Source organism: Dyadobacter pollutisoli (assembly GCF_026625565.1).
Lineage (GTDB): Bacteria > Bacteroidota > Bacteroidia > Cytophagales > Spirosomataceae > Dyadobacter > Dyadobacter pollutisoli.
Genome location: NZ_CP112998.1, coordinates 290,857 through 406,199, shown reverse-complemented (window position 1 = coordinate 406,199; position 115,343 = coordinate 290,857). Strand labels below are relative to the sequence as shown.

The window sequence follows — 115,343 nt, the reverse complement described above, 5'->3', positions numbered from 1 at the left end:
CTCTATTTTAAAGAGTGGTGGTTAAAAGACCTTGAGTCCATGGTGCTTCGCGACCGCAATCATCCATCCATTATTATGTGGAGCATCGGTAATGAAATACCCGAAGCCGCAGATACATCGGGCTATGATCTCAGCAAACAGCTTGCCAATGCGGTGCGTCGCCTGGATGCCACGCGCCCGGTGACAATAGCGACCCCACTTTTTATCACGCTTGGCAAAAAGGGGAAAACATGGGATGATACCGCCCCCTCGTTTGCGAATGTCGACGTGGCCGGCTACAACTATGCGTATTTGAAATATGAATCGGATCACAAGAAATTTCCGGATCGGGTGATGTATGCTTCGGAATACTTTCCCACAAAAGGCATCGATAACTGGTTAAAAGTGGAAGCGCTGCCTTACGTGATCGGCACGTTCAGTTGGACGTCCATGGATTATCTTGGAGAAGCGGGCCTTGGGGCACCAAGATTAGTTAAACCCAAACCCAAAGATGGTACGGGAAGTACATTATTTGGCGATCCTAATCTGTTTCTGAAGCCTTCCTGGCCCATTTTCAACGCCTACACGGGTGAACTGGACCTGATTGGCCATAAAAAGGTGAACGCGTATTATTTAGATGTTGTCTGGAAAAAAAGTGCGGTTGAAGTACTGGTTCACCGGCCCATTCCGGACGGGTACAACGAAGCAAACTTCTATTATAACTTTCCAGACCAGCTAAAAAGCTGGAGCTTTCCCGGGCAGGAAGGCAAAAAGATGCCCGTCTTCGTCTATTCAAGAGCCCAAAGAGTAACCCTTGAACTGAACGGGCAGGTAGTTGGTGAACAAAGCCTATCCCCCAATTCCATCACCGCCGTCTTTGAGGTGCCCTATCAACCCGGAATACTACTGGCCAAAAGTTACACGGACGGTCAGCAAACAGGCGTTGATACACTTCGAACGGTCAGAAAACCGGTTGCCATTCGGTTAACTGCGGACCGACCTACCATTCACGCGAAACCGGGTGATTTGGCCTATGTCAATGTCGACATCGTCGATGAAGCGGGGAACGTAGTACCGTATGTGGACGATTTGCTCATTCACTATAAGGTTGAGGGAAAAGGCAAGCTAGCCGGGGCCGCTAATGGCAATCCGGCCGATGCATCCAGTTTTCAGCAGCCCCAGAAGAGGGTTTTTCAGGGCCGGGGCCTAGTGATTATTCAACCCGCCGACACCGCCGGGACAATTACTTTAACCGCTCATGCCGATGGGCTACCCGCATCATCCATCGTTATCACAACCCGGTAGCTTACTGTATCTTTTGATACCTGGACCTGCCGGCATATCATGCGTTTTAGATAATGTAATATTTCCAGCCTGGCTTCGTCATCAAGCGCAAGCCATTTATCAATAAATGGACAAAATATTGTAAATTTACCAGGAAGCAAAACAATGTATTACTACAGAAATGGCTAAGGCCCCAATAGAATCCGCTCTTAGGTCAACATCCATCATCTGCAAAAATTGCAATAACGAAGTTGTAGGCAACTTTTGCGGTAGCTGCGGGCAATCCGCCAAAACGGACAGAATAAACATGCATGTTGTGTTGCACGACTTGCAACATGGCCTGTTTCACTTTGATAAAGGGATTTTCTATACTACAAAGCAGCTGCTAAACAAGCCCGGTCACACAATCCGAGAATATCTTGAGGGCAAAAGAATAAGGCATTTGCAACCATTTTCATTCGTTATCGTACTTGCCACATTTTATGGTTTGCTATATCACTATCTAATTTTTAAACATTCCAGTTCCTGGCTACCGAAGCCAAACGATGACATCACAAGGGCATCGGGGAAAATTATTACTTGGATCACTGAGCATTTTGCTTTTAACATCCTTATTTTTACCCTGACAACCACCGTGGTCTCGTACGTTGTCTTCAAAAAGCAAAAATATAATCTTGCGGAACACTTTACGTTAAACACTTTTTCGTTAGGATTATTTACAGTTATTAGCCTATTTCTCTTTCCCATTGCTTACATCTTTGACCGTGCCGCAACACTTCAGTATGGCATCATTCAACAAGCAATACTGTTAGTCATCATGTGCTGGTCTTATGCCCAGTTTTTCAACAATTGCTCGCGATCAAAAATCATTGGCCTTACCATAGTAGCCTTTGTTGCTGTTTCCATTGTCAATTTGAGTATTGGCTTTTTTGCAGTATGGGTGCTTAGGCATCTGACTGGTGGATTATAGATAATAGGTTCTAGCTAGGTCTCGATTCCGTTTCGGATTGGATTTGAAGCAAGGAAACTACTTTCATACGCTTACGCGAAATAACATCAAACCGCGCATTTTTCCTGTAATCCCTTTTTTCAGTCCCAAATAATCACCCGGATTACCAAAGACGCCACCGTAATAATCACAATGCCCGCAACATCAAGCACCAACCCTGCATTGCGCATGTCAGCCGCACGGATGCGTCCGCTTCCAAACACAATGGTATTAGGCGGGGTTGCCACGGGAAGCATAAACCCGAGCGACGCAGCCATTGTGGCAGGCACCATCAGCATTAATGGGGGCAGGCCGGTTACTTTTTGAATGGCTATTAAAATGGGTAGCACCAATTGTATACAGGCGACATTGGAAGCAAGTTCGCTGATGATACAAATGATAACGCACATGCCAGCGATAACAAAAACCGGGGACGCATCCTTTAAAAAAAGCAGTTCTTGTGCCAGCCAAGTGCTTAGCCCCGACTGATCGCAGCCTTTTGCCAAAGCAAAACCACTGCCCAGCAATAGGATAATGCCTATCGGAAGTTTCTTCGCTTCTTCCCAGCTCATCAGCATCTTTCCTTTCTCATTTTTCGAGGGGATTAGAAATAGTAAAATTGGCATGACAATAGCCACCGTGCTATCCGTAATATACGATGCACGCGTACCTAAAAGACGGCTCCAACCTTTTAAATGAAAAGATCCAAAATCAATATCCTTTCGGCCAAACCATAAGTATGCGGTAATAACAAAAACCGCAAATACGATCTTTTCTTCAAAGGCCATTTTGCCCAATTGCCGTAGGGAAGCAACAAAGTAACTGCGGTCGAACACAACATTTTTGGCCTGGCGGAGAAATGTGAATTTAAGAATGAAAAACGCCGCGGCCAGCAGCATTACTGCAACCGGAAAAGCCAGGACAAACCAACTGACAAAGTTCATGTCGCCGGCATCTTTGTAAGCATCTAAGTAGATTTTATAGAATGCAAGATTAGTGGCCGTTCCCACCAACGTGGACATGCCGCCGATGGAAGCCGCGTATGCAAGCCCCAACAGCATTGCCTTGGCGATCCCATTTTTCTGAGCAGTAGATATGTCGTGTTTTTCAACCTGAACGATAATGCCCAACACCGCGGACAGCATCATCATAACAGTAGCCGTATTGGACACCCACATTGAAATGAAAAAAGTAGCGACCATCACGCCCCCAAGCATAGTGGCCGGATTGGCTCCGAGTTTCGACAAAATGGACAATGCAATCCGCTGATGCAAGTTCCACCGTTCAATAGCGAAAGCCAGTAGCACGCCTCCGATGAATAAAAAAATGGTTTGATCCATATATTGCGCCGCCACCGTCTGCGAATCGGCTATGCCCAGTATCGGCATTAGTATGAAAGGCAGTAAGGCCGTCACGGCGAGGTCAGTTGCTTCGGTGAGCCACCAAATGGCCACCCACACGGTTACCGCGGCCATGCTGGTCACTTCGGGATGTCCGGGGTTTAAGTCAGCAAAAAATAGGACAAGAAAAAACGCAGCCGGTCCGGCAAGCAGCGCAGCAAATTGGGCAGGTTTCAAGGAGTTTCAGTTAAGAGTACCAAAGGAGGTAAGTAATGTTGTTGCTATGTATTAAGGCTTTTTATAAAAATCAGTTTTTTCCGGTGCGAGCGGCTGCTTACCTAAAATGATGTCGGCCGCCTTTTCGGCAATCATCATAATGGGTGCATACAGGTTGCCATTGGTTATATACGGCATCACACTGCCATCCACGACCCGTAAACCTTCAAGGCCATGCACCCGCAGCGTGAGCGGATCCACCACAGACATGCTATCCGTACCCATGCGACAAGTGCAGGATGGATGCAGGGCAGTTTCAGCATCACGTCTGACCCAATCCAGTATTTCCTGATCGGTCTCCACACTTGGGCCGGGAGAGAGCTCGCCGCCATTAAATTCGCCCAGTGCTGACTGATTCAAGATTTTACGGGCACAACGGATCGCCTCCACCCACTCCTTCCGATCCTTTTCCGTAGACAAATAGTTAAATCGAATGGCTGGTTTTTCTTTCGGATCCGACGACTTAATCAGTACAGATCCCCGGGCATCCGAATTCATCGGGCCTACATGCACCTGATAGCCATGACCGCCTGAGGGAGAACTGCCATCGTACCGGATCGCCACAGGCAGAAAATGAAATTGAAGGTTAGGGTAAGCAACGGTTTCATTGCTTCTTATAAATCCGCCTCCCTCAAAATGATTGGTCGACGCGGGCCCTTTGCGAAACAGCATCCATTGCAAACCAACCCGGGGTTTATTATACCATTTCAGCGCCGGGTATACGCTCACCGGCTTTTTGCAGGCATATTGGATATACACTTCAAGATGGTCCTGCAAATTCTGGCCCACACCGGGCAGGTCGTGCAGCACATTGACTCCCGCCGCCTTCAATGTTTCAGGGTTTCCTATTCCCGATAATTGAAGCACCTGAGGAGAATTGATGGCACCTCCGCAGCAAATAATTTCCGCTGCGTTAACCTTGTTCAAAGTATTTCCTTTCAAAAACTCTACACCCACGGCGCGCTTTCCCGAGAACAGGATTTTGGTCGTGAGCGCATCACAGATCACTTCAAGGTTTTTACGTTTTCCCAAAACAGGGTGCAAATATGCATCGGAGGCAGACCAGCGCTTTCCGTTTTTGATATTACGGTCGAACTTTCCAAAACCTTCCTGCTGGAATCCATTCACATCATCGGTTAGCGGGTATCCTGCTTGTTTGGCCGAATCAAAAAATGCTTGAAACAGCGGGTTTGTAGCCGGGCCGGTTTCGAGATGCAGTGGCCCGTCGCCTCCACGCCAGCCATTGACTCCGGCGGTCCTGTTTTCGGACTTTTTGAAATATGGCAGGCAATGAGCATAGTCCCATGACTCCATTCCCGGGTCCTTTGCCCACTTTTCATAATCCATTGGATTACCCCGAATGAAGATCATTCCGTTAATGGAGCTGGAACCTCCCAACAATTTTCCACGTGCGTGATACACCTGCCGGTTATTCATAAACGGCTCAGGCTCCGATTGGTATTGCCAGTCGTAAAATCTGCTGCCGATCGGATAGGTCAGGGCTGCTGGCATGTGAATAAAAATATCCCACCAGGCATCTGTTCTTCCCGCCTCAATGACCAATACTTTATGGTCAGGATCTTCACTTAACCGGTTTGCCAGCACACAACCTGCCGACCCACCTCCAATAATGATCGTGTCAAAATTTTTATCCATTGTCTTTTAATGACTTATAGTAATAAATACAAATTCCGATCACGATTAAACCAGCCGTGTACATCCATGCCGAATACTGGTGATACCATTCCAAACCATACGTTTCAGTCCGTGGCCACGACACATTGACCACCATAAATGTGCTCCAAACGAGTGCGAGAATATTAATTGGTACTCCCCATTTGCCCAAATCAAATCTGGCGGTAGTATCGCTGTCATCACGGGCAGGCACTAATCTGTTTTTAAGTTGAAGAGCAACAACAATCCAGTAGGCCAGATTGGCCCAGAGTATGGCAATTGAAGTTACCAATGCGAATACATTGGGAAATTGAATGGTCACTGCCAACACAATGATCGCTCCCAAACCACAAATGAGCGTCGCCAGCACAGGCGTTTGTGTTTTTAAGGAAACCGCTGATAAAGACTTGCTGAAAGGCAGATAACCATCACGGCCCATAGCATACATCAATCTGACAGCCCCGGAATGAACGGCCAAAGTGCACACAGTGATGGCAAAAATAACGCAGCAAAGAAAAAGGCTTCCCGTAGTTTCCCCCAGGACCGATTTGACCAAACCGGGTAACCCTCCGCGAATATTTCCCAGATCCGGCATATTAAAATCCGGCACTGCCATCAGCGCAAAAAGTAATACGAGTAATCCCGCAGTGCCTGCCGCTAGCAGAGCCTGTAAAATGGCGCGGGGTGCTTTTGTACGCGGGTCATGCGTTTCTTCGGCCAATGTTCCGGCAGTATCAAAACCGTACAGCACATAAGAGGCTGTCAATGCGGTGGCTGCCAAAAAAATCTTCAAATCAGGAAAAGAGCCACCCACAGATTTGATTTGGCCCATGTGAAGAACCGCCTCGACCGGAGATCTTACCCGGTTTAGAAAAAGCAGAATAATTAAAAGTACAATCCCAATCAGTTCCGCAACCGCACCAATATTATTAATCAGCACCATCAGCTTAATACCTCTGGCATTAATTAGGGTACTGGTAACAATTAGAATAGATCCCAGTAAAATGCCGTTGATCGCAACCGATTCTGCATTGTCAGACGTTCCAATTACCTGAAAAGCACTTGAAATCTGCGGCAAGCTAACTTGAAGTGCCATCGCCACGGCAGCAAGGGTAACAATGAGGCAAGCCAGATAAATCCAGCCTGTCATCCATCCCAAGAACGGATTGCCTGTAAATTTCGCCCATTGATAAACCCCACCAGACAACGGAAACCGGGAAGCCAGTTCCGCAAAGCAAAGCGCCACCATCAACTGACCCACGAGCACAAACGGCCAGGTCCAAAAAAATCCGGGACCGGCAACGCCGTAACCCATATGGAACATTTGGAAAAGCCCCGTAAGAATAGAAATGTAAGAGAAACCGGCAGCAAAACTGGAAAAGCTGCCCATCGAGCGTTTTAATTCCTGCCGATAGCCAAAATTGGCCAGATCGGTCTTATCGTCAGCTCGGTAATCCTTCATGTTGAGTTGGGGGTTTAGCTGACTTATCAGTATATCTAAAATGGCGTATCGCCTGATATATACTTGACAGCTAGCCCGATTTGTGAATCTTTACCAAACTTGTACGTGATGCTAGGGTTGTAATCCTTTCATTTAGTCCAACCCAAAAGATCGCCGCTCGCTTCTCGTCAAGAACCTCTACCATGACCGGCACCAGCCCGTGCCTAATTTGCTATTCACTTCGTAGACTTTTAACAGGATTCATCAACGCGGCTTTGATACTCTGAAAACTAACCGTCAGTAAGGCAATCCCAACAGTCACCAAACCTGCCAGGGCAAAAATCGACCAGTCAACCGTCACCTTATAAGCAAATTCCCGTAGCCATTGATTAATGCCCCACCAGGCAACGGGCGAAGCCAGGATCAGCGCTATCAGGATAGGCTTGAGAAAGTCTCTCGAAAGTAAGGCAAGGACACTGGTGACGGATGCACCTAATACTTTGCGGACGCCAATCTCTTTGGTACGTTGCTCGGCGGTATAGGTAGTCAATCCGAATAACCCTAAACAGGCGATGAAAATCGTCAGGCTTGAAAAGAGTGTCAACACCTGCTCTGTTTTTTGTTCGCTGATATATACCTGCTCAAACCGGTCATCCAAAAACGAATAAGAAAAGGGGGCCGCAGGCGCAAATGACTCCCACTGCTGCTTCATTGAAGCGAGCAACTGAGGAAGTTTATCCGTACGTGTTTTGACTAAAATATTACCCGAATTTCCGCCCAGGAACATCACCAGAGGGCCGATTTTCTGCCGGAGGGATTCAAAATGGAAGTCTTTCACAACACCGATAACCCGGTAATAGGTTTTTACACCGTTGTCATCTGTGTGACCGATCAGCTCTTTTCCAATCGGATTTTGCTGCCAACCTAATGCCTTGACTGCTGTTTCATTCAGAACGACAGCAGAGGCATCAGTTTGGAATTTTTTTGAAAAATTACGTCCCTGTATCATCCGCATTCCCAATGTCGGAATGTACTCGGGGTCGACGAAATAGAATCGGCTCATAACACCTTGATCCGGATTTTCTTTGGACATGACAGTAGTGTTGTCCATAACAGAATTCCCCACCGGCACCTGGCCTGAAATGCTCCCCATGATAACGTGCGGAGACTGGATAATCTGGTCGCGGAATACAGCTTCGTTATTGCGAAGCATGTTTGTATTTTGGATGACCAGCACTTGTTCGCGATCAAAACCTACTTTCTGGCTTTGCATGTAACGTAGCTGTCGGTCTGCCGTAACGGTGGCGATGATCATCGCAATGGTGACAAAAAATTGAAATACTACCAAACCGCTTCTCAGGTTAAAGCTCCCGCGTGTGGCCATAATACGTCCTTTCAAGACTGATACAGGCTTAAATGAGGACAGGTAAAAAGCCGGGTAACTGCCGGCCAGCAGGCCCACTAAAACAGTACCCACAACCAAACCAGCCGCTATCACCGGCTTGGCCAATAAATTGACTGAAAGTGCTTTGCCCGTCAGCTCATTAAAGAATGGTAACGCCAATGTCACAAGGACCAATCCGACCACAAGCGCCACCGTCGCCAGCAAAAGCGATTCAATCAGGAACTGTTGCCGCAATTGTCCTTTTACTGAGCCCAGCACTTTACGTACCCCTACCTCGCGCGATCGCCGGACTGCGGTTGCTGTTGACAGGTTCATAAAGTTCACACAGGCGATCAGCAACATAAAGGCGGCAATGGCGGTGAGAATATATACGTACATAATATTTCCCCCCGAGCCTGTTTCGGTTCTGGAATATAAATGGATGTCGGTGAGCGGTTCCAGAAAAACCCCGAAATCGTCACCTTTTTCGCGAAACTGTTTGGGGGTGAGTTTCAGAAATTGCTGTATTTCACCCCCAATCTGTTTTTCGGCGAGCCGGGAAATTTTAGATTCTAGCTGTTTATAATCATATTTCTCGGGGAGAAGCAAATATGTATGATAGTTCATTCTGTATAGCCACCCTGCATCACTTGGATTTTGGTCGTCACCGGCAAGCGAAACCAACATGTTGTACTGAAAATGTGAGTTCGGCGGTACATTCCGCACTATGCCTGTTATCCGGTAGGGCGTCTTTTCACTACCAAATGATAATACCTTTCCAACCGGATCCTGATTGCCGAAATATTTTCGGGCGGTCTCCTCCGTCAATATCACGGTGTTAGGCTCTGTCAATGCCCGCCCGGGATCACCTTTCAAAAAGGGAATGGTGAATACAGCAAAAAATGAGGAGTCAGCAACCAGCAGCTTATCTTCTTTAAATGACGTTGTTCCATAGCTAACAAACTCGCTACCCTGTCCCCTGAAACGCGTTGCTTTTACTACTTCCGGAAATTCCTGTTGTAAATCGCGAGCAGCGTTTATGCCAAGCATAGAACCGCCAACATCCTTACCATTGAGCTGCAATTTGAGTCCGACCCGTACAATCCGGTCCGCTTTTTCATTGTTACGGTCGTAGGATAGCTCATCCTGCACATAAAGCATGATCAGAATGCAGGTTGCTAATCCGATGGCTAAACCAATTATGTTAATGCTGGTTGAGACTTTTTGTCTCCTTAGATTGCGAAGTGCAATTTTCAAATAATTTCGTATCATATCATGGCTATAAATGGGAGCGAGCTGTCCCGTGGTTGAAGAATATTCGTTTTTTTGTCTTTTGATAAATGCCGGACGCAGATAAGCCAGAGATTCCAGCCAGTATCTCCTCCTGGCCTTTGAAACTCCCTGATTATGAACCCGTCGCACATAACGCTCCTGCAAATTACCCAGTATCTCTTCCCGCAGGTGCGGAGCAATCAGCATTGCTATTAGGCTGGTAAAATACCGAGGTGGCCGATCTGGTCTTCGCTCTTCTGATTTCATGGCTTTCCGCGAGATATGATCAGTTCCATTCAAGACGGATGGCAGGCGAAATCCGGTCCCAAAACCGGTTACGGACAGCACTTGTTTCTTCAAGGATTCGACCGCCCAGAGCTGTCACAGCATACAGCCGCTTCCGTCGACCGCCCCTTTCCGCGGTTGCCTCGCCCCAGATAGATCTCAAATAACTTTTTTGTTCAAGGCGCTGCATGGCTGCGTGCACGGCACCGGCCGTCACGATATTACCCGTTTCACGTTCCAGCTCTTCCGCAATCGCTACCGTGTAAGCGTTTGGCGACAACGCTGCAACTGCCAGCAGAACGACCTCTTCAAATTCACCCAGGTCACTCCTTCTCATTTCGAAAACATGGTTTAACCAGTTTTAATATATAATCTGTTTCTGTATAACAAATAATGTGCCCAAAAACAGAACAAGCCAGAAAACCGTTGAATCAATCATTTTTTCAACAAACCCTGGACCTAATCGTCCGATTTCGGACAACTGGTGTTCGCGTTGAGACAATGGATAGTCGGTGAAACAGTAACAAGTAATTTTTGAGTATGATTTAACGTGCATCTGAGCTATTTTTAACCCGATGCTGACTGCTAAATAAATTCTTATAAAATGAAAAGCTACAAGTACTCTGTCGTTGACGTGTTCACCAATGAAAAATACCGTGGTAACCCTTTGGCTGTGGTTTTTACCGATACTGATCTGGATCTGGTCACTTACGAGAATATTTCCCGCGAGTTTGGCTATTCTGAAACGTCTTTTATTTATTATTCCAAAATCCATAAAGCGCTCCAAGTACGCTCATTTACGCCTACCGGTTTTGAGGTAAACGGGGCTGGACATAACCTGCTCGGCGCAGTATGTGCTGCTCTTTTGAAAGACATTCCTATTTTCGCCGAACAGGGTGAAGAGCGGTTTGTAATCATGAAAGATGAAAGAATGGACCTTTCCGTCCGCTATTCAGATGATAAAGTGCCGTTTGTGGCTATGAGGCAACAACCTGCAACGGTACTTGCGAGTGTGGAACCCAAAATACTGGCAGCAGCACTCAATCTGGATGAAGATCAGGTGCTGGCCGGAAATTTTGCTCCTAGTGTCGTAAAAACGGAGGTTACCCATTTAATGGTACCACTTAAAAATCAGGAAGCGCTGGACAACGCAGTTCCAGACAAACGGTTACTAGTCGAAGCAGCTGAAAAATATGATTTTGAAGGTGTATACTGTTTTACAATTCCCAACGAGAATTCGGGCCATTTCGCTCATGCAAGGTTTTTTAATCCAGGCATTGGGATCGACGAAGATCCGGCCACAGGCAGCGCCGCCGGACCATTGGCTGGCTTTTTGTTTCATCAAAGTCTTATCAAACAAGATACGATTTACCAATTAATCCAAGGCGAGAAAATGAACCGGCCGTCGGTGATTCAATTTGAGGTCAAAGTTGATAGCATCTGGATCAGTGGGTCGTCGGTAATTGTGATGGAGGGGACGATATTGGAGTGATGATTGGTCACCGGATATCTTAAAAGAAAGCCAGCCTGACTTACATTGTCTCTGGGTTTCTTTAAGATATATTCCGCCAAGCTCGTTTTTCAACTTAAAAAGACGCTCCTAGCCTTTCAAAATTTGAACGAAAAACTTGTCAACGCCAATGTAATAATAGTGTCAAATGTTTTTCGTGTGGCCCCTACCGACATTGCTTTCCAATCATTAAGTAATTGGCCCGGTGATATTGGGTAACGTTAGCTACTTTTGATGATAATTGATTTTTGGAACATTTCGCAGTCATTCTATTTTGGATATTCTCCCACTGATCAGCCATTTCGAGAGCTACATTGCATTGACGGAAGACGAGAAGCATCTTTTGCAAGGAAAAATTGGTCAGCGCTCCATCAGGCGGCGGCAGTTTATTTTACAAGAGGGGTTCCCGTGCCAGCACTACACTTTTGTAGTCAAAGGCTGTTTTCGAATGTTCGCTGTTGATTCAAAAGGCACTGAACACAATATCCAGTTCACGGCCGAAAATGGCTGGATCGCCGATATTGGGAGTTTCCATTCCGGAAAGACAAGTGGTTTTTTCATTGAGGCTTTGGAGCCTTCCTTGATCCTCCAAATTGAAAAGCAGGATTTGTATTATCTCTATACGAACATTCCCAAGCTCGACCGGATTTTCAAAGTAATCGTCGAGAATAATTATGTTGCGCTGCAAAATCGTGTGTTGCAAACGATTAGTTCGACAGCCCAGGAGCGTTACCTTGCCTTTCTCGACGAATATTCACAACTCGCACTGCGACTCCCTAATAATCAAATTGCATCGTATCTGGGTATTACGCCGGAATTTCTAAGCAAAATCAGGAAAGACATTGCGTCGCAGCCATCACCTCATTAAGCTGTATAGCATAAATATGATTCGCTATTTTTTTATGGCTACCTTCATTTGAGCTTGTGTTGTCAAGCAAATTCATCACAATTGTTAGAGATATTGCAAATCAGATTAGATGTACTTTAACTTAAAGCAATGCCCTTAGAAAAGAGCTTTACCAATCCCGAAGGACTACCCAAATGGCCCAACGCTTTCTCCCAGATTGTGACCGTAAGTAATTCCGGAATGACAACGATCTATCTTTCAGGCCAGGCTTCAGTGGATCAGAATAACAACTTGATTGGTGAAAATGACCTTCGCAAGCAGACAGTTCAGGCATTCACAAACCTTCAATTGGCGCTGGAATCAGCAGGAGCAACGACCAAGGACATTGTCAAGATGAACATCTATGTAAAGAATTACAAGCCGGAAGATGCTGACACAATCGGCCATGCATTCCGTAGCGCATTTCCTTTTGAAAACCTTCCCGCCAGCACCTGGCTCGGTGTACAATCGCTGGCTCTGGAAGGGCTACTGATTGAAATCGACGCCATTGCTGTCGTCGCGGAAAAGCAATGACAGCAATGACGTCGGGATGGAACATGGGTTAGGCAACATCCAGGAACGGATAATCCGTATATCCGTGTTCACCACCGCCGAACATAGTTGCCCTATCCGCCTGATTCAGTTCTGCTTTCAATTCAAAGCGTTTGGGAAGGTCGGGATTTGCCAGATATAACGCGCCGTAAGAAATGATTTTCGCGATGCCTTTTTCGAGTTCCTTCTCCCCTGTTTCTCCGTCGTAGCCCATATTGCCGATAACGGTATGGCGCGTGAGCGTACCAAATGTCTCTAAAATATTTGTCGGATAATGGGGGAACATGTCTGCCGGAAAACCTGCATTCATCAGGTGTATATAAGCCAGTGGCATCCGGTCCAATTCGATGATCAATGCGGTGAACTGCGTGATCGGATCGTCGTGAATGATACTGTTATAAGGGATTGCAGGAGACAATTTGATCCCGACTTTGTCTTCTCCGACAGCGTCAACCAGCTGCTGCATTACCTCTAATGTGAACCTGTTGCGATTTTCAATACTTCCGCCGTAGTCGTCAGTCCTATGGTTCGCGCTTTCAGCCAGGAACTGGTTTGGTAAATAACCGAATGCGGCATGCAGTTCTACGCCGTCGAAACCGGCTTCCATTGCATTAATCGCAGCTTGCCTGTAATCCTGAACGATTTGTCTGATCTCTTGCAGGCTTAATGCTTCAGGGGTTTCGTAATCGGCCATTCCGGCTCCTGTAAAATGCTGCTGCCCCTCGATGACAACCGCCGAAGGCGCAACCGGCAACGCCACATTTCTGACCGAGGTATGTCCAACCCGGCCCGTATGCCAAAGCTGGGCATAGATCACACTTCCTGCTTGGTGAACAGCTTCCGTTACTTTTTTCCAGGCATCAATCTGCTCCCGGGTGTAAAGACCAGGTGTCCACGGACTCCCCTTCGCTTGCTCTGAAATATTGATACCTTCCGTGATAATCAGTCCCGCAGATGCCCTTTGGGTATAATATAACACGGCCAAATCGCTCACCACACCGTCGTCCGTCGAGCGGCTCCTGGTCATAGGGGCCATCGCCATGCTATTTTTAAGGACTTGGTTTCCTAATGTTACTGGGCTTAAAAGATTCATTTTAAATTGATTTAAATTATATAAAATCTGTATGCGGGCTGTGGCACATGAAACTGGTACTATCCACTTTTTTGATTATAACAGCTTCCATTTAGGTCCGGCGATTTCTTTTTTTGCCTGAACAATAGCAAAATTACTGCGGGTTGTTATACTTTTGTTATCTGTTACATAAAGGATACCAGTTACAAAAAGGATATCATGACAAAGGAACACGTATGCATCACTGGCGACAATGATCATTGCCCGAAGGCAAGAATGACGATTCAGGACACCCTGGATGTGGTTGGCGGCAAATGGAAGCTGGTTTTGATCTCGATACTAAGGGATGGAAAGAGGAGATTTCGTGAGCTGTCCCGGGAGGCGCAAATTTCCCCGCGGATTTTATCTAAGGAATTACAGGAATTGGAAATGAATGGCTTGGTGACCCGGACGGTCTGCAACACGAAGCCAGTGACGGTGGAGTATGCACTTACTCCTTACAGCGACACGCTGTCGGACGTGATTATTGCAATGCATAAATGGGGCAAGCAGCATCGCGACCGGATTCTTGCAGGATCGGAGGCACTATCGTAGTACTATGTTTGGTATTTTTTGTATTTTTTCACCCTAACAAAACTGCTTTCCCGCTGTTTTTGTGGACATTAGTAGTTCGACTTCTGTTTTCGCCAAACGGAAGTGAGTGGATTTGCGCCCTAAGTTTTGACGAATTTTAATCAGATACCATGAACATCGCCGTAAAGTTGCTCATTGTGGAAGATGACATGATTGTTGCCGCTGACATCGCCCTGCAGCTCAGCAAACTCGGCTATGAGGTGAGCGGGATTGTCCTTCGGGGTGAAGAAGCTATCCGGCACGTCGAAACCGACCGACCCGATCTGATTTTACTCGATATCAGCCTCAAAGGCCTGCTCGACGGCATCGAAACGGCCCAGGCAATCCACCAGCGGTGGAACATCCCGATCATTTACGTCACGACCAATACCGATGAGGCTACCTTTACCCGGGCCAAGAACACCCGCCCCTATGCCTTTATCTCCAAACCAATACGGCCCGTTGAGCTGCAGCGTACTATTGAACTGGCCGTCACCCGCCTGGCCGATGAACATCATCCCGCTTCGAATGATAACTCCAATAAACCGTTTGTCCTGAGTGACCGGATTTTTGTCCGCCTCCGTGAAAAGATCGTCAAAATCTTCATCGCTGATATTCTCTACGTGGAAGCCGATCGCAACTACTGCCACCTTTTCACAGCGAACAAAGAGTACCTGATGACAACGACACTGAAGGTAATGGAAGATAAACTTCCTGCCAATCATTTTGTAAGGGTGCACCGATCCTATCTGGTGAACCTGACGCAAGTGGATGAAGTGAGTGACGGGCACGTCAGTGTAATGGGTAAATCGATCCCACTCAGCCACAACCTGCGGGAGGGGCTACTGAAACGATTCACGACTATTTAAAGTCTACCTATTCCTGTCAAAAATCGGGCAACCGCCCTGACAATTTTCCTTCGGTAAAAAACTGGGCACCTTCGGACAGTAAAAGACTGCGTTCGTCCTGGCACACTTGGTATGGCAACGCATTCGAGGTAGCTTGGATGTAACAGTAAACTCAAACGTCCATCTATCTATGAAAATTTTATTTGCTGTAATCGCGCTCCTTTTGGGAAGCGTCACCATCGCATCAGCCCAGGATTTTTACCTGCCCGTGTCATCCACCTCTAAACCGGCCATCGCGTCTCTGCATCGTGCCGCTGAGTTGTATGCAAATGTCCATTTCAAGGAAGGTAAAGCAGAAGTTGACAAGGCGCTGGCCGAAGATCCGAATTTCTTCATGGCCCACGTATATGCTATGCAGTACGCATCCCGTGCCACCAGACCAGGCATCGCAGACAAGACTTTGGCCCTGGATGAAACCAACCTCAACGAGGCGGAAAAAATAATGCGTCAATTGATCGTAAAGTGGAAGGCAGACACAGCTTCAAAAGCAGGTGAAACTATGAAAGCGCTGGTAGCCGCTTACCCGAAAACACCGCAAGCGCTGGAATGGGCTTCATTATATTCATTTTACTCCGATAAGGACGTCGACGCCGCCATGGACTATGCCCAAAAACTGGCAAAACTGAGCCCGAAATTTGCACCCAACTACAACACGATGGGTTATCTGTATATGGAGAAAAAGGAAATGGATAAAGCCAAAGAAGCTTTGGAGAAGTACATTGCCCTCGCACCGAAAGAAGCGAATGCCTACGACAGCATGGCAGAATTTTACCTGAACAATAAAGAGTATGCAAAATCTGCCGAATACTATGATAAAGCCGCAGCAATGGGACTCGCCGACGCCAAGGAACGCGCGGATAAAGCGAGAACTATGATAAAATAAGGAGATAATTCACCCGCCACCGGGCAGTATAATCCCGGTGGTCGGCCATTAATTCTGATACTCCACTACCCCGTTTTTCATCACCATTTTGACTTCAAAAAGAGCTTTCTTAAAATCCTTTTGCATATCCCCGTTAAAAACCGATATATCCGCCATGGTATTCTCTTTGATGACGCCGATCTGGCCCTTCATTCCCAAAGCAATCGAAGCATTATAAGTTGCTGTTTTTAACACGTCAGCGGCCGACAACCCTGCCTCAAAATAACCGGAAATAGTATACTTGGCCATTTCTCCTCTTGGTATATGGAAGTCAACGTAAGCATCCGAACCAGCCACGATCAATACGCCGGCCTTATGCGCAGCTTTGATTCTGTCGTGCAATGGCTTGAAATTTTTCCTGATCTCCTGGTCATTAAATGCAATATTTTCCCCTTTCAGGTATCTCTCCCTGAGATCCACAGAACCGTCGGTCGGGACAAGGTATATACCTCTTTTGGCGATAGTATCGAGGGTGGACGGTGTGAAACCATAGCCATGCTCCAACCCGTCAACACCCGCTTCAATGGCCGCATGTACCGCCCAATCCCGTTCGCAATGTGCCGTTACTTTTACCCTTTCCCTGTGGGCAGCCTGCACGATTGCCTTCATTTCCTCCAAAGTTAGAACAAGACGATTTCCAATTGCTGTTATTTTGATCACGTCCACACCACGAGCGATATGTTCCTTTACGGCCTTTGCTGCTTCCTCAACACCGCTCACCATCGAATACTCTTTGCTCGAATATTTATCAAATTCCTTAACCGGCATCCCATACAATTGTCCATCCATTGCGCTGATAATCGGGCCGGAAACTACCATTCTGGGGCCAGGAAAATCACCTCTCTCGATCGCATTTCTGACTTCCAGGTCCAGATATTGTTCAGAGTTCCCCAGATCACGGATCGAAGTAAACCCTGCATTCAGATAGCTTTTCGCATATCCCACGGCCCTTAATACCCTTGTTTCCGGAGAGTTCATTATACCGTCATAGGCCGCATTTTCGGTAGCACCCTGCCGAAAAAGTAAGTGTGAGTGAGCATCAACTAAACCCGGCGTGACGGTAGCATTCCCGTAATCCAGAACAGTAGTACCCGGCGGCGTATCCAATTTATCACCGACTTTCAGAATGGTATTTCCCTTAACCAGTATTTGTTTGTTTTTAAGGAATTCATTCTTCTCCGAATCATACATCTGCCCGGCCTTGATCAAATAATATTTTTCAGCCGACTGAGCGAAAATCGTTTTTAAGGGTAGTAGCAAAGAGAGGATACAAAGCGTAAGAGATCGGGTAAAGAATGCGTTAAGCATTAAGTTTATTGATTAGGTGGCTAATGTGATGACACTTTGGATTGTTTCTGATATTCCCTGGCTGGATTTGAAGTTAAGTTGTAATTGATCAAATGTAACCGTTGTTTATCAAAAACTAAAAGCATATCAGGGCTTTGATCTACCGGTGAGAAACGCTGACCATCATTAAGTCAACTCATAGCTGCGAAATCGCGTGGGGACATTTGAAATAAATCACGAAAACACTTCGCGAAATAGGACAGATTATCGAACCCAACCTGGTAAGCAGCTTCCGAAATAGGCATCCCGTCCGAGAGGTAACCCGCGGCCTTTTTCAGCCGGTAATTGCGGATCAGTTCCACTGCAGCGATTCCGGTGAGTGCTTTCAGTTTGCGGTTGAGGCTGCTATTGCTCATTCCTATTTCCCGAACCAACTCATTGACGCCAAAATCTGGGTTTTCCAGGTTTTCATCCAGTATTGCATGCAGGCGGATCAAAAATGGATCGGTTATTTCGTCTTGCTCAGCCACAGACAAATCGTCGGCCGAGGCAAAACGCATATATAGCAAGTCATGCAACCTGCGCTGCCTTTGCAGGAGGTTTTTTATCCTCAATGTCAGCTCGGGCAGGTGAAAAGGCTTAGTAATGTAATCATCTGCTCCCCGTCCTAACCCTTCCAACCGGCTTTCCATGGCGGACTTGGCAGTCAGCAAAATGACAGGAATATGGCTCGTCTGCAGATCGGATTTGATCTTTTGACAAAATTCATAACCGTCCATAACAGGCATCATCACATCACTGATAATCAGGTCGGGCATGAAGCTAAGTGCCATATCAATGCCTTCCTGACCATTTTCGGCATGATAAAAATGGTAACCCGCCCCAAAACTACCCGCAATGAAACCAGCTAGTTCGTTATTATCCTCTACCAAGAGAATCTTCTGGATCGTTTCGTCGGGCACTGGCGACATTTCAGTATTGATCAGCTCTGCAACGGGATAGAAAATCTGATCCTTTTGCGCAGGTGCCGCGAGTCGATATGGAAGCGAGAGAGTAAACATCGTCTTAAAACCATTGATATCATTATCGAGCCTAATGGTGCCGTTTTGTAGTTCAATCAGTTCTTTGACAATGGCTAACCCGATCCCGCTGCCTTGCTGGTAGCCATCGGTTTCGGCCTGGAAAAACCTGTCAAAAATATGACCCGCCAGCTCGGGAGGAACGCCAATACCTGTATCGCTGACCAATATACGTACTCCCACGGCCCGTGTTTCCAATACAATACTCACCCGACCATTTTCATTGGTAAATTTCACAGCATTGGCAATGAGGTTATTCATGATCCGTTCCAGTTTCTCATGATCAAACCAATAATATTTCCCACGAGCATCGGCTTCGAATGACAGCTGAATGTTTTTTGATTTTGCAGTGATCTCAAAAGTCTGTACAATTCCTTCAATGAACTCTGCCGGATCACTTTGGGTTTCAGCTACTTTCATAGTACCCGATTCCAGCTTGGACAGATCGAGCAACTGGTTGACCAGGCCCAGCAATTGCTGTGCATTTCGCCCGATCAATGCGAGACGATTGGCATCATTGGTATCTCTCGGCTCCTGCAACATCTGGTCTGTGGGCGCCAGTATTAGCGTGAGTGGGGTACGGAATTCGTGCGTAATGTTTGAAAAGAACCTGGTTTTCATCTCGTCTACCTCGCGGAGCTGTTCGGATTCCTTTTGTTTCAAAACCATTTCTTTTTGAGAAAAAGCGATGGATTGTTTCAGTTTCAGCCGGTTTACATAAGTTTGGACAGCTGCATAAATGATTGATATCAGGATACCTGCATACAATAGATACGCCCACCACGTTTGCCACCAGGGAGGGTGTATGGTAATGCTCAGCGTCCTGATCTGGCTGCTCCACTCACCGATGGTATTAGAGGCATTCAACCGCAAAACGTATTTACCAGGCCTCAGATCCGTATATTTTGTAACCGGCTCTTCGGTCTCCGTCCAATGCTCTTCCAGTTCTGCAAGTTGATACCTGTATTTTATTTTTCCCACTCTGTTGAACTGCATCGCCGCAAAATCAATGGTAATGAAGTTTTGATCATAGTTCAGTTCCAGACTCGTGAGTGCCGAAATAGGTACTTCTTTGGTCAGCGGCCCTTTTGAGAGTAAATGATTGTTCACGGCTATCGAGGTGATCTGAATGAGGGGCTGGTACCGGTCTTCATTGGTCTGGCGAGGGTCAAATGCGGTAATACCTTCTACCCCGCCGAGAAAAATCCGGTCGTCGGGCAACTGCAAAAAATGGAAACGGTTAAACTCATCCGCCATCAACCCATCCTCTCTCGTGTAGGTACGGACCTTGAAAGTATTCCTGTTAACCTGCGAAAGTCCCTGGTTAGTGGCCACCCACACATTGCCCCGACGATCGGGAATGGCTGCATAGACGACATCATTCGGCAAACCATTTTTCTTTGTTAACCGTCTGAAATGGCCTGTCTGCTTATTAAAACTACACATTCCGCCACCAAATGTGCCGACCCAAAGCAGGTTGTCGTTGAGCGGATCACTGAACAGACAATACAGATTGTCACTGCTCAAAGAATTGGTATCTGCCGAATGATGACTGAACTGACGAATTTTGCCGCTGGTAAGGTCCAGCCTGTAAAGGCCCTTAACGGTGGTTGCAATCCATAATGCCTGGTTATCAGCGACAATCTGTAAGATACCGGATTGGATCTGGGGCCGAAGTTTGTGCTGAAAAGAATGCCACAGCCCATTTTCATAATACATCGCCAGGGAGTCATAAACCGCCCATATCCGGCCATTCGGATCTGTTGACATGGCTATCGGCAAATCCGCCCGCTTGATATCCCGGATCTCTACGGGAAATGGGACCACGCTAAGTTGTTTGGATTTTGGATTAAATTTATAAAACGGCGTACGTCCGCCATTGAACCAGATATTTTGTTCCCTATCAATTGTATACCGGAAATTGTAGGTAAATAAGTCGGGGGCCAAAGTCGTAAGCTGACTTTCCGGCATCCCCAAAAAGCTTCCAAAAAGATCTTTGATGAAGTCGAGCCGGTAAGGAAGTGCTTTGAAGTAACCCGCCCTCAGGTTATATTTAAGAACACCCTGCCCATTACTGCCCGCCCATAGCACATCTGAGCGGTCAATCAGCAAGCTTTTGAATTCAGAAATATCGGCCTGACCGGGCAATTCCTTCAAACCCTCCCTATCATCAAAACGATACAGCAGGTTCATGCGGTGGAAGTAATTATTCCCTTTACTATCCGTAACAATGTAGTGTTTATACCTTCCCTTGGTATCGGTTACGGCAGGATAGTCGGTTGTTTGCCCTGTACCAGGCTTTAAAACGGTCACCTTATCCTCGGACAGCAACAAAAAGTCGCCATTATGCCGCTCTTTCAGCGCGTAGATTTTTTTGTCAATTTTTTCAAATACCTTATCCTCAGGGCGATACTTCACAAACCTGTCTGAGTTTTTCGCAAGCTGAAAAATACCTTTCGTTGTGGCTACCCACATCATACCATAACGGTCCTCAATGATATCCCTGAATGTACTTTTAGCGATAGAACCGGACTCTCCCGCCCTACTACTATACCACTTGATTTTATTGCTATTGAGATCAATGGAGGCAATGCCGGGCTCATTAAAAGCGAGCCAGAGCCTATCTTGTTTGTCGAGGAACAAATTTTTCAGCAATGCCTTCCCGAATGCTTTCCGGTAAAAAGGTTGCTTTGAATAGTTAGTAAAAGTTTCTTTCAGCGGATCAAAAACATCAATGTCCCCGCGATCGGTCACAATCCAGATTTTGTTATTCGGGCCGGTCAGCATTCCTTCCAGTCCAAGCGACGAAAGCGAGGGCCCTGCTCCCTCTTCGGGCTGGAAAACTTTGCATTTGTGACCGTCGAACCGGCACAGGCCGTCACGGGTGGCGATCCAGATAAATCCTCTCGAATCCTGCACAATTGCCGGGATAAAACCTTGTGGCAAGCCCTGTTTGGATCCCAGGATTTCGGGTTGGGGAAAGCTCGCCGACTGGGCCACAGCCTCTGAGAATGGCCACGCTAAGCTCAAAAGCAAGGCCACAACAATGGAAAACATCCGATTTTTTGCAACAAACACAGCGTGGTCTGTGCGGTGATATTTTGAATGTGTGCGAAAACTGGTCAATGCCTGCAAGGGAAAATGTCTGTTACAGTTTGATGCTAAGATAAAATGAAAATTAGAAGTTAGCGCTCGGCCATGACGAAAATTGAACAGTTTTTGGCGAAAAATTGACAATGAATCCCTCCTCAACAAACGAATATTGTCCAAATAAAACCAGCAGTAGTCCTATCACACAAATTAAAATCTTACCACATGAAATCAAGACCTTTACGGCTAATTTCAGAATGCCTCATCAAAGCACTGTTTGCAATGCTACTGCTGGCGTTCACAGCCAATAGCGGAGCCTTCGGACAACTTTACAGCCATAATTTCAACAATAGTAACCTGAATAATCCGCAGATAAAGAATAGCCGGATAACCTCTGCTACCTGGTCGGCCACCGGCGGTTCGCTCTATTTCCGGAGCGATGGCAGTAGTCAGGGACTAGCGCTTTTGGGACGAAACCACACGTATATACTCACGCTGAAAATGGCAGACGCTTATCAGGCCAAGATCACCAGCATTTCGCTACGAAGAATGTCGGGAGACAATGCAAGTTTTCGCATTACGCTCAACAACGAGAATTATGGAAATTCATTTAATTCTACCACCAGTGTCACCAGCACCACACAAACCAAAACCGTATCAAAACTTCGCAATACCATCACCATCAAAGTCGTAGTCACCAACGGGACGGATAATCATCAGAACTACTCTCACATTGATGATTTTGTCGTGAATGGATCTGTATCGGCTTACAGTCCGGCTGATGAGGCGGTGCCCGATGCAAACGGTATTTTATTTGTAAACAAAACTGTATCCGCTTCTGGCGACGGCAGCAGCTGGAACAAAGCACTCAGGGAAGTGTCCCAGTCGCTGGAGGCTGCCTTACGGCCCATCAATGTAAAACAGATATGGGTGGCAAAAGGCAGTTATTCTCCGGCAGCCGACGAATCATTTGGTATGGTGGAAAATGTAAAGATTTTCGGGGGCTTTGATGGGTCCGAAAGTTCGATTACCGAACGGGACATTTTCGAAAACCAAACCATCCTTAAAGGCAATGGCACCAGCGTGGTTTATAATGATGGCATTGACAATACCGCACTTATTGACGGGTTTTATATCAAAGAAGGCACCGGATTTGCCGGAGCCACCACAAGCAATGGAGGTGGCATTTACAACAAGGACTCCAATCCCGTCATTGCCAATTGTATTTTCAGCGAAAATGAGTCCGATCCTGCAATGGCCATTGCAAGAGGCGGGGCTATATTTAACCTCAATTCCAATCCGACCATTGTGCAATGTATTTTTGCAAACAATAAAGCATCAGGTACGGAACAGAGCCGCGGTGGCGCTATTTACAATGAAAATTCATCACCGCTTATCCTGAATTGTACGATCACAGAAAACAAGGTTTCCAGTGGTACGGCCTTGGGAGGCGGTATTTGCAATACATCAACATCGGCCCCTACCATTCAGAATTGCATTATCTGGAATAACGATGTCAGTAGCATTGGGACAGTACCGGGATCAACCGGCGTACCCAATGTCTCCTATAACCTGTTGCAGGGCGGTTTTCCAGGGTCGACGAATACGATTGATGCCGATCCTCAATTTGCCAATGCCGGTGGCGGTGATTACAGCCAGCTGGCAACAAGCCCTGCTTTGAATGCCGGAAACCCGGCCACGGACCTGGCGATATTCCCTTTAAATCAAGACAACCATCCCGCCGATATCCGTGGAGCAACGCGCGTATCCAATTTCACCATCGACCTCGGAGCTTTTGAAATAGCCAGGCCCACGATCTGGCACGTGTCGGCTTCCAGTACAGCGCCCAACCCCAAGGGAGAAACCTGGGGCGACGCTTTCAACACTTTACAGTCCGCATTGGCCCAAGCAACGAACGGTGACCAGATCTGGGTGGCACAAGGGGAATACGTGGCCGACGCGGGTGCATCGTTTTCAATGATTCCCGGTGTCAAATTTTACGGAGGCTTCACAGGCAGCGAAACTTCTCCTGACCAGCGTCCCGCTCGCATTCCGCGGGGAACCGATGCAGGCGCCACCATTTTAAAAGGAAATGGGTCAAACGTAATCATCAATGAGTATAACGGACTAAGCGACGCCGATCTGCTGGACGGATTTACCATTCAAGGCGGTACTGGTACGCAGGGAGCCGGAATGTACAATTCCGGAGTTTCTCTCCAAATCATTAACTGCTCTTTTATCAACAACAAGGCTGAGGGAGCGGGCGGCGGCATATACAATGACAACAGTTACACGCAGATTTGGAACACCTTGTTTATGGGCAATGAGAGCCAGACCGAATCCGGCGGCGGCTTAGCAGCGGTTGGGGGATCGACGGTCTTCAGAAATTGTGTGTTGTCAAAAAATCTGGCACCACAGGGTGAAGGTGGGGGCATTTACGCTTTTTCAACGGACATTCAGATATACGGTTGCACCATCTCTGGTAACTCTGCGTCCTATGCCGGGGCTATTGCCAACTCGTATTCCGACAATTTCGCAATCTTCGGTACCATTATTTACGGCAACAGCAGTGGCATTGGCTACGAGGGTTTTGGCGCATTAAGTATCTATTTCAGCCTTATTCAGGGAATTGGAGCCGATCAATCTTATGGAATCCTAGATGGGGACACTGACCCGCAGTTCGTAAACCCCGACGGTTCGGACCTTCGATTGCGTTCCTGCTCTCCTGCGATCAACAGAAGCGAGAATACCAATATAGCGGACGGCGAAAAAGACATGGATGGTAACGGTCGCGTTTTTAACGAAACAGCCGATATGGGTGCTTATGAGTTCCAGAACCTGCCTCTTCCGTCAGCCATTCCAATGGGTAACGAATCGACCAAATCGCTTATCCTGGCCGGAGTTACGTCAATTTCCGAAGACTGTGAAACATTTGCACTCATAGAACCCGCCGGAGAAAATCCACTGCTTGCCTATGTTGATGCGAAAGTTTATATCAACGCAGGACAGACACTGGTAAGCGGGAGCAAAGTATTTGTCAAAAGGCATTTCGATCTGACCCCGACGACAATGATCAATGAAGGAGATGACGCTAATGTCACGTTGTTTTTCTCGAAACAGGAATTTGATGATTACAATGCCGCCTACGGAAATTCCCACAACGCTACATTGCCCGAAAACCTGAAAATCGTCCAATACCATGGTACCAGCACTACCGGACTGCCGGAAACGTATTCGGGTTCGATGGAAATCATTAAGAATGTAACAGTTACGCTAAGTACCGACGGCACCTTTTACATTGTCACTTTTCCTGTCACTTCATTCAGCGGGTTTTTCGCATCAGGTCAGTCGGAAGGAGCATTGCCGGTTACACTCACTTCTTTTGAAGCGAGGGCACAGGAGGATGAGGCGCTTTTGACCTGGCAAACCAGTTTTGAAACCAATAGCGCTAATTTTGAAATCGAGCACAGCGTAAATGGAAAAACCTGGCAAACGATTGGCCAGGTCGCTGCACGGCAAGAATCAGTGACCATGGCAGACTATTCATTCCTCCATACAAATCCTGAAAACGGGGAAAATCTTTACAGGCTCAAAATGATCGACAGAGATGCAACATTTGCCCACAGCCGTATCAGAAGCGTTTTCTTTGACAATATCCTGACCACTCTTGTATATCCCAATCCAGCTTCGGATATGCTCAAAATACAAATGAAAGGCTCCTCAGCAGCTGACATTGAAACGCTGGCGATGTATTCGACCGAAGGACGACTGGTTTATACAGCCCATCTTCCGATTTCAGATGAAGTCAATATCAGCAAAATCCCTCCCGGCAACTATGTAGTGAGCATTAAATGGATGAATGGCGGGACCAGCAATACCAAAATTTTAGTGACAAGATAGCATTGCTGCCAAGCCACTTGAAGACTTTTCTCAACGTTTATTGAATCCCAATCCGATGCTGCCAACCAATACAAAAGGCAACCGGTAACGATCCAGGATCGTTACCGGTCATCGGTTAGGGATAAGTAAGAAGTACTTACCAGCCTGGGTTCTGGCCCAGCGCGGCGTTACGGGTACGGTCAGCCTCAGGAATTGGGTACAAATATTTTTTATCGGCCCATTCACGTGCTCCCGGGTTCCACATGATCTCTCCCGAAGTACCGTTTGAAAGCTGCAACCTTCCGACTGCGGTGGATGGACTGACATCCACAAATGCGATACCAGCAGTGGATGAGGTAGGTTTTGTCCCCTGATAAAAGTAAACGTCATTCTTGCCATCACCATTGAGGTCATATTCACCCAGTGCAGGAACGTACATGCCATTCATCGGAGCAGTCTGGAACAGCTCTCCAAGTTTCCATCTCTTTAAATCATCCGGACGAAGTCCTTCAAAGATCATTTCAACTCCCCGGTCGCGAAGTACTTCAAGCAATACCGGATTGGTGAATTTACCTCCAAAAAACGCAACCATATACGGGTCCGCTACCGTAGGAACAGTAGTAAGGGTCGCACCGGTAATGCCCGCTCTCTTACGTAGCGCACCGATCGTGGCGGTCCAGTCTGTGGCCGTCATTTTGTCCAGCTCGGCCAATGCTTCGGCTTTGTTCAACAGTACTTCGCCCAAACGCATAATAATGTGCGCATTGTCGTTGCGGCTTTCGTCATCGAATGGGAAACGCTCGTCGTAGCACCATTTAATAGGCTGGTAACCGGTGTAGGTCTGGCTGAAATTAGGCGGAGACACGACCGGAATACCGTTTTCTGTTCTTTTGTAATCTCCCAGGCGGATGGTTTGTTTCAAACGCAGATCGCGGTTTTTCACTTCCTCTACAAACGGTGTAGTCTGGTAGCCGGCTTTGCTGGTGAAAGGCGTTCCGTCCAGATTAAGGTAAGTATTGATAAAACGACGCGTGAGGCTAGGACGGTTTCCATAAGTAGGGCTGATAAACCGGCGGTTGGCAGAACTGAAAACCTGCAAACTCGCACTCAATGCAACCGACAAAATGGTCTCGTCTGTGAAAGCGGATTTTGCAATAAACATATCGCGGTAAGCCCTTTCCGGCGCAACTCCTTCATGCAATGTAAATCCGGTAATGGCATTAGCTTCCTTCACAACTTCTTCGTACCAGGTATTAGCCGTCGCCTGCTTGCTGTACTCGGTGTGGTACTTACGGAAAGACGCTTCATAAAGACAGATACGTGTTTTATAGGCACGTGCCACATTCTTCGTGATCCGCGTGACAGTCGGATCAGAAGTCAATGTGATGTTTGCAATCGCATAGTTCAGGTCAGCGAGTACATTGTCCATTACCTCAAAACGGTCCTGACGCTTTCCGTACAAAGTTTCTTCGTCGGTTACAGGTATCGTTCTGTCGATCCAGGGCACATCGCCGAATCTTTTTACCTTATCAAAATAAAACAATGCACGGAAAAAGCGGGCAACACCCAAATAATGGTTTTTAGTTGGTACCGAGCTTTTCTCCGCATTTTCAATAAAGTAATTAATATTCCGAAGATCCGTCCATACCCAGCCACCGCTAGTGATCGGGCTCAGCGCACCTGGTGCCAGGTAGTTATCGACACCGTTACGCGCTATCAAATCTGAATTGTCGTCGTCCTGGAATACGCCTGCGTCGGTACCGGGAAGCAGGTCGTAAAATGAATTGGTATAAAGATCCAGGCCGCCTTCTGAGCTGAATACGGCTTCGTTGGTGGCGGTTTCGACCGGTACTTCCGTCAAATCGCATGAGCTGACACTGCAAACCAACAGCAGGGCCAATGTGTAGTTATATAACTTTATAGTTTTCATGATAGATCAAAAGTTGAGTGTCAGACCTAGTGATACGGCTTTCAGCATTGGATAGTTGTAACCATCTCCGCTGGTTCCGCCGCTCAGGTCACGGTCGGATCCGTAAATGCTGGTGACGTCGGTATCACGCGTCCATTTGTACATAGGCGACCACGTCCAGATGTTTTCTGCCGACAAATAGACTTTCAGGTCGCGGGCATGGATTTTGGAAACAATGCTATTCGGGATCGTGTAGCCTATCTGTAAATTTCTCAGCCTGATGTAAGCTGCGTTTTGCAGATAACGGTCGTTGGCAACCTGCAGTGCACGGCCTGAGCCTTGCGCCGTGTAGCCTACCAGACGCGGCAGGTATGCGTCGAAATTCCCAAGTTCTTCGCGGAACATGTTGTTTTGCTGCCAGCGTGGGTATGCATTGTACGGCCGGTTATATTGTCCCCAGAAACGAGCTTCCGAAGATGGGTACCAGTCCTGCTTCATAACACCCTGAAAAAGTCCGGCTACGAAAAACCCGTTCCAGTCACCCGAAAGGTTCATACCAAAAATGTAGCGCGACTCGGAGTTTCCGATAATGGTTTTGTCACCCGAGTTTCCTACACGGTTCTGCCCCTGATAGATCGTATTGTCACCATCCAGGTTTTTGAACTTGATATCACCCACATAGTTCTTTCTGGTGTTCGTGTTCGGGATGTTGCTTTGTGAAGGTGAATCTGCGATTTCAGCCTGCGTTCTGAAAAGTCCCTCCACGCGGTAGCCCCAGATCTCCCCTACCTGCTGTCCTTCGTAGTAATCCGTCAGGTTTTTATCAGGGTTATTGTATTTTGTAATAATCGCTTTTGAATCCGCAAGTGTGAAGCGCGCGCTGTAATTGAATGGTTTGGAACCCATTGTAAAGTGGTCTGCCCAGTTGATCGAAAGCTCCCATCCAGTGGTTTTCAGGTCGGCATAGTTACCTTTTGGAACGCCCGTTCCAAATACCGCAGGCAATGTCTGCCCAAACGTAAACATATCGGATGTCCAGCGGCGATAAAAGTCTCCAACAAACGTAAGGCGTTTGTTCAAGCTGCTGAATTCAAGACCGATGTTACCAGTTGTGGAAGTTTCCCAGGTCAATCCATCGGGAACTACATTTGGCTGGCGGGTTGCCTGTGGACGAATTCCATTGATAACCCTACCAGACTGTCCGATCGCAAACTTCTCATTGAATGTGTACGGATCGATGTTACCGTTTCCAAGCGAGCCGTAGGAAGCACGCAGTTTTACATTAGAAAGCACCTTGGGGCTAACCTGCCAGAACGGCTCCTCAGATACCCTCCATCCGGCTGATGCTGATGGAAAAAACGCCCATTGCTGATCGGTAGGGAATTTCGAAGAACCATCATAACGCCCATTCACTTCCAGCAAGTAACGTTCGCGGAAGTTGTAGTTCACGCGGAAAAACCCTCCGGCAATGGCCCATTTCTGATAACCTCCATTGGTTACAATACTCTGCCCCAATGCCAGGTTAATGTCTTCAACACCCGAATAAATGATCCCGTTTCTCTGAGCAGTAAGGTTGCTGTACACAGACTGTTCGTAGTTAATACCGGCCAGTAATGTCAGGTTGTGGGCTTCATTAAATGTTTTGTTATAATCAGCATAGAAGTTGGTCGCCAGGTAGTTGGTCGTCCTTTTTCTTTCCTGGATATCGTTGGTATTGGTACCTGTGTAGCCAATCACACCTTTCGCGCGGCTGTAAGGAACCTGCACGCGGTTCTGCTGCGAACCAATGTCCGTGCTCTGGAATGTCATGTTGGCACGGATCGACAACGCTTTGTCAAAAAATTGCGCTTTGGCGGCAATCTGGTTTTTCAAAAACCGCTGGGTCTGATCAACAGCATTCTTGCCAATATAGTAGTCTCCAACAGTATAAGCTGCTGAAAAAGATAGCGTTCCGTCAGGATTGAGCAATGGGGCCAGCGGGTGGCCTTCATCGGCAATGTTCCGGTAAATACCGCTGCCTTCTCCTACGTTGAGCGGCTGATGGTATTTCTGGGACGAATACTCTGTGTTGTTATCAATGCGCAGCCATGGGGTAAGCTGAATGCTACCTTTTGCACGCAAATTGTACATCTTGTAATTGTCCGAATTGTAGCGGAACAAGCCACTTTGCCCGTTGTAGCGGCCACTCAGTAAGAATGTTGCCTTGTCACTACCACCGGAAATGGACAGGTTATGGTCCTGCGCGCTGAAACGCTCTTTGTAAAGTTGCTTGTACCAGTCGGTGCTGTAAAAATATTGATACTCACCAGTGGTAGGGTTCACCTCTATCCTTGGTAATGACGGATCTTCGTATCTTCTTTTGATCTCGGCAAGATAAGCGGGAGAAAAGCTGATGGTTTTATTGATCGCCGTCGGCGTGCTGCCATTGTCATTCCACCTCGACCATGCGTCGCTGAATCCCTGCGCCCATGGATAAGAATCAGTAATGTTGTCGGGAACTTCGGTAGGTGATTTGATCGCGTAGTTGGCTGAATAAGAAATGGAAGTCTTACCTTCTACCGGCATTTTGGTAGTGATCAGCACCACACCGAATGCAGCCCGCGCACCATAAATGGAAGCGGACGCAGCATCCTTCAATACGGATACACTTTCGATGTCGTTCGGGTTCAGTACGCGCGGGTCGCCTTCCACACCGTCGATCAGTACCAATGCACTTCCGCCCTGTCCGATGGAAGTAGTACCGCGGATGTTGAAGTTCGGAGATTGGGTAGGCTTCCCGTCCAGCATTCGCAGGTTAAGATTGGGTATTGCGCCAACCAATCCTTGCGCAATGTTTGAAATCGGTCGGTTCTGAAATACCTCCTGTCCCACCTGGTCCACAGCGCCGGTGAGGTTCACTTTCTTCTGCGTTCCGTAGCCAACAACGACCACTTCGCTGAGTGCTTTTGAATCCGCTACCAATTGCAAATCAATGGTCGACCTGGTACCTGCGATCACTTCCTGACTGAGGTAACCCACATATGAAAAAACCAATATGGCACCTTCATCCGGAATGCTTAGGGAATAGCTTCCGTTTACGTCCGTTACCGTACCCGTTTGACTGCCCTTAATTACAACATTGACGCCGGGTAATCCTTCCGAAGAAGTCCCGTCCGTAACTTTGCCAGTTACCTGGCGGTCTGCATTGGCAGTTGATGCGTTGGATGTAGATAACAGAAGTGCTTCTTCTGCTCCAAAATGGGTCTTTCCCCAGCTCTTGCCGCTAATCAGGATGATCAACGCAAAGCACGCGAGCGATTTTGTCAAAGTGTTCCCCGATCGGGACCACCGTTTCTTGCAGCTTAGCATAGTGTAGAATTTTTTACAGTAAATGGGTTATGTTTGAGTAAATACTATACGAAGATTTATCACTGCAAAATTGAATAATTACGATAAGAAGTGCTTTGAAGGGAGCGCTATTTAACAATTTGTTAATTTATTGCGGAGCAGCGAAAGACTGCTTTTGGTGAGGTTATTCTTGTTGTCTTATGTGTTGATCACGAACGAACTATGATCAGTAGGATGAGACCACCAATTGATTTTTTTGAAACAATAGTTGCTTCAAAGTCTGGCAAAAAAAATGCGTCTATTAAGCTTATTTTACCAAGCTTAATAGACGCATAAACAAATTATTCCTTCGATTTATCTCAATTTCAGATAGCCTTATCCATTTCAGCCTGGAATGGTTGATTATAGAACCGTCTGCCTTTATTTTTATAAAGTGCATTGGCCACTGCTCCGAATACCGGTGGAAATGGAGGTTCACCCAAGCCGGTCGGGTCCAGATCGTTTTGCACGAAATGTACCTCCACCCGTTTGGGAGCCTCATTGTGACGAATGATGCGGTAATTGTTAAAGTTGGTTTGCTGCGCAGCTCCGTCTTTATGGGTCAAAGCGCCATAAAACGCATTACCTATCCCATCGACTACCGCTCCTTGCACCATATTGGTTGCAGCGTCCGGGTTCACCACGATACCACAGTCCATCGCGCTAAAGACGCGCTCGACGTAAGGCTGTCCATCCTTCGTTACCATATCTACAACATGGGCAGCATAGGAATTATGACAGAAATAAGCAGCCACGCCACGGTTGTACTTCTCACTGCCCGGCTTGTTCCAGTTCGATTTGTCACGCACCAGTTCCAGCACGCCAGCGTATCGGCCCGGGTCATACTCATTGTTCTTACCTACCGGATTTTCCTTCGCCCTTTTTAAAAGCTCCAATCTGAATTCAATAGGGTCTTTGCCCATTGCCTCAGCCACTTCATCCAGAAACGATTGCTCGGCAGCCGCATTGAAATTAGATCGTGGCGCCCTGAAAGCCCCTATCGTAATATTGGACGGGATCTGCCATCCTTCGGCCAGATAATTGTCGACAGCTCCTGCCGGGAAACGATTGGCATGCACCGGATGCTCGGGTACACCGCCGCCTTTTACGTGAAAAGCAATGAGTTTTTTGTCCGCGTCCAGGGCCGCGCGATACGTGGCTGTGTACATAGGCCGGTAAATGCCGTACGTCATGTCGTCCTCGCGTGTATACATAAGTTTGATAGGGGCCTTCGCTTTTTTAGAGATCAGCGCAGCTTCCGAGAGATAATGTCCGTAAGCCCTGCGGCCGAAGCCTCCGCCCATGCGGGTCATTTGTATTTCAATCTTGTCGGCCGGAAGGTTCAAAAGCTTCATCAATGTTGGTTCTATCCAACCAGGAGCTTGCAATGGCCCTACAAGTAACGCTTTTTCGTCTGTCACATGGGCGAAGAAATTCATCGGCTCCATGCAGTTATGTGCCAAAAACGGCGCATTATAGGTACGCTCGATCACCTGGGCTGCACTTTTAAATGCTGCTTCGGGATCTCCGTCTTTTCTCAATTGCTGGGCTGGCTTTTTTGCATATTCCTGCATTTTTTCCATCTGAGTACTTGAACTTTCAAGCACTCCCGGAACAATCACCTCCCTTTTACCACCTCTGCCAGCCATGGTATCTTTTACGTCACCGGCAGGTTCCCATTGAGCGACCAGCTTTTTGCGGGCATTCATCACTTCCCAGGTAGTATTTCCCACTACTACCAGCAAGTCATTGAATGTACGGGTATCAAAACCGGCCTGCTCAAAACCCTCCTCGTATAATTTCAGGCTAAAAACATCTTTAATGCCTGGCATTTTGAGCGTTTCGACAGCATCGAACGATTTAAGTTTTATTCCAAAAGCAGGTGGGTGCTGGATCATCGCGATCAACATGCCGTCTGCACGATAATCCAATCCAAAAACCGGCTTGCCGGTTACGATCTTCTGTCCTTCTACATTCTTTTTGGATTTTCTGACAATCGTAAAATCTTTGGGCGCTTTCAGCTGCAAATCTTTGTGCACAGGCAGGGTAGCTGCTTTGCTGGCCATATCACCATACTTCGCTGATTTTCCGCTTGAATGTGACAAGACGCCCGCTTTGGTCGTCACTTCACTGACTGGCACATTCCACGTCTGGGCCGCTGCTTCACGCAGCATTTGCCGGGCGGCGGCCCCGGCTTCCCGAAGCGGTTTCCAATACATTCTCACTGAATTACTCCCGCCCGTAAACTGAGCCCCCAATTTCGTATTATCATGTGGCCCCATTTCAACTGCGACATTCTTCCAATCCGCATCCAATTCCTCGGCCATGATCATAGGCAAAGAAGTCATCACATTTTGCCCGAATTCAGGATTGGGACAAATGAGTTTAATCTTGTTGTCTGCCGTAATCTGAATGTAACCATTAAGCTGTGCCCATTGCTCGGGCAGGTTCAGCGCCTCCATTTTGTCGGCAGACTTAAAACTGGATAACCAGCTAACCGTCAGCATCATTCCTCCGCCAGACAAAAGCGAGGCTTTAAGGAAAGAGCGCCTGTTCAAGGCAGTTTTATTGTTGTTCATGGTGAAGTTCTTGTTTTCGGTTCAGGATGAGATCATTTCTTCGCCGCTGACTTGACAGCCTCTTTAATCCGCAGATAGGTACCACACCGGCAGATATTCCCGCTCATTTGGGCTTCGATCTCCTCGTCGGAAGGATTTGGGTTACTTTTCAGCAGGGAAGCAGCAGTCATCATTTGTCCCGCCTGACAGTAGCCGCATTGCGCCACATCATGTTCGAGCCACGCTTTCTGAACGGGATGATCGCCTTTTGTCGAAAGCCCTTCAATGGTGGTGATCGCCTGCTTGCCGACGACCGAAACCGGCAGCTGGCACGAACGGACAGCAGTACCTTCGAGATGAACCGTACAGGCGCCACATTGGGCGATCCCGCAACCATATTTGGTGCCGGTCAGGTCCAGATGATCGCGCAATACCCAAAGCATAGGTGTTGCCGGATCGACATTCACCTGCCTGATTTTTCCGTTAATTTTTAGATTGTATGTGGCCACAGCGATGGTGTTGTTTGTTACAGTAATTACTAACAGTGCCGCCACGCATATCAGCAATGCCCGGCGGAAAATAGAACTGGTAAAGTTCTGCTGTTTCTTTTACACTAAATGTATATAAATTCTATCTTTAATACCATTTCTTCTATTGTTAGAATCCCGATAACTGGTCACCGTATTTAAGGAAAATTTAGAGAAAGTAGGATGAATAGCAGACAGGCCGTAAATCAAGCAATTATTTTGATCTCAATCTGTAATTTTCGCCCAGACGCATCTTAGTCCTCCCAAACAACAGCATCGTAAACTCAGCTGTTGTTCGTCGGGGAATTTGGGTGTTGGTCGAAACACTTAATGCTTAATAACATGTGTATCCCTTACACTGCTGAATGTCAGGGCCAACATTTTCCAATCATTGCCCTGTCTTTTATAGACTTCCGTGACCGTAAATTCAGTGTTGGCTTCGTTACCCCGTACCATGGCGGAGAGCGTAATCCGGCTCCAAATGATCGCTGTGTTTTCGTCAAAAACCTCTACCGCGACATCATGCACATCGGCTTTCTTATACCAAATACTTCCGGTTTTGATGATTTCAAGCTCCTCGTCCTTTTTCCAGGTGCCGCTCATATGGACAAATTTCGCCTTATCATCAAACAGCTGGGCCAGTTTGTCTACATTCTTGTCGGCCATCCATTGCCATTTGTCTTTCGAGAGTGTAATGATCTGTTGTTCAACAGCACCTTGCGCCAGCGACGATTCTACGTGAAAGACTAAAAAGCACAACCCAATAATGAATACTTTCAGAACTGATTTTACTGTTGTTTGCACTTGCATAAGCTCATTAGTTTAAGTTAAAATTTGTCATCCAATTACTGTTTCTATAATCGCATTCTTTTTTCAAATGCAAAGTTCTGCCCTTACCTCCTGACACTTAGTATACAGATTCCTCTTTTGTCTACCAATATTCCCGATTTGCCCAGCCCGATCATTTTAGACCTCACCAAAACCATTAATTTAGCTGCTCTTAAAACTTAGATGATCATGGAAGACTTAATCCGGTTTGACTCTGTAAGCCAATACAATGCATTTAATCAGCAGGAGACTTTGCACCCGCTGGTAACCGTGATCGATTTGTCAACAGCCAGCCCCAGACACAAGGCCAGTCAATACATGGGATGCTATGGTGTTTTCCTAAAAGAGGTGATTTGCGGAGATATTAAGTACGGAAAAGAGTATTACGACTATCAGGAAGGGACGCTGGTTTTTATGGCCCCCGGACAAGTTTTTACTGTTGAAAATGACGGCCAGCTATACCAGCCGAAAGGACACGCCCTGGTTTTTCACCCGGACCTTTTGCATGGCACTTCGCTGAATGCTAAAATGAATGAGTATACCTTTTTTGGTTACCAGGTCAATGAAGCGCTTCATTTATCGAAACGTGAGACGCAGATGGTGATGGATTGCTTTGATAAGATTAAATACGAGTTAGAGCACACCATCGACAAGCACAGCAGAAAGCTGATTGCAACCAACATAGAGCTGTTTCTGGATTATTGCATGCGATTCTACGACCGCCAGTTCATTACCCGCGAAATAGTACACAAAGGCACATTGGAGCGATTTGAATTGTTGTTAAGCAGCTATTTTTCATCGGACAAACCTATTAATATAGGCTTGCCTTCTGTTGCCTATTGTGCAGGCGAGATGAACCTGTCTGCCAAATATTTTGGTGATCTGATCAAAAAAGCAACCGGCCAAACCGCTCAGGAATACATTCAATCTAAACTAATATTGGTCGCCAAGGAGAAGATTTTCGATAGAAATAAAACGATCAATGAGATCGCTTTTGAATTGGGATTTAAATATCCGCAGCATTTCAGCCGGGTTTTTAAACAGCGCGTCGGACAAAGTCCCAATGAGTACCGTTTGCTTAAAGATTTGAACTAGCATTATTTCTCATTGAAAACACCTTTAAACTATTAACAATCAAATAACCTTCCAATAACACCGGGTTCATACAGATAAGGGATCTTTGCAAAACATGCTTTGGCTGTATGCATAGAAGAAATCTGTTGAAAACGCTGGGAATAATGGCCGGAGGATTGCCTGTTTCTGCCGCAACTCCATCCCTGCATTATTCGCCGAAACGCGTGTTACGAATAGCCCACCTGACCGACATTCACGTCCAACCTCACCTGTGGGCTGCCAAGGGTTTCGAAAAATGCCTCCATCATCTTCAAAACCTGGATATTAAGCCAGATTTCATACTTAATACGGGAGATTCAGTGATGGGAGCCCACGGTATTTCGAGGGAAAAAGCCTCAAAAGAATGGCAGCTTTATCATAAAGTTTTATCCTCTGAAAACAGTACACCCATGATTTCGTGCATTGGAAATCACGATATCTGGTTCCCTTCCACTTCCGAAGGTACGTTTCAGGATGGCAAAAAACGGGCGATGGATGAATCGGAAATGACCAGGCCCTATCACAGTTTTGATAAAAACGGTTGGCATTTTATCATGCTGGACAGCGTACAACCCCGACCGGAAACAACGGGTTACCTCGCCAGTCTGGATGAGGCACAAATGGACTGGCTCAAAGGAGATCTGAGAAATACTCCTTCTCACGTCCCGGTCATGATCGCCTCCCATATTCCCATTTTATCCGCCAGTGTTTTCTTCGACGGTGATAATTTAAAGGATGGAAACTGGGTGGTTCCCGGCAGCTGGATGCATATGGATGCCGCGCAGATCACGAAAGTATTTAACCGACATAAAAACGTAAAACTGGCAATAAGCGGCCACATTCATCTTCTCGACCGGGTTGAGTATAACAATGTTACCTATTGCTGCAATGGGGCTGTTTGCGGTAATTACTGGATGGGAAAATACAAAGAGACCAAACCGGGTTACGCCATTATCGATCTTTTTGACGACGGATCGTTTACAAATCAGTACGTAAAATACCATTGAAGTCACTTACTTGCGGACGTAGAAACCACGCGGGCATTGCCCAATATGGCGAGACTTCCGGTAGCAGCTGTCAGTGTCACAATAATGTCGAAGAGCACACTTACGGTCACCGCAGCTTGCGCCGAAACCATCAGCAGCTGCGCCCCTTCTAAAAATACCACTTCTCTCACACCTACCCCACCCACGCTGATCGGCAACGTTGAAGCCACGGAAGATACCAGGAACAAAACATTGTACTGGTTGTAATGTTCATGGATTTGAATCGAACTGAGCAGCATGAAAATACAGGCGATCTGGGTGAGCTGTACCACCAGCGAGAACACCAGTAACCTGCCCATATACGGAAGTAGCTGTGGAATCCACCTCCTGGTAGCAAGCCAGAAAACCAAACAACCAATCAGCGCAAGCGATGCAGCAACAACCTGATAGATTACTAAAAGATAAGGCATTGCAAAACTGACCGTCAGTATCGTGAGCACAACTAGGCCGATCAGTCTGTCCCAAAGCAATGTACGGGTTAGTAGTAACACACCTTTGTCTGGAAAAAGAGCCCTGAGCCGGATCAGCTTGTAGGCGTCGCCGCCAAGCCCGCCCGGCAGGAACATCCCGTAAAACATGCTGATCCAGTTGAGCCGCAGGCCGGAAGCGTGTGACAACGGCACTTCGGCCGCATTCAAAATGGTGGTGAGGCGGAATGCGCCGGATACCCGGGAAACCAGGTAGGGCACGAATGCAAAGAATAAAATGCTTTTTTCTGAGCCGCTGATCGCCTTAAAAAGACTTTGACGGTCGGTTTGTATAAAAACCCAATACAGTAAAATCCCGGTAGCCAGAAGCTTCGCAGCCCATTTCAGATATCGTATCAAATGAATGTTATTCTTTTTTGAGGTGAACCAGCCCTATGTCCCTGCATGCCTGCTCTCGGGTGGAAGGGTCAACGAATCCTGCCTTTAATTTAGTCGTATCAAAATCCGGAAAATGATAGGATTCTTTCATTTTCATTTGTCTTGCCCGTGCCACTTCATCAATACTCGCCATCGATCCGGCAAGCCAAAAATCGTTGCTTCCGGCGAGCGTCACCGGGTCCGAATCTTTGAAAAAGTATTCGGAATAGTAATGCATGGATGGACTTTTCCAATCAGTAATGTATATGTTATTCAACGGAATTTCCAGTTGTCTGATCTTGGCTGCAATATGATGTCCGGCCTGGTACTCCTGAATCTGAAAGTAGAAGTTTCCATTCATCAGCATGTTGGTAAACAAAGAACTGCAAAAAGATATCATCACCAATTTACCGAGGAAATCCCGCCGGGACGTCCATTCATAAAACAATAGAAAAAGTGCGGCTAAACTAAGCACGATGACCACCAGACTTTTGACCGGGAAAAGATACCCGTTAATGATCAAACCCAGCAAAGCCATTACCACTGCGACAAACTTTTGCGTGATCATCAGCCAGTTGCGTTCCCCTGTACCGGAAACCGATGATTTTAGCACGTTTTCGAGCTGCCCGGCAATCAATATTGAAAAAAACGGAAAGAGAATATTGAGGTAATGCGGCAAACGAAAATTGGAAGACGTGAGAATCGCGAACATCACGACAATCGTTACCCAGCTCAGTATCTCTTCACCAGGCCGGTACACCAGTTTAGTTTTGATCAAATGAATCCCTTTTTTTACTACTGCCCAATATCCCAGCAAACACCACGGAAGTAACGCCCAAAGTAATGAATGGAAGAAAAGAAACGGATCATTACCCCCTGAACTTCCCCAGTTTACACCTTGCAGGCGCTCCGTGTTTTGAAAGAAAAGGATAAAGGTTATTCCGGAAATATGGCTCATTCCCCGGATCACTTTCTCCGGATGAAGATCGAACTGTAGATAGTAGCAGTACAATATCGGGCCGATAAAAACCAGGAACAAAGGAATCGCCCACAACCATTTGAAGGACCTGATGAAGCGCCAGTTTCGCTGGTACAGTAGCTGTGAACCCACCGCGATAACAGGTACTGCCGCGCCTGTCATGCCTTTTGTTGCAAAAGCCAGCGCGAGCGACAACACGCCAAGGATAAGCCTGTCGGTTCGGTAAGTAAGTGTGTATTCGTATAACAGCCAGGTGGCCGTAATGATGAAAGACAGCAGGATTGCGTCCATTCTGACATCATTATGCGCCAGAATATATGCCTGGGAGGATATTAGTATCAGTACCGCATTAATGCCGACTGACTGTCCGTAAAGCCTTTTGGCAAGTCTGAACGTTGCATACACGCCAGGCAGCGCGAGGAGCAAAGTCGGAAGTTTGTAGGACAAGGTCCCGACGCCTAAAAGCTCGTCGCCCAATGCCGCCAGCCAGAAAAGTAAATGCGGCTTGTCGAGATAGTCGCGGCCACGGTCTATCAGGTCAACATAATTACCGGTGAGGTACATATGCATGCCGATCAATGCATGGTGAGCACTGTCGTCATCAAAAAGCGGAACATTTAATCCAAAAAAATAGACGGCAAGGATCAGGAACAGGTAAATGTATGGAATGTAATTAGTGCGTTCCATAGGCTAAATACTTAAATCTTCTGAGATGGCGCTTTCCTTTTGTTGCAGGATTTTTCTGATGAGGTAAGGTGTTTTCGCTGATCCTTCATAATAAATCCGCATTTGTATTTCAGCAAAAAAGCCCATCAGAATGATAAAAATCCCCGCTAGCAGTAGCATCAGACCGGTAACTACCCATAGCTTTTCAAAGTCCCGTGCAAAGATCTGCGATGCTATTTGAGACAAAATCAAAAAGAGGCCGGCCAAAACAGCTGTCCCGCCGACCGTTCCAAAAAGATGCATCGGCTTTTTCATCCATCGCTGCATATAGAGCATCAGAAACAGATCGCTGACTACCTTCATCGTCCTGCCCAGCCCGTATTTGGACTTACCGAAAAGCCGTTTGTGATGTCTGACAGGCATTTCAGTTATTCGGGCGCCCATGATATCGGCCAGTACGGGGATAAATCTGTGAAGTTCGCCGTAGAGGCCCAGGTTCTGGGCAATTTCATTTTTGAATATTTTGAGCGTGCAGCCGTAATCTTTAAGGTGTACGCCGGTGAGTGTCCGGATAATTTTGTTGGCGATCCGGCTAGGCAGTTTGCGGAAAAGCCAGCCATCCAACCTGTTGGCGCGGTAACCAGCCACGACGTCCCAGTTTCCCTGTACTGCCCGGGCCAGTAACCTGATGATATCTTCCGGATCGTTTTGCAGGTCTCCGTCAATGGTGACGATGTATTTCCCGGTTGCCGATGCAATGCCCGCCGCCATAGCGCTGGTTTGCCCGTAGTTGCGCATCATCACGACGATACTGAGCCTGTCGTCCAAATCCTGCCGGAGCATCTGGACGGTATTGTCCGACGAGCCGTCGTCCACCGCAACTACCTCGTAATCGTATCCTGACAGCGCCCGGCGGATCGCCCGAAGCAGGTGCAAAACATTGTCCTGTTCATTGAACAGGGGAATCACTACTGAAATCAACCTTGCTTCGCGCATATGCACAGATTTTTTGGCCTTCAATTTGGAGAAACATGGAAAACTGTCAGTTGGTTTGACGATTTTTCATCCTTAACAATTTGTTAAAAACCTGCGCAAAGCGGCGTTACCTGGATAAGTAGGGACCGTGAATGCTTTTAATCCTACGTTCCTCGTTACGGTCATCGAGCACATACACCTGATAGCGGTCACCACCGGGCGCTACGCGGACAACCACATGTCCGCTATCGCTTTTTAGACGCCCCAGCAGCTCGCCGATCACGAGTTTGTTCGCTTCCAGCATGTCGGTTGCAAATACGTCCCTTTCTCCGGGATAAACATTTTGAGAGTACATTCGGTCAAGCACATCGTGTCCCGGGTGGTCGGAGGACCAGACGGGGATCACCATGACACGCGGCTGTAAGGTTTGAAGAAAGAATTCATTTTGCGAATCACGGTTGCCATGGTGATCCAGAATATGCACATCCACCTGTCCTACTGCCTTTGCAACCGGTGTTTCCATATCCTGCCATGAAGGCATTCCGGCCCTGAGCACACCCGGCAGGTCACCTCCTGAAAAATAGTCGAACTTCCCGTAACTGACCCGGACCGCAACACTACACATGTTTTCGCTGGGAAATTGTTGCGGGCTTAGTGATTTTAATTCAGGAAACTGCTGGCGGACTACATTTCCTACACCCGTCCAAACCTCGCCATTGGCTGCAATGTTTCGTATCTCAAACAGGTCCGCATACTTTTGCGGGTTTCTCAAAAGCGTGATCTGGCTATTCTTGCCCGGAGCCGCCTTTTCGACTTTCATCCCCTTATTTTTTGAATGCCAATCCAGGAAGCTCTTGTAATTACCAATCATTTCATCGTCCAATGTCTTGGGAAAATTATAATCCGGCCAGCCGCGGTCGATCATTTTGCGGATAGGCAGGTACTCTCCTACTTCCGTAATGCCGGTCAGTTTAAAAGGCCCTTGTTTCGATCTCCTGGAAATGCTGGAAACCGCACCCATATGGTCGTCGTGAAAATGGGTCAGCATTGCATAGTCCAGCGCTTTGTCTGTCGCGCGGAAGGCTAATGTATTGCTAACGTACCGTGCTATCCATTCGCCTGGTTGGCGGGTGGTATCGGGTTTCACCCTGGTATTTCGCGGGCTTCTGGTCCTGGGCTCAGTCGGGTCGAGTGCGCCGGCGTCAATCAAAAGTGTGGTCCCGTCGGGCAGGATAAAAAAAGTAGCATTGCCACCACCTGTATTAATGTGGTGAATGTCCATAAAACCCTCTTTCCATTCCGGCAACACCTGCCCTACCTGCTGGGCCTGACTCTTTACTTCAAAAAATACCTGTAAAATGATAACGAATACAAACCAACGCAGCTGAACTTTCATAAAGGGTAAAACAAGGTTTTTGTAGTGCTTTTTAAATGTTAAATCAATCCTGATCAAACTCCTCCTCTTCGTCGTCGCCTCGTTTTTCAAGCCTTACGAATGCGCCACGGCGGGGAGCAGGCATAATACTCTTTTCACCACGCACGGTTTGCCACACGATCTCACTGAAAATCAGGTCATCAATTGCATCAGGCACCGAAAGGTCAAACTGATCGGAGCGGCGGGAATTTGTATTGACAGCTACATTTTTCTGAGCCAAATCTACGCCTGCTTGTTTGGAAGTAAAAGTGGCAGCATTAGGTTTGTTGCTAAAACATCTCCACATCGGCGTGGCAGCTGCATCGTATTGGCTCATTGGTTTCAGGCCCAGGATCAGCTCCATAGTACGAAGCATTCCGGAAGTGGAATACATGGTGTGATCTACAAAACCTCTTTTCACAAAACCGCCGGCCACAAATGCAATGGAACGGTGCGCATCAACGTGGTCAGGGCCATTCTGGGCATCGTCTTCCAGGATAAACACTACCGATTCGTTCCAAATCTTGCTCTTGGAAAGATGCTCAACAAAACGTCCCACAGCCAGGTCATTATCAGCCACTGCCGCAAATGGCGTCGGTTTTCCAACACTGGCACCCGAGGTATGATCATTACCAAACCGTAGCGTATTGAGCCTCGGAAGCTTGTCGGCCGCTACCAGCTCATCGAAATCCTTCTCCCAGGCCGCTTCCCGGTCGATATCCTTGTAACCAAGATCGTATCCTTCAAAAGTCGGACAATATTTGCCTTCGAGTGTTTTGATATTGGCTTTTCCATCATCAGCAAACCAGCCGTAACTCCTGAAAGTCACCCCTGCGCGTAGCGCATGGTCCCAGATAAACCCGTCGCGGGGGTGCGCGATTTCTTTCTGGCCTTCGTAATCGTACGTTCCGCCGCGACCGCCATAGCTGGTAACCCAGTTCTTTTCCACATAATCATTCGCATAGGCGGCCGACGACCAGTTATGTCCGTCTGCGCTCACCTCGGCATCTACATAAAAGTTATCGAGCAATACAAACTCACGCGCCAGTGCATGCTGGTTTGGAGTTACCTTTTCTGGAAATAAACAAAGCGAAGCATCGCCATTGCCTTCCTTCATGTCTCCGAGAATCTGATCGTAGGTACGGTTTTCCTTGATAATGTAGAACACATATTTGATCGGCGACTTATCCCCTACCTTCATCGGAATCGGGTTTCCGGCCTCTCCTTCTGCATTGAGCTCCTTCTTTTTGGTATAAGGTGTGTTGGCATAAACGACACGCGAATATGCGGAAAGTGTCTGTGCCGACGGCGCGTCAATGATCGACAAAGTACCTTTAAACAAACCACCAATGTATTGTTCCCTGCCTACATAGGCCTGTGGGTTTGGCCCTACCTGTTGCGGGACTTTTGATAAATTCGGATTGGGGCCTTTTGGATTTGCCTTGGATGAAAACCCTTTTCCATTGGTGACATAGATTTTGGAACCTATCGTCTTGACGGCGGTCGGATACCAGCCTGTAGGGACAAATCCGATCGAACGGCTGCGTCCTTTGGTCTCCACGTCGAACACGGCCAGGCAGTTGTTATCCGCATTGGCAATGTACAGGGTCTTCTCATCTTCGCTCAGTGCGAGCCCATTAGGCGTAGTACCCACTGGCGCATCAGGAAAAAGTGATGTCGTTAAGGTCTCGGATACCTGTCTTTTGGTTAAATCAATGAGTGCGACTGTGTTGTCATTACCATTGGCTACATATAAAAACTTGCCGTCTTTTGTTAGCAGCAGATCATTCGGGTTTTTATTGGTAGCAATTTCAGCTGAAATTTTCTGGGTTTCTGTATTGATGATCACCACCCGCGAGCCGCCCCATAGTGAGACATAAAGTTCCTTTTTGTCATTGGAAAGCAAACAGGTATAGGCAGCCGCGCCCAGATTCAGTTTACCAATTGTGTTCTTGGTTTTAGAATCACAAATATAAAGCGCGCTATCCTCCTTGGTTACGACGTAGATCCGGTTCTGTGTGTCGTCGACTGCTATCCCTGTCGGTGAAATTTTAACCGGCCAAGGCTTGCCCAATACGATCGGATCAGCCGGAACAAGTTGCTGATTTTCAATTTTGAATACTAAAATCTTATTGTCATTTCCGCCGGAAGCATATATCGTCTTTTCATCCTGACTGAATGCCAAACCGAGGTACGACTTCGCGACTACCGCAGAATCCAGCACTTTTTCAGAAGCAACATCAATCAATGTAATGCTTTGGGTGCTTTGGCCATTGTTGGTAACAGCCAGGTATTTTTTCGATGGAGAAACGACGAGGTTCAAAGGCAGGTCGTCCAGATCCAGGCTCCTCCCGACCGGTGTAAGCGACCAGCCATTTGGCAAATTGATGCGTTTGGATGAAAGGTCTTTGTAAATGGCCAGCTCCTCGGCCTTGTCGCCGGAACCGGTATTTCTCTTACAACCGTAGGCGAAAACTCCCGCCAGTAGCACGTAAAGTCCGAATTTCAAATATCTTGTCATGGTGAGTTATACTATTTTCATAGCTGTAATCTGGCAAAAGTTACAACCTATCAAAACTAGACCATCTCAGCTGGTAAAAACCAATTGACAAATTAAGAATTTGTTAAGTTAGACGCCTACCGGTTTCGTTTCTTCTCTTTAAGGCATAGCGACATAAAAGTTACTATCATTAATAAGTCTCATATCCGTAAAGCAGCGTTTCTTGCAGGACTGCTGGCAGTTCCAGGGTGATTTTAACCCACGTCTCACGTTTTGTGGGTAACCCCTCGGCATTGTAGGTGTAATTGTAAAGCGTTTGCGAAGCGCCTTTTACATTGGCCGAAGTCGGGTTGTTTTTGCTCAGGTGAAGCAGGTTATCAACGCCACCGTAATAGGTATAATGATTGAAACTGCCCGAACTCGGTGTCGCTATCTTAACTGGTGCCGGAATTAGAAATACCCCATAAAAAGGATTGGTATGGTCGTCGTAACCGAAATCGGTCGTGACCATCGATGTGTTCGTCGTGTTCCGCACCAGCGTGGTGGTGGACATTACGCTGGATACATTGTCCATCCCGAAAGTAAGCGCATTAACCTGGTCGTACTGGACACCGGAGATACCAAACGATCTCTTGGTAGATAACAAAAGTGAACCGGTAACGTCATAATTCAGGATGAAATCATAAAAATTATCAGGGGCACCCGTGTATTTGATCTTTGTAACCTTCCCCCATCCGTCATTGGTATAAACATATCGTTCCGATCCCCCACCGCTTAACGTCCGGTCCATTTGGCTCAGCTTTCCGTCACCTCCATACAGATATGTGCTGGTCTCGGTTGGGCCGCCGGGGTTTTCCGGCACTTGATTCGTAAACATCGAAGCGATCCGTCCCTGCGGATCGTATGTCAGCGTGCTGACGATACTCACGTTGGGAGCGTCGGGCAAAATTCTCGTAAGGGTCTTTACACGCAGTTTATCCGGGCCCGGTTCATGATCGACGCAGGCAATGACTGTTACGCTTAAAATCAGGCCCAGGGCCCATTTAGAGAGGAAGGTTTTTTTCATGGTTTATTGGCTATTTTATTTAATTATACCAAGGTAGATAAAATATAAATATACTCATTGTCAACAAGATATATAATTACCCTATCTCTGTTTTGTTACCCGTCGATTCAAACCGTCGTTTTTCGATTTGGTGTTGTTGGCGCGGGTTAATGCAGCCAATTTTGCTACAAGGTCTCCATTAAAAAGGGCCACAAAAACATATCCAAACCATCAAAACGATCAGCAACATTACCCGCCGTTCTTACTGTACACACTGGTTTTGCTTCTCCTGCCGTTGTCCTGCAAGGAGAAAAAGATACGCCTGCTCCTACCAGCAATGGTCCGACAAAAATTCGCTACCACCAGCTGGTCATTGAATGCACGGAAGCAGCAAGCCAAAAACGTGGTCCCGACGTGGCGACATTCACAGGCCTGAGAGTTGTTTTAAGAGAAGGTCAGTCAGGCGATGATCACACACTAAACCTGCTTGATTTGCACAATGGAATTTTTTATTCTTTTGCCAAAAGTGCGTCGGTAGCGTACGACATTGATGTGGTGTTCGATTTTTATGGTGGTCCATGGTTTGCTGGGCCGCGCCTGGACTTTTGACAAACAATCCGACGAAAGTACCGGGCTCGTCAAATCGCTCGTCGACCTCACCTCTAATGCACCCCTCTCCCAACACCTATGGTCATTCAAAACCCAGCAAGGCAAAAAAGGACTGATCCGATTCAAGCAAGCACAGGTAATGAAGGGCTCGGCTACGTTTGTGTTTGATGTAAAGGTAGAGCGGTGAGAGGGGATTTTTTACTTCTAAGAGTCTGGCAGAAAATTGAAAGTACACATGCCAAAGTAAATGGTTTCTCATGGTTACATCAGTTTTCATAATCAATAATATATTTGATCTTTGTTTTATCGGAGATTTTTGGAATGATAGCGAAGAACTTCGTGTAGCCGGATTCGGGAAGATATTGATGATATTTTAAGGTGATCCTATAAGTTATTTCCTCGCGCTTACAGTCGCTGGTTAATTCTTGCCGAACCAAAATAGTCCGTTGGCCGGAGTATATACGACCGGCAAGCAACGTCTTCTCTTTAAAATCAATCTTAGCGTTTACCCTGGAAAGATCAATAGATTGTTCTGATTCAATTCGAGATCGGATAACCCGCTGAATGAACTTATCAGTGTCTTTAACATTCACAAAAGAAACTAACTCTCCATTCTTTAGCTCTTCATATTCTACGAGGCCGTCTTTACATGTAATAACATAGGGATCTTCTTTGCAGCCTGTTGCTAAAAAGGCCACAAAGGTCATAAACAAGCTTATCCACAGCAAGCCTCTAACGAACATTGATTTCACCGTGTACATGCTTTTGTTTTAATTCAGGTATTGACAAGAAGTCTTTTTGAATCTTAAACAGCCTGGTCAATTAGGTAATGTTACTCATATTGGTAATTGGAATCTTCAATTACGGCGTCAGAAATGCCGAATTACCAACGGCAACCCCATCGAAATCACCGTCAAAGCAACCGTTACTATTTTCTTGAACTTCAATGATTTTTTCTTAATAAGCCTGTCAAGCCCCCAACCTAGCGCTGCGCCGATGAGGCCCATCAGAAAAAAGTAAGACAATGGTAACCTATCGTTTTCTAAATAATGCTCAGCGGACTTTGTCAGAGCACTAAAAAACGCGCTGGCATTCAAGAGTGAGAGTGCCATGGACCACATTTGGACTCGCTGAGCCTCGGACTGAGTGCTGTCTATTTTTTTAGTATCCGTCTGTTCCATTATAGTCAGGATGTATGGGTTTCATGTAGCGAACCTGATGTAACCAAAGATACACAAATGTACCAAACATAAACATGGGTACACGGTCTTTCATCACCGGAAAATTATAGAAATTAGCAAAATCAAATTACGACGACTTTACTCATTTCTTATCCTGACCCATTCTGAATGCAGATCCCGATCAAAAACAAGCTTGAACAAAACGAACTTTTTAGAATCAAAAGGATGAAGGAGGTCATTAAAGCCACCAATCCTCACGGTCACAAGGATTATCTCGAAATCATTTACCTCGAAGCCGGCGCCGGGACGCATCAGATCGATCATGACAGATATACAGTGAATCCGCATAACCTTTACCTGGTCATGCCCGGCCAGATACACAGCTGGGAGCTTACCGAAATCCCCAAAGGCTACGTCATGATGCTGCAAAAGGACTTTTTGCTGGGTCATCCGTTTTACGAGCTTTTATTTCAAAACTTTCCCGCCCCTTATTCGGGCTGTTATGATTTAAAGGAAATACAACCGACCGTAGACAACATCTTTCAAAGCATTGACAACGAGTACACGCTCCGCCAGCCCAACTATCAGGCATTGATACTGACTTACCTGCAATTGCTTTTCAATTTGCTTGACAGACAAGCCGGGCAGGATCTTTCAGTGCCTTATCCTGTGCTCTTAAAAAGCTTTTTTGTGATGTTGGATGGCCAGTTCAAGACCAACCGCGAGGTGAGCAGCTACGCGGAGCTGCTAAATGTCACACCCAAAAATCTCAATACGCTCTGCCAAAAATACCTGAGCAAAACGGCCGGTACCGTCATCAACGAAAAAATAACAGCCGAATCGAAGAAACTGCTCTTGTACTCACACCTTAACCTTACTGAGCTGGCTTACGAACTTGGCTTTACCGATCCTTCGCATTTCAACAAATTTTTTAAAAGACAAACCGGTGTCCTGCCCAGCATTTACCGAAAAGGGATTTCCTGAATGTACCAGTTTTCGGACTCAATGTACAAAGTCTACTATTTTAATAGAGTTAAATTTGCCTGTCTAAGTAACCAGAACAGGCATTTTTTCTTCTAATGAAATTATTCTTACTCACCGCGATCAGCTTTCTTTCTTTTCTTTCAGCTCACGCTCAGGGCAATGTGACCATCACCGGACATGTCGCGGACAAAGAAACCAAAAACAGCTTATCGTATTGTTCTGTTGCTCTTTTCAAAAGCATTGATTCCACATTGGTCAATGGCGTTTTGGCTGATGAAAAAGGAAATTTCAAATTTGAAAACATTCCCGCAAGCCAGTACTACATTGAAACACAATACATTGGATTTAACAAACTCCTTTTCAGCCTACCTGCCCTGAGTCAGGAACAGCCATTGGTCGCCCTATCCACGATCCTGCTGGAAGCTGACGCCAGGACATTGAAGGAACTGAATGTAACAGCCGAGCGACAAACGATTGAAAACAAGATCGACAGGCAGGTGTACCGGGCTGATAAATTTCTGAACAGTCAGGGCGGCACCGCCATTGATGTGCTAAAAAACACTCCGTCCGTCACCGTAAACAGCGAGGGAAATATAACAATGCGGGGTTCTTCCGGTTTTTTGGTACTGATCAACGGAAAACCTGTACAAACCGATCCCGCCCTGGTACTGAATCAGATACCTGCGAACACCATTGAAAATATCGAAGTAATTACCTCACCGTCTGCAAGGTTCGATCCGGATGGGAAGGCTGGTATCATCAATATCACGACAAAGGCGGCGCTACCGGGCAGCAGGTCATTTTCAGCCAATGTTCAGGGCGGGCTCCCAGCGATTTACCGGTATAATAATCTGCATAGTCCTGTACGTTTCGGGGGCGATGCCACATTTAGTCTGCAATCTCAAAAATGGGACTTCAACATCAGCGGAAGCTATTTGCGCAACGACATTGCCGGCAGAAGAACAGGAGATGTGAATACCACTATCGATCACATTTTTACTTCCTTTCCGTCAGACGGAGAACGAAGCTACACCAAGGAAAGCTATACGGTACGCTCGTCAATTTCTTTCAAACCCGACCCCAGGAACTTGTTTTCAGCTGGTATTTATAAAGGTTATCGCTCCCAGTCGCGCCGGGCTGACATTGTTTATAACAACACCAAAACGGACCTTTCCAGTGGTGATATCATTGGCCGAATCCGTTATTTTAACTCAAATATTGCCCGCAAATCGTCCGACATTATCCTCGGCAACCTGGATTACACCCATACTTTTACCAATAAGTCGCTACTTTCTCTGTCAGGATTGGTTGAAAACGCTGGTTTGGACGGATTGACGACCAATATTAATCTGGATGACGCCGACCGGCGGATCGTTTTGCAAAATACCAGAAACCCCAGTACCAACCCTCTGAATGCATATCGATTAAAAGCAGATTACACTATTGAAATTGGCAAAGGACGGCTCGAAACGGGGTACCAATATCGCAATCAGGTGCAAAAGGGAAATTTCCAATATCTGGATTTAGATCTGGAAAGCGGCTCTTACATCATTGTGCCGCAGTTTAGCAGTCATACCAAAGTAGTCAACCGTATTCACTCAGTCTACGGGCAATATTCCGCAAAGCCCGGGAAGCTGGAATATATTGCAGGCCTTCGCTATGAATATGCTACCCGTGCTTTCACCGCAGGGAGCCAGCCAGTAAGAAACCTGGATTTGTCCAATGTGTTTCCTTCCCTGAACTTGCAGTACCATTTAACCAAATCGCTGGTTGCGAAAGCCGGATACAGCAAAAGAGTCCAGCGTGCTACCAACAGCGAGCTCAACCCTTTCCCGGAACGTGAGCATTCGGAAACGCTCGAATCCGGTAACCCCAATATATTACCAGAGTTTATAGACCTGAGTGAACTGGGTATTGTGAAGGATTTTGAAAAGGGAAGCGTTTTTGCGACGGTTTACAATCAACGCATTAAAAATGTGGTCAACCGGGTCAATAGCGTTTATAATGACACGATATTAAACCGCATCTATACCAATGCCGGGCTGGCGACTTCCTGGGGGCTGGAAGCAGGTACTACTGTGAATGTTACCAAATGGTGGCAATGGTATGCTGGCGCAAATGTTTACCAGTACAAGATCAAAGGTTCGCTGTTTGATAAAAATGTAAATGTGAACACGTCCAGTGTTGTCTATTCGGTTAATGCGAACACGACCTTCAAGCTTTCGCCTACTTTTCAGCTGCAATGGACATTAAGCTATCTTTCGAAGAGGGTTACCGCCCAGGGTGAAGATTCCCGCTTTATCATACCAGCAGCTTCTGCCAGAAAAACCTTCTTAAAAGGCCGGCTGGCAGCGACGCTTCAATGGCAAAACATTGATCTGGGCTTACTGGGCTCCAATCGTCAGCGGATCACGACTTTTGGCAAAGACTTTTTCACGACGACTAACTACATTCAGGAAACTGATATTTTTCTACTGAATATCAGCTACAATCTCAACCAAACATCCAAAAAAGCAAGGCTTCCGTCCAGTGAATTTGGGGAAAAGGAATTTTGAACAATTAATCCCCTACAACTCCACGGATTTAGCAATCACCCGGCCATCTCTTTCGAAAATACAAACTGCCGCTTTCTGATTTTTTAATGCCAGTTTGGGGTATTGGCTTTTCCCCAAAAGAAATGGTTTTGGTAACATCCGGGCTGAATATCCAAAAAAGTAAGATTTTCTGAAAAAAGCTTACTAATATCGACCATGAATAAATCCTTCCCCCTGTACGCATCGGTGAGTCTGGCTTTCGCTTTGATGGGGGATGCTTTTTTATACTCGTTTCTGCCCACCAATGCTGGCAGTGTCCATCTTCCGGTCATCTGGATAGGCACCATCCTATCGATAAACCGTTTTGCCCGGATCATTCTTAACCCGGCGATACTACTGGTTTTTAACCGGTTTGGATTCAAATTGCCTACCATTTTCGCGGCAGTACTGGCCGTTGTTACTACGGCATCTTACGGCTTTGGTGTTAATGTCGCAGTTTGGATTTTGCTACGGATATTGTGGGGTGTTTCATATTCGATCCTCCGCGTTTCCTCCTTGACATATGCCCTGGATTCGCCAAGAAAGGGATTTTCGCTTGGCCTCAACCAGAGTATTGCTGAATGCGGGCCTCTATTTGCACTGCTGATCGGGCCATTTCTCCTCGACTATGCCGGCCCCGCTACCACATTCCTGCTACTTGGAACATTGTCTGTCCCGAGCATTTATTTTGCTTTGCAGCTCCCCGACCGTGAGCGTTCGTCTCATAAATTGCCGACATTTAAACTGGAATTGCCATCTGCATTCAACAGCATGGCATTTACCAGCGCATTCGCTGTGGAAGGATTGCTACTTGTCCTGATCGGCACATTGCTGCTCAGGTACCTGCCCACGCTGACACACATTGAGATCGTTGCATTAACCGCCGGATTCCTCAGTTTTCGGAGAATATGCTCGATACTGATTTCGCCGGTTTCGGGCAGACTGGCGGATCATTACGGCTTAATGAATGTGTTTTTGGTTTCGATTCTGGGACTTTGTTTTGGATTTGTGCTCATTGCAACCGGGATTATCTATGCGGGGCTGATCACCGTTTTTACCTTTTATAACATCAATTCTTCGCTTGCTGCGGGCGGGGCTTCGGCAGGGAAAGAAAACATTACCCACGCCGTTTCCCAGAATGCCACTTACCGGGATGCTGGTGCGGCTTTCGGGGCATTATCGGGTGGTTTTATGTTGGCGCTACCCAGTCTGCACCAGGTATTTCTGCTTTGCGGTTTAATATTAATGTCGCTGGTGTGGGTTCTTTACCGTGAGCAGCGGAGCATTAAGGAGTAAAATCTGGCCATTGATTGCTCTTATTTTTTCAAAAAGTCACAGTGTCACATCCATTAATCATCCATATCCGCAAACTGGTAGACTTGAAGGTTGACGATGAAACGGCGATCCTCTCGTTCTTTCGTCAAACTGAGGTCCGCAAAAAGCAAAACCTGATCGAGGCAGGGCATCCCTGTCCGACGCTCTTTTTTGTCGTGAAGGGATGCATCCGTTTGTATTATCTCAATGAAAAAGGGGTTGAACAAACCATTCAGTTTGCGATCGAAAATTGGTGGCTGACCGATTTTTTGGCATTTCCGCAGCAAGGCATTACCGAGTTTACCATTCAGGCAGTAGAAAATTCGCAGCTTCTGGCGATCGATACCGCCGATCAGGAGCGGCTGATGGACCAGTACCCTCAACTGGAACGCTATTTCAGGCTGATCTACCAACGTGCTTATGGAGCTTCCCAGGTCAAAATGAAGTATCAATATGATTATTCGCGGGAACAGCTCTACCGTCATTTCGTCGACAATTTCCCTCAGTTTACCCAGCGCATTCCTCAGTACCTGCTGGCTTCCTACCTGGGTTTCACGCCCGAATATTTGAGCGAGCTCCGTAAAAAGCGATATTAAACCAGTTTAAGTTTTTTTGACCAGCTACCTGCGACCTTTGTTATGTCAATCAGCAAGTCGCTTGACATCAAAACATTAGACAAAAAATCATGGAAAATCGCGTAAACATTCAGACAGTACAACCTCAGGCGTATAAAGCAATGTATGCACTCGAAGGTTATTTGCAAACCGGAGAGTTGACCAAAACCCACAAAGAACTCATCAAACTCAGAGCATCACAGATCAATGGCTGTGCATTTTGTCTGGATATGCATACCAAAGACGCATTAAAGCTTGGAGAAAGCGTGGAGCGTATCGTTTTATTGAATGCGTGGAGAGAAGCAGGGCTATTTACCGAAGAAGAAAAAATTGTCCTTGAACTAACCGAAGCCGTTACATTGATCCAAAATCAGGGTATCAACGCAGATTTGTATCAACGGGCAGAAGAGGCATTCGGACAAGTGTATCTTGCACAGATCATTATGGCCATTGTGACCATTAACGCCTGGAACCGGATAGCGATCAGTACACACTTGCAGCCTGGCAAATAGTAACTTTCACTCATCAATAGGCAAGCCACGAAATTAAACTTTCAAAACTTTTTGAAAGTTTAATTTCGTGGCTATATTTGTGTATGGAACTGGCAGAAGCAAAACAGAAGTTTATTGAATCATGGGGCAAATTGGGCTCCGAATGGGGCATCAACCGCACGATGGCCCAGGTACACGCCCTACTCCTGATCTCTCCCGAACCGCTTACCACCGAAGATATTATGGAAACGCTCAGTATTTCAAGAGGCAATGCCAATATGACGCTCAGGGATCTGATCGGCTGGGGATTAATTGAAAAACAACACAAAGCGGGAGAAAGGAAAGAGTATTTCTACGCTGACAAAGATGCCTGGAACATTGCAAAACAAGTAGCCAAAGAGCGGCGAAAAAGGGAAATTGACCCGGTCATTAAGATCCTGGACGAATTATCGAAAGTAAATGGTGACTCAAACGATCCTGAATTCGCAACTTTTCATAAGTCGGTCAGCGATATCAACAAGCTCACAAAGAATGTCGACAAAACCATTGAAACCATGCTCAATGCAGATGAAAGCTGGTTTTGGGGTTCTATTATGAAAATGTTCAAATGAGCATTTTTTTAGTTCAAACTTTCAAAAATTACTGAAAATTCAATATTTTTAATATGAACACTTTGAAAGACCACCTCATCCTTTTCGACGCAGAATGCCCTATGTGTCAGCTGTATACCAAAGCCTTTGTAAGCACCGGTTTGCTGGGAGAAAATGGCAGAATCGCTTACCAGGAATACCCGGTTCAGGCCTGCCCAACCATTAACTGGCAGCGGGCGGTGAATGAAATTGCATTGGTGAATCAGGCTACGGGTGAAGTAACTTATGGAATCGAAAGCCTTCTCAAAATCTGCGCGGCCGCGATGCCTGTGCTGCGTCCGCTTTTCCTTTTCAAGCCGTTTGTCTGGTTAATGAGAAAGCTTTATGCATTCGTTTCCTACAACCGGCGGGTCATTATTCCAGCGCCGGTGACGGAACAAAGTTTTCAGTTTCAGCCAAGTTTCAAAAAGCATTACCGCATTGCCTATCTTATTTTCAGCTGGCTGGTAACAGCTTATATACTTGCTACTTACGGAAAACTAATGACCGGATTTTTGCCGCAGGCCAGTATGTCGCGGGAATTTCTCGTCTGCGGAGGCCAGATCGCATTTCAAGGCTTCGTGATACTACTATACAAAAAGGAAAAGGTCTGGGATTATCTTGGAAATCTAATGACCATTTCGCTCGCCGGGGCCTTGCTTTTATTACCCGTTTTGATCTCAGGAAACTGGTTCCATTTCAGCAGTGACGTCTATTTCATCTGGTTTTCAATGGTCGTAAGCCTGATGTTCCTCGAACACCTCCGCAGATCCAAAATTTTACAACTCGGTTATTTAATGACATTAACCTGGGTTCTGTATCGCATGATTGTTCTTGTCGTGATCTTGAATGTTTGATTATGAAATACAAAAAAATAGTTCTCGCCGGCGGCAATGGATATCTTGGCGGAGTTTTAGCCGACTATTACAGACCATTTACTGAGGAAATAATCATTTTGAGTCGAGGTACTGCTTCTGCCAAAGGAAATATCAAAACGGTACATTGGGATGCAAAAACATCTGGCAAATGGGAAGACTCATTCTTTCAACACAATACTCCCTTGACGCGAAAAATCGCTCTGCGTATGGGAATTGTTTTTGGAAGTAAAGATGGCGCCTTTCCCGCCTGTTGAATCTTGTAAAGTTTGGCCTGGGCGGAAAACAGGGCGATGGCCAGCAATACGTTTCCTGGGTTCATGAGCAGGACGCTGCAAAATGCACGGAATGGTTGATGCTGAATCAGGATATGAACGGGGTCATAAACTGTACCGCGCCTGAGCCCGTAAAAAATACTGTCCTGATGTCATTACTAAGAGAATTTTACGGAGTGCCTTTCGGACTTCCGTCACCAGCCTGGCTTCTGGAAGTTGGAGCCATGCTCATCGGTACTGAGACAGAATTAATTCTAAAAAGTCGCTGGGTAATGCCAACACGCCTTTTGGAAAATCAATACAAATTTATTTTCCCAAAATTAGAACACGCCATCAAAGACATCCTAAGCACAAAAACCTAAAACCTCTCAATCCGCTGCCACCCGGAATCCGCGGTTGAAGTTGCTGCTCGATGGCGGGACTACATTTCGGTAGCTGACGCGACAATTCCCCGCAGGTACCGACCATGCGCCGCCGCGGTAGATTTTGTAAGTTCCGGTTTTTGGCCCTGCTGGGTTTTCTTTCGGACTCGCAGCGTAGTAATCCGCATCATACCAGTCGCTAACCCATTCCCATACATTGCCCGTCATGTCAAACAAGCCCAGTTCATTCGGCTTTTTGGTCGCGACCGGCTTTGTTCCGTAGCCTGTTGCCACATACCAGCCGACGGAATCAATGCTGGTACCGCCGCTGAAACTGATGCTTTTACCATGAATGCCTCCTTTTGCCGCAAACTCCCATTCCGCCTCGGTTGGTAACCGGTAATGTATGCCCTGTTGCTCGCTGAGCCAGTAACAATAAGCAACCGCATCGTCCCAACTTACATTGATGACAGGATGGTCTTCGTGCCATCCCCAGCCCGGTAAATCGGGCATCGCACGCTTGGTAGCATTGCAGAAAACCCGCCATTGCGCCACGGTAGTTTCCGTCGCCGCGATTTTAAAATCCTTCACAATCGACTGGTGTGCAGGCAGTTCATCTTTACCACCTTTACCTGTTTCGTCTCCCATCATGAATGCCCCGCCTTTTACATTGACCAGCTTGGGATAATATCTGGCAGACATTTCGGGCAATGTTTTCGCAGACGGCTTTCGCTTCGTCTTGCCCAGCCAGAACAATGCATCGGCGATCATATTATTCTGCATATAATCCGACATTACCTTATCGCCATGCCCCATGTTCATGTAGATCATGTTGTATTTTGTGTTGGTCCATACCACCGGCGTGTCGCCACCAGTAAGTATGTCTTTGATTCCCAGTGGATAATTGGAGGGATCGAGGGTTACCAGCACTTTTACATCCTTATTCTCCCGAGGGCTCGGTCGCCAATGGTACCATTCATTTACAGGCGACGCATAGGCATCGGGCAGGCTTTGAGTGACGGCATGCTTGTTATCATCCACAATGAGTCTGGCCTGAACGGGCGGCCAGCTGTTGCTGTAAAACACGCCACCACCCAGAAAATCCACAAACCAGGGCCATTTGGTATCCTTGTCATTATATCCAGCCACATGAAAGCCGAACCATCCCCCACCCTTCTCCATGTATTTTCGAAATGCTTCTCGCTGCGATTGTTCGTGCGGGAAGTCATTGAGCCATATTATTACATTATAATTGCTCAGGTACGCATCGTTGCAGTTGGTCCAGTCGGAGGTTACGTCGAAGGTGAAATTGTTTTCGGCAGCCAGATTTTTGAAAAATGCCCGCGCATCATTCGAAAAATCAACGTGATCAGATTCGACTTTATTGGAATAAAAAGCGATGACCTTAAAATCGGGTTTCTGAGCAAATACATTACTTCCGACGAAAGCGGATAGCAGCAAAATGATTTTTACCAAAAATAAAAAACGCCGGAATGTCTTCATATATAGCCTCAGGTTCACGGAAAAATTGGAAAGGGTTCTTTACAAAAGGCAGTAAACCAAATCGGCTACTATCTTCTTGATTACATCCATTGCAGGCCTTTGCTCATGACAACGAGACTGTACGATTATAAGGTGCATTGTTCATTATCGCAACGAAGTAATTTATCAAGTTACTCATTATAAATACCTTGCATTACTGGCATAAATATTTTGAAAAACAGGGAAATCCAGAAGCCAGAAAGCCAATGCTTACAATTTACATCAAAATAGCCTTTCGCAACTTGTGGAAGAACAAGTTGTTCTCCGCCATCAACATCACCGGCCTGACGTTCAGTATGGCCGTGGGACTGATATTCGTTCTCACGATAAAAAGCCAGTTCGAATTCGACCATTTTCAGCCTTACCCCGACCGTACCTACCGGATTATAACGAGTAAACTTTTTGAAAATGGAACGGACATTTATGCAACAAGTCCTGCGATTTTGGCCCGGAAACTGGAATCCTATTCGTTCGTAGAAAAGTCAGTCCAGCTTTCCAGCGGCGAAACCGTAGCGGCTTCCGACGGGAACAAAGAACTTGCACTGAACATAAAATATACTACTCCTACTTTCCTGACATTGTTTAATTTCGAATTAACCGAGCATAACAATAATGCGCTTGACGAACCCAATTCGATCATTATCAGTGAACAAAAGGCAGAAGATTTCTGGGGAAAGGCCAATCCGGTAGGAAAGGTATTGAACCTGCCCGGTAAGGGAAATTTTAAAATAACAGGGGTTATTAAGACCAATAAACAGCCTACTCATTTCAATTTCGACGCGCTGGTTTCCGCCGGTTCTTCTGCAAATACCCGCCAGCTCACTGATTCGGAGAACTGGGCCAATACTGAATCGGGATATACCTATGTTCTATTGAAAAAAGGCGCTGGTAATGCTGATCTGCAAAAAGCACTCGCGCAGATTTCCGGCCAGACAGGATCATTTTTGAAAACCATTCCGGGAAACAAATCCACTGGATATCAATTTATTGCTCAAAATATTTTAGAAATCAATCCGGCATCTCATTCCATGATCATCGGCGAAATGAACCGTGGTCTGGACTGGTCGGCGATCCTGATCATCTCCGGTCTGGTACTGCTGCTTTTGCTCATGGCGGGCTTTAATTACACCAGTTTGTCGCTTGCCAAATCCATTAATCGCGCCCGGGAAGTCGGAGTGCGGAAGATCAATGGTGCCAAAAGGCATCAGATTTTTGCGCAGTTCCTGACTGAAACTGTTTTTCTGACCTTTCTCTCCGCCGGACTTGCATTGCTTTTAATTCCTCCTTTGGGCAACATCCCATTGTTTGGAGAAATCCTGGCCACCATTCAGATCGATGGTAAAAGTACGCTCTGGGTCATCGGTTTTGCATTACTGGTCAGCCTGATAGCCGGAGGATTGCCGGCGTGGCTCCTGTCAGCCTTTGATCCGATGGTTGTATTGAAAAAACTAACGAATCACAGTATTTTAGGCGGGATCGGTTTTAGAAAGGCATTGATTGTTGTTCAATTTACTGTTACTACCATTTTCATTACGTTTCTGGTTATTTCAAAAGAGCAAACGGATTTCGAAAGACACTTTGACTATGGTTTTTCACCCGAAAATTTGGTTTACGTCACCACAAAAGGCGAAGACATTCCTACGTTGATAAACGGCTTTTCTCAAATCGCCTCCGTCAAAAGTGTGTCAGCCACATCCGGGCTCCCATTGCGCGAACTGGCAACTGGTTCCTGTTTTGTATCAAACCCAAAAAATGCAGACTCCCTGAAAGTTGACTATTACTCGGTTGACGAAAACTTCCTTACTAATTTGAACATTAAACTTGTCGCCGGGACCAATTTTCCCGCAAACCTGAGTGGTACTGACGAGTCTTCCGTGATCCTGAATGAGAAAGCGATTAAACAACTGAATTTCAAAAACCCGGGGGAAGCAATTGGCCGGTTTGTTCAATTGGACAGCGCCCATGTGCAGATAATTGGCGTGTATAAGGACTTCATAAACTGGAATTTGAGATTCGGATCAATGCCATTTGCATTGCGTTACAAACCATCCGAATTTAATCAGGTCCTTATAAAAATTGATCCCGGAAACCCCGCGAAAACTACCGCGGCACTGGAATCAGTTTGGAAGAAATTGTATCCCAAAAATGCATTCCACTACGAATTCTATGATTCATTTATGGAGTCCAGAATCGCGAATCATGAAAAGGATTTTGTCCTTATTGATTTCCTGACAGGCCTGGTTTTATCGATTGCCTGCCTGGGTTTAGTTGGCATGGTTTCCTATTCAGTAGAAGTAAGGATCAAAGAAATTGGCATCCGGAGAACATTGGGTGCCGCCGGGGTGCAATTGATCTGGCTGATATCTCATGGCTTTATCAAAGTGCTTTTGTGGGCAGGTATTTTGGGCTTGCCGGTGGGTTACTATATCGGACATTCCATGCTGAAAAGCTATGCTTACCGGATAGATCTGTCCGCCGGATTATTCCTGACCAGCTTTTTGAGCATGTTTCTGATCGGTTTGGCAACTATTTTGTCCCAGACTTACCGCGCCAGCTATGTAAATCCGGTGGAGTCCCTGAGATCGGAATAAAATTGCAGGTACCTAATGCAATTGTCCGCCCAGCCACAGCATACCATCCGTGATCATCCTGTTCTGGTCTGAATTAGAGAGTACTTTATTGCCGTGGCCAAAATTCATGTACAGCATTTTGTACCGCGTGTTGGTCCATACCACCGGCGTGTCACCAGCCGAAAGGTAAGTCTTCACACCCAGCGGATATACTTCGGGCGCAAGCGAAACCAGCACTTTTACGTCTTTATCCAACCGCGGACTTGGTTTCCATTGGTACCATTCCGTCACCGGCGAATCGTAGGTTTTAGGCATTCGCTTCGTCACTGGATGTTCCTGATTCTCCACATTCACCTTTGCAGCCATGGGTGGCCAGTTGTTGCTATGAAAAACCGGGCCGCCCAGGAAATCCAAAAACCACGGCCAGTTTGAACTCTTATCATTATACCCCGCCACATGAAATCCGAGCCACGCACCACCTTTTTGAATGTATTTTTCAAAAGCAGCTTTCTGTTCGGCCGTATGCGGTGAATCATTGAGCCACACTATTACCTGATAATTACTGAGATAAGTATCATTCAAATTCGTCCAATCTGTGGTCGCGTCGAAAGAAAAGTTGTTTTGCTGAGCCATCAGCCGCAGGAAATACAATGCATCATTCGCAAACAAAACATGGTCCATTTCCACGGTCGTGTTGTAGAACGCGACGACCTTGAAGTTGGGTTTCTGGGCGTAGGAGGCAGTCGTAAAAAGGACAGCAAACAGTAGCTGAGGAAGCAGTTTAGATATGACTAAGTTCTTTTTCATTTCACTCTTCCGCCATCGCGGTGATAGCCTGTAAAAACCATGCTGCATGCGGGATCCATTGTTCTGTCCAACGCCATTCGTTGCCGTTGTCGCGCGGTTTGTAATCAATTCCGCTTCCGTCGGCATTGTCGTCTTTACCGGTAACCCCATTGGAAATCCCGCCACGCTCGGATCCATGCCCGTACATGGACTTCATATAAGGCATGTTGTTCCGGCCAAATTTGTACATAAAACACGCCTCATAAGGGTTACCACCCAATATCCAGGACACTTGCCGTGCTGCAAAGGCAGCGAGCGAATCGGTAGTACCCAGACCTCCTTTGGCAGGATATACCAGCTTCCCGCCGACCAATGCTGCCGTAGCCAGCGATCCAAGTCTCGCATTTTCACCCTGCCACCACCAGCCGCTTTCGTTTTCATGCGGGATAAAAAAGCCGCTTTTTACATTTCCTTTAAACAAAAAAGACTGGCGCGCATAACCAAAAGGATTGCTCACTTCGCCCGTCACTTTCAGGTTGTAGTCCAATGCTTTTTTCACTGTATTCAAAGAGGCGGTTATCAATGCAGGATCGTTTTCGATTTTCAGATATCTACACAAAGCCACAATGGGTAAGCCAGCATCCGATGCGTGCCAGAATGGTCTGTTGGCATCATTTGCGATGAAATAACCTGCCGGTGATAAGCGTTTTCCGAGATTTTTGGCACGTTTCCTCGCTTCGTCCCGGTATTCATTTTCGCCCGTCGCCATCCAAAGCTCGGTAGCGCCCATTAATGCACAATAATCGTCTAGGACATTCTCCTTACCATCATCGCAATATTTGAGATTATTAACCTGCAAATGCGCAAATGCCTTTTTTGCCGCCGCCAGATATTGTTCCGATGTAAAATCACCATTCATTTTCCAGCGCGAAATCCGTGCAAGTGCCGCGATACCCATGCCTCCGCCCTCGCGATACGCACATTGATATTTGTCAGTCGTGACGCTGTTAGCATTTAAACCTACCACCCGCCGTGCTTTCGGATCGGGATTGAAATAACTAAAAATGGTCATGTAAAAATAGCCTTCCTCAGAAAGCGACCGCACAATGTAATCCGCTCCATACAATGCCTCGCGCTTCATCGAATCCAGCACATTGAGCTCTGTAAGCAGTTTTGGGATACTTTCAGCCGCATTTTCCATCGACCAGGTACAGAGCGGGATCTGCTGCTGGGACATAAAATTGGCATAGGCCAAATGTGAAAAATACTTGCTGATATCGCCCGAAGCATCGTCCCAGCCACCACGTAAATCAACCGTTTTATCACTTCCAAACAGCGTGATCGCTTTATCGGCGATCAATTCCTCTGGCTTATCCGCCCTTTGCTTATTGTAGTAATGAATAATCGACGGGATCAGAAGCTTGGCCAATGCCTTATCCCCGATCTGAAATTCGTCAGAAACATAAGTAATGCCTTTTGCAGTGATTTGAACCTTATATCTGCCCGGCTTTTTGAAAGACGAAAAATCAATGCGGTAGTATACCTTACCGGGAAACCATTCCTCAATTTTCATTGCTGCCGAAACCGCGCCTGAAAATTCTTTTTTAGTAGTGCCCGGAGCAATCAGTTCAAATGCTTTCACACCTTCCAGCTCACCCGGATCAGCCGAAATGACCGCCGTTTTTGCACCCCGACTATCAAATCCGACCTGATTGACGTGAATGATGATATTAGCCCTGGTGTGATTTGAAAAAATAATGAATGTCAAAAAGAAGGAAAGCCAAAAGCTGAGTTGTTTCATGGAATGCAGGACGGTTATTGCTTATAAAAAAGACAGGCACGTAAACTTATACTCTACCAAACAAGATTTACACTATTTGGAAAATCAGCAGACTAAATAGTAACTTACTGGCCTGATTCACAGAATTTTCGGTATACCTAAGTCACCGGGCGCAAAATAAACCAGAATAGGATAAAATCAATGCGAAAATTTTTGATCGCCACCCATGGCACTTTTGCAAAAGGCGCCCAGTCATCGCTGGATATCATCATTGGCCCGATGGAAAATGTATTTCTGATACAAGCTTATGTAGAAGAAAGCAAGGGCATTGAGGAAGAGCTGGCGCTGATCATGGAAAATATTTCCGACGACGACGAGTTGGTCGTTTTCACCGACTTAATGGGCGGCAGTGTCACCAATCAGATTTTGCGCAACGCCCTCCAATCCAATGTACACGTCGTTTCCGGTTTCAATCTGCCGCTGCTGGTCGAGATCCTGCTTGCCGACACTGAAGAACCTGTAAAAGAAGTAATTGCCAATGCGATTTCTGCCGCCAAGGAGCAAATCGTGTATGTGAACCAACTATTAACACCCAAAGAAGAATCCGATTTCGATGATTAAATTACTGCGAATAGACGACCGGCTGGTTCACGGGCAGGTTGCGCTTACCTGGACGCCCTCGCTCGGGGCCGACTGTCTGGTAGTGGCCAACGACAAAACCGCGAAAGATGAATTCCTGAAAATGACCATGAACCTGGCCAAACCGGCGACGGCCAAGCTACTGATCAAATCGCTGGACGATACTATTAAGTTCCTTTCGGATGAACGGAGCAAGAATATGAAAATATTCGTACTCGTCAATTCCGTGCCGGATGCCGCGGTTCTGGCTAACGCAATTCCTGAAATCAAGTCGATCAATTTCGGCGGAATCCGGGGAAAAGAAGGTTCGAAACTTATTTCAAAGGCCATAGCAGTGAATGATGACGATATCGCAGTCATCAAAGAATTGCTCGCCAAAGGCATCGAGCTGGAAATCAGGCAGGTTCCGACGGACAAGGTGCAACTGGTGGAGGCGCTGATATGACAAACAAAAGGGGTCATTTATTGTCATTTATTGTTTTGCCCCGACGCCAGACAATCAATGACTTCAGGTGACAATAAATGACTATAAGTGACCACAACTGACAATAAGTGATCCAAAATCACTCCCCTAACCTTCTAACCCGGATGAACAAGTGCTCCTAACCCATTTCCTCCTGACATTGATTGCCATGTTTGGTCACTCGGAAGATTTTCTGGGTACTACTTTACTGAGCCGACCGCTGGTTTTGGGGCCGCTCGTCGGGCTGGTACTGGGTGACATTCAGCAGGGAATAATCATCGGCGCTACATTGGAGCTGATCTTTATGGGTAACATTAAAGTCGGAGCGGCGATCCCGCCTGATGTGATCACCGGCGGCGTATTGGGCACCGCGTTCGCGATTATGTCGGGGAAAGGTGCAGCTGTGGCACTTGCACTGGCCGTCCCGATTTCCATTCTGGCTGAAATGATCATCAGCGGACTGTTTGTTTTCAGACCGGTTCTGAACAAAAAATTCGAACGTTATGCCGAACAGGGCGATTACAAAGGCGTTCAGCGGTTGCATATCCTTTCGGGTTTGCTGAAACCCTTGTTAATGGGCGCGGTAACGCTGCTTGCATTGATGTTAGGCTCCGATGTGGTCCGCACATTCGTTGATACCATTCCGCCGTGGGTGCATTCGGGTTTGCAGGTGGCAGGTAACATGCTGCCCGCGCTGGGTTTTGCTTTGCTAATGAACCTGATGTTCAACAAAACGGTCGCGCCTTACTTTTTTCTGGGCTTTATCCTGACCAGTTATCTCAAATTACCGATGATCGCCCTCGGCGGCCTGGGCGTGATCATTGCGCTCATCGTCACAGGCATCACACATAAAGAAGTACCCGTGGCGAGCGCAGACAGTGATTTTGATGATAATTTTGACGATTTTAGTACAGAACAAACATTGCCCGCCCCAACTACATTAACATCAGTTTTAACCAAAAAAGATATTCGCAGCCTGTTCCTGAGATCAATGGCGCTGGAAGCAAACTTCAACTTTGAAACCTGGCAGAATACCGGCTTTGCATTCTCGATCATTCCGGTGCTGAAAAAGCTCTATACCACCAAGGAAGCGATGGCCAGTGCGCTGAAAAGGCATTTACAGTTTTTCAATACCGCCCCGCACGGTTCCACGCTGATCATTGGTATCTCGGCAGCTATGGAGGAACAGAATGCCAGGGAGCCGGACTTTGACGAAGAGTCTATCAATTCTGTGAAACTGGGCTTAATGGGGCCGCTGGCAGGTGTTTTTGATTCTCTGTTTTGGGGAACGGTGAAGGTGATCGCAGCTGGCGTGGGCACCTCGCTTGCATTGCAGGGAAGTTTGCTCGGGCCGGTTTTGTTCCTGCTGATCTTCAATATTCCGCATTTGTGGCTTCGGTACAAACTTACTTTTATCGGCTATCAAACCGGTACGCGGCTTTTGCAGGACCTTTCCAAAAGCAATGTGATGGATAAGCTGAAATCGGGCTCGGCGATATTGGGATTAATGGTAGTAGGTGCGATGCCTGCGCTTTTAATGTCAATCAAAACACCTTTGAAAATCGGTTCCTCTGATGCTGCCGTGCCGGTACAAGGTATTCTGGATCAGATTGTTCCAAACATTCTGCCTCTGGCATTGACATTTCTGGTTTTCTATTTTGTAAAAAAGAATGTAAAAACCACCTACCTCTTACTGGGATTGCTGGTTTTGGGTTTTGCAGGAAGCGTACTGGGCTTGTTTATCTGACGATCGCATGGAATTGAAAGTTACCCCGACGATTAAAGGCATTGGTGTTTCACCCGGAATCGCCATTGGAAAGGCACATGTAATCGAAAAACAAAAGACTGTTTTAACTGGCCAGCTGCTCGACAATGAGGATGCAATCCAAATTGAAATGGATAAATACGACCTCGCCGTGAGTAAATCCATTGAAGAAGTGGAGTTGCTGATCGCGCAGGCCGATGAAACAGTTACTGCAGAAAGCCTTGAAATTCTCGAAACACACATTGAATTCCTAAGCGACCCGCAGATCCGGGTCGACGTTTTGGAAAAAGTCAGTACTGAAAGAAAAATTATCAGCGACGCTCTGATTGAAGTAATTACAAAGCTCGTGGGCATGTTTCAGGCGATGACGGATGGGTACATGCGTGCCCGGGCGGCGGATGTACAAGACATCGGGGACAGGATTTTGAAGAATCTGGGACTGCCCGTTTCTGCAAGTAACCACTCGATCGAACCAGGCTCCATTCTGATTGCAGAAGACATTTCGCCTTCCGACACCATTGCTATCGACATTAAAAATGTCGCTGGTTTTGCGACACAAACCGGCGGCCCGACTTCGCACGCTGCGATAGTAGCAAAAGCAAGAGGAATACCGGCCGCCGCAGGCTGCGGAATAAATTTGTCCCACATTCGAACCGGCGACCTGTTAATTCTGGATGGGTTGACGGGCGAAGTGATCCTTCATCCCGACCATGAAACATTAACACTATATATCTCAAAAAAAGAAGATTACCTGCGCAAATCAACGCTAATGAAAGCATTGAAAAACGTCCCGTCTTCAATGGTCGATGGCCGCCCCATCTCACTCGTCGCCAACATTTCCGAAGCCGCTGACATGGATCAGGTTTTTGAAAATGGAGGTGAGGGCGTCGGCCTATTGCGTAGCGAATTACTTTTTATGGGCCGGGATTCATTTCCGGGAGAAGAAGAGCAATTTGATTTTTACAAAAAAGTAGCCTTAAAATCTCAGAATAAGCCGGTTACCATTCGGACGATTGACATTGGCGGCGATAAACAACTGCATTATTTCGGTCTGCCGCAGGAGCAAAATCCATTCCTGGGCTACCGGGCGATACGGATCTCGCTGGACCGCAAAGATCTGTTTATAGTTCAGTTGAAAGCTATTTTAAGAGCCAATGTTTTCGGGGACCTTCGGATTATGTTTCCGATGATCAGCAATGTGCAGGAGATACGGGAAGCAAAAAAAGTGCTGGAAGCGGCGAAAGTCGAACTGATCAATGAAGGCACCGCATTCAATCCCGATATCCAGGTTGGTATCATGATTGAAATTCCCTCGGCGGCGGTCATGGCGGATATTCTTGCCAAAGAGGTAGATTTTTTTAGTATTGGCACCAATGACCTTGTACAATATACGCTGGCCGTGGACCGAATGAATGAAAAGGTGTCGGCATTGTACGACCCATTCAATCCGGGCGTCTTGCGGCTGATCAGCAATGTGATCGAGCAAGGCCACAAACACAACATTCACATAGCCATGTGCGGCGAACTCGCTTCCGATCCGCTGGCGACTTTGCTATTGATTGGAATGGGCCTCAAAGAGTTCTCAATGAGTGCCGTTTCGATTCCTTTTATCAAAAATATTATTATCAACAGCTCTTTTTCAGAGGCGAGGGAAGTGTATTTGAAAGTGAATGAAATGAGCGATTCCGACGAAATTAAAGCGTATTTGAAAACTTTACTGCCCATTTAAAAACAATCCTATCACTCCTTTAACACCCAAGATGAAAAAACGCGCTACCATTTTCTTCCTGCTTGCATTTACGCTGCTGGGTTATGCCAATAGTTTCGCGCAGCAGACGGCCATGCAATACCGGCACCCGCTCGACCCGCTGGATTCGATGGAAATAAAGCTGATCAAACAGGTTCTTTTGCAGGAAAACAAGATCCGGGCTGACAGTAGCAGTTTGTTCAGCATCATCAATCTCAAAGAGCCTCCGAAAGCGGAAGTACTGGCTTATAAACCGGGCGAAACTTTCAGGCGGGAAGGTTATGCAATGGTTTATGATTTCCCGTCGAATACATTGGCGAAGGCCGTTGTGGATTTGAAAACAGGCAAACTGCTGTCCTTTTATAAAATTCCGGGCAAGCAGCCGGTTGGTTCTTTCAAGGGAGATACCATTGTCTCGGAAATTGTGAAAAACAATAAAGAATGGAATGATGCTTTGCGGAAACGGGGCATTAACCCCGATTCGGTGAAATCGCACCGTGGTACTTTCGCGGCGGATATTGGTTTGGCGCCGGTCGGTCATCGTGAAAGGATCGTTTCTCCGGCTTACAAGAACAAGGATTTTTATGAAATGCCGATCGCAGGCATTTACGCCTACATTGACATTACCGACAAAAAGGTGCTCAAAGTGATCGATACCGGTAAAGGTTACGACAAACCTACCGCTGTGAGTTATTTTGATGGCAAAAAAATCGTCCCCGACCTGCAAGCGCCCAAGCCCATTGTGATCACCCAGCCAGAAGGCACCAACTACCGGATCGAGGGAAATCAGATCATTTCACCCTTCTGGAAATTCCGTTTTGGCATACATAACCGGGAAGGACTGGTGATCTCAGATGTGCAATATTATGATCACGCCCAGAAAAAATGGCGATACATCATGTACCGTGGCGGGCTGGCCGAAATGATCGTGAACTACGGCTCGCCGGATCTGCTGAATGCTGCTAATAATTACTTCGATGTAGGCGTATACCGTTTGTTTCAAAATGTAGCGAGACCGCTTACTTACGGAGCTGACGCACCCGAAAACGCTACATATCTGCCTTCAACCCTGCATAATGAATGGGGCTCGCCATTGAAATCTGACAGTTCGGTCGCCGTTTTTGAAGAATATGGCGGGGTGCTCTGGCGGCATGAAAACCATTCGAGAAAGGCTACCAACCTGGCGATCAAATATTACATTACCGCTGGTAATTACGATTATGGGTTCAAATGGATTTTTAAAGAAGATGGCGTGATCGTGGTCGAAACCGAGCTGAATGGTTACCCGCACGTGCGGGCTGTGAACCGCACGCAGGACATTCCAGCGACTGGTGACGAGACGCATGACGGCAACTATTACGGTACCATTGTGGAGCCGCACGTGGAAGCAAATAACCATCAGCATTGGTTTGTATACCGGTTTGATCTCGATGTGGACGGGCAGCAAAACAGTGTCGGCGAGATGAATACCAGTGCGGTACCGAGAAGCACCGAAAATCCTCTGGGAAGTACTTTGGTTGCCAGAACGACCATGTTTACCAAAGAAAAAGAAGCGCAGCGCGACGCCAACATTGCTTCCAACCGCAGCTGGATGGTGATGAACCACCACGTCATGAACAAGTACGGGCACCATTCCTCATATATGCTCATGCCTACCGCGGGCATCACGCCCCTCCCCGACCGCAACTCGTCGCTCTTCAACCGGGCGGAAGTATTGTACCATCATTTTTGGGCAACACCTTACAATCCCGATGAAATGTATCCCGCCGGCGATTACCCGACTACCAAGCAAAAAGGCCAAGGCTTGCCGGAATGGTCGAAGCAAAATCGGAGCATTGATAATACTGATGTGGTGGTGTGGTACGTGGGCGGCGTGACGCACATTGTGCGACCGGAAGAGTGGCCAATTATGAACCAGCACAGCGTGGCGGTACATCTGATGCCCATGGGTTTTATGTCGTCCAATCCTGTTTTAGGAATGCCCGCTTCCAAACCTGTATCGAAAAAGTAAGTTGAGTGCCTTTTGATCCTTATTAATCCAAATTGAAATTTGATATGATCTCAAAAGAATACACGATCCTCGCCCCAGAAGGAATTCATGCCCGACCTGCCACCGCGCTGGTCAGACTGGTGAAGAAATTCAAATCGGGAATAAGCCTGAAAAAAGATGATAAAACGATCCAGCTCAACAGTATGCTGAACATTCTGGCCTTGTCGACCAAGGGTGGTGATGTGGTTTCGGTGGTGATCGATGGCGAGGATGAAATCGAGGCGGCATCGGCGGTCGATGTCTTTTTTAACGAACAATTAAGTACTTTATGAAAATCACTATTTGCAAAAACGAGCAGGAATTCAACATTACAGCAGCATGGCGGATCATTGCCCAGATGCTGGAAAAGCCCGACGCCGTGATCGGTCTTTCCACCGGACAAACGACCATCGATATGCACGCGATCGTTTCCCATATTTATTCACAATATCCGTTTGACGTATCCAGGATCACGCTTTTCAATGTAGACGAACTCACTAACCTGCCGCGTGAATACGCCGGAAGCTGCTATACGATGATCCTGAACCAGATCGCGGGCCCGCTAGGCATTCCTGACGAAAACTTCATTATGCCGCCCACCATGTCCGACGACTTTGAAAGGGAGGCCAAACTTTTCGAAGAGCGACTGGCCGCTCGGGGTGGCGCCGACCTGCAAATGCTGGGACTGGGTTCCAACGGCCACATCGGTATCAACCAGCCGGGTACCCCGTTCGAAAGTGAAACCTGGGTGTCACCAATGGATCCCGATTTCGAAGCCAGGGTACGAAGAGAAACACAAGTTCCCGAAGGTACTGAACTGGGCGGACTGACGCGGGGCATCAAAAACATCATGCATACCCGCAAGCTGATCCTCATCGCAAAAGGTTTGCACAAAGCCGAAATGGTCGAAAAAGCAATTCTTGGCCCGGTTACCGTGGATATTCCGGCCTCTATTGTTCAAATGCATCCGAATTGTGAGATTTTGCTGGACGCGGATGCGGCGTCGAGGATTAAAAATTCGTATTTTTAAAGGTTATCGTCATTCTGCATTTTATCCCTAACCTGCCGAGATTGGGGCTTGGGAGGTCGTTTCGGGTATTGCTGCTTTTGTAGTAGTTGGGGGTTTCCATACCTCGGGCTGAGGCCGCGGGGTTAATGAGAGAAATTGTATATATTTGTGTGTTTACAAAACGTAAACAAGAAAGAGCGTCACTATACAACTTACAACATCAGGAACATGTTGTACATTTAAATTTAATACACAAAAGCAAACACTATAAAGAATGGAAACACTAGACTATTTCACTAGCGCTATCATTGGTATAGGTATCATATTTTCTATTCTTTCAATAGTTAGGTACCTTTTTAAGTACTCGCAAAGCGATATTGAGCTAACCAATAAAAGAACAGGCAAGACTGTAACGCTCGGCAAACACCCTGAAAGAGGCTTATCTAAAAAGCTTATTGATCTTGTAAATTAATGCCCCCAAGCAAATTCAAGATTAGCCTTAACGACGAAAGTAAGGCAATTGCTACTATCACAACATTTCTTAGTGCCGTAATTCAAAAAGTGCCACCGGAAATTGGCATCAAAGAATACCTTCTAATCTTGTCAGGATTTTTAGGGTATTTCTTGTACCACCTGGGCCTGTCCTGCAAGAATTTCTTTACGACGCACATCAAAAGCGAATTCTCGTTATGGTATGCGTCGTACAGAATAAAAAAATACATTAAGGAGTTTAACGAGGAGAGGTTGAACCCCAATATATCGCAGGAAAGAGTAGCCGAAATTGATGCGGAGTTGAAGAACTACCGCGACCTGCTCAATCAAAAAAGACTTAATACTCTCAAATAAAGCTATTCGAGTCACCCTTTCTGTTTTCCAGAATTGGTAAAATTGCATTGCTGAAAACCTTTGTGATTTTACTGCGATATCGGAACACATGATGCTCCGATATCGCAGTAAATGATCAGTACGAACATTGGAAAACTATAAATTAAACTTCCAACCGGAGGCTACAAATCAGCGTGTTGCAGTCAATGTGAAATCCGTGCCTGAGTCGTCGGTGGCGCTGATGATGATCTTTTTACCTTTGATCTTTGCCACTTTTTCTCCTTCGTAAATCAGATCAATGGTGCCTGAGGTTTCGGAAACTTCGATGTCGCTTACATCGTAAACCATAAACTCTTCATTCGTAGATTTTGAACGGATATTCAGTGATGCGTCAATGGTAGTAGCTGTTTTTTTCGTGATCAGGATATCTCCCTTCAAATTACTTTCGTCAGCTGGTACTGTGCGGCCTTCGAATTCAAGTTCGGAGAAAATATACTTTCCGGAAACGCTCGTTGCCAGATCGGCTGGGGCAACTTCGTCCTTATCCTTTTTACACGAACTAACTGACACGAACAGAATAAGAACTGCGACAATGTGTTTGAGATTGAATAGGTTTTTCATGGCTTTAATGATCTTTTGATTTTGTTTGATGCATCAAAATTATCACGTGACCCGCCGTACCGAAATGGTCTCATACACAGAGTGCTACTTTCATTTCCTCAACTGGCGCGAATTAAGGTTGAAACGTATGGGGTTGATTTACCGGTAAAAACAAAATACGCAGCAAATATCAAGAGACGGCTCTATATTTATGGCCAAAATATCCTGATACCCATGACCAAGAAAACGAGAAAAGCGACGTTCCTGACCTTTGGAATATATGCTATGCGCTCTGAATAGTATTTTGATCATGAACTTCATTAACTAATAAAATAGATGGACATTACATTCAAAATCGCGGAAAGCGATCCGGAGTTTGAACAGGCGAAGGGCCTTTTTCAGGAATACGCCACATTTTTGGATATCGATCTGTGCTTTCAAAACTTCTCCGAGGAATTGGAAAATTTACGAAAGCAGTATTACAAGCCGGACGGTATGCTGCTGCTGGCTTATGTGGATGAACTACCGGCAGGGTGTGTAGGTGTGAGGCAGTTTGACAGCGAGACAGCAGAACTTAAACGAATGTTTGTACGACCGGAATACAGGGGCTACAAACTCGGAAAGGAACTGCTGGAACGTGCCATGGAGGGGGCGAAAGCACTCGGTTATCAGAAAATGAAACTCGATACATTGGCCAATCTGGTGAAAGCGAGGGAGCTCTACGAATCCTATGGCTTCCAGACCACCCCCGCCTACCGTTTCAACCCCTCCGAGGGGGCCATTTATATGGAAAAAATGCTTTAAACCTGCTTAAATTCCGGCCATTTTTAACCTGAGGCTATTGCTCACAACCGATACTGAGCTCAATGCCATTGCAGCGCCTGCAATCATCGGATCGAGTAAAAATCCATTGAATGGATACAGCAGGCCGGCAGCCAACGGAATGCCGATCAGGTTGTAAATAAACGCCCAGAACAGGTTTTGCCTGATTGTTTTCACGGTTTTTGCGGAAAGCAGCAGTGCCTTGGGTACCATGTTCAGATCCGAGGTAATGAGGGTCATTTTGGCAACATCCATTGCGACATCGGAGCCTTTCCCCATCGCAATACTCACATCCGCCTGTGCCAGCGCGTGGCTGTCATTGATTCCGTCGCCTACCATCGCCACTACTTTTCCCTGTGCTTGGAGCTCTTTGATAAAACTGGCTTTTTCGGAAGGCATTACTTCTGCTTTATAGTGGCGTAGCCCCACTTGTGCAGCCACAGCAGCCGCTGTGTGATTATTATCGCCGGTGAGCATGTACACTTCAATGCCCCTGTTTTGCAGCGTTTCGATCGCCTCGGCAGAAGTTGCTTTAATCTGATCGGTGATAGCTACGGCAGCCAGAGCCAGATCCCCGGAGCCAAAGTAAATGACTGTTTTGGCCTGATTTTGCCATTCCCTGGCCTCAGCGCTGAGTTTGTCGCTGATTGCTATCCCTTTTTTATCCATTAACTTTTTGTTCCCGACAAAGTAGCGCCTACCGTCTTTCACAGCGCTTGCTCCCAGTCCGGTAATGCTTTCAAACTGATCAATCGATGTATTTTCAACGCCCTGTTCTTTCAGATCATTCACTACTGCTTCTGCCAAAGGATGCTCTGATTGTGCTTCCATTGCGTACAAAATCTGTTTATACGCAGCCTGCTCCTGATTATCATGCTCCCAAACGATACCGCTCACCGCCGGCTTACCCTCGGTAATGGTACCGGTTTTGTCCAGTATAATCGCATTGACTTTGTATCCTAATTCGAGGCTTTCGGCGTCTTTGATCAGAATGTTATTTTCCGCTCCTTTTCCAACTCCTACCATTATAGCAGTAGGCGTCGCAAGTCCGAGCGCACACGGGCAAGCGATTACGAGTACGGTTACGGATGTGAGTAATGCATGTGTGAAAGCATTTTCACCCCCGAAAATCATCCAAATAATGAATGTTAATATCGCTATCCCGATCACCACGGGAACAAATATGCCTGCAATTTTATCGACCAGCTTTTGTACCGGCGCCTTACTTCCCTGCGCCTCCTGGACCATCTTAATGATCTGTGCAAGGATCGTGTCCCCTCCCACTTTCTGCGCCTCAAACTGAAAACTACCTTTCTGGTTGATGGTACCGGCAAAGACTTTTTCACCTTTCTTTTTTTCAACAGCCACCGGCTCACCGCTGATCATGCTTTCGTCCACAAATGAGCTACCGGAGGTTACCACACCATCCACGGGGATTTTTTCACCTGGTCGCACCACAATCGTATACCCTACCTGCACCTGTGCCACCGGGATTTCCTGCTCAGTTCCATTCACAATGGCACGTACCGTCTTCGGTTGCAGTCCCATGAGCTTTTTAATGGCCGATGAGGTATTGGACTTGGCTTTTTCTTCCAGCAATTTCCCCAGAGAAATAAAAGCAATCACTACCGCCGCAGCCTCGTAATATACATGCGCATGCAATCCTCCCGCATGCCAGAACTCCGGATAAATGGTATTAAAAAGGCTAAACAAAAAGGCGATACCGGTACTCAGAGCGACCAGCGTATCCATGTTGGCCTTGCCCAGTTTTGCCTGCCTGAAAGCATTCACAAAAAACTTCCGGCCCAAAATGAACACGACCGGGAACGACAGTACCATCATAATCCAGTTGGCATAAGGCATATCCATCAGGAACATTCCGATCACCACCACCGGCAGCGAAAGTAATGCTGCCCAGATCGTACGTTTTTTGAGTTGATCGTAATCCCGCTCCTGAGCCTGCTGTTGTTCAAGCTGAGGGTCTTCCGAATCAATGATCAGGTCGTAACCAATGGCACGTACGGCATTTTGCAGGTCTTCGGTTTTAACACTTTTATCATACTCCGCCCAGGCAGTCTGGTTGGCATAATTCACGCCTGCATCCTGCACACCTTTGGTCGATTTTAGCATACTTTCGACGCTCACGGCACAGGCCGCGCAGGTCATACCCAATACCGGAAAAGTTTGCTTTGTAAGCTTGCCAGCAGTGGGTTTCTTCCTATTTATATCTTCACTAATGTAGGTCTCCATGATCTCCAATTATTTTATACAAAGATAACAGGAGCCGTGCTGCCCTTTTTTACACAATTAGGGCTGTGTTTTACATGATTTATAAATAGCTCAGCCACCATTGTTCCTTGTGGCTCTGCTTGTACATGTCGAACCATTTACAAAGTGGATAAAGCATTAAAATGATCCCGATCCAGATTAAATAGACGATCGCGAGATTGAAACCAAAGCCGTGAAGCTCGATCTCAAACTGCTTCTGGATCATACTCTCCCAGCCATAACCTGTAAGTTCTGCCGCGATCATCCCCGAAATACGGATGGTGTAGAGGTGTAAAATGTAGTAGAAAAATGGCACTCGACCGAAGACAGAAAAGAAGTCCACCGCTTTTCCCCGCCACTTTTCGGAGTTGGCCAGAAACAGGAATGCGAATGACAAGGTCAGCAGCAAATAGGAAAGCGACGGCGGATATTTGTCGACATTGAGGAACGACATCATCGTTCTCACCGGGGACTGCAGGTGCGTCCAGGGAACCGGGTCTCCGTATACATTCGCCCATCGTATCCCAATGAAAAGCATGATCAGGGCAAAACCAATGGTACTAAACAGTTTCTTCCTTTGCCCGGGGGCAATGGACGCATCATAAAACTGACCGAAATAGTAACCCAGCGCCATGACGGCAATCCATGGAATGATTGGGTAAACGACGGTAAGCGTCATATTAGCTGAAATTTTCGTGGCGTAAACTTCATGCAAAATCGCCCACCAGACATTGTTCAAATGAATAGTATCCAGCATGTTATGACCGGCTATGAGCAGTAGTGAAATGACCAGAATTGCATTTTTAGGAAGGTATATAAATCCTGCAAGAAAAATCATACTTACCCCCAAAACCCAGATCACGGCCAGATCGATATTGGTGAAATCTACATTGAGATACCAGGCGAATGCAATGATGGTCAATTCCATCAAAATCAGCCATAAACCACGCTTGATCAAGAACATTGAAAGATCAGTCTTCGATTTTCGTTTGCCGGACATAAATGCAGAAATACCGGCAAGAAAACTGAATGTAGGGGCGCAAACGTGCGTCATGATCCGCGTGATATAAACCGGAATGGTCGCATTAGCAGGATTACTGACATCGAAAAATGCAGCCGATTGATAGAAATAGTCTCTGGTATGATCCAGAGCCATCAACACCATCACAAACCCTTTCAGAAGATCAATAGATTCGATACGGTTTTTAGTTAAAGAGGTCATTGTTGAGGGGGATTTATTTGACCATTGACGATTAACAATGGTCGGCGGTCAATGGTCACAAACCCTAGATGCGAAATGGCTGCCATTTTTTATACGTCAGTGATCGCCAGATCCATTCCATGGGGCCGAATCGGAAGTACCTGATCCAGATGTGGCTGAAAATGATTTGGAAAGTGTAAATCGCGAAAGCGATTAACGCTAATCTGGCGGGACCGATCTGCGCTTCCAGAGCCAGACCGTAGCTCATGAAAATACAGGCGCAGATCAATGACTGCATGATATAATTGGTGAGTGCCAGTTGCCCGACGGGAGCAAAGACCATCAGTCGCTTTTTCCAGCCCGGATTTTCAAATAACAATGCAAAAATCGCAGCATAGCAAAGCGCCAGTCCCGGTACACCAAATGCATATACCAGCGGTTGAATGATACCCGTCGGCTCAAAATCATAGTATGCATCGGTGGTCATCATCATCGCCAGCACAATGTTGCAGGGAATCCCGATCACCGCTCCCCAGATCATTACTTTACGAATAAGGGGGCGATGCGCAGCGATATTAGCATAGATCATGTTTCTTGAAATATAAAAGCCAATGAGAAACATTGCCAAAACCCTGAAAAACCTGCCCGTAAAAAACAAATCGGGATATCTGGCGACAATCAGCCCGCCGATATTCATTTGCATGATTTCGGGATAGCTTCCTGTCCGGAAAGTAAGAATGACCTGATCAAAAAACCGCGGACCTTCTTCGACAACAGGAGCAGGCGGATTCGCGGAATGAATCGCCCACATGATCGCATACTGGGCGATCGGGATCAGCATCAGGATTACAGCGCCGCGCAGGAGGACCTTATCAGATGATTTCCTGAAAAGCAGGAGCACAAATCCTGTCAAAGCATAAACCGTCAGAATGTCGCCCACGTACAAAAGAATGGCATGCAGCAAGCCGAGAACGAACATAATAACCAATCGCCTTCGGAATCGTGCGGTGAAATCGGTATCCAATGCCGAGGAACGTTTCATTTGCAGGGCAAACCCAATCCCGAAAAGCATTGAAAAAAGTGAATAGAATTTCCCATCGATCAGGAAGTGTTCGATCCATTCAGCAATGTGATCAATTTCGGCTGTTCCCAACGCTTCTATCCCGGCCTTTGATAAGAAAAAGTAACCGGAATGGCTGACCATATTGGCCAACAAAACGCCCAGTAACGCAAAACCCCGGAGGACGTCGAGCAGGCTGTGGCGTTCGGTCGGGGCGGTTGGTTGTACAATCTTCTCCATTTTTATGAATTTAGGGTCGCTTACTTATTCAATCTAATTCTCCGCGTAGCCACGATTTCCGACTTTGAGCGATACCAATGCATTACATCAATAGTTTACGCAGGCCGTAAAAAGCGTGTTCAATCAGTCTCAGGTCGTTAGTTACAATTTGCGCGGTACCTGCCATTTCGGATTTAAATCTGAACTTCTGATTATAAGTACTGGTCAGGTCGGCTGGCAAACTGACCATTACCCGGTAAGAATGTACGGTCAACGAAGGTTCAAGGCTGACGACCTTACCTTCCAGCATGCCAAACTCCTGGTACGGATAATCATCTAATTTAATGATCACTTTCTGGCCAATCCGAGCTTTACCCATACCACGCACCGGAATATCCACAGCTGCTATAAAAGTTTCTTCCACCGGCATCAATGCGAAAAGCGTATCAGCGGTTTTAACATACTGGTTTTCAATGAGATTTTTTAGGAATACGAGCTTGCCGTCAGCTGGCGCAGTAATGAGGTAATTTTGCTGCCAGTTACGCAGGCTGTTTTCAATGTTGGCCAGGCTCCGGCCGATGTTGTCCAGACAGAGCCGTTTTTTCTCAGTATGGGCATATTCAATCTCCTGCACATCACGTTCTACCTCATTCAATTTCAAATTGTTATTCAAAATTTCCTTTTCAAAATTCTCCCGCTCCCGCTGCGTTTCCAGGCGTTTGTTTTTGCTGGCAATGTAGTCGAACTTACTGGTAGCGCCTTGTTTGAAGAGTTTCTCGTCCCCCTGAAAACGTTCCTCCGCATTCTTGAAAGCTTCCTCGTGAAGCTCTATCTGGTGTTCATTTACGGAAAGCATTTGCCGGAGCTCTTTCACTTGTTGCTTCCGGTTTTTAATGCGCGATTCCTGAAAATGATCAGATTGAAGCCGCTTGAAATCCAGGTAATTCTGACGGGCCACATTCAAGTCAGTTTGTAAATCGCCCCAGCTCATATGCCCATCCTGAAACGAAACCTGGCGCTGTGGGTTGGCCAGAAAAAGCCTTGTTTCTGCTATCAATTGCCTGATCGCGGGAATGTTGCTGAGCTGGGTGGTATTTTCTGTTTCCGCCAGAATAGTGCCTTTTTTTACAATGGTTTCGTCTTTTACCAGCAGACTGGTCATTCGTCCGCCCATGGGTACCACTACTTTGATCGGCTGCACGCGGGTAGTGACTACCGCGCTTCCGGTCAGTACTTCGGGGTATTTGATCACCCAGGTACCGAGCATGAAGAGCAGCAAAATACCGGTTATGGTGCCTGCTCCACCCCGCATGATCCAGGTAGGAGGCTCGCTGACGATGTCGATCAACTCGTCGCTCATTTGGTTATAAGTGTAATTTTTCATGATGATCAATGTTTAGGCTGCGAGTTCCAATTGAGATGTAAGCAATTCCAGATAGCGTCCTCCGTGAGCGATCAGTTCTTCGTGCGTACCTTTTTCAATGATCTGCCCTTCTTCCACTACCACGATCTGGTCGGCATTGCGGATGGTGCTCAGGCGGTGCGCAACTACCACTACGGTTCTGTCTTCAAAAAATCTTTTCAAGTTTTCAAGAACCACCTGTTGATTTTGAAGGTCTAATGCACTGGTACCTTCGTCAAAAAACAGGAACTCCGGATTTTTATAAACCGCACGGGCAATGAGAATGCGTTGTTTCTGGCCCTGGCTCAGGTTGGCATATTCTCCGCCGATCGGAGTGTGGAAGCCCAGCGGCGTCGACTCCACCCATTTCTGGATATTGGCAACTTTGGCAGCAGCGCGTGCCTTGGCGATGTCAGGATCATCGTCTCCGAGTGCGATGTTGCATAAAATGGTATCTGAAAAAATCACCCCGTCCGACATCACCACACCACATTTACTCCGCCAGGCAGGAGACGAGATGTTGGCAAAATTGAGTTTCCCGAGCAGCATTTCGCCAGTATCGGGCGCGTAATGTTTCATCAGCAATTTCAGTAATGTCGTTTTGCCGCTTCCACTGGATCCCACGATGGCGGTTGTTTTGCCAGCGGGAATGTACAGTTTGAGGTTTCTGAGCGTTGCCACACCGGCTCCGGGATAAGAGAAACTCACTTCATCGAGCACAATGGGCTGTTTCTCTGCCAGCAGGTTTGTTTTTACACTACTTTGATCTTCCTCTTCCGGCATCTGATGTACTGCATTGATCCGTTCGGTACTGATACGTGCGTCCTGAATTTGCTGGAAATAGGCGAAGAGCTGCTCCGTTGCATTGTTTGTCTGTCCCAACATTTGCTGTACCGCAAGCATGGCTCCCAGAGAAAGGTGTCCGTCGAGCACGGCCTTGGCCGAGAGGCAGGTGATGAGCAGGTTTTTGGTATCGTTAATGATCAGTCCGCCGATCTGCTGTACCTGCGAAATTTTCAGCAGTTTCATATTTTGTTTAAAAAGTCGGGTCCGGATGTGTTCCCAATCCCAGCGTTTCAGTAGTTCAGCATTGGCCAGTTTTATATCTGACATGCCCTGTACCATTTGCACCAGCTTGTTTTGTTCCTGCCCGGCGATTTGTGCATGACCAAAATCATAATCGCGGCGTTTTTTCATAAAAAGCTTGATCCAGGCCAGATAAAGCAATGTGCTGCCGAAGAAGATCGCGAAAATCGTACGGTCGTAAACAATGAAGATCATCGTGTAAACCGCCAGATTGATCGTTGAAAACAGAATGGTCGTCAACTGGGTGGAAAGAAACGTTTCCACCCGTTTTTGATCCTCCACGCGCTGCATTACCTCTCCCACAACTTTTTCATTGAAATAACTGATCGGCAACCGCATTACCTTCGCTACCAGATCGGCCAGCAGGGAAATGCCAACCCGCGAACTCACATACAGCAGCAGCCAACCGCGAATGGCTTCCAGTGAATTTCTGCCCAGCATCAGCATCAATTGCGCCGCAAGGAAAATGTAAATAAAGTTGAGGTTATTGTTCATAACACCCACATCGACAATGGACTGCGTCAAAAACGGCATCATCAGTTTCAATGCAGTGCCTACCAGCATCCCCAGCGTCAACTGCCACATCAGACGCGGATATTTTCTGAGATAGTCCCAAAGAGACCGTAAACCCTGCGGCTTCTGCTCGGTAATGGACGCCGTTTCCTGAAAAAACGAAGTCGTAGGTTCCAGTACCAGCACAGTACCGTGGCTTGCTTCACCGGACAACCAGTTTTTACAAAATTCGCTGGACGAAACCGTCACCGAACTCTGGTCCGTACCAATAGCAATCTGATTTTGAACAATGGCCGACACGACCACGAACCCATGTCCGTTCCATTTGATAATGCAAGGCAGCGCAATCGCCTTCCCGAGCTCTTCGAGGCCCATCGTAACACAGTGGGCCCGAAAACCAATCGACTCGGCAATTTTGGCCATGTCATTTAATGTCAATGCTTCATTTTGCATAAAATTCTTAGTCCGCAACGTCACCAGCGGTATGATCTTGCCATGATGTTGCGCCATTTTACGGAGGCATTTGAGTGCTGACTCGTTGATTTCCTTGGGGCTGGCATGCGCGTCGATAATCTGACTTTTAATAGCTTTCATGTGCGGTCTGAGGAGAAATGACTAAAAAAGTACTACATACCAAATGTAGCAGACGGTCCATGCCGCCTGTTAGTGCATTCCTCCAAAGAAGTGGTCTATTGTTGCGTAGACTTAGTTTATTGTTGCGCTATTTGATAATCTGGCTGATGATCTCCCCGTACCTTGCATCATTGCCCGATTTCGACAGCCAGTCCCGGAAAATGAATTTAAAAAACAGCATAGGAGGCTCGTGCTCGTCAATAGCTGCTTGAAAATAACCCAAAGCCGTATCCGTATCGCCCAGGCAAGCATGCACAATCCCCATGTCGTAATGGGCAACCACCTGCGTTTTGGTGAGCAATGTCATCTGGGTAAGTATGTCCCTCGCGCTTTCAGTCTCACCCGAAAGCCCGAACAGCGCTCCGCACGCACTGAGGGTAATACCGTTGTAATTGATTTCCAGCGCAGCTTCCAAAGCATCCTGGGCCGCGGGGTAGTTTTTGAGCGTGATCAGGTTCAGTCCCAGGATCATGTGGCCGCCCCAGAACGCCGGTTCCAGCGCCACTAGTTTTCGCCCCTGTTCTATCGCTTTTTCCAGATTACCCGCAATCCAGTATACGTAGCCCGCATAAAAGTTGTTGATCAGTGAAAAAGGTTCAAGCGACAGGGCCAGCGCAGTTTGTTCTTCCGCTTTGGTCAAATTGCCTGTGAGCGCCCAATAGAGCGCATATTGCCCGTGCAAATCGGCAGTACTCCAGTTCAGTTCCAATGCTTTTTTGAATGCTGCGGATGCACCGGCAAAATCCCATTCGTACAGCATCTGCATTCGGGCCAATGCCAGAACACTTTCAGCAATGCCGCTATCCAGAGCCAGTGCATGTTCGGTCGCCTGTTTCATGTGTGCTAGCGCATAGGCAGCAGGCAGGTGCCTGTAAAACCACATGTTCAGATAGCAGGAGGCGATTCCGGCGTAGGCAATGGCATAGTTGGGCTCCACTTCAATGGCCGACTGAAAATAAGTGATCGCTTTATTGAATTCATCGATCCCGGCAAACTTATTGTGGTAAAATCGTCCGTGCAGGTACAGCTGGTAGGCCGTCGTATTATTGGTGTACCGCTTGAAAGTATTACCAAGCTCGTCGCCCAGCAGCTGTACTTTTATTTCCCTCAAAATCGCCAGCGCAATCTCATCCTGAATGTCAAAAATATCCTCTAATTCCCTGTCGTAATGCTCCGACCACACATTATATCCGTCGGCGACATTGATAAGCTTAGCCGCGATCCGCAGTTTATTGCCCGATTTCCGTACGCTGCCTTCCAGAATGTGGTCCACATTGAGCTGCTCGCCGATTAACCGCAGGTCCTGGTTTTTACCTTTGAAAGTAAATGAAGAAGTCCGGCCCGCCACCTGTAAGTTGGGCGTACGGCTCAGCACATTAATAATCTCCTCGGTCACGCCGTCACTGAAAAACTCCTGCTCCATATCATTGCTCAGGTTCAGAAACGGCAATACCGCAATCGATGCTTTCCGGGCTGGCTGTGCCGGGGCGGCACTTTTTTCGACCACAGTCTGGCTTCTGAACTCGGTTGCGCTGACATTGAATGCTTCGGCGAAATATTTGCTGAAATTCTGCGGACTATCGATCCCCACAAGATATGCGATCTCCGAAACCCGCATATCTGTTTCCAGCAGCAGGTTCTTGGCTTTATCCAGTCTCTTTTTCCGGAGGTAGAGCGTCACCGAAAGCTGCGTTTTTTCTTTCAGCAGCCGGTGCAGCTGCGACCGGCTCAGGCCGATTTGCTTGCAAAGCGCATCGGGAGTCAATGTTAAATGAGTAAGGTTCTCGTCTAAAAAAGCATTCAGTTTATGAAGGACTCCCTGGTCTGGTTGCATCGTAAAAGCGGCTGGTATGTTACTGATTTTAATTAGGTTTCGTTTCAAAAGATCATTTTTCGAAAATTCTATTAATGCTAGCGTTCGGCAATCACAAAAGTCACTGTCGAATGCTGCTCGCCGGAGACGATTTTAGCGATATACATTCCCCAGGCAAGTTCCGGTAACCTGGAAAGCAGAATCTTTTTGCTATTGTCCAGCACCAGCTGGTCGTTTTTATACACCACTGTTCCCTTCACATCAACGATCGTCAATTGAAGTTTCCCCGACTTGTCATTTCCCTTTACTTGAAGAAAACCGCTGCTTTGAGATCCTGGGTTTGGCGTAGGAACCAGAGAAAGCAATTCCTTGAAACCCTTCACGGCAACAATCCGCGAGTATTCAAATTTTCCGTCGAAGTCCAGCTGTTTCAGCCTGTAATAGCTTACGTTTTCGCTGGAATTCCGATCCGTGAGCCGGTACGTTTTCACATTGGCCGAATTCCCGTTACCATCAACAAAACCCACTTTTTCGAAGTTGACAGGCGTTGTCAGGGACCTTTCAATGTCAAAGCCCGCATTGTTGGTTTCAGAAGTAGTTTCCCATGCAAGCGCAACCTCGTTTGCGTTAATCCGCTCACCATTGAAGGAAAGCAAAGTGACCGGCAGCGATGAAAGGTCACAGGTTAGCTGGCTGCAATCTATCAAAGTGCGGAGCGTGGCGCCTTCCCGTTTTATAAAATCGCTTTTGACGCCGTACATTTTCTCATAGTACTGTGGACCGGTTCGCCCCTGGGCATTCATTATTCTTTGCTGAACCTCCGATTTAAAAGGTTTGGGCAGATTCCCCTCCCATCCCGGAATCTTCGATACCGGTCGGGACGCCGTTTGCGCATATACGCCGAATGAGGATATGCTTAGTAATACATACAATATCCGGCCAAAATTGACAATGGAGCGTTTCTTCATATCAAAATGACGGATCAGAAGTTGTCGCTAAAAGTTCCGATTTGGATACCGTTGAACAAAAACGTGATGTTTTCGGTCAGCCCTGTACAGGTACTACAAGCGCTTCCGCTCAATTCCCCCGCGGACCCACCTGCGGAAAAGGAGGTTATTTTTACACCTTTATACTGGTACGTCTGGATCAGCGTCAAATTACCGGAAATAGTTCTATAAATTCTTAATTCGACGTCATCCGTAGGCTGGCTCGACACCAGGTGCGTCATAAAATCGCTGCTCGATGCATCACTATACTTGGTGAAACTGATATCCTGGAAATTTGGCGTGCCGGAGGAGGTACGGGTAGCGGTGCTACTAAATCCATATGAAAAAGCCAGAACTGGCACCTCTCCCTCGTGGGGGCCGGTTCCCAGGTCATCGGTTATTCCGGGATAGGACAAATAAATACCTTCCTGGGCCTTACTTACAAACGAAGACAAAAGCAGAGTAAACAGAACGTAGTAAAAGTGTTTGGTTTTCATAACTTTAAATGGTTAGAAGTTGGATTTAAAAGTTTGGGAAATTGCACTAAGAGGTAAATTTTAACTGATAACGTTTTTTGTGAATGATCGCAAATTGTTCGGGTACGCTTTTCTCTTTGAGGATTTTAATGATAGGCGTCCGGTCGTAGTAGGTATAGTAGCCATCGATCATCCTGTTTTCGTCAAAATGAATCACAAAATTCATTTTAACCGACACGGCGCCGCTTTCATAGACCATGTTGTTTGAAAAATACGCGATCACCTGCGTGCCTGATATGTCCCCGCGCCGCACTTCATTAGCCACGTGTATGGGCAGGTAGCTGGCATTCTCGATGGACATGGACCTGATACCGGAGTTGTCAATGTAGTTTTTCCACCAGGTCAACAAAGCCTTCTTGCCTGTCAGTTTTTTGCTGTTCTTCGAGTCCCCGTCCGGGAAATAATAAACTACGCTGTCACTCAACATGGTACCCCAGGTTTCCAGGTCAAAACTTGCCAGCAGGTCGAGCGACTTCTCGGCCAGGATACCGTACGACGATGAAGCCGCAGTGTAATTCCCCACTTCTGAACGGTCAGTACTACACGTCGTTCCGGAGAGAATTGTGGTAGCACTGACCATGAAAGCCACGAAAGTTTTTTGAAATTTCAATTTCATTTTCATGTTTTCTCAGAAGCAGAGAGGGGACCAATGTTTTCGATGTAACAAAGCTATATAACCCTGCGCCAAAGCTGTTAGCCTATCTGTTCAATCACTACGTCTATTGTTTCGGGATTAGCTTATTTGATCAGCTCTTTAGTCTATTTGTTCAAATGTGGAAATGCACGTCAAAATCAGGCAGCAAATGCATTCGATAAAGTTAAAAAATGGTTTACAAACCAAATTTCGCAAGGATTGTTTTGTACTGTTGCTCGTTGCGGAGACTTGCTAAAAAAAGAGATACTTTAATGTCGGTGGGAAGGATGTCCGCATCTGCAGCTTTCTGTAAGTAGTACAGGCTTTGCTTTTTGTCTTTCAATCCTGCATAAATGACGGCGCGCGAAACATAGTTCGCAGGAAGGTTGGGAAGTTGGGAGAGATACGCATTTGCCTCATTAATCTGACCGTTCATTGCCTGGCAAAAAACGGTCTGGTACTGAATGGATTTAATGCCGGGGTTAAGCTGGTTTGCCTTCGCATAGCTGGCCAATGCTTGCTTATAATCTTTCATGGCCGCGAAGTAAATCCCCTTCACCCAATAGTACACCCATGAATCCTTGAAAAGAACTTTCCCATCGTTGACGAGTTCTTCTGCCCGGTCCAGTTCTCCGCCGTACACATGGTTGGTAATGTTCCCTCCGAAAATAACGTGATGCAGCGGGTCAAGGGCCACAGCCTTGGAGCTGTACCGGATCGCTTCTTCCATATTCCCGGTGCTGCGCAGCAATAAGCTGAACCAATAGTTGATCTGGGCGTCATTAGGGCTATATTTCAATGCGATCTCGTAAGCTGTTTTGGCCTGCTCCCATTTGTTTTGAAGCCGATAGATATTGGCAAGGTTCGCATAGGCCAGCCCATTTTCCGCGTCGAGCCGGATCGCGGTCAGTGAATTTTGCTCGGTCATTTTGAAACTTTCCGTCTCCTCCATAAAACCATTTTCTGCCATCAAATGATACGCATGGCCCAGGCTCGCATAGGCTGCCGCAAATTCAGGGTCCAGCTTAATAGCGCGGTTCAGTTTTACGATGCTCTCTTCCAGATACTCCTTTTTACGGATTACAATCAGCTGGCATCCCTGCAAATAAGCCCGATAGGCCTCCGGATTGTTCGTCGGTACTTTTCTTAGCTTTTCTTCCGCAGTATTGCTCAACTTCTGGTCGAGTTCGAGGGCAACTTCTTTGGCTACATTACTTAAAAAAGAAAAAACGTCTTTGGTACCACCGTCATAGCTCTTCGTCCACACGGTACGGTCGTCATTCGCACGCACCAGCTCCACATTGATCCTGAGTTTCTGATTCGCCTGCAATACCGAACCTTCCAGAATATAATTGACATCCAGCTCCCGGGCAATCTGAGGGATCAGCTTCGGCGAATTACGATACTTGCCGGACGATGTCGTTGAAATGACTTTTAGCTTATTGAGCAGAGACAATGAGCCATGGATCTGGTCCATAATACCGTCGCTGAAATACACAGTTTCAGGTTTACCAAGGTTTTTGAATGGCATAATGGCGATGGAATTTCCGGAAAACGCTGGAACACCAGCCAATCGATTTCCTTTTTCTCCCAACGGTTTCCAAAAATAAGCTGCCCAGGCCATGAATAAAATGAGCCCGATAACCAGGTACAAATATTTCCTCCCAGCGAATGTATCATTCGGTTTAACATTCACCGGTGCAACAATGAATGTATGATTGCCGGTACCAGTCTTTGCTGCCGAGAAGATTTCTTCCATCACGACCGGCTTGCTGTCGGAAAGGCCTTTCTCCTCAATGGTCTTTTTCCGGTAAGCAGTTGGCGTAAGCCCGAACTCCTGAGCGAAATATTTACTGAAATTCTGTGGACTGTCGATGCTCAGCAGGTAGGCAATTTCGGCCGTTTTCATATCCGAAGATTCCAGAAGCTCCTGTGCTTTGAGCAATTTCCGCTGACGGATATACAGCGACGTTGAAAGTTGGGTTTGTTCTTTGATGTAACGATACAGCTGCGACCTGCTGGTGCCCAGTTCAAGGCAAATTTCGTCAATACCAAAATCCGAATTATGAAAGTTACTTTCGATAACCTCGTTAAATTTATCTAAAAGTACCTTCTCTGAGGATTTCATTTGCTTTGAATCAAAAGCCAAAGTTGAAACTGTTGATATTGCCCGACTGTTCAGTATAAAACTTCTTTTATTAATGCAAAATAGTTGTTTTTTACAACTTCCCTATACTCCCTTCCGGCATTTTTGGGCTGATTTCGTCAAAATTTCAATATAAAATTAAAGACCTACAAAGCTTACGAAGTTATTCGGAATCGCGCCTTACACTAATATTTAGCTGGCTATCAAACCACTTCTTAAATCGATTAACTTTTGATTTTCAAGACTGATCGGTTGGAACTGTTAATGCGCTGCAACACAAATAACTCATTGATAGTAGAATAGAATGTATCAGTCATTATTTACAAATGCATACATGCTATGAAAATTCTAGCTTTACTACTCCTCTTTTTGGCGATCGCTACCGGTTGCTCATTTGCGCAAAACTACCTGATGGACAATGGCGAGAACGGATCATTTGTAAACGCTTTCGTGGGGAAGGACAAAATCGCATTTTACAAGCAGGCGACGATTGGTTACTCTATCAACGGAAGGCTGGATATGGCTTTATCGGGATCCCACGTCCACGGCGACCATATTGGAACATTTTACACGATAACACCTTCTCTCAGCTATCTGTTTATCAAGCAAAATAAGATGCCGTTCAGTATGGGAATATCCACCGAATATGAAGTCAAGAGATTCACTCAGACCGACCTCATCAAACACAATTCTTTCCGGGTCGGTGCTTCGCTTTACCACCGGTTTAAAATCGGTAATAATGCCTCGCTGATACCCGGCGCATTTGCCACATTCACCAACACGACGCGCTCACTGGCCCCCTATCGCGATCACGTCAACGTGTCACGCATGGGACTGCAGAACACCATTTTACTGAAAACATTTTCAATCACTCCGGGAGTATCGTACTCCCAAAACACCTACCTCTTCTCGCTCAGGTTTGGCATCATTTTCAAAGGCGCAAACCACATTGAGGATCTGGGAGATTTCTAAAAAACTCATCATCGACAATGTAATCCTGAGCATTGCGGCCGGTGTGATGGTTCTGGTTCATGATGTTACATCCCTAACGGGATTTGCAATGATGTCTGACATTTTTTTTCTACCGGGCTTGCATCGCTACGCGATTTCTGGCGACAAGAAACCTTGTAAAAATTACGCCGAACGGGGTCAAATCGCGTAGCGATGCAAGCTCGGTAGCCGCCCCGCGGTAGCAAGAATAATGTCACATTCACATCCAAATGCCGTTAGGCATGTAACATCAGTAGCAAAACCGTTTAGCGTGGTTTTTCAATATGTCCCATTGCCAAAAAATCGCGTAGCGATGCAAGCTCGGTAGCCGCCCCGCGGTAGTAAGAGTAATGTCACATTCACATCCAAATGCCGTTAGGCATGTAACATCGGTAGCACAGCCGTTTCGCGTGGTTTTCCAATATGTCCCATTGCCAAAAATCGCGTAGCGATGCAAGCTCGGTAGCCGCCACGCCGTAGCAAGAGTAATGTCACATTCGCATCCAAATGCCGTTAGGCATGTAACATCAGCAGTACAACCGTTTCGCGTCTACGCCCAACTCAGGGTTTCAATCAAAAATGAATCACCCGGCCTTCATTTTTGGCTTGCTCCTTGGTGTATTGCACACCGCTGGTTTTAATTCCTTGTACATTCAGAAGCGAAATGGTTCCGCCTTTATTGCCGAGAACGAAGTTGCTACTTGCCGGGATCAGGATTTCGAGCGTACCTGCTGCATGGATTTCAGCATTTTCGATCAGGAACTCTTTTCGCGTCCTGTCCACAAGCTGCCAGCCAGCCAGGGAGATGTCTTCGTCCGTTGTATTCATTAAAATTACTTTCTCTTTACCAGCCTCATTACCTTTCGGATTCACCAAAGCGCCCACGATCACTACGTCGCCGTCCACGTCAGTTTCGCCGCTTGGCTCGCCGCCGGTGCCGGTATCTCCTACAATTCGGTGTCCGGTAATGTCGTCAGTATGCAGTGTCGCCGGGTTCAATGTGTTGAATTCTGTTTGAAATGCCAGTAATATCACCGCCCAGCGGTTCAAACCGGGAAAATGAATGAGTATACCGCCATCCTGAAAAACGCCATTGTCTTTGTCAAACGATCCGGTAGGGTTCCCTTGGTTCAGGTGAATGTCGTGCAGTCCCTGATCTTTGATCTCGGGAAAATACTTGTCTTTATTGTTCGTACTTGGCCATTTTTCTCCAAATGCAAAGATTCGGGCATTCGCGTCCGCCTTTGATTTGTTAAGTAATGCGGTTAGTTTTTCTTCAAGATCATTGTCAAGTCCTGGGGCATTGTTAGGAAGAATGACCATCTTATTGAAATCCCCAACCATATTTCTTCTCAAAAAGTCCAGCCCGAACTGCTTGCGTTTGGCTGGATCATTAATGTTATAAACACCATTGGCCGGAAACTCAATCAGAAGCCGATCGCATAGTTCGTGTTGAAAATTTTCGTCGACAAAAGTCATCAACATGGAGCCGTCCTGGGAGCGCACATTCACTGCGATCCGATAAAAATCATTGCCCGTATTGAGCTTTATTTCAAAGTGATTTGCATCCGGCGCCATAAGACCGCGGTCGTACCCGCCAATAAAAAGGTGATAATTTTTTAGTGCCATTTCAGAAGTGTTTTTGTTTAATAACGTCTCAAATGTATCACCTTTAGAGAGTCGGGGTACCACTTTATTATTTAGCGGCTACACATTAAAAAAACTTTAAATTCATTGATTTTCATAACATTAACTTAATATGTATTTGTACCTACCCTCCTAACTTGACAAGTTTTCCCCAGAAACCCGATCCTGCATTCTGATAGAAATACTGCACTCTATTATTATAATGCGAATGTTCCTCCCTTTCATATGTAAACCAAAGTTACTAGCCGTGAAGAACCTCTTGACCATCATTTTTACAATCCTTTTATCCCAACTTTCTTTTGCTCAAAATACCAGCTTGCAGAGCAGTTTCAATCTGGATTTTGAAAAGAAAACCCCTGGACAAAAACTTCCTGAAAAATGGCAGGAATGGGGCACGGGTTATCAACTATCTACCGACAGTGTTGAAAAATACAGCGGCAAAAACTCAATACTCATCAAAGCACCAGTTGAAAAGGCGAATATTCCTTTCGGCTGCGCTGCTAATACTATTCCGGCCATTTACGAGGGGAAAGAAATTGAATTAAGAGGATACATGAAATTTGAAAATGTCGAAAGCGGCTGGGCCGGCCTCATGCTACGTATCGACGGAAACACTGGCCCATTGCAGTTCAGCAATATGCAGAATGACAATATACATGGCACGCAGGACTGGAAACAGTACAGTATTAAACTCCCCTACCCTGGCAATGCGGCCAAAATCCATATCGGAGCCTTGCTCACAGGTACCGGTAAGCTTTGGGTGGATGAACTGGAACTGTTCATTGATGGCAAGCCGTACTGGCTGAATTTGTCCCCAAATTTTTTCACGCCCACGAAGAGATTGATTACAAACTGGCGACTCTGACGCTCATTGCGAGGGTGAAGGACACGCACGCCAACATTTACAGCCAGGATCAGGCGCTTAACAAGTATTTCGGGAAGAATTATGCTCCGGTACAGCTCACTTTTATAGAGGGCAAGCCAGTCGTGACGGACTACTACAACACATTGCTGGGCGAGCAGTCGGGATTGAAAAAAGGGGATGTTATTGAAACTGTCAATGGGAAAAAAATCGAGGACATCGTTAAGGAAAAGCTCGCTTATACACCGGCCTCAAACTATCCTACCCAGCTTAAAAACATGACCTCCAATGTACTGAGGTCCAACGACTCAACGATAAATATCAGCTTTAAAAGGAATGGCAAAATTGAGAAAAAGAGCATCCCGGTTTTTGGTGTAGACAAGATCAATATTTATGCAAACTATAATAAAAAAGACACCTGTTTCAAGCTAATCGAGCCTGACGTGGCTTATATTTTTCCCGGTAAATTTAAAAATACATACCTGCCCCGCATTCTTCCCGAGATTAGTAAAGTCAAAAGTCTGATCATCGATATGCGCTGCTATCCGTCTGATTTTATGGTATTTACTTTCGGAGAATTCATCTTGCCGGAGGCAAAACCATTTGTCAAGTTTTCGGCAGGAAGCTTGCAAACTCCCGGCCTTTTCACGATGACCCCTGAGTTGACGGTGGGCAAATCCAATCCTGATTATTTCAAAGGGAAAATCGTCATTATTGTCAACGAAACAACGCTGAGTCAGGCCGAATATACGACTATGGCATTTTCCACAGCTCCTAATGTTACCATTATTGGCAGTACCACCGCCGCAGCCGATGGCAATGTTTCTCCCATCGTGTTACCCGGAGGCATTCGTACCGGCATCAGTGGAATCGGTGTTTATTACCCCGATGGGAAGGAAACACAGCAGGTGGGAATCGTTCCCGACATTGAAGCAAAACCAACCGTTGAAGGAATCGTGGAGGGACGTGACGAAGTCCTGGAAAAGGCCTTGCTGGAAGTCAAAAAGAGATAATGACTGAGTCGGTATGCAACTACAATGTCATGTTTAAGCAAAGTAAATTTCTAATTTTGCAATGCTTAAACATGACAACTATGAATTTCGAGCGTCTTCTAAAACAGGTTGCCTTTATCCATGAGATCGATAAGGTTAAATACATTCTGCGAAAAACCAGGCTTTTTAACAGTGACAGAAACGAAAATGACGCGGAGCACAGCTGGCACCTGGCGATCATGGCGATCATTCTGGCTGAGCATGCCAATGAACCCATTGATATCCTGAAAGTCGTTAAAATGTTGCTGATCCACGATGTGGTTGAAATTGACGCTGGAGATATATTCTTATATGATACCGAGGCGAATCACACCAACACCGAGGCTGAACATAAAGCAGCGGAGCGTATTTTCGGTCTTTTGCCGGAAGAGCAAGCCGCGGATCTGATCGAGGTGTGGGACGAATTCGAGTCCGGGGAAACGATGGAGGCCAAATTTGCCCGCGCCATGGACCGTCTTGAACCCTTGTTCCAGAATATTTCCAATGGCGGCGGTACCTGGAAAGAGTATGATGTGCGCTACGAAAAGGTATTGGAAAAGAAAAGCGTCATTCAAAAAGGCTCCGAACATTTATGGGAATTTGCCAAAGAACTAATCGACGAAAGTGTCAAAAATGGCGTCCTGACAAAATCTGCGCATTGATATTGAATGTAAAAAAAGATAAGCTTATTTTTTCGTGGTTTGATTAGCTGCGAAACCCGAAAAAGCCATTCGTTCTGAACAGAACGAATGGCTTTTGCCTTCCTGCAACTTGAAATCTTAACCTAGCGAAACGGTACGAAGTGTTTTCGTATTTTGGGTGTTCAATTCAATGTCTTTTACCTGCTGATTGTCCCCTTCGATCAAAATGACCTGATAGGCTCCATCAGGCAGCTGGTTGAGATCGAAGCGGGTACGGGTAGCTTCCTCGCCTTTGCTGATCATTTTGCTCGCCAGTGTGTGTCCTGATTTGTCAACTAATTTCACAGAGACCGTTTTACCGTCCGACTTAATAACTGTAACATCAATTTTTCCATTCCTGCCGGTTACTACTGAGAATTTCGTGTCGTCATTCGGAGCGCCTGAGGCCGAATTTGTCTGTGCGAAACCATTAGAAGATACGGCCATTGATACTGTCAATAATACTGATGCGATGAGCGTTTTCATGGTACTTTATGTTTAAATGTGATTGTTTTTGTTTTGAAGGAAGCAACCCTGCGTCCGACTGATGATACAATGATACCGGGTCTTCAAACAACAAAAAAACACATTCGACAGACAGGAAAGGAACGACGACAGAAAGGCAAAATAAGACTCTATATTGCTGTAAATGAATATATTACTCCAATTTTAAGTCATTCATAGATCAAAATGAGGTATTCGTAGAGTACCAAAGGGGATTCATTGGTTTAATGCCGGATATCCATGGCTACCAAATCCCTGTTGCCTTTCGTATACCTGCCATTTCCCGGGCTGTTACCTTTCGTATACCCTCATAAGTTGCTGATAGCCTGACCCATCCGCTACGTTTGTATCGTCGGCAGCAACGGAATTTCTTCCTTACCAACTGGCTGACTTACAATCTTATCCATCATTTTTTATTCATTTTTAATCAATCAGTTTCATGAAAACTTTCAAATTCACATTGCTCATCCTTCCGGTTATCATCTTTCTCTCATCCTGCTCGAAAGACTCCTTAGCACCCGTTGAAGAACTACCATCGTTGGCCGGTACATTCACAGTCGCCGAAACTTCTACCTTCCCCGACGGCCGCACAGACCGCGATGAATACGTGATCACGATCAACAAATCTGCGACGGACAAAAGTTACTTTGAGATCGCAAACTTCGCCGGGTTACTGAAAAAGAAAGTACAGGTTTTGGTAGACGGGGAGAAGTTCAACATTCCTTCCCAGACATTCCAGGCCGGCAATAGCAAGATGACCGTGGCGGGCTCAGGAACTTTGCAGGGAAGCAGACTTACATTCGCCTACACCGTTCGCGGCGACTTTACGTGGGATGCCAACTGCGTGTCCGATAAACGGTAAATAGTAACAAGGATCATTAGTTAGGATATGCCGGAGGTTTTAATTAGCTTTCCGGCACCTCCTAATTCATTTCAATATGACTCATTATAAGGCACTTGCAATGCTTTTAGGGATCCTATTCTCCCTGGAAGCCCTGGCACAGGACAGCAAACTGGACAGCCTTCTGAAAGCATTACCCCAGTCCCGGGACACGATGAAAGTGAATGTGCTTAATCAGATCAGTAAGCGGTACTGGTACGCCGATCCTCCGAAGGCTATGCATTATGCCGGCGAGGCGCTCAAACTGTCGCGAACTATCCGTTTTGACAAAGGTGAGGCGCTCGCGTATAATAACATGGGTATCGGGTATTATCTTCAAAATGACTATTCCAATGCGCTGAAATATTTTATGGAGTCCATCAATGCAAACCGTGCGCTGGGTAACTTGAAAGGAATGGGCGATACATACAACAATATGGGCCTGATCTGCATTAAACAAAGCAATTACCCGCAAGCTCTTGATTATTACCTGCTTTCATTGAAGACTTATGAGGACCGGGGCGACACACGCGGGACAGTGGGAATCCTCTCCAACATTGGTAACCTGTACGACGACCTGCAGGAATATCCCGCGGCATTGGAATATTATTTCAAAGCTTTAAAGATCATTGGAAAAACCCCTGTCGAAGACGACGGGCTTGGCTTGCTGCGCAACAACATTGGCTCCGTGTACCTGAATACCAAAAAGTACCCCGATGCATTGAAATATTTGCTTCTATCATTGAAAACAAAAGATGCGTCGGACGAACAGGGAAAAGCCATCAGTTTGTCCAACATTGGCCTGGTATATATGGAAATGAAGCAGTATCCGCAAGCATTGGATTATTTTTCAAGAGCACTGCCCATTCAGCAGTCGCTGGAAGACGATTTTCATATGTTATCCACATTGGAAGGGCTGGCGCAGATATATCTTTTAAAAGGCGACCTGCCCAAAAGCAAGTCCTATGCAAGCCGGGGATTACAGATCGCTCTTAAAATCGATAACAAAAAACGGGCGGCCAATGCTTACCGGATCCTGGCAGAGATTTCAAAGCACGAAAACAACCTGGGAGCGGCTTACGAAAATCAGCTGCGTTATTCCCAAACGCGGGATTCGATCCTGAATGATGATAATACGCTCAAAATCGCGCGGATGCAGGTTCGGTATGAGGGCGAAAAAAAGCAGGCGGAGATCAAACTTCTGAAAAAAGAACAGTCATTCGATCAGCTGACCAGGAATTTGTTCGGCTTGGGTTTGCTGCTCTGTCTGGTAATCGGGGCCCTGATCGTGAGCAGGCAGCGGCTGAAAATAAAGGACGAAAAAATGCTGGCCGAAAAAGAACGGCAGATCCTGGTGATCGAACTGGAATCCAGAAGCAAGGCGCTCACTACCCACACACTTAACCTGATCCAGAAAAACGGGATCATGCAGGAGATCAGGGAAACGGTGTCGCTGGCGCTCAAATCGCCGGTTCGCGATGAAAACAATCCGCTTTTGAACAGACTGATCAAGCTTATTGATTACAGTTTCAATCTCGACAAAGACTGGGAAGAGTTCAAGCTGTATTTTGAACAGGTACATCAGAATTTCTTTGTCAAATTACAGCAAGACCACCCCGACCTCAGTCCAGGAGAAATGCGTCTATGCGCTCTCATTCGATTGAATATGAACCTGAAAGAATGCGCTACATTACTAAGCGTGTCACCCGACAGCATTAAAACAGCCCGCCACAGGCTCCGCAAAAAACTGGGTTTGTCCGACGAACAGAACCTGGTAGGTTACTTTACCAGCATTTAAAATATCCCCAACTCATTCATCCATCAACATATCATGACCGACTGGAAAATTCTTGCTATCAAACATTCGTGGAGCAATCTGCTGCTCGATTCAGAGGCCGCAGGTGCGCTTTTTTACGAAAAACTTTTCGCATTGGATCCTTCGTTAAGGCCTCTTTTCAAACATTCCATGGAGGATCAGTCCAAAAAATTGATCGATATGCTTACCTTAATGATCGTAAATCTCCAATGCATGGACGAGATGAAGGAGGAAATAAGCGCGCTCGCCAGGCGTCACGAGCAATACGGAACGCGTCCCGAACATTACCAAACGCTCGGCGTTGCACTCATTCAAACATTGGAAATTCAGCTGGCAGATCAATGGAACCCTGATCTGGCTGAGGCCTGGCAGGAAGTTTACACGATCTGGACAGATGCCATGATACATTGAAAAAACATTAGCCATTAAAAATAAACTTATCAACTCACAAGAATGGAAATTGCTTACAGCTTCGACCGGATTCCTACCGCACAGCAGATCATCGAGCTTTATAATGCCGCCGGTCTGCCAAGACCAACTCATGATGAAAAACGTATTCAGCAAATGTATGAGAACTCGAACCTGGTCGTTACAGCCTGGGTTGGAGAGCAGCTTGTGGGTGTCAGCCGCTGCATTACCGACTGGGTTTGGTCGTGCTACCTCGCTGACCTCGCCGTAAGTCCGGATCATAAAACGACTGGGATCGGCAAAAGGCTCATTGAACTGACAAAAGAAAAAGTCGGCGAGCAAACCATGATCTTGCTGCTTTCAGTCCCTACCGCCATGGAATATTATCCCAAAGTAGGGTTCAGCAAAGAAAATCGGAGCTTCATTATACATAGAGAGAAGTAGTAGTGATTAGATATAAATATCATTCCCCTACTCGCTTCGCAAACTCTCCACGGGGTTCATCAATGCCGCTTTGATACTCTGGTAGGAAACCGTGAGGAGCGCGACAACTAAGGCCACCAGGCCTGACAGTGCAAAAACCCACCATTTAATTTCAATTTTATAGGCAAAGTCCTGCAACCACAACTGCATTCCATACCACGCAACTGGCGAGGCAATGACGATCGCGATCAGCACAAGCACCACAAACTCCCTGGACAACATCCCGGCAATGCTCATAACAGAAGCTCCAAGCACTTTGCGAATGCCTATTTCCTTGGTACGCTGCGCCGCAGAAAAAGTAGCCAGACCGAACAATCCCAAAGACGCAATTATAATGGCGATAAATGTGAAGTAAATGACAATGCGTGAGGTGCGCAGCTCTTTGTCGTAGCGTTGCTGAAAGTCCTGATTCATAAAGGAATACGAAAATGGAGTACCGGGATTGAGCTTATTCCACGATTTTTCGATGCTGGCAATAAGAACGCCATAATCCGTGGTTTTGACATTGGCAATTAAATACCGGTATTTGTCGCTAATAGTCGTCGTCAGTCCGTAAGGCTTAATGCGTTCATGCAGACTTTCAAAATTGAAGTCTTTGACAACACCCACGATTTGCATCCTTCCCCGCACATTATTCAGTTCGAAATAGATGTTTTTCCCGATTGCTGTTTTAGCATTGTAACCCAATTCCTTCACCGCCCGCTCGTTCAGAATGATACTACTTGAATCGCCTGAAAAGCTTCGGGAAAATGGCCTGCCTGCTACCATTGTGAAACCTAATGTTTCAATGTAATTTTCTCCAACTGCTGCGAAATGAATGTCAACCGCCTCATTCATTGATTTATTTTCTGTATAAAAAAGTAAGTCATCGACTGTTTCCCCACCGGGGTGGGCCGATCCGCTGGATGCGGATACCACATGAGGATTGGCGAGAACTTCGTCCCTCAAAACCCTGAAATGATCAGCCGTCTGATTGCTTTTTAGCGGAATTACGATTTTTTGCTCTTTATTGAAACCCAGGTTTTGATTTTGAATAAAGGATAGCTGCTGCCAAATCACTACCGCACCCAATATCAGTATAATGGAAATTGTGAACTGGAAAACAACCAGCCCTTTACGAACTGCAACAACCGAAATGCTATTGACTAGCCTGCCTTTGAGTACATTGACCGGCTTGAAGGATGATAGAAAAAACGCGGGGTACAATCCGGCAAACAGGCCCGTAACCAAGGTTACCCCCACGATCCAGAGGATAAAGTCAGTGTTTTGTAAAATACTTAACTGCTTGCCGGTAAGATCATTAAATACAGGAAGGAACAGCTGAATGAAAACAAGTGCCAGCAGCAAGCCAAAGACCGACAACATCAGCGATTCGCTCAAAAACTGGTATACCAGCGATTTTTTAAATGCACCCAACACTTTACGGACACCCACTTCCCGCACCCGCTTTTCGGACCGCGCAGTGCTCAGGTTCATGAAATTGATGCAGGCAATGAGCAGCAAAAATGCGGCTATGGAGCCGAAAATATACAGGTAAGTCATGCTGCCATTCAGCGACAGTTCATTGCCGATCGCCGATGTAAGGTAAATGTCCGGTACCGCTTGTAAAAACAGTTTTTTGGTAATACCCAGCGCTTTCAAATCCACAGCGGCATTACGGTCCATGAAGGCCGGAAGCTTGGCCTCAAAGGCCTGTGCGCTGGTTCCTTGTTTCAACTTGACGTAGGTATGAAAAAGATTATTGGTTGCCCAGTTTTTCTGCTGCGAAACCCATCCGCCCAGGTCGTTATTTTGCATGGAAAGCAGCATATGTGCGTCGACGTGGGACTTGTGATTGTCTTTAAAAACACCGGTAACCGTGTAATCAAAGTCACCAAAAAACAGGCCGATCTTAATGGTCTTGCCGATCGGATCTGTGTTGCCGAATATTTTTTCAGCCACCGTTTCGGAAAGTACTAATGTATTGGGACTGCTGAGAGCCGTTTTTGCATTCCCATATTTGAAATCATAGGTAAATATGTCAAACAGCGTCGAGTCGGCATAGTAGCCATTCGGTTCGTAAAATTGCTTTTCCGTCGCTCCCTGGCGGTATTTCAAAAGCATTTTTTTAACGCCCGGGAATTTCAGGATACGGGCCGCTGCTTCTACTTCGGGAAAATCATTTTGGAGCCCGGCAGCTACCGGCCCCGCAGCAGCCGACCAGTCTTCTAACTTGGAAGATGTCGCCACCCGAAATATGCGGTCGGGATCTTTGTGATGTTTGTCAAAACTGAGCTCGTCGGAAATGTAAAGAATGATCAGCAGGCAGGTTGCCAATCCCATCGCCAGGCCAAAAATATTGATACCTGCGTAAGTTTTGTTCCGTGAAAGGTTGCGGAAGGCGATTTTGAAGTAGTTACGGATCATATTTTCAGTTATTTCCAATTTTGTTGGTAAAAGATCTTGCCAGGCGCACTACCGCGTTGTTATACATTGATAACAAGCAAGTTAAAACAAAATAAGCGAACACATCATGTCCAGAATCGGACATGATGTGTTCGCTTTAACAGGCGTTTGGAACCGCTCAGGAAAACATTTCAAGCATGTCGGAAATTGCATTCGCCGAGTGAATGGAAGCCGTTTGATCCAAAGTAAGCTGCCCTACTTCCGCGGCGCGTGCACGCATTTCCGTCTCATAATGTGCAATGGCCGAATGCAGGTCGGGAAATGTGTCGCTGGTAAGGCATATGCTCAGTTCCAGCGCGTCCAGCATCGCCATATTCACACCTTCTCCCGCATATGGGGGCATCAGGTGCGCGGCGTCGCCCAGCATGGTGAGGTTCGGCAGCGGCTTCCAGGTCTGGTCCAGCGGCATGCAATACTGCGGCCGTGGTATAAAATGGGATTCCGCATTGGTGAACAAATCCAGCCATACCACATCCCAGCCGGCAAATTCCTGCCCGAACCAGGCAATGACCTGTGCTTTATCATTGAAATCGATCCCGCTCGTCGCCACCCAGTCTTCATCGGTTTTGGAACCGGTGTAAAATACCATACTCCCGTCCCCTTTTGATGCCACAATGATCGATTTTTCGTCGCCCATAGCGAATATTTTCCCGCCGTTTAAGAGTTTGTGAAGTTCGGGCACCGCGTTCTCAGAATCATATACTGCGCCTTCCACTACTGTAAGGCCAGCGAAAAATGGTTGTATTGGTGTAATGAATGGCCTTATTTTGGAGTTGGCTCCGTCTGCCGCGATCACCAGGTCGGCCACAGCTTCGGTTCCATTTTGAAATTTGAGCACCCAGGAACCGTCCAGCTCTTCGAGCGTTAATAAGTAGCTATCCCACACCACAGTACCAGGCTGTAAAGATTCCAGTAAGATCTTTCTCAGCGGGCCGCGGTCTATTTCCGGTCGGTATGCCTCCTCGGCAGAAGTGAAATCGTCGTCGAACAAAATCGTTGCCTTTTTATCCAATATCCGCATTTTGTCAGCTCCTGGCCGGTAATTGGCTTTAAAGGCTTCCGTTAACCCGGCCTGCTGTAATGCATTTAGTCCCGATTCTTCGTGCAAGTCCAATGTGGCCCCCTGCACTCTCACGTCCTTGTTCAAATCTCTTTCGTACACTTTTACGTCGGCGCCTTTCATTTGTAACAGTCTGGCGAGTGTCAATCCACCCGGGCCTCCACCCACAATGGCTATTTTTTTGTTTTGAATGACATTCATTTTGTCAATTTTTATGCGTTTCAAATTATTTAAGCATTCCTTTTATCACAGCCGCGCAGCAATCCTCCACCAGTTTTTCGGTAATGATCTGCTGCGGTCTGTCCAAATGCTCGAAGTACTCGTTGACCAGGTCCAGAACCGGGGAAAATAGCAATGCCCTGTGCGCTTGATTCGGCAAATCTGCTATGACTCCCGCAGCAACCTGATTTCTCAAAAACCGGTGAACAGGTGCGAAGTACTGACCTTCGGAAATGTTCCGTGCCTGAAAAGCCTTGTTGAGCAACGGCGAAGATTTCCCGTATTGCATCAGCGCAAAGGATTGCCTGTTATCCTTAAAATAGGCAAATATGTTCTGCCAGATCCTTTTCACACCGGCTTCAAAATCAGCAGTTTCGTCAAAATCCAACAGTACTGCCTCCTCATACACGACTAGGACCTCATCAATAAATAGTTTAATGAGAAAATCTTCCTTGTTCTCGTATTTGATGTAAATGGTGCGGGGCGATACGTTCGCAGCTTTCGCCAGTTTTTGCATGCTCAGGTTTTCCAGGCCTTCCTCCAAAATGATTTTCAGCGCGATGCTGCGGATGGATTCTTCTTTTTCCAGATTTTTCGGTCTCATAGTATTCAACACCTGCTTGAATGCGTTGATCAAGTGCCAACACAAAGTAAGTAAATGTTTATTTACTAATCAAATATTTATTTTGAACTCACGAAAAATCGTCATCTTGCAGGTCGTTGGAAGGCATAGTTTTTGCAAAGCAGCCTTGCAATACCAACTCCTTGCAATACAAAATCCTTGCTACCGAATCATGAAAAAGACGCTTCAAATCGCCAATATCCTGGCCCTGATTATTACTTTAATCGTCAATTATCTCTCCAATACGGGTATCTTCAATGGCAATACAATGGCCACGGTTTCGGCCCGGTACCAGAATTTCTTCACGCCTTCCGGTTACGCATTTTCTGTATGGGGGCTGATCTATCTGGCGCTCGCGGCGTTTGTCATTTATCAAAGCCGAGGTCTTTTCAATGACAAGCCTGTCCCTACCATTGTCGAAAAAATAGGGTGGCTTTTTGTTATTTCCTGCGCGGCCAATTCGCTCTGGGTCTTCGCCTGGCTGTACGACTATACCGGTCTTTCAGTCATTATAATGGCTATTTTACTCTCTTCACTGCTTCTCATTGTGTTCCGTACACGCATGGAAATGGATGTCATTCCTATTAAAAAAATTGCGCTGACCTGGTGGCCTTTTGCCCTTTACCTGGGCTGGATCACCGTCGCTATCATCGCTAACTTCGCAGCATATCTGACCAAAATCCAATGGAACGGTTTTGGACTTGCCGATACAACCTGGACCATCATCATGCTATGCGCTGCCGGAGTAATTTTTGTCGGCCTGACCTGGGTCAGAAACCTCCGGGAGTCGTCATTAGTAGGCATATGGGGACTGGTAGCGGTTGCGGTGGCCAATTGGAACCAAACTCCGGCGGTCGCTTACACCGCCATCGCAGTTTCCGCGGTTATATTTTTAAGTAGCATGCTCCATGCTTACCGCAACAGGGGCCGACATTTTCTGGAAGAAGCGCGTTGGATTTAAATCTGGTCTAGGCCGTCCGCATCAATAGTCAAAACCTCGCTCATATAGTCAAAAAACGGCCGCATGTTCTTGAATGTCAGATTGGCTTCATTCAAAAACGTCGGGCTCAGAACTTCCGCGTCTGTGAATTTCCGGCTCAGCAGGAATTGTTTGTAGCGCAGCAGATCGATCGCTTCATCATTAGGATCGAAGCCTTTTGGAGTCGTTTTCAACTGCTCACCACGCAAGGTACCAAATGTGGAAACAAATGATTTGCTCTTCAAAATCTTCCTCAAAGGCTCGGGATCAAAGCTGATATCGTCCCGAATACGTTTCATATCTTGTGGATTGGGCGCCCAGAAACCGCCTGCGACAAAACTATTACCTGGCTCAATGTGAAAATAATATCCTCCCCTGCGCTGCGCGGTCGCACGTGAAAAGTTGCCGCTCCAATTGGTTTTATAGGGAGTTTTATTACTTGAAAAACGCGTATCGCGGTAAATACGGTGAAGGCTTTTTTTACCCGAAGGCGTTTCTATCAGATCATGGATATTTAACTCCGCCAGCAGCATGCCCGCGAAATCTTCAATATGCGTTTGCTCTTCGATGAATTCATCTTTGTGTGCATTGAACCAATCGCGGTTATTATTTTGCCCCAATACCTTTAAAAATTCCAGACTTGATGCCGGAATGAGTGTCTGCTCTGACATGTTGATGCTCTTAATCTGATAGCCAAGTGAGCAGCGAATTTAGTCAAAAGGATTAATACAGCCCATCAGCTGCCGACCTGATATCTCGTTGGAATCAATGTGCCCTTTGATAACACCTTTGTAATCCAGCGCCGACAGGCGATCTTTCCCTAGATAAAAAAATGAAATGGTCGACCGTGGTCGGCCTATGTTAAATGCTTTAGAACCCGTTTCAGGATAAGCGTCGACCAGCTTTTTCAAGGTTTCCCAGTCGCTGAATTCCAGGCATTTCAATGTAAAACGCTCATCATCTCCTTCCCAGCTCAGATACAGCAAAAAACGCTGACCGGAGGCAATTTCAAAGTAAAAATTAAACCGCCTTTGGTTCGCATAGGCGCTGGAAAGCTGCAATTCGGTTGATTCAAAAAAGTAAGATTTTATCTCTTCACGCAAATAGTTGAGTGCATCCATTCTTATCGATCGTGTCAGTTCTAGGAGTCCGTGTTATAACAAATATATTCACTGACGGCCATAATTGCTTGCTTTTTTACCGCTAACTCAAAGAATTTGTTTCTGTTTGGTTTTTAAAATAAATTCGATACGCTACCCACTACCACATTACCTACCATTTTCCTGTTCAGCATGACAAACAGATTTTTTCGGACGCTATGCGCGGCCGTAGTGATTTTGTTATCCGCTGCTATTTTCCGCCCCGACGCTGGAAATAAGATGAGCGCAGCCCAACAGGCGGGGAAAATTTATCGCGATGAAATGCATCGGCTGGACTCCCTGCTGGCAGCCTACCCCGCATACTTTATGGACAGTAACTACGCTGCGAGAATTCGTGTTTACACCGATTTGGCCCGTCAGTTCAAGCGTGTGGAGCTTTTCTTTCTATATTTTTACCCGGAAAAGGCCTATACTACCATGTGGCAGCCGATCCAATCGACCAAGCAACCTGCCGGGCCACCATTGCCTGATAACTTCCTGATAGCAGGGCCATTTGGCATTGATGCAGACTCTATTGTTGCCAAAAGCAGTAAGGCCAGCCGCGACTTTGAAAAAATGTTCATTACCCGCGCCGCCAATAACTTTCGGGCGACAATGGCTGAAACACAATACGAAAAAAACATTCCGCAAATAACGGACGCGCAGATGATGGAAGCCCTGAAAATGCAAATGTTCAACATGAGCAGCGTAGGGCTTGGTAATGGCGATTTTCAGTTGAACCCTGTCAATTTAGCATGCGTACAGGCCGAAATTCAGGTTTGGAGCAAAGTCATGCGAATTTACCTGTCGCAACTTCCCAAATCTTCCAAAAAGCTCCGTAGCGAGGTTGAAGATTTACTCGACAAGACTGAAAAATACTTTGTGGTCAATACTGATTTCGACGCATTCAACAGAATGGAATTGATCACTCAGTACCTCAATCCATTATCCGTACATTTGACTACGGTCAGAAAAACGTTGAACATTCCTGCCGGTACCCGTTTCGCAGCGCTCAATCCCGAAGCCAACAACTTATTTGAGGCTGATATTTTCAATTTGCGCTTTTTCATGCCCGACACTAGCGCCAGGCTTTTCAAGGAACGCTCCGAACTGGGCAAAGTCCTGTTTTTCGACCCGATTCTTTCCGATAATAACGAACGGTCCTGCGCATCTTGCCACAAACCCGAAATGGCATTTACCGACGGTTTGGGCAAAAGTATAAGCTTTACCCTCGATCAGTTGCCCCGTAATGCGCCGACGGTTATCAATTCGGTTTTTCAGCCCTCGCAGTTTTGGGATTCCCGTGTTAATTCCCTCGAAGACCAGGCTGATTCTGTGATCATGAACCCAAATGAAATGCACGGAACATCATTTGAGGTCGTGACCGACCGCATTACCGCCAGCGAAGAGTACATCAGGCTTTTCAACAAAGCATTCCCGGAAACGATCACGCAAGGAATATCCCGAAAACACATTAAAAGTGCCATTGCGTCTTACGAACGGACATTAGTAGGCCTCAATTCACGGTTTGACAAATATATGAGAGGCGAGAAAACCGCTTTGAATACGCAGGAAATTAATGGTTTTAATGTCTTTATGGGCAAAGGCCGCTGCGGAAGCTGTCATTATGCGCCGCTGTTTAACGGTACCCTCCCACCCCACTTCACCATTTCCGATCATCGTAGTTTGGGCGTCCCGGTGAAGGATACGATGAGCAAGTACGAGCTCGATTCGGACATTGGTTTGCAGCATTCCAGTAGGAATCCACTATTCAAGGCTTCATTTAAAATCCCGACTGTCAGAAATGCAGCGCTCACGGCACCGTATATGCATAACGGGATTTACCGGTCGCTCGATCAGGTGGTTGATTTCTACAATCATGGAGGCGGCAATAAATTTGCATTCAGGATCTTTCTATCCATTCTGCCGGACTCTCTGAACCTGAGCGTCACAGAAAAGAAAGACCTTATTTCTTTCGTACACGCACTCACCGACACCTTGGGCACCAGTACGAGGCCCAGGTATTTACCCGAAATCAAAGGCAAACATGCCGCACTCAATGATCGGATCATAGGAGGTAAATTTTAATAGTATGCGCCCATCTTTATTCATTGGCGGATATATTTTTCTAGCAGGCGCTGGCCGGGTGGTTTTTACTCCTGCACATTCAGCGGCCAAATAGCAGGGTTCATTCCTGTCATCCCGAAGTTGATTTCTGTTTTTCAGCATTGCTTCATGTCAATGCGTAGGTTTGGGTTTTTGATTCAACACTTACATTGATCTATTAGCCATGCTGACGACCTCTGCTATACTGCTGACACTGTTTATTTTAAATCTCGGAACTGCCTTTGGTGCAGGCCTTTACGAAACTATTATTATTATCCCAAAATGGTTCCCCAGATCTGTGGGTGCTGGTTACACGGTTGACCTCGCGGCTATGCGCGAGATTGATTCAGGCCGAAAATTCTGGGCGGCAGTAACTACCATGCCGCTTACCTTGCTCACTTTTGCTAACTTATATTTCGCCGCGCAAGCGCCACAACCCGCGCATGACTGGTGGCTCGCGGCTGCGCTGATCACACTCGCGGAAAGGATCAGTACCTTCTCCTTTTTTATCCCGACGATCATCAAATTACAAAATGTGAGCTCGTTCCCCCCTTCCAAAGTCCACAGCAAGGTCGCACTATGGACCCGCCTGAACTATGTTCGCTGCACGCTAAACCTCATCGCCTGGATCCTCGCCATCGAAGCACTAGCGCTTTATTTTTGAAAGTAAATGGATTATGCTGAGATAATACATTGTCATGCTAAGCGCACCATGACAAAGAGTGCGCATGACTAGTTTATCTCAGCACCACAATGTTTATGACACCAGATCTCTCACCGCCCGCCGGCTCTCCGTAAAAACTTTTGTCATTTGCAAAACCACGGAAAGAATGATCAAACCCAGTCCCAGATAAAATGTGGACGTGAGTTCCTTATTTTCGTGATAAATCAAAATCGCCAGTATAATGGTGTAAACTGGTTCCAGGTTCAGGCTCAGATTGACTGTAAAGGCAGATATCCTGTTCAGTGCCTGGGTTTGTAGCATATACAAAAGTACCGTGCAAAATAGCGCCAGTACAACGAGATAGCCAAAGTCGGACCAGGAAGGGATCATTGATTTCACCGGAAAAAAATACACGTACACCGGCATCAGCACAGTAAGCCCAAGCGCCCCGCCGATCATCGAATACACTGTAACCGTCTCACTCTCATGCACATGTGCCAGCCGCTCGTTGGTAATGGTGTACAATGCACCCAGCATCGATGAGATGACACCCAGGGCAATGCCTGCCCGGTACCGCGAATCGAAACTAAAAATGAGGGCTATTCCTGCCAGTGTTAACAAGCTCAGCAGCAGTTCGGAAACTACAAGCTTTCGCCTGTTAACAAATGGCGAAAATATCGCGGTGAAAAACCCTGCCAAAGAGAAGCAAACCACGCCTACCGAAATGTTGGAATATTTGATACTGCCATAAAAAAACAGCCAATGCAGCCCAAAAGGCAGCCCGCCAGCGAAATGCGGCCAAACTCCCTGAATGTTACGGATTTGAGCTTTTTGGTTACGGCCAATATGATAGCCAGTAAAATCGCGGCGAGACAGATCCGGTACCAGGCTAGCAACCCCTCGTTTAGCGTGATTAATTTTCCAAAAATACCGGTAAACCCGGCGAGTACTATGGCTATATGTAGTTTAATGAAAGCCTTTTTCATTTGTAGAAATGTTCAAATAAAGGTTTGAAAAATAGCGATGTGTCCGCCCGAACTTGCGTTGACGACAGCACATGCCGGATTAAATGAGCCCCTGAGGGCATCCAGCCAAACAACCTTTATGTCAAATGGAAACAGGCAATAGCATTATACCCTCCTGAAAATCAGGAAGGTTACATTGAAATGTTCCGGTTGCTTAGCTTAGGCAGCTACCGGTGGAGGAAGAATACAGGAGAAATAAGTAACGAGGTGCATACAATTGGTTTTTTTGCAAAAATAGAACAAGTTTCCGAGATCACTTCATCCTGACATACTTTTCAATGTTCAGCCGGTCCACACCCGCACTCACGACTTTCTCCACACCTCTCTGAACAAGTGTATCATTTTGGATTTCAACGGTAAACGGAAAGTCGCTCCCCTCCCATTCCCTGGCACTACAATATTCCAGATGTTCGGTATAAGTGCTGTCTTTCAGCGAGTAAGTGCCTCCGCCCGACGAAAAAGAAGCCGTAGAATCTTTCCCTTTGCTCAAATCATGCTGTAAAAAAGCAAAGTGCGTATCATTGATGATCTTAATGAACGAAGTATTTTTCGTGTAGTCGGTAATGGTCGTATCCCCTTTTTCAATCAATGTGCCCGTAATCAGTTTCCAGGTTCCGGTAATGGGCAGCTTGCCCTCTTGATCAGCGTCAGCAGTAGTTTCGCTATTGCATGAAAACAGGGAAACCATGATAAAAAAGGCACCGACAATCGATTTCAAGCCATATTCTATTTTGATACGAGACATTCAGGTTTGGGTTTAATGTTGGATAAAAAAGCAATTGCAAGTAACCATTTACTGGTGAATATACAGGCAAGTCGCGTATGGAATAGTTTTTGTTGACAATCAAGCTGATAAACTCAACCCCATAAAAATGGAAAATCTGGACAATGTTACACTCCACGCGGCCCGGCTTGGGAACATAGCGGTTTTGCAGGAATTAATTGAGAGAAAAGTTGATGTCACTATCCAGGACGACAAGGGATATACGCCGCTTATTCTGGCCTGTTATCACAATCATTACGAAGCCGCCGACCTGCTCCTGAAAGCCGGAGCAGACGTCAATGGTCATGATTTTGGAGGTAACACAGCCTTGATGGGTGCCTGCTTCAAAGGTTATACGGACATTGCGGAGCTATTGATTGAAAATGGGGCTGACCTCAACCTACAACATGGAAATGGTGGTACGGCATTGATGTTCGCCGCCACGTTTGGCCGAAATGATGTGGTTCGGTTACTCCTGCGCCACGGAGCGGATAAAACCATTCTGGATACAAGAGGATTATCTGTCGCCGACCTTGCGGTACAGCAGGGCAATGACGAAGCAATTGCGCTATTGGAATAAACCCTTACCGGTTTTTGATTAAATAAAAAATACCCGCACGATGAATGCGGGTATTTTTGCTTGCTCTGTCCTCTCAGTTAGGCTGGTACCTTTCTCGGCTTTTCCCTATCCCAAAACCGGTGCTGTGCGATGGCAAGAATAAACTGATCCGCCAGTTGTTCGGCATCATCCTGGACCACTACACCTTCGGCCAGTACTGTATCATCTGAAAAATCCTCAGGCAGTTTCTTACCAAAATAAGTCGCTTCCAAGACCTGCATCGCCGTGGAATCCGCTGCGATCGCTTTGCAATGCCGGTAAGCCTCATTCAGAAAATGAACCGCGTCTGCGTCAGCTTCAATGGTTGCAGCACTGACCGTCCCGCCAGGTACATATACCGCATCGTAGAGCACTGATGCCGCGGTGAGCAGACTATGCTGAACTGGTATTTTCGTATCATTTTCGGCTGTAATGTAGTTCTGGTTTGGCGCAATGATCTCGACCACAGCACCGGCTGCTTCCAATGCATCTTTTACAGTTGTCAAAGAAATTTCGTCAACACCATCTGCTGCCAGAAATGCAATTTTACGCGTTTTGATACTGTCTTTGATGGTATTTGCCATACTCAATGCCGGGGAGGAAGCCAACGTACTTTCCACCATTGCTGAATCGTAATCCGCCGGGTCTGCGTCGGCGGGAATGCTGTGGTTTACCGGTAGCGCCGGATCCTGTGGTACGTCCAGCCGGAGCGCATATCCGACCTGTGCTGCCAGGCTGGCGTCGACCAGGGAAAGGATTCCCAGCATTCTTTCACGGACACTCACATCATTTACTTTCCCCAGCTCAAAGCTATATGCATCGACAATGTGGCTTTGTTCGGCGACGGACTGACTGTTAAAAAACAATCTGGCCTGACTGAAATGGTCCAGAAAGCTCTTGCTCCTGGCCCTGACTTTTTTCGCGTCTATCCTTTCCGGGTATGAACTGTAACCACCTTCGGAAGCTTTCGCCTGCACTGGAAATGCATTGCCTATCGTATTGGGGCCGTAACTGGTTTTACCCTTGTTGATCGTCTGCCGCATATAACCGTCGCGCTGGTTGTTGTGAACCGGCGAAATTGGGCGATTAATAGGAATTTCCTGAAAATTGGGCCCACCCAGGCGGATCAATTGCGTATCTGTATAAGAGAAAAGACGCCCCTGCAACAATGGATCATTGGTGAAATCAATCCCCGGTACAATGTGTCCCAAATGGAATGCAGCTTGCTCAGTTTCGGCGAAAAAATTGTCCGGATTCCGGTTTAGAGTCATTTTCCCGACTCTTTGCACAGGTACCAACTCCTCAGGGATCAACTTCGTTGGATCCAGCAGGTCAAATTCAAATTTGAATTCATCTTCTTCCCGCACGATCTGTACACCCAGCTCCCATTCAGGAAAATTGCCAGCTTCAATGGCATCCCAAAGGTCACGACGGTGAAAATCCGGATCTTTTCCCGAGATCTTTTGAGCTTCATCCCAGGCAACAGAATGCACACCTAATAATGGTTTCCAATGGAATTTCACGAAACTCGCTACACCGGCTTCATTCACAAACCGAAATGTGTGCACACCAAAACCCTCCATCATCCGGTAGCTTCTTGGAATTGCCCGGTCACTCATTAACCACATCACCATGTGCGCGGATTCAGGCATGACAGAAACAAAATCCCAGAATGTATCGTGTGCCGAAGCGGCCTGGGAATCTCGTTATCGGGTTCGGGCTTTACGGCGTGTATCAGGTCAGGAAATTTTATGGCATCCTGAATAAAAAATACCGGCATATTGTTCCCTACGAGATCAAAATTACCTTCATTGGTATAAAATCTGACCGCAAATCCCCGCACATCACGGGCCAGATCAGTTGATCCGCGCGAACCTGCTACCGTAGAAAACCTGACAAAAACAGGTGTTTCCAATGAGGTATCGTTCAGGAATCCCGCTTTGGTCACCGAAGCCAGCGGCTCATACAATTTGAAGACGCCGTGCGCACCCGAGCCCCGCGCATGTACTACGCGCTCAGGGATACGCTCATGATCGAAATGTGTGATTTTTTCGCGAAGGATAAAATCTTCTAATAATGTAGAACCCCGGTCGCCCGCCTTTAAACTGTTTTGATCGTCGTTGATCAGCAGGCCGGTATTAGTGGTCATTTTTTGTCCCTGCGAATCTTCCTTATGCTGTTCCAAAGCGGTGATTTTCATGTTTCCCGGCTTTGAAACTACTTTTTCTGATTTTTTAATATTCGCCATAAAGTGCATTGTTTGAATGGATCAGCTGCGTTGTTAAAAATGCGTTCCATCAACATTGCCATCCGGCGAAAAAATGCATTAAATTGGGTCAAACAACGCGTAATGCGGTATTCAAAAATTATCAGAAATTGTTGGATTGAGAACATGTGGACATATTTACCCTTCTCAACTTGCACGCTACCGTTCCCAGGAAAACGACGATTTGACCGTTACCTGATCGCCGACACCGATGTCCGAAAGCCAAACATCCTTTCCTTTTTCAGGCGTAGTGCTGAGAGCGCCCGCTGGTAACAGTTTGTTTTCATGAATGGACTTTAAGATACCTAAAACTTTGAATTGACTATCCAGAATGGTCGTTCCAGAATACAGCGGAGCGAACGGGAGATTGGTATCAGTAGTAATGGAATCGGGATGAACCTCCGTGATATGTACCTTACCCACGAGCAGGTCGTCCTGCATCTTCATTATCAGTTCATTATTTTTTATCTCAATGGATTCTAATGGATGCACGGTAGTCCGGTATACATTGGTGAAATGTACTGCTGAACCTTTGAGCTTATCATTCAATTTACGCCCGGCGTACTTGACTTTCACTGCCTGTGTCACAAGATCTATTGCTGCCACGGTACCTTTTAGTTTTTCAGCGCGATAATCTTTTCCTTTCACTTTCAAATAAGTACCATCGCTGAAATAGACGCGGCCGACATTGCCTTTTGAATCAAAAGTCACCACGGCAGCATTCGCGTCGGTTTCTATTCCCCTGCCAACAATCATTTTCACCGTATTGGAGGTATCGCTAATCACCACATCAGTTGCGCCGTTGCGAATCACTTCCACAGCTGCTCCACTACCATTTTCCAGTTTCAGCAGGGTTGTATTTTGAATGTAAGAATTTACGGAGTACGGTTCCATGACGCCTACGAATGTACTTTGCAAAGGCTGCGTGCCGGTTGCTTGGCGACGGGCGATCACATATTTGAGTACATTGGTTTTGGCGCGTGGTTTGTCATACGCATCCGCGAGAATGATTTCCTGAGTACCCGCTGGCAAAATATGTATTTTCAGCCGGGCAGAATCGGCCAAAAGGTGTTTGTACTGAACAATTCCTTTGCCACTTTCCAGCTTCTGCACATTAAACAGATATTGATACCCCGAGCCTTTGTAATTCCAGTAGCTGCCCGCGTAATCTTGAACGCCCATTCTGGAATCATCGTAAATTTGACCAAATTCAACATCCTTGCCAGCCAGCGTACCCGGCTGTTTGTCACTCCATTTGCTTCCCGAAAGAGATACTTCCCCCGGTGGGCCATGTAGCGAATAATCATGCTGAGAACCTCCCGAAACCCTGAAAAAATCGACCACATAACTTTGTGAACTGTCAGCGTCCACCATGATCATGTTTCGCCGGTAGGCCGTGGTCTGAGGATAAGCAGGCGACGAAGCATCCATTGATCTCGCAAATGTGCCCGACGAAAAATCGTGGAGAACGCCTGGCAGATTTTCAAGCTGCCGCTTCGAATCCACCACCACAGCATTGTGCCCAACCGTGTTGAACGACCAGGTATAAACCTCCTTGACATACTCGTTCATCGCATCAGGATAGCCCAGGTCGGGCATCATTTTCTGGCCGTTGGCAAACAGCTCGAAATTCAGAAAATCCCAATGGAAATGGGTGCCTTTGAAACCGTAATTGAAAGACAGCGCTGTCACATCCCTGCGATTATTGAGGATTCCAAGACCATAACCGGCCAACAACCGGGAAGGCTGCACAGGTACCGCGCGGTGATGGGGCAAAGGCGCTACTTCGGGCAGAACCTCTCTGAAAAGTGACTCAAAACCCGAAAAAGTGTGCCCGCCAACCTTGTCGATAGCCGCAAGCCAGATCAGATAGGCCGGGTCCTTATACATTTTATACCCGATCTGGTACACGTCAGGGTCCTGCCCCACCAGCGCACCCAATACCGAACCGCTGTCCCCGATATCAGGTGTAAATTTCCCGGCGGCTACCAAGGCGAGCGGACTGTTGATCAGGTAGCGCAGCCTCGGCTCCTTAAACAGGTTCATGCCGCCAATGTTGAGCATTTCACTTATTTTGGCCATTTTCTCCACCGTCAACATATTGTAATGCGGTGCTTCCAGAGGCTGCCCGTCCCTGAAAATCATGTTGTACAATGCATACCTGATCCCGCTCTGCACACGGCTTTCGCCTGGTTCCTCCACGATCATATGCAGGTATTTTTCGGTATCCATATTCTCCCTCGCCAGCAGAATGTATAGCAGTGCAGTTTGGTGCATACCATAATTCCCCTGGATTTTCCTTTGCAAATAAGCGTCCAAAGCATCTTCGAGCACATTGGCCTCGATAAACGAACGGATCTGCTCGCCCGTTTTCCCGCACAACTTTTGAAGCTCCGCGTCGCCGTCGATACTTTCCCAAACGGCGTCGTAAGCTTCCGCAGCATTCTGAATGAGGCTCGCCTCCCAGATCAGGTTTACAATTTTGCCATTGTAAGCACGTCCTTTGGCCCGCTCCATCAGGCCATAGCGCGACTGGTTGGCATGGTCCATCGAGGGATAGACCTCTGCCAGCCGGTGCAGCATTACCGCTGCCTTGTGTGCATAGCGTTTGTCGCCGGTGAGTAAGTAGGCACGGCCCAAATCCGCCATACCGGGTTCTATATGTGCTTTCCAGGTCCAGTGATTGGCATAGGCTACGAACCAGTAGCGTTCCCCATCGGGCGCAACCCAGCCCCAGCCATCGTCGACATAGGTCGAATCCCAGCCTTTTTTGTCTTTGAAATTGCTTTTATAATAAGCCGCATAATCATTACCGGGGAACATCTGCCCGTCAATCGGCGACTTCACCTGGAACGGGTGGCGCGGGTCCACGATCCAGGGATAGGTCCCTCCTACTTTGAAAACTTTATCCCCGTGAACCGGACTTCCTTTTGGATTGAGGTCAAAAGCGCGGGGCACGCGGGCGTCGGCCATTATGTCCCTTAAATCTGAATCCGTCCATTCCAGCCACTTGTCCGCGGCTTTGAGTACTTCGTCCAGCACCTTACCGGCTTCCGGGTACTTCGCCACATTTTCCCTGGCCCGCACCAGGTCCTCATCTTTGTAAATCATCCGCCTGGTTTTCAACGGATATTGAGGAAATCTTTCCGGAACCTGCTTAAAAGGAGGAATAAAGAGCTGGCTTCCGCTTTTAGTATCATTACCGGGTGGTGGATCAGCCCGCTGCTGTGCAATGAGAGTGTGTGTACAGAGTATCAATAACAGGATAAGTCCGCGCATGTGCTTACTGTATTCTAAAATTCTGTTTACAAAAATATAATTAAATTATAAACATTAAAGATCATTGTAGTGATGAAACTAACCTTACTTAGCTGAATATTATTTTTACAACTGGTTATTTTTGAATGATCACTTCCTTTGTAGGTTCGGAGGAATACCTTTTTTGTTAACCAAATAAGTCATTTTTAGATATTTTTCAAAAATTATATGCCTGATCTCAGCTTTACCAGACGCGACTTCCTGAAAAAAAATGCAATGATCGGACTAACCGCCGGAATCGCGCCGGAATTGGTTGGTAGCCACGAATTGCAGAATGCGCAATCAGGGTTCGACGATAACATTCAGGCAACTGATGAAGCAACCACTTTGTTCTTTGATGGTTTTACGAGGATAGGGCCCAGAAAATACAAGCATCCCGCCGAAAAATGGAAGCTCACGGATCTGCTGGAAGAAATGGACCATTGTTCGGTGTCCGCCGCGCTGGTCGCTTATACGCAGTCTGTGAATTACGATTTGATGTATTCCAATCTGGAATTGAGCGGTATGATCAAGCCCTACCCGCATTTGCTCCCGATCTGGAATGCAATGCCGCATCACACCGGCGAGTTTCCTGCGCCAGAAGCATTGGGAAAACTAATGCGTGAAAACAATGTACGGGCACTGAGCATTCACCCCAAAACCAATGCATGGGACTGGAAGGCGAAGCATTCGAAGGTACTTTTCGACTGGATCGGCGCTAACAAAATCTTGCTGATCACAACCGGTAATGAGCTGGGTTCCTGGTCGGATGTAGAGGAGTTTCTGATCAGATATCCGCAGGTACCATTGCTTTTGACAAGCGCGGTATGGAATGAGCAGCGATACGTACTGCCGCTGGTGCAGCAATATAAAAGCCTGCACATTAGTTTCGATAATTTTCAGATCAACGAAGGGATCGAATACCTGCATCGCATTGGCTGTACGTCACAAATGATATTTGCCTCCAACAGTCCGGCGATGTCAGCCGGAGCGCACCGCACTTATGTTGACTATGCCAACATTCCGGCCGCCGACCGCGCCAAAGTTGCAGGAGGAAATCTGATGCGTCTGTTAAAAATGACCCAACCGCCTCCGTTGCGCGAAAACAAAACCGAAGACATACTCATGGACGCCGCACGCAAAGGCCAGCGCCTGCCCGTGCCTGTGATAGACATGCACATGCATATGCTACACGAAGGCCTGAACGGGGGCGGCTGGACGTACCGCATGGAAAATGGAGGGCCAAAAGGCATTTTTGAAATGGGCAAAAGACTGGGCTACCACGGCGGCGGTATCATGAGCTGGAATGGTGTCGTGAGCCAGAATGCGATTGCCGGAAATCCCTGTACCGCAGAAGCATTGGACGTGGCGCCAAAAGGATACTGGGGGCTGGCGACGTTTGACCCGAGCCATTACAGCCAGGAGGAACTAGGGAAAATGATCGCTCAGGTGTATTCCGACCCACGGTTTATTGGCATGAAACCTTATCAGTTTTACGGTTACGAATTCCACAATCCGGTGTATGACATCTGGTGGAAATATGGCAACGAACACCAATTTTACGCATTGATCCACAATTCAAGGGAGGATTTGCTGGAAGTGGCAACGCTTGCTAAAAAATACCCGGACGTGCGATGGGTGATTGCCCATGCGGGGGGCAGCTACAAAATGGCCGATATGGCAATCGCCGCTATGAAAAAATTCCCGAATGTATTTGCCGAAATCACATTGACGCCAGTGCATTTGGGCGTGATAGAATATCTGGTGGCGGGTGCCGGCGAGGACCGCATTCTTTACGGCTCCGACCTTCCGATGCGCGATCCAAGGCAGCAACTGGGCTGGGTCGTATTTTTAAGATTACCATTGACCGTAAAAAAGAAGATCCTCGCGGAAAACGCAATGCAGGTACTGAAACCTTGCTGGGACAGACTTCCCGAACACAACCGTCCAACATTGACATTACCCTAACCCATTATTTGCTAATTTGTTATGTGTCAAAATTTTCACATTTCCCGAAGAGATTTCCTGGCCGGTACTGGCGTACTTTTGGCGAGCCGGTTCCCTTTGTTTGCCGAATCGGCGGAGGAGCCCATTATCGACATTCACCAGCATACCGACTATGCTGGCCGCACCCACGAACATTTGCTGGCGCATCAGCGCAAAATGGGTATTTCCAAAACCATTCTGCTACCTGCCGGAACGCCTGCATTTGGCATGTCGACGCACCACGGCAAGACCAATGGACTACAAGCCAAATGTTCGGGCAATGATGTGTGTTATGCTTTTGCACAAAAATATCCGGGTGAATTCACGTTTGGGGCCAATGAGGTACCCGACTTGCCCGACGCCGTGAAGGAAATTGAAAAATACCTGAAACTGGGCGCGCC

The 115,343-nt window shown here is 46.7% G+C and carries 91 protein-coding genes and 1 pseudogene (2 of these 92 only partly in view); 45 read left to right on the top strand and 47 right to left on the bottom strand.

All coding sequences use genetic code 11. The features are described from left to right. A protein-coding gene (locus tag ON006_RS01780; protein ID WP_244823399.1) for a glycoside hydrolase family 2 TIM barrel-domain containing protein crosses the window boundary here: on the top strand, positions 1–1,284 show its 3' portion. 1,191 nt of this gene lie to the left of the window's left edge; only the last 1,284 of its 2,475 coding nucleotides appear in the window; the start codon falls outside the window, past its left edge; the stop codon is at positions 1,282–1,284. Between the two features lie 295 nt (positions 1,285–1,579). After that, positions 1,580–2,233, top strand: a complete 654-nt coding sequence (locus tag ON006_RS01775; RefSeq protein ID WP_267609944.1) for a DUF3667 domain-containing protein — start codon at positions 1,580–1,582, stop codon at positions 2,231–2,233. Positions 2,234–2,352: 119 nt separating this feature from the next. On the opposite strand, the gene ON006_RS01770 is transcribed toward ON006_RS01775, so the two are convergent. The 5 genes from ON006_RS01770 to ON006_RS01750 form a co-directional block, all read right to left on the bottom strand. Continuing rightward, a complete protein-coding gene (locus tag ON006_RS01770) occupies positions 2,353–3,828 on the bottom strand; it encodes an SLC13 family permease (protein ID WP_244823397.1) in 1,476 nt (491 codons plus the stop codon). 51 nt (positions 3,829–3,879) lie between these two features. Next, positions 3,880–5,523, bottom strand: coding sequence for a choline dehydrogenase (betA, locus tag ON006_RS01765; RefSeq protein ID WP_244823396.1), 1,644 nt, complete (start codon positions 5,521–5,523; stop codon positions 3,880–3,882). Further along, positions 5,516–7,003, bottom strand: coding sequence for an amino acid permease (locus ON006_RS01760; protein WP_244823395.1), 1,488 nt, complete (start codon positions 7,001–7,003; stop codon positions 5,516–5,518). The genes betA and ON006_RS01760 overlap by 8 nt, the downstream gene beginning before the upstream one ends. Before the next feature lie 211 nt (positions 7,004–7,214). After that, a complete protein-coding gene (locus tag ON006_RS01755) occupies positions 7,215–9,905 on the bottom strand; it encodes an ABC transporter permease (protein ID WP_255772998.1) in 2,691 nt (896 codons plus the stop codon). Between the two features lie 19 nt (positions 9,906–9,924). Continuing rightward, positions 9,925–10,260 (bottom strand): PadR family transcriptional regulator, encoded by a 336-nt coding sequence (locus ON006_RS01750; protein ID WP_244823393.1) that lies wholly within the window; start codon positions 10,258–10,260, stop codon positions 9,925–9,927. 267 nt (positions 10,261–10,527) lie between these two features. On the opposite strand from ON006_RS01750, the gene ON006_RS01745 reads away from it, so the two are divergent. From ON006_RS01745 to ON006_RS01735, 3 genes are all read left to right on the top strand, one after another. Beyond that, positions 10,528–11,415: a PhzF family protein gene (locus ON006_RS01745; protein WP_244823392.1), complete on the top strand. Its 888-nt coding sequence runs from the start codon at positions 10,528–10,530 to the stop codon at positions 11,413–11,415. Positions 11,416–11,707: 292 nt separating this feature from the next. Beyond that, positions 11,708–12,301 (top strand): Crp/Fnr family transcriptional regulator, encoded by a 594-nt coding sequence (locus tag ON006_RS01740; protein ID WP_244823391.1) that lies wholly within the window; start codon positions 11,708–11,710, stop codon positions 12,299–12,301. Positions 12,302–12,430: 129 nt separating this feature from the next. Next, positions 12,431–12,853, top strand: coding sequence for a RidA family protein (locus ON006_RS01735; RefSeq protein WP_244823390.1), 423 nt, complete (start codon positions 12,431–12,433; stop codon positions 12,851–12,853). A 28-nt stretch (positions 12,854–12,881) separates the two neighbouring features. On the opposite strand, the gene ON006_RS01730 is transcribed toward ON006_RS01735, so the two are convergent. Continuing rightward, a complete protein-coding gene (locus tag ON006_RS01730) occupies positions 12,882–13,964 on the bottom strand; it encodes an alkene reductase (protein ID WP_244823389.1) in 1,083 nt (360 codons plus the stop codon). Between the two features lie 198 nt (positions 13,965–14,162). Between ON006_RS01730 and ON006_RS01725 the strand changes: the two genes are divergently transcribed. From ON006_RS01725 to ON006_RS01715, 3 genes are all read left to right on the top strand, one after another. Further along, positions 14,163–14,537 carry a winged helix-turn-helix transcriptional regulator gene (locus tag ON006_RS01725; RefSeq protein ID WP_244823388.1) on the top strand — a complete coding sequence of 125 codons (375 nt, stop codon included), beginning with the start codon at positions 14,163–14,165 and terminating at the stop codon, positions 14,535–14,537. Positions 14,538–14,686: 149 nt separating this feature from the next. Beyond that, positions 14,687–15,424, top strand: a complete 738-nt coding sequence (locus tag ON006_RS01720; RefSeq protein WP_244823387.1) for a LytR/AlgR family response regulator transcription factor — start codon at positions 14,687–14,689, stop codon at positions 15,422–15,424. 169 nt (positions 15,425–15,593) lie between these two features. Beyond that, complete coding sequence (locus ON006_RS01715; protein WP_244823386.1) at positions 15,594–16,346, top strand: tetratricopeptide repeat protein; 753 nt, start codon at positions 15,594–15,596, stop codon at positions 16,344–16,346. A gap of 48 nt (positions 16,347–16,394) precedes the next feature. Here ON006_RS01715 and ON006_RS01710 read toward each other — a convergent pair whose 3' ends face one another. Continuing rightward, on the bottom strand, positions 16,395–17,693 hold the full coding sequence (locus ON006_RS01710) for an amidohydrolase family protein (protein WP_244823385.1): 1,299 nt from the start codon (positions 17,691–17,693) through the stop codon (positions 16,395–16,397). Positions 17,694–17,863: 170 nt separating this feature from the next. Further along, a complete protein-coding gene (locus tag ON006_RS01705) occupies positions 17,864–21,808 on the bottom strand; it encodes a hybrid sensor histidine kinase/response regulator transcription factor (protein WP_244823384.1) in 3,945 nt (1,314 codons plus the stop codon). A 258-nt stretch (positions 21,809–22,066) separates the two neighbouring features. On the opposite strand from ON006_RS01705, the gene ON006_RS01700 reads away from it, so the two are divergent. Further along, positions 22,067–25,741, top strand: coding sequence for a choice-of-anchor Q domain-containing protein (locus tag ON006_RS01700; protein ID WP_244823383.1), 3,675 nt, complete (start codon positions 22,067–22,069; stop codon positions 25,739–25,741). Positions 25,742–25,877: 136 nt separating this feature from the next. Here ON006_RS01700 and ON006_RS01695 read toward each other — a convergent pair whose 3' ends face one another. The 5 genes from ON006_RS01695 to ON006_RS01675 form a co-directional block, all read right to left on the bottom strand. Continuing rightward, complete coding sequence (locus ON006_RS01695; RefSeq protein WP_244823382.1) at positions 25,878–27,650, bottom strand: RagB/SusD family nutrient uptake outer membrane protein; 1,773 nt, start codon at positions 27,648–27,650, stop codon at positions 25,878–25,880. Between the two features lie 6 nt (positions 27,651–27,656). Continuing rightward, positions 27,657–30,935, bottom strand: coding sequence for a SusC/RagA family TonB-linked outer membrane protein (locus ON006_RS01690; protein WP_267609943.1), 3,279 nt, complete (start codon positions 30,933–30,935; stop codon positions 27,657–27,659). A gap of 386 nt (positions 30,936–31,321) precedes the next feature. Then, complete coding sequence (locus ON006_RS01685) at positions 31,322–33,574, bottom strand: xanthine dehydrogenase family protein molybdopterin-binding subunit (protein ID WP_244823380.1); 2,253 nt, start codon at positions 33,572–33,574, stop codon at positions 31,322–31,324. A 32-nt stretch (positions 33,575–33,606) separates the two neighbouring features. Continuing rightward, on the bottom strand, positions 33,607–34,062 hold the full coding sequence (locus ON006_RS01680; protein WP_244823379.1) for a (2Fe-2S)-binding protein: 456 nt from the start codon (positions 34,060–34,062) through the stop codon (positions 33,607–33,609). A 345-nt stretch (positions 34,063–34,407) separates the two neighbouring features. After that, the gene (locus ON006_RS01675; RefSeq protein ID WP_244823378.1) at positions 34,408–34,890 is read right to left on the bottom strand and encodes a nuclear transport factor 2 family protein; all 483 of its coding nucleotides are present in this window, start codon (positions 34,888–34,890) and stop codon (positions 34,408–34,410) included. Positions 34,891–35,097: 207 nt separating this feature from the next. Between ON006_RS01675 and ON006_RS01670 the strand changes: the two genes are divergently transcribed. Continuing rightward, positions 35,098–36,003 carry a helix-turn-helix domain-containing protein gene (locus tag ON006_RS01670; protein ID WP_244823377.1) on the top strand — a complete coding sequence of 302 codons (906 nt, stop codon included), beginning with the start codon at positions 35,098–35,100 and terminating at the stop codon, positions 36,001–36,003. A 107-nt stretch (positions 36,004–36,110) separates the two neighbouring features. Next, positions 36,111–37,028, top strand: coding sequence for a metallophosphoesterase family protein (locus ON006_RS01665; RefSeq protein ID WP_244823376.1), 918 nt, complete (start codon positions 36,111–36,113; stop codon positions 37,026–37,028). A 2-nt stretch (positions 37,029–37,030) separates the two neighbouring features. Here ON006_RS01665 and ON006_RS01660 read toward each other — a convergent pair whose 3' ends face one another. From ON006_RS01660 to ON006_RS01635, 6 genes are all read right to left on the bottom strand, one after another. Continuing rightward, complete coding sequence (locus ON006_RS01660) at positions 37,031–37,894, bottom strand: lysylphosphatidylglycerol synthase domain-containing protein (RefSeq protein ID WP_244823375.1); 864 nt, start codon at positions 37,892–37,894, stop codon at positions 37,031–37,033. A gap of 7 nt (positions 37,895–37,901) precedes the next feature. After that, a complete protein-coding gene (locus ON006_RS01655; RefSeq protein WP_244823374.1) occupies positions 37,902–39,578 on the bottom strand; it encodes an ArnT family glycosyltransferase in 1,677 nt (558 codons plus the stop codon). A 3-nt stretch (positions 39,579–39,581) separates the two neighbouring features. After that, positions 39,582–40,553 (bottom strand): glycosyltransferase family 2 protein, encoded by a 972-nt coding sequence (locus ON006_RS01650; protein WP_244823373.1) that lies wholly within the window; start codon positions 40,551–40,553, stop codon positions 39,582–39,584. Positions 40,554–40,659: 106 nt separating this feature from the next. Beyond that, positions 40,660–41,928: a ComEC/Rec2 family competence protein gene (locus ON006_RS01645; RefSeq protein ID WP_244823372.1), complete on the bottom strand. Its 1,269-nt coding sequence runs from the start codon at positions 41,926–41,928 to the stop codon at positions 40,660–40,662. A gap of 43 nt (positions 41,929–41,971) precedes the next feature. Continuing rightward, a complete protein-coding gene (locus tag ON006_RS01640; RefSeq protein ID WP_244823371.1) occupies positions 41,972–44,467 on the bottom strand; it encodes a bifunctional YncE family protein/alkaline phosphatase family protein in 2,496 nt (831 codons plus the stop codon). 169 nt (positions 44,468–44,636) lie between these two features. Next, entirely contained in the window at positions 44,637–45,512 is an 876-nt protein-coding gene (locus tag ON006_RS01635; protein ID WP_244823370.1) for a hypothetical protein, read from the bottom strand. A 529-nt stretch (positions 45,513–46,041) separates the two neighbouring features. Between ON006_RS01635 and ON006_RS01630 the strand changes: the two genes are divergently transcribed. Beyond that, a complete protein-coding gene (locus ON006_RS01630; RefSeq protein WP_244823369.1) occupies positions 46,042–46,287 on the top strand; it encodes a hypothetical protein in 246 nt (81 codons plus the stop codon). Positions 46,288–46,366: 79 nt separating this feature from the next. On the opposite strand, the gene ON006_RS01625 is transcribed toward ON006_RS01630, so the two are convergent. Both ON006_RS01625 and ON006_RS01620 read right to left on the bottom strand, forming a co-directional pair. Beyond that, positions 46,367–46,861 carry a hypothetical protein gene (locus ON006_RS01625; RefSeq protein WP_244823368.1) on the bottom strand — a complete coding sequence of 165 codons (495 nt, stop codon included), beginning with the start codon at positions 46,859–46,861 and terminating at the stop codon, positions 46,367–46,369. A 108-nt stretch (positions 46,862–46,969) separates the two neighbouring features. After that, entirely contained in the window at positions 46,970–47,281 is a 312-nt protein-coding gene (locus tag ON006_RS01620) for a hypothetical protein (RefSeq protein ID WP_244823367.1), read from the bottom strand. Positions 47,282–47,449: 168 nt separating this feature from the next. Between ON006_RS01620 and ON006_RS01615 the strand changes: the two genes are divergently transcribed. The 9 genes from ON006_RS01615 to ON006_RS01575 all read left to right on the top strand — a co-directional run bounded on the left by ON006_RS01615 (position 47,450) and on the right by ON006_RS01575 (position 55,398). Further along, positions 47,450–48,265 carry a helix-turn-helix domain-containing protein gene (locus ON006_RS01615; protein ID WP_244823366.1) on the top strand — a complete coding sequence of 272 codons (816 nt, stop codon included), beginning with the start codon at positions 47,450–47,452 and terminating at the stop codon, positions 48,263–48,265. 95 nt (positions 48,266–48,360) lie between these two features. After that, a complete protein-coding gene (locus ON006_RS01610) occupies positions 48,361–50,820 on the top strand; it encodes an outer membrane beta-barrel family protein (RefSeq protein WP_244823365.1) in 2,460 nt (819 codons plus the stop codon). Between the two features lie 195 nt (positions 50,821–51,015). Then, complete coding sequence (locus ON006_RS01605) at positions 51,016–52,134, top strand: MFS transporter (RefSeq protein ID WP_244823364.1); 1,119 nt, start codon at positions 51,016–51,018, stop codon at positions 52,132–52,134. A 41-nt stretch (positions 52,135–52,175) separates the two neighbouring features. Continuing rightward, positions 52,176–52,748: a Crp/Fnr family transcriptional regulator gene (locus ON006_RS01600; protein WP_244823363.1), complete on the top strand. Its 573-nt coding sequence runs from the start codon at positions 52,176–52,178 to the stop codon at positions 52,746–52,748. Between the two features lie 89 nt (positions 52,749–52,837). Beyond that, positions 52,838–53,278: a carboxymuconolactone decarboxylase family protein gene (locus tag ON006_RS01595; RefSeq protein ID WP_244823362.1), complete on the top strand. Its 441-nt coding sequence runs from the start codon at positions 52,838–52,840 to the stop codon at positions 53,276–53,278. Between the two features lie 83 nt (positions 53,279–53,361). Continuing rightward, positions 53,362–53,868: a GbsR/MarR family transcriptional regulator gene (locus ON006_RS01590; protein WP_244823361.1), complete on the top strand. Its 507-nt coding sequence runs from the start codon at positions 53,362–53,364 to the stop codon at positions 53,866–53,868. 53 nt (positions 53,869–53,921) lie between these two features. Beyond that, positions 53,922–54,743, top strand: a complete 822-nt coding sequence (locus ON006_RS01585; protein ID WP_244823360.1) for a thiol-disulfide oxidoreductase DCC family protein — start codon at positions 53,922–53,924, stop codon at positions 54,741–54,743. 2 nt (positions 54,744–54,745) lie between these two features. After that, complete coding sequence (locus ON006_RS01580; protein ID WP_244823359.1) at positions 54,746–55,018, top strand: hypothetical protein; 273 nt, start codon at positions 54,746–54,748, stop codon at positions 55,016–55,018. Next, positions 55,015–55,398 carry a DUF1731 domain-containing protein gene (locus tag ON006_RS01575; RefSeq protein ID WP_244823358.1) on the top strand — a complete coding sequence of 128 codons (384 nt, stop codon included), beginning with the start codon at positions 55,015–55,017 and terminating at the stop codon, positions 55,396–55,398. The genes ON006_RS01580 and ON006_RS01575 overlap by 4 nt, the downstream gene beginning before the upstream one ends. Before the next feature lie 6 nt (positions 55,399–55,404). On the opposite strand, the gene ON006_RS01570 is transcribed toward ON006_RS01575, so the two are convergent. Beyond that, the gene (locus ON006_RS01570) at positions 55,405–56,901 is read right to left on the bottom strand and encodes an SUMF1/EgtB/PvdO family nonheme iron enzyme (RefSeq protein WP_244823357.1); all 1,497 of its coding nucleotides are present in this window, start codon (positions 56,899–56,901) and stop codon (positions 55,405–55,407) included. Positions 56,902–57,146: 245 nt separating this feature from the next. On the opposite strand from ON006_RS01570, the gene ON006_RS01565 reads away from it, so the two are divergent. Continuing rightward, on the top strand, positions 57,147–59,531 hold the full coding sequence (locus ON006_RS01565) for an ABC transporter permease (protein ID WP_244823356.1): 2,385 nt from the start codon (positions 57,147–57,149) through the stop codon (positions 59,529–59,531). A 12-nt stretch (positions 59,532–59,543) separates the two neighbouring features. Here the strand turns inward: ON006_RS01565 and ON006_RS01560 are convergent, their stop codons facing one another. Both ON006_RS01560 and ON006_RS01555 read right to left on the bottom strand, forming a co-directional pair. Further along, positions 59,544–60,317 carry a ThuA domain-containing protein gene (locus tag ON006_RS01560; protein WP_244823355.1) on the bottom strand — a complete coding sequence of 258 codons (774 nt, stop codon included), beginning with the start codon at positions 60,315–60,317 and terminating at the stop codon, positions 59,544–59,546. Position 60,318: 1 nt separating this feature from the next. Further along, on the bottom strand, positions 60,319–62,097 hold the full coding sequence (locus ON006_RS01555; RefSeq protein ID WP_244823354.1) for a glycoside hydrolase family 9 protein: 1,779 nt from the start codon (positions 62,095–62,097) through the stop codon (positions 60,319–60,321). A gap of 180 nt (positions 62,098–62,277) precedes the next feature. On the opposite strand from ON006_RS01555, the gene ON006_RS01550 reads away from it, so the two are divergent. The 8 genes from ON006_RS01550 (at position 62,278) to ON006_RS01515 (ending at position 70,574) form a co-directional block, all read left to right on the top strand. Next, entirely contained in the window at positions 62,278–62,697 is a 420-nt protein-coding gene (locus tag ON006_RS01550; RefSeq protein WP_244823353.1) for a PTS sugar transporter subunit IIA, read from the top strand. Continuing rightward, on the top strand, positions 62,690–63,160 hold the full coding sequence (locus ON006_RS01545) for a PTS sugar transporter subunit IIB (protein ID WP_244823352.1): 471 nt from the start codon (positions 62,690–62,692) through the stop codon (positions 63,158–63,160). Before ON006_RS01550 ends, ON006_RS01545 begins: the two co-directional genes overlap by 8 nt. A gap of 151 nt (positions 63,161–63,311) precedes the next feature. Next, a complete protein-coding gene (locus tag ON006_RS01540; RefSeq protein ID WP_244823351.1) occupies positions 63,312–64,925 on the top strand; it encodes a PTS system mannose/fructose/sorbose family transporter subunit IID in 1,614 nt (537 codons plus the stop codon). A 7-nt stretch (positions 64,926–64,932) separates the two neighbouring features. Next, entirely contained in the window at positions 64,933–66,672 is a 1,740-nt protein-coding gene (gene ptsP, locus ON006_RS01535; RefSeq protein WP_244823350.1) for a phosphoenolpyruvate--protein phosphotransferase, read from the top strand. A gap of 31 nt (positions 66,673–66,703) precedes the next feature. Beyond that, positions 66,704–68,701, top strand: a complete 1,998-nt coding sequence (locus tag ON006_RS01530; RefSeq protein WP_244823349.1) for a copper amine oxidase — start codon at positions 66,704–66,706, stop codon at positions 68,699–68,701. 44 nt (positions 68,702–68,745) lie between these two features. Beyond that, a complete protein-coding gene (locus tag ON006_RS01525; protein ID WP_244823348.1) occupies positions 68,746–69,012 on the top strand; it encodes an HPr family phosphocarrier protein in 267 nt (88 codons plus the stop codon). Further along, a complete protein-coding gene (locus tag ON006_RS01520) occupies positions 69,009–69,749 on the top strand; it encodes a 6-phosphogluconolactonase (RefSeq protein WP_244823347.1) in 741 nt (246 codons plus the stop codon). The genes ON006_RS01525 and ON006_RS01520 overlap by 4 nt, the downstream gene beginning before the upstream one ends. Before the next feature lie 450 nt (positions 69,750–70,199). Next, positions 70,200–70,574, top strand: coding sequence for a hypothetical protein (locus ON006_RS01515; protein WP_244823346.1), 375 nt, complete (start codon positions 70,200–70,202; stop codon positions 70,572–70,574). Positions 70,575–70,742: 168 nt separating this feature from the next. On the opposite strand, the gene ON006_RS01510 is transcribed toward ON006_RS01515, so the two are convergent. Continuing rightward, positions 70,743–71,174, bottom strand: a complete 432-nt coding sequence (locus tag ON006_RS01510) for a hypothetical protein (protein WP_244823345.1) — start codon at positions 71,172–71,174, stop codon at positions 70,743–70,745. A gap of 315 nt (positions 71,175–71,489) precedes the next feature. Here ON006_RS01510 and ON006_RS01505 point away from each other — a divergent pair, with 315 nt between their 5' ends. Then, a complete protein-coding gene (locus tag ON006_RS01505; protein WP_244823344.1) occupies positions 71,490–71,957 on the top strand; it encodes a GNAT family N-acetyltransferase in 468 nt (155 codons plus the stop codon). 6 nt (positions 71,958–71,963) lie between these two features. Here the strand turns inward: ON006_RS01505 and ON006_RS01500 are convergent, their stop codons facing one another. The 10 genes from ON006_RS01500 to ON006_RS01455 all read right to left on the bottom strand — a co-directional run bounded on the left by ON006_RS01500 (position 71,964) and on the right by ON006_RS01455 (position 86,454). Further along, complete coding sequence (locus ON006_RS01500) at positions 71,964–74,225, bottom strand: heavy metal translocating P-type ATPase (protein WP_244823343.1); 2,262 nt, start codon at positions 74,223–74,225, stop codon at positions 71,964–71,966. A 79-nt stretch (positions 74,226–74,304) separates the two neighbouring features. Next, positions 74,305–75,465, bottom strand: coding sequence for an acetyltransferase domain-containing protein (locus ON006_RS01495; RefSeq protein ID WP_244823342.1), 1,161 nt, complete (start codon positions 75,463–75,465; stop codon positions 74,305–74,307). Between the two features lie 64 nt (positions 75,466–75,529). Next, positions 75,530–76,744 (bottom strand): DUF418 domain-containing protein, encoded by a 1,215-nt coding sequence (locus tag ON006_RS01490; protein WP_244823341.1) that lies wholly within the window; start codon positions 76,742–76,744, stop codon positions 75,530–75,532. An 82-nt stretch (positions 76,745–76,826) separates the two neighbouring features. Then, complete coding sequence (locus ON006_RS01485; RefSeq protein WP_244823340.1) at positions 76,827–78,107, bottom strand: HlyD family secretion protein; 1,281 nt, start codon at positions 78,105–78,107, stop codon at positions 76,827–76,829. Positions 78,108–78,119: 12 nt separating this feature from the next. Further along, positions 78,120–80,318 carry a peptidase domain-containing ABC transporter gene (locus tag ON006_RS01480; RefSeq protein WP_244823339.1) on the bottom strand — a complete coding sequence of 733 codons (2,199 nt, stop codon included), beginning with the start codon at positions 80,316–80,318 and terminating at the stop codon, positions 78,120–78,122. A 127-nt stretch (positions 80,319–80,445) separates the two neighbouring features. Next, positions 80,446–82,239: a helix-turn-helix domain-containing protein gene (locus ON006_RS01475; protein ID WP_244823338.1), complete on the bottom strand. Its 1,794-nt coding sequence runs from the start codon at positions 82,237–82,239 to the stop codon at positions 80,446–80,448. A gap of 29 nt (positions 82,240–82,268) precedes the next feature. Beyond that, positions 82,269–83,138 (bottom strand): T9SS type A sorting domain-containing protein, encoded by an 870-nt coding sequence (locus ON006_RS01470; protein WP_244823337.1) that lies wholly within the window; start codon positions 83,136–83,138, stop codon positions 82,269–82,271. A gap of 14 nt (positions 83,139–83,152) precedes the next feature. Further along, positions 83,153–83,653 carry a type VI secretion system tube protein Hcp gene (locus ON006_RS01465; RefSeq protein ID WP_244823336.1) on the bottom strand — a complete coding sequence of 167 codons (501 nt, stop codon included), beginning with the start codon at positions 83,651–83,653 and terminating at the stop codon, positions 83,153–83,155. Positions 83,654–83,699: 46 nt separating this feature from the next. Beyond that, a complete protein-coding gene (locus tag ON006_RS01460) occupies positions 83,700–84,308 on the bottom strand; it encodes a nuclear transport factor 2 family protein (RefSeq protein ID WP_244823335.1) in 609 nt (202 codons plus the stop codon). Between the two features lie 214 nt (positions 84,309–84,522). Beyond that, entirely contained in the window at positions 84,523–86,454 is a 1,932-nt protein-coding gene (locus tag ON006_RS01455; protein WP_244823334.1) for a helix-turn-helix domain-containing protein, read from the bottom strand. A gap of 357 nt (positions 86,455–86,811) precedes the next feature. Between ON006_RS01455 and ON006_RS01450 the strand changes: the two genes are divergently transcribed. Then, on the top strand, positions 86,812–87,444 hold the full coding sequence (locus tag ON006_RS01450) for a hypothetical protein (RefSeq protein ID WP_244823333.1): 633 nt from the start codon (positions 86,812–86,814) through the stop codon (positions 87,442–87,444). Between the two features lie 591 nt (positions 87,445–88,035). On the opposite strand, the gene ON006_RS01445 is transcribed toward ON006_RS01450, so the two are convergent. Beyond that, positions 88,036–89,091, bottom strand: a complete 1,056-nt coding sequence (locus ON006_RS01445; RefSeq protein ID WP_244823332.1) for a DUF2278 family protein — start codon at positions 89,089–89,091, stop codon at positions 88,036–88,038. Between the two features lie 265 nt (positions 89,092–89,356). Between ON006_RS01445 and ON006_RS01440 the strand changes: the two genes are divergently transcribed. From ON006_RS01440 to ON006_RS01430, 3 genes are all read left to right on the top strand, one after another. Then, positions 89,357–89,974: a hypothetical protein gene (locus ON006_RS01440; protein WP_244823331.1), complete on the top strand. Its 618-nt coding sequence runs from the start codon at positions 89,357–89,359 to the stop codon at positions 89,972–89,974. Between the two features lie 14 nt (positions 89,975–89,988). Beyond that, positions 89,989–90,984: a S41 family peptidase gene (locus ON006_RS01435; RefSeq protein ID WP_244823330.1), complete on the top strand. Its 996-nt coding sequence runs from the start codon at positions 89,989–89,991 to the stop codon at positions 90,982–90,984. A gap of 80 nt (positions 90,985–91,064) precedes the next feature. Continuing rightward, complete coding sequence (locus ON006_RS01430; protein ID WP_244823329.1) at positions 91,065–91,664, top strand: HD domain-containing protein; 600 nt, start codon at positions 91,065–91,067, stop codon at positions 91,662–91,664. Positions 91,665–91,781: 117 nt separating this feature from the next. Here ON006_RS01430 and ON006_RS01425 read toward each other — a convergent pair whose 3' ends face one another. Next, positions 91,782–92,168: a T9SS type A sorting domain-containing protein gene (locus ON006_RS01425; RefSeq protein ID WP_244823328.1), complete on the bottom strand. Its 387-nt coding sequence runs from the start codon at positions 92,166–92,168 to the stop codon at positions 91,782–91,784. A gap of 457 nt (positions 92,169–92,625) precedes the next feature. Between ON006_RS01425 and ON006_RS01420 the strand changes: the two genes are divergently transcribed. The 4 genes from ON006_RS01420 to ON006_RS01405 all read left to right on the top strand — a co-directional run bounded on the left by ON006_RS01420 (position 92,626) and on the right by ON006_RS01405 (position 95,734). Continuing rightward, complete coding sequence (locus ON006_RS01420; RefSeq protein WP_244823327.1) at positions 92,626–93,048, top strand: hypothetical protein; 423 nt, start codon at positions 92,626–92,628, stop codon at positions 93,046–93,048. 76 nt (positions 93,049–93,124) lie between these two features. Next, entirely contained in the window at positions 93,125–94,864 is a 1,740-nt protein-coding gene (locus ON006_RS01415; protein ID WP_244823326.1) for a tetratricopeptide repeat protein, read from the top strand. A gap of 33 nt (positions 94,865–94,897) precedes the next feature. Then, on the top strand, positions 94,898–95,293 hold the full coding sequence (locus ON006_RS01410) for a globin domain-containing protein (protein WP_244823325.1): 396 nt from the start codon (positions 94,898–94,900) through the stop codon (positions 95,291–95,293). A 42-nt stretch (positions 95,294–95,335) separates the two neighbouring features. Beyond that, entirely contained in the window at positions 95,336–95,734 is a 399-nt protein-coding gene (locus ON006_RS01405) for a GNAT family N-acetyltransferase (protein ID WP_244823324.1), read from the top strand. Between the two features lie 27 nt (positions 95,735–95,761). On the opposite strand, the gene ON006_RS01400 is transcribed toward ON006_RS01405, so the two are convergent. The 3 genes from ON006_RS01400 to ON006_RS01390 form a co-directional block, all read right to left on the bottom strand. Beyond that, on the bottom strand, positions 95,762–98,179 hold the full coding sequence (locus ON006_RS01400; protein ID WP_244823323.1) for an ABC transporter permease: 2,418 nt from the start codon (positions 98,177–98,179) through the stop codon (positions 95,762–95,764). A 157-nt stretch (positions 98,180–98,336) separates the two neighbouring features. After that, the gene (locus ON006_RS01395; protein WP_244823322.1) at positions 98,337–99,479 is read right to left on the bottom strand and encodes an FAD-dependent oxidoreductase; all 1,143 of its coding nucleotides are present in this window, start codon (positions 99,477–99,479) and stop codon (positions 98,337–98,339) included. 25 nt (positions 99,480–99,504) lie between these two features. Next, entirely contained in the window at positions 99,505–100,101 is a 597-nt protein-coding gene (locus tag ON006_RS01390; RefSeq protein ID WP_244823321.1) for a TetR/AcrR family transcriptional regulator, read from the bottom strand. Between the two features lie 190 nt (positions 100,102–100,291). Between ON006_RS01390 and ON006_RS01385 the strand changes: the two genes are divergently transcribed. Then, complete coding sequence (locus ON006_RS01385; protein WP_244823320.1) at positions 100,292–101,080, top strand: TspO-related membrane protein; 789 nt, start codon at positions 100,292–100,294, stop codon at positions 101,078–101,080. Here ON006_RS01385 and ON006_RS01380 read toward each other — a convergent pair. Both ON006_RS01380 and ON006_RS01375 read right to left on the bottom strand, forming a co-directional pair. Next, positions 101,077–101,769, bottom strand: a complete 693-nt coding sequence (locus ON006_RS01380) for a DUF2461 domain-containing protein (protein WP_244823319.1) — start codon at positions 101,767–101,769, stop codon at positions 101,077–101,079. The two genes, ON006_RS01385 and ON006_RS01380, sit on opposite strands and share 4 nt — an antisense overlap. 39 nt (positions 101,770–101,808) lie before the next feature. After that, complete coding sequence (locus ON006_RS01375; protein WP_244823318.1) at positions 101,809–102,219, bottom strand: hypothetical protein; 411 nt, start codon at positions 102,217–102,219, stop codon at positions 101,809–101,811. 171 nt (positions 102,220–102,390) lie between these two features. Here ON006_RS01375 and ON006_RS01370 point away from each other — a divergent pair, with 171 nt between their 5' ends. Together ON006_RS01370 and ON006_RS01365 are read left to right on the top strand one after the other, a co-directional pair. Further along, complete coding sequence (locus tag ON006_RS01370; protein ID WP_244823317.1) at positions 102,391–104,325, top strand: cytochrome-c peroxidase; 1,935 nt, start codon at positions 102,391–102,393, stop codon at positions 104,323–104,325. A 202-nt stretch (positions 104,326–104,527) separates the two neighbouring features. Continuing rightward, on the top strand, positions 104,528–105,007 hold the full coding sequence (locus ON006_RS01365; RefSeq protein WP_244823316.1) for an anthrone oxygenase family protein: 480 nt from the start codon (positions 104,528–104,530) through the stop codon (positions 105,005–105,007). A 93-nt stretch (positions 105,008–105,100) separates the two neighbouring features. On the opposite strand, the gene ON006_RS01360 is transcribed toward ON006_RS01365, so the two are convergent. From ON006_RS01360 to ON006_RS01350, 3 genes are all read right to left on the bottom strand, one after another. Beyond that, entirely contained in the window at positions 105,101–105,766 is a 666-nt protein-coding gene (locus ON006_RS01360) for a DMT family transporter (RefSeq protein ID WP_244823648.1), read from the bottom strand. Beyond that, positions 105,724–105,993, bottom strand: a complete 270-nt coding sequence (locus ON006_RS01355; RefSeq protein ID WP_244823315.1) for a hypothetical protein — start codon at positions 105,991–105,993, stop codon at positions 105,724–105,726. Before ON006_RS01355 ends, ON006_RS01360 begins: the two co-directional genes overlap by 43 nt. Before the next feature lie 292 nt (positions 105,994–106,285). Next, a complete protein-coding gene (locus ON006_RS01350) occupies positions 106,286–106,777 on the bottom strand; it encodes a hypothetical protein (protein ID WP_244823314.1) in 492 nt (163 codons plus the stop codon). A 127-nt stretch (positions 106,778–106,904) separates the two neighbouring features. Between ON006_RS01350 and ON006_RS01345 the strand changes: the two genes are divergently transcribed. Beyond that, positions 106,905–107,375: an ankyrin repeat domain-containing protein gene (locus tag ON006_RS01345; protein ID WP_244823313.1), complete on the top strand. Its 471-nt coding sequence runs from the start codon at positions 106,905–106,907 to the stop codon at positions 107,373–107,375. 77 nt (positions 107,376–107,452) lie between these two features. On the opposite strand, the pseudogene ON006_RS01340 reads toward ON006_RS01345, so the two are convergent. Together ON006_RS01340 and ON006_RS01335 are read right to left on the bottom strand one after the other, a co-directional pair. Continuing rightward, positions 107,453–109,641: pseudogene (locus tag ON006_RS01340) on the bottom strand (catalase). A gap of 177 nt (positions 109,642–109,818) precedes the next feature. After that, entirely contained in the window at positions 109,819–112,938 is a 3,120-nt protein-coding gene (locus ON006_RS01335) for a heparinase II/III domain-containing protein (protein ID WP_244823312.1), read from the bottom strand. Positions 112,939–113,145: 207 nt separating this feature from the next. On the opposite strand from ON006_RS01335, the gene ON006_RS01330 reads away from it, so the two are divergent. Beyond that, positions 113,146–114,924, top strand: a complete 1,779-nt coding sequence (locus ON006_RS01330) for an amidohydrolase family protein (protein ID WP_244823311.1) — start codon at positions 113,146–113,148, stop codon at positions 114,922–114,924. A 21-nt stretch (positions 114,925–114,945) separates the two neighbouring features. Beyond that, positions 114,946–115,343 carry the start of an amidohydrolase family protein gene (locus ON006_RS01325; protein ID WP_244823310.1) on the top strand. Its footprint extends 547 nt past the window's final position, so 398 of the gene's 945 nt are visible here — the first part of the coding sequence; its start codon is at positions 114,946–114,948; its stop codon lies off the right edge, out of view.

Excerpts from the sequence above, each read along its gene's own strand:
- betA (WP_244823396.1), bottom strand. The coding sequence starts at position 5,523 with ATGGATAAAAATTTTGACACGATCATTATTGGAGGTGGGTCGGCAGGT.
- ON006_RS01760 (WP_244823395.1), bottom strand. The coding sequence starts at position 7,003 with ATGAAGGATTACCGAGCTGACGATAAGACCGATCTGGCCAATTTTGGC.
- ON006_RS01755 (WP_255772998.1), bottom strand. The coding sequence starts at position 9,905 with ATGAAATCAGAAGAGCGAAGACCAGATCGGCCACCTCGGTATTTTACC.
- ON006_RS01750 (WP_244823393.1), bottom strand. The coding sequence starts at position 10,260 with ATGAGAAGGAGTGACCTGGGTGAATTTGAAGAGGTCGTTCTGCTGGCA.
- ON006_RS01745 (WP_244823392.1), top strand. The coding sequence starts at position 10,528 with ATGAAAAGCTACAAGTACTCTGTCGTTGACGTGTTCACCAATGAAAAA.
- ON006_RS01735 (WP_244823390.1), top strand. The coding sequence starts at position 12,431 with ATGCCCTTAGAAAAGAGCTTTACCAATCCCGAAGGACTACCCAAATGG.
- ON006_RS01730 (WP_244823389.1), bottom strand. The coding sequence starts at position 13,964 with ATGAATCTTTTAAGCCCAGTAACATTAGGAAACCAAGTCCTTAAAAAT.
- ON006_RS01725 (WP_244823388.1), top strand. The coding sequence starts at position 14,163 with ATGACAAAGGAACACGTATGCATCACTGGCGACAATGATCATTGCCCG.
- ON006_RS01720 (WP_244823387.1), top strand. The coding sequence starts at position 14,687 with ATGAACATCGCCGTAAAGTTGCTCATTGTGGAAGATGACATGATTGTT.
- ON006_RS01715 (WP_244823386.1), top strand. The coding sequence starts at position 15,594 with ATGAAAATTTTATTTGCTGTAATCGCGCTCCTTTTGGGAAGCGTCACC.
- ON006_RS01710 (WP_244823385.1), bottom strand. The coding sequence starts at position 17,693 with ATGCTTAACGCATTCTTTACCCGATCTCTTACGCTTTGTATCCTCTCT.
- ON006_RS01705 (WP_244823384.1), bottom strand. The coding sequence starts at position 21,808 with ATGTTTTCCATTGTTGTGGCCTTGCTTTTGAGCTTAGCGTGGCCATTC.
- ON006_RS01700 (WP_244823383.1), top strand. The coding sequence starts at position 22,067 with ATGAAATCAAGACCTTTACGGCTAATTTCAGAATGCCTCATCAAAGCA.
- ON006_RS01695 (WP_244823382.1), bottom strand. The coding sequence starts at position 27,650 with ATGAAAACTATAAAGTTATATAACTACACATTGGCCCTGCTGTTGGTT.
- ON006_RS01685 (WP_244823380.1), bottom strand. The coding sequence starts at position 33,574 with ATGAACAACAATAAAACTGCCTTGAACAGGCGCTCTTTCCTTAAAGCC.
- ON006_RS01675 (WP_244823378.1), bottom strand. The coding sequence starts at position 34,890 with ATGCAAGTGCAAACAACAGTAAAATCAGTTCTGAAAGTATTCATTATT.
- ON006_RS01670 (WP_244823377.1), top strand. The coding sequence starts at position 35,098 with ATGGAAGACTTAATCCGGTTTGACTCTGTAAGCCAATACAATGCATTT.
- ON006_RS01665 (WP_244823376.1), top strand. The coding sequence starts at position 36,111 with ATGCATAGAAGAAATCTGTTGAAAACGCTGGGAATAATGGCCGGAGGA.
- ON006_RS01655 (WP_244823374.1), bottom strand. The coding sequence starts at position 39,578 with ATGGAACGCACTAATTACATTCCATACATTTACCTGTTCCTGATCCTT.
- ON006_RS01650 (WP_244823373.1), bottom strand. The coding sequence starts at position 40,553 with ATGCGCGAAGCAAGGTTGATTTCAGTAGTGATTCCCCTGTTCAATGAA.
- ON006_RS01645 (WP_244823372.1), bottom strand. The coding sequence starts at position 41,928 with ATGAAAGTTCAGCTGCGTTGGTTTGTATTCGTTATCATTTTACAGGTA.
- ON006_RS01640 (WP_244823371.1), bottom strand. The coding sequence starts at position 44,467 with ATGACAAGATATTTGAAATTCGGACTTTACGTGCTACTGGCGGGAGTT.
- ON006_RS01635 (WP_244823370.1), bottom strand. The coding sequence starts at position 45,512 with ATGAAAAAAACCTTCCTCTCTAAATGGGCCCTGGGCCTGATTTTAAGC.
- ON006_RS01630 (WP_244823369.1), top strand. The coding sequence starts at position 46,042 with ATGTGGTGTTCGATTTTTATGGTGGTCCATGGTTTGCTGGGCCGCGCC.
- ON006_RS01625 (WP_244823368.1), bottom strand. The coding sequence starts at position 46,861 with ATGTACACGGTGAAATCAATGTTCGTTAGAGGCTTGCTGTGGATAAGC.
- ON006_RS01620 (WP_244823367.1), bottom strand. The coding sequence starts at position 47,281 with ATGGAACAGACGGATACTAAAAAAATAGACAGCACTCAGTCCGAGGCT.
- ON006_RS01615 (WP_244823366.1), top strand. The coding sequence starts at position 47,450 with ATGCAGATCCCGATCAAAAACAAGCTTGAACAAAACGAACTTTTTAGA.
- ON006_RS01610 (WP_244823365.1), top strand. The coding sequence starts at position 48,361 with ATGAAATTATTCTTACTCACCGCGATCAGCTTTCTTTCTTTTCTTTCA.
- ON006_RS01605 (WP_244823364.1), top strand. The coding sequence starts at position 51,016 with ATGAATAAATCCTTCCCCCTGTACGCATCGGTGAGTCTGGCTTTCGCT.
- ON006_RS01595 (WP_244823362.1), top strand. The coding sequence starts at position 52,838 with ATGGAAAATCGCGTAAACATTCAGACAGTACAACCTCAGGCGTATAAA.
- ON006_RS01590 (WP_244823361.1), top strand. The coding sequence starts at position 53,362 with ATGGAACTGGCAGAAGCAAAACAGAAGTTTATTGAATCATGGGGCAAA.
- ON006_RS01585 (WP_244823360.1), top strand. The coding sequence starts at position 53,922 with ATGAACACTTTGAAAGACCACCTCATCCTTTTCGACGCAGAATGCCCT.
- ON006_RS01580 (WP_244823359.1), top strand. The coding sequence starts at position 54,746 with ATGAAATACAAAAAAATAGTTCTCGCCGGCGGCAATGGATATCTTGGC.
- ON006_RS01570 (WP_244823357.1), bottom strand. The coding sequence starts at position 56,901 with ATGAAGACATTCCGGCGTTTTTTATTTTTGGTAAAAATCATTTTGCTG.
- ON006_RS01565 (WP_244823356.1), top strand. The coding sequence starts at position 57,147 with ATGCTTACAATTTACATCAAAATAGCCTTTCGCAACTTGTGGAAGAAC.
- ON006_RS01560 (WP_244823355.1), bottom strand. The coding sequence starts at position 60,317 with ATGAAAAAGAACTTAGTCATATCTAAACTGCTTCCTCAGCTACTGTTT.
- ON006_RS01555 (WP_244823354.1), bottom strand. The coding sequence starts at position 62,097 with ATGAAACAACTCAGCTTTTGGCTTTCCTTCTTTTTGACATTCATTATT.
- ON006_RS01550 (WP_244823353.1), top strand. The coding sequence starts at position 62,278 with ATGCGAAAATTTTTGATCGCCACCCATGGCACTTTTGCAAAAGGCGCC.
- ON006_RS01545 (WP_244823352.1), top strand. The coding sequence starts at position 62,690 with ATGATTAAATTACTGCGAATAGACGACCGGCTGGTTCACGGGCAGGTT.
- ptsP (WP_244823350.1), top strand. The coding sequence starts at position 64,933 with ATGGAATTGAAAGTTACCCCGACGATTAAAGGCATTGGTGTTTCACCC.
- ON006_RS01530 (WP_244823349.1), top strand. The coding sequence starts at position 66,704 with ATGAAAAAACGCGCTACCATTTTCTTCCTGCTTGCATTTACGCTGCTG.
- ON006_RS01525 (WP_244823348.1), top strand. The coding sequence starts at position 68,746 with ATGATCTCAAAAGAATACACGATCCTCGCCCCAGAAGGAATTCATGCC.
- ON006_RS01520 (WP_244823347.1), top strand. The coding sequence starts at position 69,009 with ATGAAAATCACTATTTGCAAAAACGAGCAGGAATTCAACATTACAGCA.
- ON006_RS01515 (WP_244823346.1), top strand. The coding sequence starts at position 70,200 with ATGCCCCCAAGCAAATTCAAGATTAGCCTTAACGACGAAAGTAAGGCA.
- ON006_RS01510 (WP_244823345.1), bottom strand. The coding sequence starts at position 71,174 with ATGAAAAACCTATTCAATCTCAAACACATTGTCGCAGTTCTTATTCTG.
- ON006_RS01505 (WP_244823344.1), top strand. The coding sequence starts at position 71,490 with ATGGACATTACATTCAAAATCGCGGAAAGCGATCCGGAGTTTGAACAG.
- ON006_RS01500 (WP_244823343.1), bottom strand. The coding sequence starts at position 74,225 with ATGGAGACCTACATTAGTGAAGATATAAATAGGAAGAAACCCACTGCT.
- ON006_RS01495 (WP_244823342.1), bottom strand. The coding sequence starts at position 75,465 with ATGACCTCTTTAACTAAAAACCGTATCGAATCTATTGATCTTCTGAAA.
- ON006_RS01490 (WP_244823341.1), bottom strand. The coding sequence starts at position 76,744 with ATGGAGAAGATTGTACAACCAACCGCCCCGACCGAACGCCACAGCCTG.
- ON006_RS01485 (WP_244823340.1), bottom strand. The coding sequence starts at position 78,107 with ATGAAAAATTACACTTATAACCAAATGAGCGACGAGTTGATCGACATC.
- ON006_RS01480 (WP_244823339.1), bottom strand. The coding sequence starts at position 80,318 with ATGAAAGCTATTAAAAGTCAGATTATCGACGCGCATGCCAGCCCCAAG.
- ON006_RS01470 (WP_244823337.1), bottom strand. The coding sequence starts at position 83,138 with ATGAAGAAACGCTCCATTGTCAATTTTGGCCGGATATTGTATGTATTA.
- ON006_RS01465 (WP_244823336.1), bottom strand. The coding sequence starts at position 83,653 with ATGAAAACCAAACACTTTTACTACGTTCTGTTTACTCTGCTTTTGTCT.
- ON006_RS01460 (WP_244823335.1), bottom strand. The coding sequence starts at position 84,308 with ATGAAATTGAAATTTCAAAAAACTTTCGTGGCTTTCATGGTCAGTGCT.
- ON006_RS01455 (WP_244823334.1), bottom strand. The coding sequence starts at position 86,454 with ATGAAATCCTCAGAGAAGGTACTTTTAGATAAATTTAACGAGGTTATC.
- ON006_RS01450 (WP_244823333.1), top strand. The coding sequence starts at position 86,812 with ATGAAAATTCTAGCTTTACTACTCCTCTTTTTGGCGATCGCTACCGGT.
- ON006_RS01445 (WP_244823332.1), bottom strand. The coding sequence starts at position 89,091 with ATGGCACTAAAAAATTATCACCTTTTTATTGGCGGGTACGACCGCGGT.
- ON006_RS01430 (WP_244823329.1), top strand. The coding sequence starts at position 91,065 with ATGAATTTCGAGCGTCTTCTAAAACAGGTTGCCTTTATCCATGAGATC.
- ON006_RS01425 (WP_244823328.1), bottom strand. The coding sequence starts at position 92,168 with ATGAAAACGCTCATCGCATCAGTATTATTGACAGTATCAATGGCCGTA.
- ON006_RS01420 (WP_244823327.1), top strand. The coding sequence starts at position 92,626 with ATGAAAACTTTCAAATTCACATTGCTCATCCTTCCGGTTATCATCTTT.
- ON006_RS01415 (WP_244823326.1), top strand. The coding sequence starts at position 93,125 with ATGACTCATTATAAGGCACTTGCAATGCTTTTAGGGATCCTATTCTCC.
- ON006_RS01410 (WP_244823325.1), top strand. The coding sequence starts at position 94,898 with ATGACCGACTGGAAAATTCTTGCTATCAAACATTCGTGGAGCAATCTG.
- ON006_RS01405 (WP_244823324.1), top strand. The coding sequence starts at position 95,336 with ATGGAAATTGCTTACAGCTTCGACCGGATTCCTACCGCACAGCAGATC.
- ON006_RS01400 (WP_244823323.1), bottom strand. The coding sequence starts at position 98,179 with ATGATCCGTAACTACTTCAAAATCGCCTTCCGCAACCTTTCACGGAAC.
- ON006_RS01395 (WP_244823322.1), bottom strand. The coding sequence starts at position 99,479 with ATGAATGTCATTCAAAACAAAAAAATAGCCATTGTGGGTGGAGGCCCG.
- ON006_RS01390 (WP_244823321.1), bottom strand. The coding sequence starts at position 100,101 with ATGAGACCGAAAAATCTGGAAAAAGAAGAATCCATCCGCAGCATCGCG.
- ON006_RS01385 (WP_244823320.1), top strand. The coding sequence starts at position 100,292 with ATGAAAAAGACGCTTCAAATCGCCAATATCCTGGCCCTGATTATTACT.
- ON006_RS01380 (WP_244823319.1), bottom strand. The coding sequence starts at position 101,769 with ATGTCAGAGCAGACACTCATTCCGGCATCAAGTCTGGAATTTTTAAAG.
- ON006_RS01375 (WP_244823318.1), bottom strand. The coding sequence starts at position 102,219 with ATGGATGCACTCAACTATTTGCGTGAAGAGATAAAATCTTACTTTTTT.
- ON006_RS01370 (WP_244823317.1), top strand. The coding sequence starts at position 102,391 with ATGACAAACAGATTTTTTCGGACGCTATGCGCGGCCGTAGTGATTTTG.
- ON006_RS01365 (WP_244823316.1), top strand. The coding sequence starts at position 104,528 with ATGCTGACGACCTCTGCTATACTGCTGACACTGTTTATTTTAAATCTC.
- ON006_RS01355 (WP_244823315.1), bottom strand. The coding sequence starts at position 105,993 with ATGAAAAAGGCTTTCATTAAACTACATATAGCCATAGTACTCGCCGGG.
- ON006_RS01350 (WP_244823314.1), bottom strand. The coding sequence starts at position 106,777 with ATGTCTCGTATCAAAATAGAATATGGCTTGAAATCGATTGTCGGTGCC.
- ON006_RS01345 (WP_244823313.1), top strand. The coding sequence starts at position 106,905 with ATGGAAAATCTGGACAATGTTACACTCCACGCGGCCCGGCTTGGGAAC.
- ON006_RS01335 (WP_244823312.1), bottom strand. The coding sequence starts at position 112,938 with ATGCGCGGACTTATCCTGTTATTGATACTCTGTACACACACTCTCATT.
- ON006_RS01330 (WP_244823311.1), top strand. The coding sequence starts at position 113,146 with ATGCCTGATCTCAGCTTTACCAGACGCGACTTCCTGAAAAAAAATGCA.